The organism is Mycobacterium adipatum (assembly GCF_001644575.1).
GTDB lineage: Bacteria > Actinomycetota > Actinomycetes > Mycobacteriales > Mycobacteriaceae > Mycobacterium > Mycobacterium adipatum.
Map to the genome: position 1 here is coordinate 4,162,965 of NZ_CP015596.1, position 115,343 is coordinate 4,278,307.

General features: G+C 67.3%; 110 protein-coding genes and 3 pseudogenes (2 of these 113 cut by a window edge). 40 read left to right on the forward strand and 73 right to left on the reverse strand.

Annotated features, from left to right (window positions below; genetic code table 11):
* Both A7U43_RS19755 and A7U43_RS19760 read left to right on the forward strand, forming a co-directional pair.
* Positions 1-109: the end of a hypothetical protein gene (locus tag A7U43_RS19755; RefSeq protein WP_082902224.1), read on the forward strand. It extends 596 nt beyond the left edge of the window; the window shows 109 of its 705 coding nt (coding positions 597-705); its start codon lies off the left edge, out of view; its stop codon occupies positions 107-109.
* A gap of 60 nt (positions 110-169) precedes the next feature.
* Entirely contained in the window at positions 170-1,030 is an 861-nt protein-coding gene (locus A7U43_RS19760; protein ID WP_067998630.1) for a hypothetical protein, read from the forward strand.
* Positions 1,031-1,041: 11 nt separating this feature from the next.
* Here the strand turns inward: A7U43_RS19760 and A7U43_RS19765 are convergent, their stop codons facing one another.
* From A7U43_RS19765 to A7U43_RS19780, 4 genes are all read right to left on the reverse strand, one after another.
* Entirely contained in the window at positions 1,042-1,911 is an 870-nt protein-coding gene (locus A7U43_RS19765) for a phosphatidate cytidylyltransferase (protein WP_067998633.1), read from the reverse strand.
* The gene (gene frr, locus A7U43_RS19770) at positions 1,911-2,468 is read right to left on the reverse strand and encodes a ribosome recycling factor (RefSeq protein ID WP_067998635.1); all 558 of its coding nucleotides are present in this window, start codon (positions 2,466-2,468) and stop codon (positions 1,911-1,913) included. The genes A7U43_RS19765 and frr overlap by 1 nt, the downstream gene beginning before the upstream one ends.
* Positions 2,465-3,223 carry a UMP kinase gene (gene pyrH, locus A7U43_RS19775; RefSeq protein WP_067998637.1) on the reverse strand — a complete coding sequence of 253 codons (759 nt, stop codon included), beginning with the start codon at positions 3,221-3,223 and terminating at the stop codon, positions 2,465-2,467. Before pyrH ends, frr begins: the two co-directional genes overlap by 4 nt.
* Positions 3,224-3,347: 124 nt before the next feature.
* Positions 3,348-4,025, reverse strand: a complete 678-nt coding sequence (locus tag A7U43_RS19780; RefSeq protein ID WP_197499877.1) for a class I SAM-dependent methyltransferase — start codon at positions 4,023-4,025, stop codon at positions 3,348-3,350.
* 36 nt (positions 4,026-4,061) lie between these two features.
* Here A7U43_RS19780 and A7U43_RS19785 point away from each other — a divergent pair, with 36 nt between their 5' ends.
* Complete coding sequence (locus A7U43_RS19785) at positions 4,062-4,496, forward strand: MarR family winged helix-turn-helix transcriptional regulator (protein ID WP_067998639.1); 435 nt, start codon at positions 4,062-4,064, stop codon at positions 4,494-4,496.
* Here A7U43_RS19785 and A7U43_RS19790 read toward each other — a convergent pair.
* From A7U43_RS19790 to rpsB, 9 genes are all read right to left on the reverse strand, one after another.
* Entirely contained in the window at positions 4,493-4,777 is a 285-nt protein-coding gene (locus A7U43_RS19790) for an EF-Tu/IF-2/RF-3 family GTPase (protein WP_067998640.1), read from the reverse strand. The genes A7U43_RS19785 and A7U43_RS19790 overlap by 4 nt on opposite strands.
* Positions 4,778-4,800: 23 nt before the next feature.
* Positions 4,801-6,777 carry a primary-amine oxidase gene (locus tag A7U43_RS19795; protein WP_067998642.1) on the reverse strand — a complete coding sequence of 659 codons (1,977 nt, stop codon included), beginning with the start codon at positions 6,775-6,777 and terminating at the stop codon, positions 4,801-4,803.
* A complete protein-coding gene (locus A7U43_RS19800; RefSeq protein WP_067998645.1) occupies positions 6,774-8,294 on the reverse strand; it encodes an APC family permease in 1,521 nt (506 codons plus the stop codon). The genes A7U43_RS19795 and A7U43_RS19800 overlap by 4 nt, the downstream gene beginning before the upstream one ends.
* Complete coding sequence (locus tag A7U43_RS19805) at positions 8,291-9,010, reverse strand: ABC transporter ATP-binding protein (RefSeq protein ID WP_067998646.1); 720 nt, start codon at positions 9,008-9,010, stop codon at positions 8,291-8,293. The genes A7U43_RS19800 and A7U43_RS19805 overlap by 4 nt, the downstream gene beginning before the upstream one ends.
* 2 nt (positions 9,011-9,012) lie before the next feature.
* Positions 9,013-9,579, reverse strand: coding sequence for an FtsX-like permease family protein (locus A7U43_RS19810; protein WP_067998648.1), 567 nt, complete (start codon positions 9,577-9,579; stop codon positions 9,013-9,015).
* Positions 9,580-10,773 carry an ABC transporter permease gene (locus A7U43_RS19815; protein WP_067998650.1) on the reverse strand — a complete coding sequence of 398 codons (1,194 nt, stop codon included), beginning with the start codon at positions 10,771-10,773 and terminating at the stop codon, positions 9,580-9,582.
* A gap of 88 nt (positions 10,774-10,861) precedes the next feature.
* Complete coding sequence (locus A7U43_RS19820; protein WP_067998652.1) at positions 10,862-12,256, reverse strand: amidase; 1,395 nt, start codon at positions 12,254-12,256, stop codon at positions 10,862-10,864.
* 92 nt (positions 12,257-12,348) lie between these two features.
* Positions 12,349-13,176, reverse strand: a complete 828-nt coding sequence (gene tsf, locus A7U43_RS19825; protein WP_067998654.1) for a translation elongation factor Ts — start codon at positions 13,174-13,176, stop codon at positions 12,349-12,351.
* A gap of 19 nt (positions 13,177-13,195) precedes the next feature.
* Positions 13,196-14,017 (reverse strand): 30S ribosomal protein S2, encoded by an 822-nt coding sequence (gene rpsB, locus A7U43_RS19830; RefSeq protein ID WP_067998656.1) that lies wholly within the window; start codon positions 14,015-14,017, stop codon positions 13,196-13,198.
* A gap of 309 nt (positions 14,018-14,326) precedes the next feature.
* Here rpsB and A7U43_RS19835 point away from each other — a divergent pair, with 309 nt between their 5' ends.
* Complete coding sequence (locus A7U43_RS19835) at positions 14,327-14,851, forward strand: M23 family metallopeptidase (RefSeq protein WP_067998658.1); 525 nt, start codon at positions 14,327-14,329, stop codon at positions 14,849-14,851.
* Here the strand turns inward: A7U43_RS19835 and A7U43_RS19840 are convergent.
* From A7U43_RS19840 to A7U43_RS19870, 7 genes are all read right to left on the reverse strand, one after another.
* Positions 14,799-15,686 (reverse strand): tyrosine recombinase XerC, encoded by an 888-nt coding sequence (locus tag A7U43_RS19840; protein WP_068003243.1) that lies wholly within the window; start codon positions 15,684-15,686, stop codon positions 14,799-14,801. The two genes, A7U43_RS19835 and A7U43_RS19840, sit on opposite strands and share 53 nt — an antisense overlap.
* 46 nt (positions 15,687-15,732) lie before the next feature.
* On the reverse strand, positions 15,733-16,893 hold the full coding sequence (locus A7U43_RS19845) for an alpha-hydroxy-acid oxidizing protein (RefSeq protein ID WP_067998660.1): 1,161 nt from the start codon (positions 16,891-16,893) through the stop codon (positions 15,733-15,735).
* Positions 16,894-16,897: 4 nt separating this feature from the next.
* Positions 16,898-17,749, reverse strand: a complete 852-nt coding sequence (locus A7U43_RS19850; protein WP_067998662.1) for a siderophore-interacting protein — start codon at positions 17,747-17,749, stop codon at positions 16,898-16,900.
* 70 nt (positions 17,750-17,819) lie between these two features.
* The gene (dprA, locus tag A7U43_RS19855) at positions 17,820-18,965 is read right to left on the reverse strand and encodes a DNA-processing protein DprA (protein WP_067998663.1); all 1,146 of its coding nucleotides are present in this window, start codon (positions 18,963-18,965) and stop codon (positions 17,820-17,822) included.
* On the reverse strand, positions 18,962-20,473 hold the full coding sequence (locus A7U43_RS19860) for a YifB family Mg chelatase-like AAA ATPase (protein WP_067998666.1): 1,512 nt from the start codon (positions 20,471-20,473) through the stop codon (positions 18,962-18,964). The genes dprA and A7U43_RS19860 overlap by 4 nt, the downstream gene beginning before the upstream one ends.
* Entirely contained in the window at positions 20,473-20,841 is a 369-nt protein-coding gene (locus A7U43_RS19865; RefSeq protein WP_067998667.1) for a YraN family protein, read from the reverse strand. The genes A7U43_RS19860 and A7U43_RS19865 overlap by 1 nt, the downstream gene beginning before the upstream one ends.
* A 165-nt stretch (positions 20,842-21,006) precedes the next feature.
* Positions 21,007-21,816 carry a DUF1206 domain-containing protein gene (locus A7U43_RS19870; protein WP_067998669.1) on the reverse strand — a complete coding sequence of 270 codons (810 nt, stop codon included), beginning with the start codon at positions 21,814-21,816 and terminating at the stop codon, positions 21,007-21,009.
* Positions 21,817-21,996: 180 nt separating this feature from the next.
* Between A7U43_RS19870 and A7U43_RS19875 the strand changes: the two genes are divergently transcribed.
* Positions 21,997-22,620, forward strand: a complete 624-nt coding sequence (locus A7U43_RS19875) for a superoxide dismutase (protein ID WP_067998671.1) — start codon at positions 21,997-21,999, stop codon at positions 22,618-22,620.
* A gap of 197 nt (positions 22,621-22,817) precedes the next feature.
* On the opposite strand, the gene A7U43_RS19880 is transcribed toward A7U43_RS19875, so the two are convergent.
* Positions 22,818-23,642: a hypothetical protein gene (locus tag A7U43_RS19880; RefSeq protein ID WP_156525969.1), complete on the reverse strand. Its 825-nt coding sequence runs from the start codon at positions 23,640-23,642 to the stop codon at positions 22,818-22,820.
* A 205-nt stretch (positions 23,643-23,847) separates the two neighbouring features.
* Between A7U43_RS19880 and A7U43_RS19885 the strand changes: the two genes are divergently transcribed.
* On the forward strand, positions 23,848-24,666 hold the full coding sequence (locus A7U43_RS19885; protein WP_067998675.1) for a DUF1206 domain-containing protein: 819 nt from the start codon (positions 23,848-23,850) through the stop codon (positions 24,664-24,666).
* Positions 24,667-24,670: 4 nt separating this feature from the next.
* On the opposite strand, the gene A7U43_RS19890 is transcribed toward A7U43_RS19885, so the two are convergent.
* Positions 24,671-25,027, reverse strand: coding sequence for a heme-binding protein (locus A7U43_RS19890; protein WP_067998676.1), 357 nt, complete (start codon positions 25,025-25,027; stop codon positions 24,671-24,673).
* An 84-nt stretch (positions 25,028-25,111) separates the two neighbouring features.
* Here A7U43_RS19890 and A7U43_RS19895 point away from each other — a divergent pair, with 84 nt between their 5' ends.
* From A7U43_RS19895 to A7U43_RS19915, 5 genes and pseudogenes are all read left to right on the forward strand, one after another.
* Positions 25,112-25,993, forward strand: coding sequence for a hypothetical protein (locus tag A7U43_RS19895; protein WP_067998678.1), 882 nt, complete (start codon positions 25,112-25,114; stop codon positions 25,991-25,993).
* A gap of 51 nt (positions 25,994-26,044) precedes the next feature.
* Positions 26,045-27,061: an iron ABC transporter substrate-binding protein gene (locus A7U43_RS19900; protein ID WP_067998680.1), complete on the forward strand. Its 1,017-nt coding sequence runs from the start codon at positions 26,045-26,047 to the stop codon at positions 27,059-27,061.
* Complete coding sequence (locus tag A7U43_RS19905) at positions 27,062-28,621, forward strand: ABC transporter permease (RefSeq protein ID WP_067998682.1); 1,560 nt, start codon at positions 27,062-27,064, stop codon at positions 28,619-28,621.
* The gene (locus A7U43_RS19910; protein WP_067998684.1) at positions 28,618-29,676 is read left to right on the forward strand and encodes an ABC transporter ATP-binding protein; all 1,059 of its coding nucleotides are present in this window, start codon (positions 28,618-28,620) and stop codon (positions 29,674-29,676) included. Before A7U43_RS19905 ends, A7U43_RS19910 begins: the two co-directional genes overlap by 4 nt.
* Positions 29,673-32,126, forward strand: a pseudogene (locus tag A7U43_RS19915) (AMP-binding protein); the annotation flags it as partial. The gene A7U43_RS19910 and the pseudogene A7U43_RS19915, both read left to right, overlap by 4 nt.
* On the opposite strand, the gene A7U43_RS29235 reads toward A7U43_RS19915, so the two are convergent.
* The 3 genes from A7U43_RS29235 to A7U43_RS19930 all read right to left on the reverse strand — a co-directional run bounded on the left by A7U43_RS29235 (position 32,078) and on the right by A7U43_RS19930 (position 34,755).
* The gene (locus tag A7U43_RS29235) at positions 32,078-32,875 is read right to left on the reverse strand and encodes an acyl-CoA thioesterase (protein ID WP_082902225.1); all 798 of its coding nucleotides are present in this window, start codon (positions 32,873-32,875) and stop codon (positions 32,078-32,080) included. The pseudogene A7U43_RS19915 and the gene A7U43_RS29235 sit on opposite strands and share 49 nt — an antisense overlap.
* Positions 32,872-33,987 carry a CoA transferase gene (locus tag A7U43_RS19925; RefSeq protein WP_231963707.1) on the reverse strand — a complete coding sequence of 372 codons (1,116 nt, stop codon included), beginning with the start codon at positions 33,985-33,987 and terminating at the stop codon, positions 32,872-32,874. Before A7U43_RS19925 ends, A7U43_RS29235 begins: the two co-directional genes overlap by 4 nt.
* A 90-nt stretch (positions 33,988-34,077) precedes the next feature.
* Complete coding sequence (locus A7U43_RS19930) at positions 34,078-34,755, reverse strand: hypothetical protein (RefSeq protein WP_067998691.1); 678 nt, start codon at positions 34,753-34,755, stop codon at positions 34,078-34,080.
* Positions 34,756-34,803: 48 nt separating this feature from the next.
* Between A7U43_RS19930 and A7U43_RS19935 the strand changes: the two genes are divergently transcribed.
* Positions 34,804-35,499 (forward strand): dienelactone hydrolase family protein, encoded by a 696-nt coding sequence (locus tag A7U43_RS19935; protein WP_067998693.1) that lies wholly within the window; start codon positions 34,804-34,806, stop codon positions 35,497-35,499.
* Here the strand turns inward: A7U43_RS19935 and A7U43_RS19940 are convergent, their stop codons facing one another.
* The 4 genes from A7U43_RS19940 to rplS all read right to left on the reverse strand — a co-directional run bounded on the left by A7U43_RS19940 (position 35,500) and on the right by rplS (position 37,775).
* A complete protein-coding gene (locus tag A7U43_RS19940; protein WP_019511324.1) occupies positions 35,500-35,805 on the reverse strand; it encodes a DUF2469 domain-containing protein in 306 nt (101 codons plus the stop codon).
* Complete coding sequence (locus A7U43_RS19945) at positions 35,802-36,521, reverse strand: ribonuclease HII (protein ID WP_082902226.1); 720 nt, start codon at positions 36,519-36,521, stop codon at positions 35,802-35,804. The genes A7U43_RS19940 and A7U43_RS19945 overlap by 4 nt, the downstream gene beginning before the upstream one ends.
* Positions 36,522-36,532: 11 nt before the next feature.
* Positions 36,533-37,348, reverse strand: a complete 816-nt coding sequence (gene lepB / locus A7U43_RS19950; protein ID WP_067998695.1) for a signal peptidase I — start codon at positions 37,346-37,348, stop codon at positions 36,533-36,535.
* Between the two features lie 85 nt (positions 37,349-37,433).
* Positions 37,434-37,775: a 50S ribosomal protein L19 gene (rplS, locus tag A7U43_RS19955; RefSeq protein ID WP_067998697.1), complete on the reverse strand. Its 342-nt coding sequence runs from the start codon at positions 37,773-37,775 to the stop codon at positions 37,434-37,436.
* A gap of 312 nt (positions 37,776-38,087) precedes the next feature.
* Here rplS and A7U43_RS19960 point away from each other — a divergent pair, with 312 nt between their 5' ends.
* Positions 38,088-39,029, forward strand: coding sequence for a serine hydrolase (locus A7U43_RS19960; RefSeq protein ID WP_067998698.1), 942 nt, complete (start codon positions 38,088-38,090; stop codon positions 39,027-39,029).
* Here A7U43_RS19960 and trmD read toward each other — a convergent pair.
* The 8 genes and pseudogenes from trmD to A7U43_RS20000 form a co-directional block, all read right to left on the reverse strand.
* On the reverse strand, positions 39,026-39,700 hold the full coding sequence (gene trmD, locus A7U43_RS19965) for a tRNA (guanosine(37)-N1)-methyltransferase TrmD (protein WP_067998700.1): 675 nt from the start codon (positions 39,698-39,700) through the stop codon (positions 39,026-39,028). The genes A7U43_RS19960 and trmD overlap by 4 nt on opposite strands.
* A gap of 7 nt (positions 39,701-39,707) precedes the next feature.
* Positions 39,708-40,232, reverse strand: a complete 525-nt coding sequence (rimM, locus tag A7U43_RS19970) for a ribosome maturation factor RimM (protein ID WP_067998701.1) — start codon at positions 40,230-40,232, stop codon at positions 39,708-39,710.
* Positions 40,233-40,237: 5 nt separating this feature from the next.
* Entirely contained in the window at positions 40,238-40,480 is a 243-nt protein-coding gene (locus A7U43_RS19975; RefSeq protein ID WP_056548932.1) for an RNA-binding protein, read from the reverse strand.
* Positions 40,404-40,941 (reverse strand): annotated as a pseudogene (gene rpsP / locus A7U43_RS19980) (30S ribosomal protein S16). The gene A7U43_RS19975 and the pseudogene rpsP overlap by 77 nt, the downstream one beginning before the upstream one ends.
* Before the next feature lie 190 nt (positions 40,942-41,131).
* On the reverse strand, positions 41,132-41,551 hold the full coding sequence (locus tag A7U43_RS19985) for a nuclear transport factor 2 family protein (RefSeq protein WP_067998705.1): 420 nt from the start codon (positions 41,549-41,551) through the stop codon (positions 41,132-41,134).
* A 15-nt stretch (positions 41,552-41,566) separates the two neighbouring features.
* A complete protein-coding gene (locus A7U43_RS19990; protein WP_067998707.1) occupies positions 41,567-42,805 on the reverse strand; it encodes an osmoprotectant NAGGN system M42 family peptidase in 1,239 nt (412 codons plus the stop codon).
* 20 nt (positions 42,806-42,825) lie between these two features.
* On the reverse strand, positions 42,826-44,544 hold the full coding sequence (gene ngg / locus A7U43_RS19995; protein ID WP_067998709.1) for an N-acetylglutaminylglutamine synthetase: 1,719 nt from the start codon (positions 44,542-44,544) through the stop codon (positions 42,826-42,828).
* Positions 44,541-46,343: an N-acetylglutaminylglutamine amidotransferase gene (locus A7U43_RS20000; protein ID WP_067998711.1), complete on the reverse strand. Its 1,803-nt coding sequence runs from the start codon at positions 46,341-46,343 to the stop codon at positions 44,541-44,543. The genes ngg and A7U43_RS20000 overlap by 4 nt, the downstream gene beginning before the upstream one ends.
* Positions 46,344-46,456: 113 nt before the next feature.
* On the opposite strand from A7U43_RS20000, the gene A7U43_RS20005 reads away from it, so the two are divergent.
* From A7U43_RS20005 to A7U43_RS20015, 3 genes are all read left to right on the forward strand, one after another.
* Positions 46,457-47,332, forward strand: coding sequence for a D-alanyl-D-alanine carboxypeptidase family protein (locus A7U43_RS20005; protein ID WP_067998713.1), 876 nt, complete (start codon positions 46,457-46,459; stop codon positions 47,330-47,332).
* Between the two features lie 92 nt (positions 47,333-47,424).
* Positions 47,425-48,243, forward strand: a complete 819-nt coding sequence (locus A7U43_RS20010; protein WP_067998715.1) for a D-alanyl-D-alanine carboxypeptidase — start codon at positions 47,425-47,427, stop codon at positions 48,241-48,243.
* A gap of 92 nt (positions 48,244-48,335) precedes the next feature.
* Complete coding sequence (locus A7U43_RS20015; protein ID WP_068003246.1) at positions 48,336-49,946, forward strand: diflavin oxidoreductase; 1,611 nt, start codon at positions 48,336-48,338, stop codon at positions 49,944-49,946.
* A gap of 96 nt (positions 49,947-50,042) precedes the next feature.
* Here the strand turns inward: A7U43_RS20015 and A7U43_RS20020 are convergent, their stop codons facing one another.
* On the reverse strand, positions 50,043-51,110 hold the full coding sequence (locus A7U43_RS20020; RefSeq protein WP_067998717.1) for an amidohydrolase family protein: 1,068 nt from the start codon (positions 51,108-51,110) through the stop codon (positions 50,043-50,045).
* Between the two features lie 4 nt (positions 51,111-51,114).
* On the reverse strand, positions 51,115-52,674 hold the full coding sequence (ffh, locus tag A7U43_RS20025; protein ID WP_067998719.1) for a signal recognition particle protein: 1,560 nt from the start codon (positions 52,672-52,674) through the stop codon (positions 51,115-51,117).
* Positions 52,675-52,765: 91 nt separating this feature from the next.
* Between ffh and A7U43_RS20030 the strand changes: the two genes are divergently transcribed.
* A complete protein-coding gene (locus tag A7U43_RS20030; RefSeq protein ID WP_067998721.1) occupies positions 52,766-54,949 on the forward strand; it encodes a molybdopterin-dependent oxidoreductase in 2,184 nt (727 codons plus the stop codon).
* A 1-nt stretch (position 54,950) separates the two neighbouring features.
* Here the strand turns inward: A7U43_RS20030 and A7U43_RS20035 are convergent, their stop codons facing one another.
* The 4 genes from A7U43_RS20035 to ftsY form a co-directional block, all read right to left on the reverse strand.
* Positions 54,951-57,443 carry a [protein-PII] uridylyltransferase gene (locus tag A7U43_RS20035; RefSeq protein WP_067998724.1) on the reverse strand — a complete coding sequence of 831 codons (2,493 nt, stop codon included), beginning with the start codon at positions 57,441-57,443 and terminating at the stop codon, positions 54,951-54,953.
* Positions 57,444-57,510: 67 nt separating this feature from the next.
* Complete coding sequence (locus tag A7U43_RS20040; RefSeq protein WP_030133509.1) at positions 57,511-57,849, reverse strand: P-II family nitrogen regulator; 339 nt, start codon at positions 57,847-57,849, stop codon at positions 57,511-57,513.
* A 40-nt stretch (positions 57,850-57,889) separates the two neighbouring features.
* Positions 57,890-59,134, reverse strand: a complete 1,245-nt coding sequence (locus A7U43_RS20045) for an ammonium transporter (RefSeq protein ID WP_231963708.1) — start codon at positions 59,132-59,134, stop codon at positions 57,890-57,892.
* A gap of 275 nt (positions 59,135-59,409) precedes the next feature.
* Positions 59,410-60,765 carry a signal recognition particle-docking protein FtsY gene (gene ftsY, locus A7U43_RS20050; RefSeq protein WP_067998729.1) on the reverse strand — a complete coding sequence of 452 codons (1,356 nt, stop codon included), beginning with the start codon at positions 60,763-60,765 and terminating at the stop codon, positions 59,410-59,412.
* 75 nt (positions 60,766-60,840) lie between these two features.
* On the opposite strand from ftsY, the gene fni reads away from it, so the two are divergent.
* Entirely contained in the window at positions 60,841-61,860 is a 1,020-nt protein-coding gene (fni, locus tag A7U43_RS20055) for a type 2 isopentenyl-diphosphate Delta-isomerase (RefSeq protein WP_068003248.1), read from the forward strand.
* A gap of 6 nt (positions 61,861-61,866) precedes the next feature.
* Here fni and A7U43_RS20060 read toward each other — a convergent pair whose 3' ends face one another.
* The 4 genes from A7U43_RS20060 to A7U43_RS20075 form a co-directional block, all read right to left on the reverse strand.
* Positions 61,867-63,552 carry an HNH endonuclease signature motif containing protein gene (locus A7U43_RS20060; protein WP_067998731.1) on the reverse strand — a complete coding sequence of 562 codons (1,686 nt, stop codon included), beginning with the start codon at positions 63,550-63,552 and terminating at the stop codon, positions 61,867-61,869.
* Between the two features lie 146 nt (positions 63,553-63,698).
* Positions 63,699-63,968 (reverse strand): cytochrome C oxidase subunit IV family protein, encoded by a 270-nt coding sequence (locus A7U43_RS20065; RefSeq protein WP_067998733.1) that lies wholly within the window; start codon positions 63,966-63,968, stop codon positions 63,699-63,701.
* A complete protein-coding gene (locus A7U43_RS20070) occupies positions 63,968-64,549 on the reverse strand; it encodes a cytochrome c oxidase subunit 3 (protein WP_067998735.1) in 582 nt (193 codons plus the stop codon). The genes A7U43_RS20065 and A7U43_RS20070 overlap by 1 nt, the downstream gene beginning before the upstream one ends.
* Positions 64,546-65,205, reverse strand: coding sequence for a hypothetical protein (locus A7U43_RS20075; protein ID WP_068003251.1), 660 nt, complete (start codon positions 65,203-65,205; stop codon positions 64,546-64,548). The genes A7U43_RS20070 and A7U43_RS20075 overlap by 4 nt, the downstream gene beginning before the upstream one ends.
* Before the next feature lie 388 nt (positions 65,206-65,593).
* On the opposite strand from A7U43_RS20075, the gene A7U43_RS29770 reads away from it, so the two are divergent.
* Both A7U43_RS29770 and A7U43_RS20080 read left to right on the forward strand, forming a co-directional pair.
* A complete protein-coding gene (locus A7U43_RS29770; protein WP_156525970.1) occupies positions 65,594-66,568 on the forward strand; it encodes a hypothetical protein in 975 nt (324 codons plus the stop codon).
* Positions 66,569-67,518: 950 nt separating this feature from the next.
* On the forward strand, positions 67,519-68,868 hold the full coding sequence (locus tag A7U43_RS20080) for a hypothetical protein (protein WP_231963780.1): 1,350 nt from the start codon (positions 67,519-67,521) through the stop codon (positions 68,866-68,868).
* Positions 68,869-68,878: 10 nt separating this feature from the next.
* Here the strand turns inward: A7U43_RS20080 and A7U43_RS20085 are convergent, their stop codons facing one another.
* The 4 genes from A7U43_RS20085 to A7U43_RS20100 are packed head-to-tail and all read right to left on the reverse strand — an operon-like array spanning position 68,879 to position 73,993.
* Positions 68,879-69,622, reverse strand: coding sequence for a hypothetical protein (locus A7U43_RS20085; protein WP_067998738.1), 744 nt, complete (start codon positions 69,620-69,622; stop codon positions 68,879-68,881).
* A gap of 60 nt (positions 69,623-69,682) precedes the next feature.
* On the reverse strand, positions 69,683-73,270 hold the full coding sequence (gene smc, locus A7U43_RS20090; protein WP_067998740.1) for a chromosome segregation protein SMC: 3,588 nt from the start codon (positions 73,268-73,270) through the stop codon (positions 69,683-69,685).
* Between the two features lie 26 nt (positions 73,271-73,296).
* Positions 73,297-73,590 carry an acylphosphatase gene (locus tag A7U43_RS20095; RefSeq protein ID WP_197499878.1) on the reverse strand — a complete coding sequence of 98 codons (294 nt, stop codon included), beginning with the start codon at positions 73,588-73,590 and terminating at the stop codon, positions 73,297-73,299.
* On the reverse strand, positions 73,583-73,993 hold the full coding sequence (locus tag A7U43_RS20100; RefSeq protein WP_067998742.1) for an OsmC family protein: 411 nt from the start codon (positions 73,991-73,993) through the stop codon (positions 73,583-73,585). The genes A7U43_RS20095 and A7U43_RS20100 overlap by 8 nt, the downstream gene beginning before the upstream one ends.
* A 60-nt stretch (positions 73,994-74,053) precedes the next feature.
* Here A7U43_RS20100 and A7U43_RS20105 point away from each other — a divergent pair, with 60 nt between their 5' ends.
* Positions 74,054-74,719, forward strand: coding sequence for an Rv0361 family membrane protein (locus tag A7U43_RS20105; protein WP_067998744.1), 666 nt, complete (start codon positions 74,054-74,056; stop codon positions 74,717-74,719).
* Here A7U43_RS20105 and mutM read toward each other — a convergent pair.
* The 3 genes from mutM to A7U43_RS20120 are packed head-to-tail and all read right to left on the reverse strand — an operon-like array spanning position 74,706 to position 76,819.
* Positions 74,706-75,575 carry a bifunctional DNA-formamidopyrimidine glycosylase/DNA-(apurinic or apyrimidinic site) lyase gene (gene mutM / locus A7U43_RS20110; RefSeq protein WP_067998746.1) on the reverse strand — a complete coding sequence of 290 codons (870 nt, stop codon included), beginning with the start codon at positions 75,573-75,575 and terminating at the stop codon, positions 74,706-74,708. The genes A7U43_RS20105 and mutM overlap by 14 nt on opposite strands.
* On the reverse strand, positions 75,559-76,275 hold the full coding sequence (rnc, locus tag A7U43_RS20115; protein WP_067998748.1) for a ribonuclease III: 717 nt from the start codon (positions 76,273-76,275) through the stop codon (positions 75,559-75,561). Before rnc ends, mutM begins: the two co-directional genes overlap by 17 nt.
* Positions 76,265-76,819: a YceD family protein gene (locus tag A7U43_RS20120; RefSeq protein WP_068003260.1), complete on the reverse strand. Its 555-nt coding sequence runs from the start codon at positions 76,817-76,819 to the stop codon at positions 76,265-76,267. The genes rnc and A7U43_RS20120 overlap by 11 nt, the downstream gene beginning before the upstream one ends.
* 195 nt (positions 76,820-77,014) lie before the next feature.
* Here A7U43_RS20120 and A7U43_RS20125 point away from each other — a divergent pair, with 195 nt between their 5' ends.
* From A7U43_RS20125 to A7U43_RS20145, 5 genes are all read left to right on the forward strand, one after another.
* A complete protein-coding gene (locus tag A7U43_RS20125; protein WP_067998750.1) occupies positions 77,015-78,193 on the forward strand; it encodes an LLM class flavin-dependent oxidoreductase in 1,179 nt (392 codons plus the stop codon).
* A gap of 94 nt (positions 78,194-78,287) precedes the next feature.
* On the forward strand, positions 78,288-78,662 hold the full coding sequence (locus A7U43_RS20130) for a cupin domain-containing protein (protein WP_067998752.1): 375 nt from the start codon (positions 78,288-78,290) through the stop codon (positions 78,660-78,662).
* Between the two features lie 20 nt (positions 78,663-78,682).
* Positions 78,683-80,971, forward strand: coding sequence for a DUF1989 domain-containing protein (locus A7U43_RS20135; RefSeq protein WP_067998754.1), 2,289 nt, complete (start codon positions 78,683-78,685; stop codon positions 80,969-80,971).
* 19 nt (positions 80,972-80,990) lie between these two features.
* Positions 80,991-82,328: a flavin-containing monooxygenase gene (locus tag A7U43_RS20140; RefSeq protein ID WP_067998756.1), complete on the forward strand. Its 1,338-nt coding sequence runs from the start codon at positions 80,991-80,993 to the stop codon at positions 82,326-82,328.
* Positions 82,329-82,384: 56 nt separating this feature from the next.
* A complete protein-coding gene (locus tag A7U43_RS20145; protein WP_231963360.1) occupies positions 82,385-83,617 on the forward strand; it encodes an SfnB family sulfur acquisition oxidoreductase in 1,233 nt (410 codons plus the stop codon).
* Positions 83,618-83,633: 16 nt separating this feature from the next.
* Here A7U43_RS20145 and sepIVA read toward each other — a convergent pair whose 3' ends face one another.
* From sepIVA to A7U43_RS20180, 7 genes are all read right to left on the reverse strand, one after another.
* Positions 83,634-84,371 (reverse strand): cell division protein SepIVA, encoded by a 738-nt coding sequence (gene sepIVA / locus A7U43_RS20150; RefSeq protein WP_067998759.1) that lies wholly within the window; start codon positions 84,369-84,371, stop codon positions 83,634-83,636.
* A 112-nt stretch (positions 84,372-84,483) separates the two neighbouring features.
* Positions 84,484-84,960, reverse strand: a complete 477-nt coding sequence (coaD, locus tag A7U43_RS20155; RefSeq protein WP_067998761.1) for a pantetheine-phosphate adenylyltransferase — start codon at positions 84,958-84,960, stop codon at positions 84,484-84,486.
* Positions 84,961-84,971: 11 nt separating this feature from the next.
* On the reverse strand, positions 84,972-85,526 hold the full coding sequence (gene rsmD, locus A7U43_RS20160) for a 16S rRNA (guanine(966)-N(2))-methyltransferase RsmD (RefSeq protein WP_082902447.1): 555 nt from the start codon (positions 85,524-85,526) through the stop codon (positions 84,972-84,974).
* Positions 85,523-88,909, reverse strand: coding sequence for a pyruvate carboxylase (locus A7U43_RS20165; protein WP_067998765.1), 3,387 nt, complete (start codon positions 88,907-88,909; stop codon positions 85,523-85,525). The genes rsmD and A7U43_RS20165 overlap by 4 nt, the downstream gene beginning before the upstream one ends.
* Before the next feature lie 58 nt (positions 88,910-88,967).
* On the reverse strand, positions 88,968-89,585 hold the full coding sequence (locus tag A7U43_RS20170; RefSeq protein ID WP_067998767.1) for a vitamin K epoxide reductase family protein: 618 nt from the start codon (positions 89,583-89,585) through the stop codon (positions 88,968-88,970).
* Positions 89,582-90,313, reverse strand: coding sequence for a DsbA family protein (locus A7U43_RS20175; protein ID WP_067998769.1), 732 nt, complete (start codon positions 90,311-90,313; stop codon positions 89,582-89,584). The genes A7U43_RS20170 and A7U43_RS20175 overlap by 4 nt, the downstream gene beginning before the upstream one ends.
* 9 nt (positions 90,314-90,322) lie before the next feature.
* Positions 90,323-91,405: an alpha/beta hydrolase gene (locus A7U43_RS20180; protein ID WP_067998771.1), complete on the reverse strand. Its 1,083-nt coding sequence runs from the start codon at positions 91,403-91,405 to the stop codon at positions 90,323-90,325.
* On the opposite strand from A7U43_RS20180, the gene A7U43_RS20185 reads away from it, so the two are divergent.
* On the forward strand, positions 91,404-92,252 hold the full coding sequence (locus A7U43_RS20185) for an aldo/keto reductase (RefSeq protein WP_067998773.1): 849 nt from the start codon (positions 91,404-91,406) through the stop codon (positions 92,250-92,252). The two genes, A7U43_RS20180 and A7U43_RS20185, sit on opposite strands and share 2 nt — an antisense overlap.
* A gap of 6 nt (positions 92,253-92,258) precedes the next feature.
* A complete protein-coding gene (locus A7U43_RS20190; RefSeq protein ID WP_067998776.1) occupies positions 92,259-93,098 on the forward strand; it encodes an aldo/keto reductase in 840 nt (279 codons plus the stop codon).
* A gap of 18 nt (positions 93,099-93,116) precedes the next feature.
* Here the strand turns inward: A7U43_RS20190 and A7U43_RS20195 are convergent, their stop codons facing one another.
* Together A7U43_RS20195 and A7U43_RS20200 are read right to left on the reverse strand one after the other, a co-directional pair.
* Positions 93,117-94,259 carry a DUF7802 domain-containing protein gene (locus tag A7U43_RS20195; RefSeq protein WP_067998778.1) on the reverse strand — a complete coding sequence of 381 codons (1,143 nt, stop codon included), beginning with the start codon at positions 94,257-94,259 and terminating at the stop codon, positions 93,117-93,119.
* On the reverse strand, positions 94,252-95,178 hold the full coding sequence (locus tag A7U43_RS20200) for a metal-dependent hydrolase (RefSeq protein ID WP_067998780.1): 927 nt from the start codon (positions 95,176-95,178) through the stop codon (positions 94,252-94,254). Before A7U43_RS20200 ends, A7U43_RS20195 begins: the two co-directional genes overlap by 8 nt.
* 95 nt (positions 95,179-95,273) lie before the next feature.
* Here A7U43_RS20200 and A7U43_RS20205 point away from each other — a divergent pair, with 95 nt between their 5' ends.
* The 3 genes from A7U43_RS20205 to A7U43_RS20215 are packed head-to-tail and all read left to right on the forward strand — an operon-like array spanning position 95,274 to position 98,181.
* On the forward strand, positions 95,274-95,897 hold the full coding sequence (locus A7U43_RS20205) for a TetR/AcrR family transcriptional regulator (protein WP_067998782.1): 624 nt from the start codon (positions 95,274-95,276) through the stop codon (positions 95,895-95,897).
* A 23-nt stretch (positions 95,898-95,920) separates the two neighbouring features.
* On the forward strand, positions 95,921-97,528 hold the full coding sequence (locus tag A7U43_RS20210) for a serine/threonine-protein kinase (RefSeq protein ID WP_067998784.1): 1,608 nt from the start codon (positions 95,921-95,923) through the stop codon (positions 97,526-97,528).
* A complete protein-coding gene (locus A7U43_RS20215; RefSeq protein ID WP_067998786.1) occupies positions 97,525-98,181 on the forward strand; it encodes a TetR/AcrR family transcriptional regulator in 657 nt (218 codons plus the stop codon). The genes A7U43_RS20210 and A7U43_RS20215 overlap by 4 nt, the downstream gene beginning before the upstream one ends.
* A gap of 4 nt (positions 98,182-98,185) precedes the next feature.
* Here A7U43_RS20215 and A7U43_RS20220 read toward each other — a convergent pair whose 3' ends face one another.
* Positions 98,186-98,947, reverse strand: coding sequence for a serine hydrolase (locus A7U43_RS20220; protein WP_068003268.1), 762 nt, complete (start codon positions 98,945-98,947; stop codon positions 98,186-98,188).
* A gap of 50 nt (positions 98,948-98,997) precedes the next feature.
* Complete coding sequence (locus A7U43_RS20225; protein ID WP_082902229.1) at positions 98,998-99,657, reverse strand: DsbA family protein; 660 nt, start codon at positions 99,655-99,657, stop codon at positions 98,998-99,000.
* 118 nt (positions 99,658-99,775) lie between these two features.
* Between A7U43_RS20225 and A7U43_RS20230 the strand changes: the two genes are divergently transcribed.
* Positions 99,776-100,981, forward strand: a complete 1,206-nt coding sequence (locus tag A7U43_RS20230) for a L,D-transpeptidase (RefSeq protein WP_067998787.1) — start codon at positions 99,776-99,778, stop codon at positions 100,979-100,981.
* Positions 100,982-101,022: 41 nt separating this feature from the next.
* Here the strand turns inward: A7U43_RS20230 and A7U43_RS20235 are convergent, their stop codons facing one another.
* Positions 101,023-101,937 carry a M56 family metallopeptidase gene (locus tag A7U43_RS20235; RefSeq protein ID WP_067998789.1) on the reverse strand — a complete coding sequence of 305 codons (915 nt, stop codon included), beginning with the start codon at positions 101,935-101,937 and terminating at the stop codon, positions 101,023-101,025.
* Complete coding sequence (locus A7U43_RS20240; protein ID WP_067998791.1) at positions 101,934-102,311, reverse strand: BlaI/MecI/CopY family transcriptional regulator; 378 nt, start codon at positions 102,309-102,311, stop codon at positions 101,934-101,936. Before A7U43_RS20240 ends, A7U43_RS20235 begins: the two co-directional genes overlap by 4 nt.
* Before the next feature lie 197 nt (positions 102,312-102,508).
* Between A7U43_RS20240 and A7U43_RS20245 the strand changes: the two genes are divergently transcribed.
* From A7U43_RS20245 to A7U43_RS20265, 5 genes are read left to right on the forward strand one after another with little or no spacing between them, the layout of a single operon-like run.
* Positions 102,509-103,285, forward strand: a complete 777-nt coding sequence (locus A7U43_RS20245) for a glycoside hydrolase family 26 protein (RefSeq protein ID WP_231963361.1) — start codon at positions 102,509-102,511, stop codon at positions 103,283-103,285.
* Positions 103,275-104,510 (forward strand): PP2C family protein-serine/threonine phosphatase, encoded by a 1,236-nt coding sequence (locus A7U43_RS20250; RefSeq protein ID WP_067998796.1) that lies wholly within the window; start codon positions 103,275-103,277, stop codon positions 104,508-104,510. The genes A7U43_RS20245 and A7U43_RS20250 overlap by 11 nt, the downstream gene beginning before the upstream one ends.
* Entirely contained in the window at positions 104,507-106,498 is a 1,992-nt protein-coding gene (locus tag A7U43_RS20255) for a glycosyltransferase (RefSeq protein ID WP_067998798.1), read from the forward strand. Before A7U43_RS20250 ends, A7U43_RS20255 begins: the two co-directional genes overlap by 4 nt.
* Complete coding sequence (locus tag A7U43_RS20260; RefSeq protein WP_067998800.1) at positions 106,495-106,830, forward strand: STAS domain-containing protein; 336 nt, start codon at positions 106,495-106,497, stop codon at positions 106,828-106,830. The genes A7U43_RS20255 and A7U43_RS20260 overlap by 4 nt, the downstream gene beginning before the upstream one ends.
* Positions 106,823-107,230 carry an ATP-binding protein gene (locus A7U43_RS20265; RefSeq protein ID WP_067998802.1) on the forward strand — a complete coding sequence of 136 codons (408 nt, stop codon included), beginning with the start codon at positions 106,823-106,825 and terminating at the stop codon, positions 107,228-107,230. Before A7U43_RS20260 ends, A7U43_RS20265 begins: the two co-directional genes overlap by 8 nt.
* A gap of 67 nt (positions 107,231-107,297) precedes the next feature.
* Here the strand turns inward: A7U43_RS20265 and A7U43_RS20270 are convergent, their stop codons facing one another.
* Positions 107,298-107,786 (reverse strand): nuclear transport factor 2 family protein, encoded by a 489-nt coding sequence (locus tag A7U43_RS20270; RefSeq protein WP_067998804.1) that lies wholly within the window; start codon positions 107,784-107,786, stop codon positions 107,298-107,300.
* A 117-nt stretch (positions 107,787-107,903) separates the two neighbouring features.
* Here A7U43_RS20270 and A7U43_RS20275 point away from each other — a divergent pair, with 117 nt between their 5' ends.
* Positions 107,904-108,521 (forward strand): TetR/AcrR family transcriptional regulator, encoded by a 618-nt coding sequence (locus A7U43_RS20275; RefSeq protein ID WP_231963362.1) that lies wholly within the window; start codon positions 107,904-107,906, stop codon positions 108,519-108,521.
* Positions 108,522-108,552: 31 nt separating this feature from the next.
* Here the strand turns inward: A7U43_RS20275 and A7U43_RS20280 are convergent, their stop codons facing one another.
* From A7U43_RS20280 to A7U43_RS29775, 4 genes are read right to left on the reverse strand one after another with little or no spacing between them, the layout of a single operon-like run.
* Entirely contained in the window at positions 108,553-109,260 is a 708-nt protein-coding gene (locus A7U43_RS20280) for an HNH endonuclease family protein (protein ID WP_067998808.1), read from the reverse strand.
* Positions 109,257-111,485, reverse strand: coding sequence for an ATP-dependent DNA helicase RecG (gene recG / locus A7U43_RS20285; RefSeq protein WP_067998810.1), 2,229 nt, complete (start codon positions 111,483-111,485; stop codon positions 109,257-109,259). Before recG ends, A7U43_RS20280 begins: the two co-directional genes overlap by 4 nt.
* A 3-nt stretch (positions 111,486-111,488) precedes the next feature.
* Positions 111,489-113,087 carry a DAK2 domain-containing protein gene (locus tag A7U43_RS20290; RefSeq protein ID WP_067998812.1) on the reverse strand — a complete coding sequence of 533 codons (1,599 nt, stop codon included), beginning with the start codon at positions 113,085-113,087 and terminating at the stop codon, positions 111,489-111,491.
* Positions 113,088-113,315 (reverse strand): hypothetical protein, encoded by a 228-nt coding sequence (locus A7U43_RS29775; RefSeq protein WP_156525971.1) that lies wholly within the window; start codon positions 113,313-113,315, stop codon positions 113,088-113,090.
* 49 nt (positions 113,316-113,364) lie between these two features.
* On the opposite strand from A7U43_RS29775, the gene rpmB reads away from it, so the two are divergent.
* On the forward strand, positions 113,365-113,559 hold the full coding sequence (gene rpmB / locus A7U43_RS20295; protein ID WP_057166329.1) for a 50S ribosomal protein L28: 195 nt from the start codon (positions 113,365-113,367) through the stop codon (positions 113,557-113,559).
* A gap of 167 nt (positions 113,560-113,726) precedes the next feature.
* Here the strand turns inward: rpmB and A7U43_RS20300 are convergent.
* Positions 113,727-114,888 (reverse strand): annotated as a pseudogene (locus A7U43_RS20300) (IS3 family transposase).
* A 388-nt stretch (positions 114,889-115,276) separates the two neighbouring features.
* Here A7U43_RS20300 and A7U43_RS20310 point away from each other — a divergent pair.
* Positions 115,277-115,343 carry the beginning of a hypothetical protein gene (locus tag A7U43_RS20310; protein WP_156525972.1) on the forward strand. It continues 860 nt past the right edge of the window, so the window shows 67 of its 927 coding nt (coding positions 1-67); the start codon lies at positions 115,277-115,279; the stop codon falls past the right edge of the window.

Sequence of the window (115,343 nt, forward strand, 5' to 3'; positions counted from 1 at the left end):
TCGAATGCCGCAGTGGCGCACCGAGCGCGATGCGATCATCAAGCGCGTACTCGACACACCACCGACCGCCGAGCCTGCATCGCCCGGCTGGCCCAGCAGCACGGGGTAGCGCCCAGCAATTCAATACCAGCCACAAACATCGCCGGCCGCACACGGGAGGATAGCGAGTGTGAACCCGATCGTGCGAAGCTGCGCGGTGCTGTTGCTGACGGTGGCGGGACTGACAGCATGCGGCGCCGAAAACCCGCCCGCGCCGACCTTCCCAAACTGGCCGCAGTCGCTGGCCGACTTCCGATTCCGGTGGGCCGCCGAACCGGGCATCGACCTCGTATCGGGCCCGGCAGTGCCGCTGCGCGCGTATTTGGAGTCCTACCGCATCGCTCAACTCACTCAGGACATCGGCGATGCTTACCCCGGTTTCGATCGCGCCGTCCCGCCACTGCCGAGCGACTCGCATGCCCCCGCGCAGTTACTCGGCATGCGCCCGTCGCCCGACGCGGAGCAGTTCGGTCCCCCGGGACCGTTCTACGGCAACGAGTACTTCCACATTCTTGAGATCACACCGATTGAGAGCGGCTACCGCGCCTACGTATGCGACGGCCTGTACAAGATCTTCCGCGACGGCAAAGAAGAGGATGCGGGCAAATACGTGTCAGTCGTCGGCTACGGCGCCCGCACAGGCCTCCTTGACGTCAACGGCATGAAGGTGTGGCGCGTCGAGTTCACCGACACCCCGCCGGCCGCCAGTGCACCAGCGATGGTGACCGACCAACGCGGACCCAACCCCGCACCCGGCGGAGACGTGTTCGGGCCCTGGCACATCACCGGCGCTAACGACGTCCGCTGGGGAACCCTGACCAATCGTGAGTCCACCGCCGACGAGTGGATCGACGGCGCACAGCGGCTCTCGCAATGCTCCGATCTGCTGCCGCACTGGCGCACTGAGCGCGACGCGAACATCGAAGCATCCCTCGACACACCACCGTCCGCGGAGCCCGCGTCACCCGGCTGGCCCGGCAGCACGGGGTAGCTCGACCGGAATCAGGCCAACACGGTCAGCACGATCCAGGTGGCCACCGCAGACGGCAGCACCGAATCGAGGCGGTCCATCAGACCGCCGTGCCCGGGCAGCAGCGTGCCCATGTCCTTGATGCCCAGATCGCGCTTGACCTGGGACTCGACCAGATCTCCGAGGGTGCCGGTGATGACCAGCATGATGCCCAGCGGGATGCCGACCCAGGCGGGCTTGTCGAGCAGGTACTGCACCGCCAGCACTGAGACCGCGACGCCCAGCAGCAGCGAGCCGGCCAGCCCCTCCCAGGATTTCTTGGGGCTGATCGCCGGGGCCATCGCGTGCTTGCCGAACAACACACCGGCGGCGTAGCCACCCACATCGGAGGCCACCACACCGAGCATCAGACAGAACACCCGGCCGGCGCCGTCCTCGGGGTAGATCAGCAGCGCGCCGAACGCCCCGAACAGCGGGATCCAGGTGGCCAGGAAGATCGTCACCGCGACATCGCGCAGGTAGTTGCTGGGTGCGGCGCCCAAGCCGCCGCTCAGCAGCCGCCAGATCAGGCAGAGCACCACGGTCGCGCCGAACGCGCCCAGCGCGCCGGTGGCCCCGAACGGCCACGTCAGCCACACGATGGCCTGCCCGCCGAGCAGCAGCGGGATCACCGGGATGGAGTACCCGCCGTCCCGCAGGCGTCGCACCACTTCGTGGGTGGCGACGGCCATCGCCGCGGCGACGACACCCACCCAGACCAGCGGGGCGAACAGCAAGATGGCGATCAGGGACCCGCCGAGCAGTACCCCGACGGCAATGGCGGCCGGCAGGTCACGACCCGCGCGCGAGGTTTTCTTCGGTGGTTCGGCGTCTACCACTGGACTTCCCTGCTGAAAGGTCATCAGACCTCCAACAGCTCGCCTTCTTTGTGTTTGACCAGCTCATCGATCTGCGTCACGTACTGCCCGGTGGTCTTGTCGAGGTCCTTCTCGGCCCGTCCCACCTCGTCCTCGCCGGCCTCGCCGTCCTTCTTGATCCGGGCCAGCTCGTCCATGGCCTTGCGGCGGATGTTGCGTACCGAGACCTTGGCGTCCTCCCCCTTGGCCTTGGCCTGCTTGACCAGTTCGCGCCGGCGCTCCTCGGTGAGCTGCGGGATGGAGATCCGGATGACGTTGCCGTCGTTGGACGGGTTGACGCCCAGGTCGGAGTTGCGGATGGCGTCCTCGATCGGCTTCAGCTGGTTGGCCTCATAGGGCTTGATGACGACCAGGCGCGCCTCGGGGACGTTGATGCTCGACAGCTGGGTGATCGGCGTCGGGGAACCGTAGTACTCGATGTTCAGCCGGGAGAACATGCCGGGGTTGGCCCGACCGGTGCGGATCGACGACAGGTCGTCGCGCGCCACCGACACCGCCTTTTCCATCTTCTCTTCAGCGTCGAAGAGGGTCTCGTCGATCACGGTGTCTCCTTGTCCGAGGTGACCAGTGTTCCGATCTTCTCACCTGCAACCGCTCGCGCGATATTTCCGTCGGTGAGGAGATTGAACACCAGGATCGGCATGCCGTTGTCCATACACAGGCTGAATGCGGTGGAGTCGGCGACCTGCAGGCCCCGATCGATGACCTCACGGTGGGTGATCGCGGTCAGCAACTCGGCATCGGGATTCTTGCGGGGATCGTCGGTGAACACCCCGTCGACCGCCTTGGCCATCAGCACCACCTCGGCGCCGATCTCCAGGGCGCGTTGCGCGGCGGTGGTGTCGGTGGAGAAGTACGGCAGGCCCATACCGGCGCCGAAGATCACCACCCGGCCCTTCTCCAGGTGCCGTCGGGCGCGCAGCGGGATATAGGGCTCGGCGACCTGCCCCATGGTGATCGCGGTCTGCACCCGGGTGTCGATCCCTTCCTTCTGCAGGAAGTCTTGCAGCGCAAGGCTGTTCATGACGGTGCCGAGCATGCCCATGTAGTCACTGCGGGTGCGTTCCATCCCACGCTGCTGCAGCTGAGCGCCGCGGAAGAAGTTGCCTCCACCGATGACGACGGCGACCTGGGCGCCGGCCCGGACGACGTCGGCGATCTGCCGGGCCACCAGTGCCACCACATCGGGGTCAAGACCGACCTGGCCGCCACCGAACATCTCGCCACCGAGCTTCAGCAGCACACGTGAGTACGCGGGCCGGATGACTCCCGGGCCGCCGTTGTCTGGCTCCGCCATCAGACTCCTTGCTGTCCCGATACAGAATCGCCACCCAGGCGAATCCGCGCGGACGGCGTCACCAATCCTGCCTCATGAAGGCTCTCTGGCCCCGTCGGGGTGGCCGCAGCCTGTCCGGCAGCGCTCAGCCCAGGTGCGCGGTCAGCAGCCAGGCCCCCACCGACCTGCGGCCACCGGGTTCGTCGCGGATGTCGTTTCCGGCGAAGATTCCCGCGCGGAGCACCTCGTCGGGCAGGTTGGCGTGGATGCGGGCCGGCCGGATCTCGTCGATATGCCAGTACTTACCGACCACATCGCGCAGTTCCTCGGCGGTCACCGCGTTGATCGGGCCACCGGCAGGGACCGCCGCGGCGTCGAAGACCAGCACGAAGTACGACGCCCCCGGTGCGGACGCGCGGACGATCGACTGCTGGTAGCCCTCGCGCAGCTCCACCGGCATGGAGTGGAACAGCGTGCTGTCGATGACGGTGCCGAACCTGCCGTCGTAACCGTCGAAGGAACTGATGTCGGCCACCTCGAAGGTGACGTTGCCCAGATCGCGACGGGCCGCCTCGGCGCGTGCCATCTCGATCGCCGTCGGCGACTGATCCAAGCCCACCGCGGTGAAACCGCGTTCGGCCAGCGCCAGCGCCGTGGCCGCCTCCCCGCAGCCGGCATCGAGAACCTCGCCGTGCACCTTGCCGGCCTCGATCACAGCGGCAATCTCGGGTTGCGGCGCCCCGATGCTCCACGGTGGGCGAACACCCTCGAATTCCGGCGAGTCACCTCGGTATGCGGACTCGAACATGTCGTCGGTAGCCATGATTCCGGTATATCAATGTGATTGATATGTGTCAATATGATTGACATGGTCGAGCCCGCGGAGGAGCAGCCGCTCGGATATCTGTTGCACCGGGTCGCGTCGACGTTGCGCAACGAGGTCACCGCCACCGTGCTCGACCCGTTGGAACTGGCCTTCCCGCAATACCTGTGCATGCGGATCCTGTCCAAGGCGCCGGGCCGTTCCAACGCCGAGCTGGCGCGCGAGCTGTCGGTGTCGCCGCAGGCGATGAACATCGTGCTGCGCGGACTGCAGGGCCGCGGCCTGGTGGCCCGGCCCACCAGCGTCGCCTCCGGGCGGGCACTGCCCGCGGAGCTCACCCGCGACGGCCTGGCGCTGTTGAAGCGCACCGACGCCGGGGTGCGGGCCGCCGAGCGACGGGTGCTGGGCCGGCTGAGCGACGACGACCGGGATGCGCTCAAGCGCATCCTGGCCGCCGTCGGCGTCGACTAGAGCCGGAAGGTCGCGCCGCGGTCCTCGCCGCGCTCCCCGGTGAGCACAGCGCCGGGGTCGACCTCCGCCTTGGTCAGCGACCGGAACAGCACGCCGATGGTGTCACCCACGCTCGCCTCGTCGCGCCGCTTGCGGAACGACTCGATACCGTCGACGACGGTGGCGCGGTCACCGATCCACACCTGATCGCCGACCCGCAACGATCCCTCGGCAATCGTGCCGGTCGCCACCACACCGCGGCCCTTGATGTAGAACACGTCGTCGATCGGCATGCTGAACATGGGCAGTGACGCTACCCGTACGGCTAATGCCCGTGACAGGCCTTCGGCGGCGACGGGGGCAGGTCCAGGGCGGGGTTGCCGTCGAAGAACCCGACCGGCTTGAGCTTGAATCCGGTGTAATGACAGGGCATCACCGGCCAGTCCTCGGGACACACCACGTGGTGAGCACCGACGGTGTACCAGAGCACGACGTCGGTGTTCTCCAACGGAGCGTCGTCGGCCACGTACTCCGGCAGCCCCTGGGCGTCGGCGCACTGGTACATATAGTCCCCCGCCGCGTACAGCTCCTTGGCATCGAACTTGGTCACCCACAGGTTGTGCTGGACAAAGCGCGCCCTGTCATAGATGACCGAACCCTGCTGCACCATCACCGGAACGATGTCCTTGGGCATCAGCTTGTAGCCGACCGGCGACCCGAGCTCGTTGAGCTTGGACGGGTTGACCACCTTCCAGTACCGGCCGGTGGAGTATTCCCAGTCCCGGGCGCCCTGCGCCTCCGAAGCGACCAGCGTGTCCCTGGTGATCCACGCGTTGTGGTGCGGGTTGAGTGCCGGGTCGGGTTCCGGGATCGAATCCACCTCGTAGACACTGTTTCCCGGACCGTCGATGCACATGTCCATCCGGAAGTTGAAAAAGTGCTGATGGTTGGGACCATACATACCCGGGGCCACCATCTTGCCCCAGCGCGGCGTCTCCCCGTCGGCGATCGACCCAGTGGTCAGCACACCGGTCAGCTTGACCTCCATCTCGATCGACGCATCGTTGTACAGGTACCAGAAGAACCCGTACTCGTAATTGCCCACCGTGCAGATCATCGAGATCACCAACCGCCGGGACCGCCGCACCTCGACCTCGCCGGTGCGGAAATCGGTGTGCTTCCAGGAAATCCCGTAGTCCTCCTCGTGCATGCAGATCGCGTTGGGGATCGTGACCGCGTTACCGTTGGAGTCGTTGACCGTGCCGTCGAAGTAGAAGATCTCACCCAGACAGTCGCAGCCCAGCGTCAGCGGGTTGGCCGAAAACCCCATGCCGACCTCACCCATGTCGAAGACATTCTTGTTCCAGTGCGTCGGTGACGAATCCCCATAGGGCACCACCATTTCCGACAGGGCCGCCCGGTACATGATCGGCCGAACGGTGCCGCGGTCGCTGTAGGTGAGCTCGTGCAGCACCAGACCTTCGCGCGGGTTGAAGCCCACCCGCAGGGACCACTTCTGCCATTTCACGTTCCAGCCGTCCACGGTGAAGCTCGGACCGTCGGGCTGGGTGATCTCGATGGGCTTGACGTCGTCGCGGAATCCATCGAACGCCGGCCGGTTATCGGGTGAGAACATGAACTGCTCGGCGTAATTGCCGCTCTTCGACGGGAGCGCGACCACGCCATGGTCCTCGACGTCGAGCACCGTCATGGTGTCCAGGTCGAAGGTGACGATGAGACCCTCGACGGGCCGGGCGTATCCGTTCTCCGATGGTGCGGCCCGCATGAATGTCAGCGGCCGGCAGATCAGCGGCGAATTGTCGTAGTGATCCTGCGCCCCGTAGTAACCGGCCGGCCACGGATCGATCATGGCGAGGCTGAAATCGGTGACACCGCGTCTGCGCAGCGCCTCCTGCCAGCGCGGATCCTTCATCACCGCCTCCTCCACGCCGGTCATGTGCTCAACCAGATAGGACGGGAAGCGCCCGGGAATCGGGGTCCAGGAGTCGATGACGCGGGCGTCGATGTCCACCACCGCCTCATAGATCATCTTGGCCGCACCGTCGTACATCGTCACGAACGCGCGTCGCGGAACACCCTGGGCCCCCTCGAAGGTCAGCGTCGCGGTCTTGGCCGGTTCGGCCAGGCTGATCATCACGAACTTCAATGTCGGCGTGGCGTAGGCGGATCCGGTGATGACGGCCGCGGCCGCCTCGATCTCGGCGCCGGTCAGCGGATCGAGAGGGTACCGCGTGGCACCTTCGGTGAGTTCGGCACTCAACACGGTGCTGTCCATCGTCATTTGGCTGCGTCCTCCGCTTCTGTCTTGGTGAGGTCGAAAACGGCCAGGTGGGCCAGTGCGTCTTCTTGGGAGACCTTGTGCGCCGATCGGCGGCCGAAGATGTAGACGGTCAGTCCGAGGGCGAACATGCCCACGCTGATGCTGCCGACCCAGGTCATCCAGGTGGCCTGCGGCACGTCGATCCACGGCGTGACGAATGAGTAGTAGATGCCGGCGACGGTAGCCAGCGAGCCGACGATGACGGCGATCCACACCCCAACCATCCCGCCCGGAATCCGCCAGAACGTCTCGGCGGCATAGCGATCGGCGTAACGCTTGCGCGCCACCAGCACCGGGATGAGGAAGAAGAAGCCGGACAGCAACCACACGGTGCTCAGGCCACCCTGCAGGTACACCGTCACGTTGGCCATGCTGCTCTGCGAGTACAGCCCGACCAGGATCAGTGAGGAAATGACGCCCTGGATCAGGATGGCGGTCACCGGGTTACGGGTGCGCGGGTTCAGATGGGTGAAGATGCGCGGCAGATGGCGTTCCAGGCCGGAGACGAAGATCAACCTCGAGTAGGCGACCTGATAGGTCATCAGGGCGACGATGATGATGAAGGCCAGCACCACCGCACCGATCTCCATCAGTCCCGGGAAGCCGGCGACATCGAGCATGCCGATCACACCGGTGACGGGGTCGATCTGATCACCGGGCAGCGCCATGATGGTGCCGAGTGTGGTGAGCAGGTAGATCGCCACCAACGCCGCCGAGCCCCACAGGATCATCTTCGGGCCGCTCTTGCGGACCGAGAGGAACTCCGCGCCCATGTTGTACGGGGTCTCCACCCCCAGCAGGTAGAGCAGCACCGTCCCGTAGAGGAAGCCGGCTACCGCGAAGTTCGGAATGGTTGCCTCGGCCCAACTGAACGGGGTCGCCGAGCCGTTGTTGACGGCAAACAGCAGTCCCGAGATGAAGATGGTCAGGGTCAGCACACCGTAGACGACGAAGACGATGTTCATGATCTTCTGGTTCGCCGCGAGTTTGGCCAGCGCCAGACCGATGACGGTCCACAGGATCACCAGTTGCAGGATGATGCTGGTGGTGAGGCCCAGTTCGGCGTGGAAGGCCAGCAGCAGCAACTGCAGAACGATCGCCGGGGACGAGGCGGCGTTGAGAATCACCGGCACCCAGGACAGGTATCCGCCGATGAAGCCCCAGGTCTCCCCCATGGTGCGGGTGGCCCAGATGTACACCCCGCCCTGGCCCGGCCACAGGTTGCCGAGTTCGACGACCGCCATGCCCGCCGGAACCAGGAAGGTCAGGATGCCGAGCACCCACATCGGGATCGCGGTCCACCCGCCGCCGGCCATCACCGAGGAGCCGGTGATCCAGCAGATGATGAACACGTAGGCGGCGGTGAGGCCGAACGTCGTCATCACCTTCGGCAAGATCTGTTCCGGGACAAGCTCGGTGGTCATGAGCTTGTCGCGGTCGACGGTGCCGGCAGGCACCGCGTCTGTTTCTGCGGTCATAGGATTTGTCCGTCCTTCATTCGCACTACCCGGCTTGCTTCTTCGGCCACTGCTGCGTCATGGGTGCTGGCGACGACGGTGACGCCCAGCGTCGAGCACAGATCGCGCAACATGCGCACCACCGTCTCCCCCGTACGGTGATCCAGGTTGGCCGTGGGTTCGTCGGCCAACACAAGCGTGGGATTGCTGATCAGCGACCGTGCGATGGCGGTGCGCTGCTGTTCACCGCCGGACATCTTGGTCGGCTGGTGGTGTACCCGGTGCCCGAGGCCCACGATCTCCAGTAGTTCGGTCGCGCGCCGACGAAGCGCCTTGCGATCGTAGGGCTCGAACATCAAAGGGAGCTCCACATTTTCGACGGCCGACAGGAACGGGATCAGGTTGTAGCTCTGGAAGATGAACCCGATGGTGTCGTGGCGTAGCGCGGCGAACTGGCTCTCGGTGAGCTTGCCGGTGTCTTGACCCGCCACCGACACCGTGCCCTTGGTCGGCCGATCCAGACCCCCCATGATGTTCAACAGGGTGGACTTGCCGCTGCCACTGGGACCCATCAGGCAGACGAATTCACCCGGCATGACCCGCAGTTCGACGGCGATGAGGGCCTTGACCACCTCATCACCGAGTTTGTGGAGCTTCCAGACGTCGGAGATGTCGACGACGGGAGCCGGCGTGGCCGGTGCGCCCGCCTTCACGGGAGTCTCATCGATGGCGGTCATGGCTATCCTCCGCTGCTCAGTGATCGGATCGGTGGCCGCGATGCGGCATTCCAGGTGGGGATGATGCTGGTGGCCACGGCCGCAACGATGCTGACCACCACCGCGATGAATGCCCCCAGTGCCAGCCCACCGAAGTCGACGCCCGCGGGTGCGAGCCCGGTGACGTCGAGCAGGGCGCCGGTGACTGCGGCCAAACTCGCGCCCCCGGCGGCACCCACCACGGCAGCGACAACAGGTTCCACGAGCAGTGCGGCGACCACCGGTAGACGCGGAATACCGTTGGCACCAAGCACACCGAGCTCGCGGGTGCGGTTGGCGACGGTTCGGGTGGTGGCCACGGCCACCTCGACGACACCGACCAGCAGCACCGTCACCGCGATGAGGACCACCGCCGCGCCGATCTCGTCGGCGTTGCCGAGGGAGGCGGACTGGGCGCTGATGCCTTCGGACATCCCGAACACGATGACGACCAGAAAGGCGCCGGTCGCGGTGGTGATGGCGGGCAGCGTCATCTCGCGCAGCCGCCGCCGCGCCGACAGCCAACCGTAGGACAGGCCGTATCTCATCATCTACCGTCCCCCCAGCAGGTCGACGGGTCGCTGTTGCAGCAACCGGTGCACCGGGACGAGCGCCCCGACGATCGCCATCGCGGGGATGAACGCCGCGACCATCCCGGCGGCCTGCCCCCACGCGGTGAACGTGGCGATCTGCGGGATAACCAGCGCGACAGCGACTCCCGCGCCGAGTACACCCACCAGGTAGGCGGCGAGGAAGGTGATACCGGATTCGACGAGGAAGAAGTACAGCACCTCGTCGGCCAGACCGATGCTGCTCATGATGCCGAACTCGCGTTTGCGTTCGGCAACGGCAGCCAGGAAGGAGGACACCGCGATGACGAATCCCAGGATCAGCCCGATAGTCGAGATCACCCCGAGCGTGGAACTGGTGACCTTGCCCGAGAACAGCGCCGAGAACTTCTGTTCGAAGGTGAGCGGTCCGGAGCCGCCGACGGTGTCGTAGATGAGTCCGGAGCCGGTGGGATCGGGCTGCACCGACGGGTCCGCCGTCGCGGGCAGACCGGTGGCGGCGCCGAACAGCTGGGCGAGGTCGCGACGGTGCTCGTCACCGGTCGGCGCGGCCACCGTCCACCAACCGTTGTCGCCGACCAGCGAACCCGCCAGAGGTGCTGCGACCGTGATGGATTGACCGGTTCCGGCGATCTCGGCGGTCAGCGGCTGTCCGCCGATGTCCACGGTCGCACCGGGTGCGATGCCGAGCCGCTCGGCCACACCGGCACCCACGGCGGCCCGCCCCGGTGCGACGGCGTCCGACCCGCGCAGGGATACCGTCGCACCGTCGACGGTGGTGGTGCCCGACAGCGTGCGAGTCGCCGTCCAGTCCGGCGGGGTGGACAACGTGGGGGCGGGCCCGTCGGCGATGAGCGCCCGGACGTCGGGGTCATAGTGCACACCACCGGCCGGCACCACCCAAAGTTGATTGCTGCCAAGCACATCGGTGACCGAGTCTTCACCGGTGATGGCGAAACTCGCCGAGATGGTGCGCACGACGGTGACACAGGCGATCGCCAGGGCGATGCCGAGGACGGCTAGCACAAAGCGTTCGGGGCGCCGGCGGATGTTCGCGACCGCGAATCGGACAAGGCACCCGAAGGTGTTTCCCGATGTGCGGGCGATCTCCGGTGACCGAACGATTGTGGGTGCGGGGGACTCCACGAGGACGATGGTGAGCGCGCCGTGTTTCATCGAGCGCGATTCGCGGTATCGGCGGCGTTACGCGAATCCGCGCGCGATTACGGCGAGGTGTCCCCCTCGCTGCGGATTTCGTTGCAGATCAGTCCTGCAGGCGCGCAAATGGGCTGGCCTCTTCGAGCTGGAAGGCCAATTGGAGCAGCCGGCGCTCGTTACCGGTGGTCGCACCGAACATCATCCCGATCGGCAGACCGGATGCAGATCGGCCCAGCGGCAACGACATCGCGGGATCCCCCGTGACGTTGGCCAGTGGGGTGAAGGCCACCCAGTCGATGAGCCGGTCGATGATCTGCTGATAATCGGCCGTCGGGTCGAGGTGCCCGATCCGCGGCGTCACCTCGGCCAGCGTCGGGGTGAGCAGGACGTCGTACTGGCTGCCCAGTTGCGCGGTGATTCTGCGGGTGCGGGACAGCCGCGCAATCGCCAGCGGCATCCGGTGCAGATTCCGCGCCGCCAGCGCTTCCAGGCCGCGGGTGAGATTGTCGAGCCTGTCCCGGTCGAAGCTCGGCCCGAAGGTCCGCTTCCCGCCGCGCACCAGCGCGAACGCCAGCAGCGACCAGTACAGCAGGAAGTCGTTCTTGAACGACGACGGGATCGGGTTGGCGATCTCGGTGACCCGGTGCCCGAGCCCCTCCAGCAGCGCGGCGGTCTTGCACGTCGCCTCGCGGATCTCCGGGCTGGCTTCGCGCGCAATCGATTCCGTGGTGAAGGCGATCCGCAGCGGAGTGTCACCGGGCCCGGTGACATCGCCGATGACCGGCATCTTCGGATTGCGCCACAGCAGTTCGGCCTCGCGGTAGAAGGCCGCCGTGTCACGGACCGACCGGGTGAGCACGCCGTTGGCGACGATACGCAGCGGCATCTGGCGCATCTGCTTGTCCAGCGGAAGCCGTCCACGCGACGGTTTCAAGCCCACCAGACCGTTACAGGCCGCCGGGATCCGGATCGAACCGCCACCGTCGTTGGCGTGCGCGATGGGGACCACGCCGGCCGCGACCAGAGCGCCCGATCCCGAGGACGAGGCGCCGGCGGTGTGCTCGGTGTGCCACGGGTTGCGCACCGCGCCGAGGCGAGGATGCTCGGCGGACGCGCTGAACCCGAACTCAGAGAGCTGCGTCTTGCCCAGTGCGACCAGTCCGGTGCCTAGGTAGGTGCGGGCGAAGTCACCATCGGCGGGGGCCGGCCGCGGCGTCCATGCGTCGGTGCCATCCATGGTCGGCATGCCGGCGACGTCGGCGTTGTCCTTGACGAAGGTGGGCACGCCGGAGAAGAAGCCGCCGCGCGGGCGGGCGGCCCGGGCGGTGTCGAAGGCCCGGTACGCGACACCGTTGAGGACCGGGTCGACGGCCTCGGCTCGGGTTATCGCCGCGTCGATCACCTCATCGCGCGACACCGCGCCGCTGCGCAGCGCGGCTACCAGACCGACCGCGTCCAGGTCACCGAGGGCGTCATCGCCGAATGCATGAATACGTGCCATGCCGCCGACGGTACCAGTACGTACCACGCGGGCCGGGGAATGCAGAAAACCCCGCGTCATCGAAATGACGCGGGGTTTTGCTGGGGTCTTACTTAGGCCTGGCCGACCTCGAAGCGGACGAACCGGGTCACGGTCACGCCGGCCTCGTCGAGCAGCGCCTTGACGGACTTCTTGTTGTCCGACACCGACGGCTGGTCGAGCAGCACGACATCCTTGTAGAAGCCGGTGACGCGACCCTCGACGATCTTGGGCAGAGCCTGTTCCGGCTTGCCCTCCTCCTTCGCGGTCTCCTCGGCGATGCGACGCTCGTTGGCCACGATGTCCTCCGGCACGTCCTCACGGGTGAGGTACTTGGCCTTCAGCGCGGCGATCTGCAGCGCGACCGCGTGCGCGACCTCCTTGGCGGCCTCGGCATCGCCACCGGTGTACTCGACGAGCACGCCGACGGCGGGCGGCAGGTCGGCCGACCGCTTGTGCAGGTAGGTCTCGACCGTGCCGTCGAAGGCCGCGACGCGACGCAGTTCCAGCTTCTCGCCGATCTTGGCCGACAGATCCGCGATGAGTTCCTCGACGGTCTTGTCGCCGGCCTTGGCGGCCTTGAGGGCGTCCACGTCGGCAGCCTTGGAGGCGGCCGCGGCGGTCACGATCTGCTCCGCAAGACCCTGGAATTCGGCGTTCTTCGCGACGAAGTCGGTCTCCGAGTTCAGCTCGATCAAGGCGCCGTCCTTGGCGGCGACCAGGCCCTCGGCGGTGGCGCGCTCGGCGCGCTTGCCGACGTCCTTGGCGCCCTTGATGCGCAGCACCTCGACGGCCTTGTCGAAATCACCCTCGGTCTCGACCAGAGCGTTCTTGCAGTCGAGCATGCCGGCGCCGGTCAGCTCCCGAAGGCGCTTGACGTCGGCAGCGGTGTAGTTGGCCATAACAGCTTGTCTCCTGGAATTAAGAAGCGTCGGTGGTGGTCTCGGCGGCAGCGCCGTCGGCGGGGCTGGTGGTCGCACCGGCCAACAGCTCCTGCTCCCACTCGGCCAGCGGCTCGGCCGCGCCGTCCTGGCCGGCCTCGGCCTTGCCGGCACCCGAACGGGCCTGCAGGCCCTCGGCGACCGCGGAGGCGATGACCTTGGTCAGCAGTGCGGCCGAACGGATGGCGTCGTCGTTGCCCGGGATCGGGTAGTCGACGACATCGGGGTCGCAGTTGGTGTCCAGGATCGCGATGACCGGGATGTTCAGCTTGCGGGCCTCGGCAACCGCGAGGTGTTCCTTGTTGGTGTCGACGACCCAGATGGCCGACGGAACCTTGGCCATGTCCCGGATACCACCGAGGCTGCGCTCGAGCTTGTTCTTCTCACGCGTGAGCATGAGGATTTCCTTCTTGGTTCGCCCCTCGAAGCCACCGGTCTGCTCCATGGCCTCCAGCTCCTTCATCCGCTGCAGACGCTTGTGCACGGTGGAGAAGTTGGTGAGCATGCCGCCCAGCCAGCGCTGGTTGACATACGGCATGCCGACGCGGGTCGCCTCTTCGGCGATGGATTCCTGGGCCTGCTTCTTGGTGCCGACGAACATGACCGATCCGCCGTGGGCGACGGTCTCCTTGACGAACTCGTAGGCCGAGTCGATGTAGGTCAGCGTCTGCTGCAGGTCGATGATGTAGATGCCGTTGCGGTCGGTGAAGATGAACCGCTTCATCTTGGGGTTCCAGCGTCGGGTCTGATGCCCGAAGTGAGCGCCGCTGTCGAGCAGCTGCTTCATGGTTACAACAGCCATAGTGATTCAGCCGTGCCTTCGTTATCGATGGTTGACGTCCGGAATCGGGTGAATCCGGACCCTGGCGACTGCGGCTGCCGGACCCGACTCGGTTTCCCAGGTCAGGACCGCCCGGCATGCTGGTTGCAACCTGTGCTGCGGGTTGCGGTGCAGACGCGCGAAGTCAGCCCACGGATGTGAGCTGCGGGGAGAAGTTTACACCGTTGGAACCTGTGCTCTGACCACGCGAGTTGTGCACAGTCGCCGGTCCGTCCACAGTCTGGCATCCAGCGGGTACCGCTGCGGTCGAAGTGGCGCTGAACTGGACTGATGAGAGTTCTGCCGGTGCTGCTGGCGGCCGCATTCCTGGCTGCCGCGCCCGCGGCGGCCGAGGCCGGCCGGCTGCAGTGGCCGCTGCGCCCCTCGGCGGCGGTGACCCGCGGTTTCGACGCACCGGCGCCGAACTGGCAGCGCGGGCACCGCGGCGTGGATCTGGCCGGCGCCCCGGGGCAGACCGTCTACGCCGCCGCCGGCGGCACCGTGGTGTTCGCCGGTGAGCTGGCCGGCCGTCCGCTGGTGTCGGTGCAGCATGCGGGCGGCCTGCGCACCAGCTACGAACCGGTGCGCCCGGCGGTCCGGGCCGGGCAGCGGGTGGACGCCGGGACGGCACTCGGCGGGTTGCTGGAGGGGCATCCGGGGTGTCCGGTACCGGCGTGCCTGCACTGGGGTGCGATGTGGGGCGCGGCGGCCCGCGCGGACTATGTGGATCCGCTGGGACTGCTGGCTGTCACCCCGATCGTGCTCAAGCCCGTGGGTGCGCCTGATCGTGCACCGCACGCAGCCGCGCGACGGTGACGTGGGTGTAGAGCTGGGTGGTGGCCAACGTCGAGTGGCCCAGCAGTTCCTGCACGACGCGCAGATCGGCACCACCCTCCAGCAGGTGGGTGGCGGCGCTGTGTCGCAGGCCATGCGGGCCGATATCGGGGGCGCCGTCGACGGCGGACATGGTCTGGTGCACCACGGTGCGGGCCTGGCGCTGGTCGAGGCGGGCCCCGCGCGAACCCAGCAGCAGTGCGGCACCGGAGGTGGGTTTGGCCACGGCCGGCCGGCCGGAGTCCAGCCAGGCGGCCAGCGCGCGCTCGGCGGGTTCGCCGAACGGCACGGTGCGCTCTTTGTTGCCCTTGCCCAGCACCCGCAGCACCCGCCGGGAACGATCGACATCGTCGATGTCCAGTCCGCACAGCTCGCTGACACGGATGCCGGTGGCGTAGAGCATCTCGACGATCAGCCTGTCCCGAAGTGCGATCGGATCACCCTGCTGCGCACCGGAATTCAACGCATCCATGGCGTCGAGCGCCTGCTCTTTCCGCAGCACCGATGGCAGGGTCCGGTGCGCCTTGGGCGTCTGCAGCCGGGCGGCGGGGTCGCTGCCCAGCAGGCCGCGGTGCAGCGCCCATGCGGTGAAGGTCTTGATCGCGGAGGTGCGCCGGGCCAGCGTGGTGCGGGCCGCTCCGGCGCCGGCCTGCGCGGCCAGCCAGGAGCGCAGCCTGGGCAGCGTCAGGGTGTCCAGACCGCCACCGGTGAAGTCGAACAGCGACCGCAGATCACCCAGGTAGGCGCGCCGGGTGTGCGCCGACCGGCCGCGTTGCAGGGCCAGGTACTCGTCGAATTCCTCGAGCAGCGGTTCCAGGTCGGGCTTGCGCACTGTCCTACCGTCGCAGATGCCCGCCGGCTGTCTACTGGACGCGCCGCAGCGTGTCCGGGGTGAGATCTGCCAGTGCCCGGTAGCCGTCGATCGCCATGGTCAGGTCCAGCTCGGCCAACAGCGAGCGCAGCACGTGCACCACACCGTCGGTGCCCCCGAGCGCCAGGCCGTAGGCATACGGCCGGCCGACACCGACCGCGGTTGCCCCCAGCGCGAGCGCCTTGACAATGTCGGCGCCGCTGCGGATACCGGAGTCGAACAGCACCGGCAGCCCGTCGGCGGCGGCCACCACATCGGGCAGGCAGTCGATCGCCGGGATGCCCCCGTTGGCTTGGCGGCCGCCGTGGTTGGAGCAGTAGATGCCGTCGACGCCGGCGTCGCGGGCACGGGCCACGTCGTCGGGATGGCAGATCCCCTTGGCGAGCAGCGGCAGCCTGGTCAGCGAGCGCAGCCAGGTCAAATCGTCCCAGGTGACGGGCTGACCGAAGGTGGACACCCACTTGAGGATGGCGCCCTGCGGGTTCTCCTCCGGGGACTGCGGCAGGCTCGCGCGGAACACCGGGTCACTGAAGTAATTGGACAAGCAGTGCCCGCGCAGCTGCGGGAAATTCGAGGTGCTCAGGTCGCGCGGACGCCAGCCCGGCACCCAGGTGTCCAGCGTGACGACGATCGCCTTGAAGCCGGCGGCCTCGGCCCGGGCGACGAAGCTGGCCGCCAGATCGCGGTCCTTCGGGGTGTAGAGCTGGAAAAACCCTGGTGTGTCGCCGAATTCGGCCGCGACATCCTCCAGCGGGTCGGCGGTGAGGGTGGACACCATCATCGGCACTCCGGTGCGCGCCGCGGCGCGGGCGGCGGCCAGATCGCCGTGGCCGTCGCGGCTGCAGATCCCGGTGACGCCGATCGGCGCCATGAACACCGGCGACGGCAAGGTGAGCCCGAACAGGTCGACGGTCAGGTCGCGTTCGGTGGCGCCCGCCCCCATCCGCGGCATCAGGCCCCAGTGGTCGAAGGCGCTGACATTGACGCGCTGGGTGCGTTCATCGCCGGCCCCGCCCGCGACGTAGGACCACACCGACGGGGACATCGCCGCCTGGGCCCGCTGTTCCAGCTCGGCGAAGGCCATCGGCAGCGACGGCACCACCCCGGCCAGGCCCTGCAGGTAGATCTCGAGTTGATAGTCGCCGAATGCCATGGGGTCAGTCTTGCTGGCCGGCCTCCGCCTTGGCCAGTTCCGCTTTCCATTGCCGGAATGTCTCCTCGGTGCGCCCACGACGCCAGTAGCCGGAAATGGAGGCCCACTTGGCTTCGACGCCGCGTTCCTTGCGCAGGTAGGGACGGAGGTTGTGCATGACGGCTTGCGCTTCACCGTGCACGAATACCTGCACCTGACCGGGCAGCCACAGCGTCTCTTTGACCGCGGCGATCAGGGGGGCGTTGTCGCCGGCCTTGTCCTCGCCGACGAGGTCGGCGCGGCCGCCCCGGTAAATCCAGTGCACATCGACGCCGTCGGGCGATGTCAGCGGGATCTCGTCGTCGGGACCACTGACTTCGATGAAGGCCTTGCCGATCGCGTTGGGCGGCATGGCCTCCAGTGCCGCACTGATGGCCGGTAGTCCGGACTCGTCGCCGGCCAGCAGGTGCCAGTCCGCGGCGGGATCGGGCGCATACGCACCGGACGGTCCCATCAGGTAGGCCAGTTGCCCGGGCTGCGCGGCGGCCGCCCAGGGGCCGGCGACCCCCTGCTCGCCATGGACGACGAAGTCGATGGAGATCTGGCGCAGCGAATCGTCAACCGATCGCACGGTGTAGGTGCGCACGGTGGGGCGCTTGTTCTCGGGAAGCTTGTTGAAGCTGTCCAAGGTAAGCGGGTGCGGCAGCGAGACGATGTCGACATCGGGGTCGACGATGACGATCTTGACGTAGGAGTCCGTGTAGTGACCGGGTGTGAAGGTGTCGAACCCGACACCACCGAGCACCAACCGGATCATGTGCGGTGCCAGCTGCTCACTGCTGATCACTTCGAAGGTATGAATCGGACGTCCCGCCATGGCTTTACCTCACAAATCGATTAGCTGATCTTCAGGTCCACTGTACGAGTCCCGGTTGCGGCGCGGTCCGCTACCGCGCCGGCTGCGGTGCGTCCCGCACGATCCGCCACTGACCCTCACGACGTTGCACCCGCCCGGCAATCTCCAGTAACGCCAGTGGACCCAGCACCTGCTCGGCGGGCATACCGGCTTCCACCGCGATCTCCTCGATGCTGCGCGATCCCCGCCCCGGCAACGCCTCGTACACCAACATCTCCTCCCGGGACAGCCCGTCCAGCGGGGTCTGCGGGTGTTCGGGATCGTCGGCGAGCTCGCCGATCTTGCCGACGATCTCGATGATCTCCTCGGGACGGCTGATCAGCTGGGCGCCCCGCCGTAGCAGCACGTGGCAGCCCGCCGAGGCCGCGGAGGTCACCGGACCCGGCACCGCGCACACCACCCGCCCCATCGCCTCTGCCCAGGCGGCGGTGTTGGCCGCTCCGCTGCGCAGTCCCGCCTCGACGACCACGGTGGCTCCGCTCAACGCGGCGACGAGCCGGTTGCGGGTCAGGAAGCGGTGCCGCGCCGGTCGCATACCGGGCGGATACTCCGAGACCACCAGACCGGTACCGCAGATCCGGTGTAGCAGCGCGGAATGCCCTGCGGGATAGGGAACATCGATCCCCCCTGCCAGCACGGCCACGGTGACACCGTCGACGCCCAGCGCGGCGCGGTGGGCCGCGCCATCGATACCGTAGGCGGCCCCGGACACCACCGCGACATTGCGCTCGGCCAGGCCCGCGGACAGGTCGGCGGCCACGTGCTCGCCGTACGCGGTGGCCGCCCGGGTACCGACGATCGCCGCACCGCGGGCCGCCACCTCATCGAGGCGGGCCGGACCGATCGCCCACAGCACCATCGGGTGCCGGCCCGATTCCCGGCGTTGAACCTCGTCATTGTCGAACACGGTGAACGCGAGATGGGGCCACTCCGTGTCGTCCGGGGTGATCAGCCGCCCGCCGCGGCGATCCAGCATCTCCAGATCCTCCGAGGCGGTGTCGATGTGCACACGCGCGGCGATCCGACCCGCCAGTTCGCTGGGCATCGCACCGGCCTTGATCCTGGCGGCCGCCTCCACCGGTCCGTGGCCGGCGACAAACGCCGTGAGCGCCGGGCACGGCGACTCGGCCACCCGCGACAGATACGCCCACGCACGCCGCACCGCGTCGACGGTCATGACACACCGCCCTGCCGGAAACTCAACGCCGTCGCGACGTGATCCGGTGTCGGTGAGTTCACCCCGGCCAGATCGGCGATCGACCACGCGATGCGCAGGGTACGGTCGGCGCCGCGCAGGTTGAGTTTGCCGCGGTCGACGGCGGCGCGCAGCACCGCCATGGTGGCGTCGCCGGGACGGAATCGCTGGCGCAGCGCGGGTCCGGGCACCTCGGCGTTGGTCCGCACCCCGATCGGCTGCCACCGTTGCGCCGCCGCCGCTCGCGCGGCGGCTACCCTGCTGCGCACCGCGGCGGTCGATTCGCCCACTTCATGGGTGAAAGCTCCGGCCCGGATGGGGTGCATCTCGACTTTCAGGTCGACCCGATCCACCAGTGGGCCCGACAGCTTGCCCTGATAGCGACGTTTGGCCCCGGCATTGCACAAGCAGTCTTTCGGATCGGTGGGCGCACACGGACACGGGTTTGCGGCCAGGATGAGCTGGAATCTGGCGGGGTAACGTGCCACGCCGTCGCGGCGGGCCAGACGAATTTCCCCTTCCTCCAACGGCGTACGCAAGGACTCCAGCACATTGGTCCCGACCTCGGCGTACTCATCGAGGAACAGCACTCCGCGATGGGCGCGACTGACCGCTCCCGGGCGCGCGATTCCCGTCCCGCCGCCCACCATCGCCGCCACCGTCGAGGAGTGGTGAGGGGCGATGAAGGGCGGCCGGGTGATCAGCGGGGTGTCCGGCGCCAGCGTCCCGGCAATCGAGTGGATGGCGGTGACCTCGATGGCCTCTTCCTCGGTGAGCGGCGGAAGAAGGCCCGGCACACGTTGGGCCAGCATCGTTTTGCCGATCCCAGGCGGTCCGGTCAGCATGAGATGGTGCGCTCCCGCGGCGGCGATCTCCACCGCGACCCGCGCCGCGGTCTGCCCGATCAGATCGGCGAGATCCCGGCATTCGGGCGGCACGTACGGTGCGGCGTCGGTGATCCGGCCCGCCAACTGACCCTTGCCACCAAACCAGTCCTGCAACTGCCGAAGGTGCGGCACACCCCACACGTCGATCCCGTCGACCAGGCTGGCCTCGGCCAGGTTGTCCAGAGGCACCACCACCGACTGCCAACCGTCGCGCTTGGCCGCCAATACCGCGGGCAGCACACCGTGGACCGGCCGCACGCGGCCGTCGAGGGCGAGCTCACCGAGCAGCACCGTCTTCTCCAGCCGGGCCCACGACGTCTTCAGGTGCGCCGACAGCACCGCCGACGCCAACGCCAAGTCATACATCGAACCCCCCTTGGGCAGGGTCGCCGGCGACAGCGCCAACGTCAGCCGGGTGTCCGGCCAACTGTTGCCGCAGTTGGTGATCGCCGCACGCACCCGGTCCCGGGCCTCCTGCAGAGCGGTGTCGGGCAACCCCACCAGATGCACACCCGGCAGCCCACCGGTGATGTCGGCCTCGATCTCCACCGTGACGCCGTCCAGGCCCCGGATTGCGACGGCGAAGGCGCGCCCGAGCGGCATCAGCCGACCGCCTGCAGATGGGTGAGCTCCGGTGTGCGCGTGCGACCGAACCGTATCCCGATCACATCGATGCGCACCCCCGACCATCGCCCGCCCCCGCCGGCCAGCCACAACCCCGCCAGCCGTCGCAACCGACGCACCTTGTCCGGGGTGACCGCGTACGCGACACCGCCGAACCGGTCGGTGGTGCGCGCCTTCACCTCGACGAAGATCACCACCCGGGCCGCCTCGTCGAGCGCGATCACATCCAGTTCGCCATACCGGCACCGCCAATTGCGCTCCAGCACCGTCAACCCCATGGCTTCCAGGTGCTGCACCGCCAACTGCTCACCAAGTGCACCGATCTCGGCGCGAGTCCAGGTTTCCATGAACCCACCCTCACCCCGGCCACCGACAGAATGGGGCCGGCAGATGCCCGGCAACCCTAGTTATCCACAATCACTCATTCATCCACAGGCACGCCCCAAGGCGCCGCCGTCGTTCGCGACGATCGCCTCGACATCGGCACGCGTCGGCATCGACAACGTGCACGCTCACATTCGCGAATACTTGGTCAGCGCAACGCTGTACAAGCCGTACGCGGCAAAACCGATCGCCGCCGCCAACAACATCGTCTGGCCGTGCTCCGCCTGTCCCAACGCCCGCACCGCAGCATCCAGTCCCGTCGCCCTCGAGGGATCCTGCATGAATGACGCAAGAAGCACCGATACGCCAGCCGCACACAGCACGACGCCCTCCGCCACATGTCCCACGATGCCCAGTGTCGTCATCAGCCGCCCACCCGGGACCGTGAGGTCTGTCAAGAACTTTCGAGATGCCCCCTTGTATATGAAGTAGCCCCCGAAGGCCACTATCGCGAAACCGACAGCCACCAGAACGGCCTTACCGCTCCCGCTCCGCATCAGCCGGGCACTCAGGCCTTCTGCCCGATCGCTGCCCTGCTCACCTACCCCGAGGGCGAATTGCACCGCCGCGAAGGCCAGCGCCAGGTACACGACCGCAAGTCCGAATGCCTTGAACCGGTTCACCAAGGGCGCCGCGCGTTTGTGGGCCCGAGGGCTCTCGCCCGGATGCAGACCCAGCACAACCTCGGCCAGCCGCCACAGCGACAGTGCGACCAGCCCGAAGGCCACCATCCACAACGACACCGAACCACCGCGCTGCGCGGCGAGTACCGCCAATGCCCCGGTCTGATCGGCTTCGCCGCGGAAACCGAACGCGATCCGCACGATGAGGTAGGCAATCAATAGATGCAGCAATCCACTCACGGGATAGCCGGCACGAGCGATCGACTCGACGGTGCGACTTTCCGTGACGCGGTTGACGGTGCCCTTGAAGGCCATCCAGCCGCTGCCAGGTCGAGCACCGTCCACGTCCACCCGCCTTGCATATTCGAAAGGAACTCTCCGACCAACGGTATAGCGGCACGTTCCGTCGCACGGTTTCGGCATATCGCACGCCTTGACCTCAACTGCCGTCGAGGTTCTACGGTGGCGAAGGCAACCGCGACGAAAGGGCACCCGATGGCGCAATACTCACTGCCAGAACTCGATTACGACTATGACGCGCTGGAGCCCCACATTTCCGGGCAGATCAACGAGATCCACCACAGCAAGCACCACGCCGCCTACGTCAAGGGCCTCAACGACGCCCTGGCCAAACTCGAAGAAGCCCGCGCCGGCGACGACCAGTCCGCGATCTTCCTCAACGAGAAGAACCTCGCCTTCCACCTCGGCGGACACGTCAACCACAGCATCTGGTGGAAGAACCTGTCCCCCAACGGCGGCGACAAGCCCGAAGGCGAACTGGCCGCCGCCATCGACGACCAATTCGGCAGCTTCGACAAGTTCCGCGCCCAGTTCACCGCCGCCGCCAACGGACTGCAGGGCTCCGGCTGGGCCGTCCTGGGCTACGACAGCCTCGGCGACCGCCTGCTGACCTTCCAGCTCTACGACCAGCAGGCCAACGTCCCACTCGGCATCATCCCGCTGCTCCAGGTCGACATGTGGGAGCACGCCTTCTACCTGCAGTACAAGAACGTCAAGGCCGACTACGTCAAGGCCTTCTGGAACGTCGTCAACTGGGCCGACGTCTCCGACCGCTACGCCAAGGCCACCGCCAAGACCAACGGACTGATCTTCGGCTGAGTCCTCGATATCGAGTCGAGCACACCCCGACATTTGAGGCGCGTGACTCCTATGTAGATCTCCGACAATGCCGCCACAATCACCGGCATCGTCGGGGATCTTACGCGTTGCAAATGGGTGGTCAATGGCTTCGGCGTTGACGGCAACCGCTATTTCGATCTAAACCAGATCGTGTGCGACCGGGAGACAGTCCGCCGTTACTTGAGCTGCTCCTTAAGAGCGAAGAACTCGATATACAATTGCATTTTTATACTGTTGCGATCCTCGACTAGTTGCTGCATCTTATGCAACGCCGATTCATACGCTGGATCCGCGTAGGGAGACACAGTCGACGACGCAGTTTGCGGATCGCTCTGCGGAGTGTCCTCAGACACCACTGGAGATACTCTCGCCGCGGCTCCGCTGATCTCTGACGGGCCAATCTCCGACGGCGTTCCCACAGATCCCGTAGCCCGAAACACTCCCACGAAAGCCCGTCTTATGTCGTACATATTGCGATCCAACTCGCTAAGAATTGTCACCTCCTTTTCGAATATCGACCCATATAACTGCCATTTTCGCTGTTCCACCGCCGCGATAGTGCGATTTATCTCGTCAAATGCACGGTCTATTTCTGAATAGGTCGTGGAACTCTTCGCCCTTTGACGCATTTCTACAACCATGCTGTCGAAGGCATCTTGACTTTCCTCAAAAGCGTTAAATGCGATATCGCGCCGTTCGCTCTTATAAATCTTCTCTTGCACGTCCAACGCATCACTGGAAGCGTCCATGCTGACCCACATCGTGGCCAGTGTTGTTGTCAATGCCGCAAGTATTCCAACTATCGCCACGACCGCTTCTGGCGACTCCCTAAGCCGCTGCATGAAGCGTGGAATCGGTAGACCGAAACGTCCACGCTTCTTATATTTCGGCAAGTCAAAGGCTGAGAATACCGACGGTCGGGGTTCAGCCCGGCGAAATACCCGACGCCAAACCCGCTTAGCGAGAGGGCGTTGCGCCTTCATGCCGCCGTATCCAGCCACGCGCACAAAATAACAGCACAACTTCGTGTGCGCGAGAGCAGGAGTTCAGTTATTTGCAAAGGACATTAACTCAGCCAAAGTTTACCGAATTCGCGGTGAACCCCGTGGGCCGAGTCGGCAGCGCGAAGGGATCGATCAAGACCAACGGCCTCATCTTCGGCTGACCCGAGTTTCGCGCGCGTCAAAAACGGGGACACCGCCTTGCATGAACCGAAGTGCCAGCCCCGTCCACGGCGCTGTGGACAAGGCCACCGACAACGATGCCTTCCAGTACGCCGCGCGCGCCGGATTTGCCGCCAGCGGTGTCCTGCATCTGCTGTTGGCCTACATCATCCTGCGATTGGCGCTGGGTACCGGCGGCAACGCGGACCAATCGGGGGCGCTGGCGGCACTGGCCAGTCAGCCCGGCGGCGCGGTCATGCTGTGGATCGCGGCGATCGGACTGTTCGCTCTCGGGCTGTGGCATCTGGCCGAGGCGGTCGTCGGATCCAAGCCTAGCGAGCGCTCCGGAAACGACGACTCCCCGGCCTGGAAACGCGCCAAGTCCGTCGGTCTGGCGATCGCCAACATCGCGATTGCGTTCTCCGCCATGCGTTTCGCGATGGGCGCCGGTCAGTCCAGCGGCCAGCAGAACTCCGGCGTATCGGCGCAATTGATGCAATCCGGCTGGGGTAAGGCGGTGCTGATCGTGATCGGCCTGGGGGTGCTGGGCGTCGGCGGCTACCACGTCTACAAAGGCGTCTCGCAGAAGTTCTTCAAAGATCTGCGGGTGTCCGGCGGCACCGGCATCACCGTGATCGGCGTCGCCGGTTACGTCGCCAAGGGCCTGGCGCTCGCCGGAGCCGGGATCCTCGTTGCCTTCGCGACGTGGGAGGCCGATCCCGCCAAGGCCTCCGGACTGGACGCCGCCGTCAAGACCCTCGGCCAGGCTCCGTTCGGCAAGTTTCTGCTCATCCTGGCCGCGCTGGGCATTGCCGCGTTCGGGCTGTACAGCTTTGCGCGCAGCCGTTATGGCCGTCTCTGACGGCCTAACTCAACGCATCGATGAGCGCCGCCAGTTGCCCCGGCGACACCGCCACCCCACACTGCCGACGCAGGTCGATCAGCGGCCGCGCGATGTTCTGCAGGTCGAGGAACTCGCCCGGGTGAGATAGGAAGTAGCCGCGCACCGAGTTCTCGGCGTCGACCGTCGACTGACTACCGGCCGCCGTCAGGACATCGTTGGCCCCTGGCCGGGTGTCGAGATAACCACCCGCCTGGCTCAATACACCGCTGGCGACGGTGGCGAGGTTGCTTGCCGAGCACGGCGGCGCCGCCGCGGCACTCGGAGCGACGATCACGGACGCGGCAAGTCCACCGAGGACGAGCGTGGCAAGCGGTTTCATGGCTCGATCCTGAGGCACCTGCGGCCCTCCCGCACCATCTTGTCGCGAACTGGACATGTCGGTGCGCCCGGTTAGTGTCGCGCCATGTCGTCTCCCAGCCTCGCTCGCCAGGTCGATTTCCCGGCTCCGAACGGGACTTTTGACGCGGACAGGGCCATCGCCGCGGTCACCGCGTTCTGCACCACCTACGACGTGGCGCGCAACACCCGATACACGGTCGTGCCGCGACTGGATGAGGCGTTGCGCATCGCCGCCCTCACCGGCCCGGACCGGCGCTGGCGACGGATGGCCCGGTGGTCGGGGAACAACGATATCGAGGGCGTCCCGGAGACGGTGCAGCTCACCGATGAGCGCGACGTTCTCTACAACCGGTTCGTGGCCGGCCTGCCCGAAGCGGACTGGCTGCCCCCGAACACGGTGACCTCGGTCAGCCGGTGGGCACGGTTCTCTCCCGCCATGCGTGCGGCCCAGAAGGTGGGCCTCGGCTGGATATTGCCAGTTCAGCGTGAAATTCTGCTGGTTCCGATGCCGACGACGCGCTACGCCGACAGCGGCGGACGCGTGTTGCACTGCGACACCGGCAGACCGGCCATCGAGTGGTCCGACGGCTCGGGACCGTTCTATCTGCATGGCACCGAATTCGGCGCCGACCTGTATCGCACGGTCCTCGGCGGCCGTCTGCCCGTCCCGGCCATCGCCGCCATGCGCCACGCCGGCCAGCGCGCAATCGCCATGCGCTACTTGACGTTCGACACGGCAGACGCTGCCGGCGCACAGCTACTCGACAGCGGTGTCTACCGGCTGCCCCTACCACCGCGGCTCGCCGGAAGGGATCGGGCGTTCGCCTACTTCACCCGACTGGGCGCCACCCAGTCCATCCAGTGGGTGGATGCCCCGACCATCGACGGCGACCCGACGGATCGCGGCCGCGAGGCCCAACAGGAGGTGTCGATGCGCAACCTGTGAATATCGTGGGTAGGCCACCCTATCCTTATCGGGGGATGAAAGGATTCCCCCATGAGACCTCGGTTCAGCCGCATAGCCGCGGCGTTGTCCGTCATCGCAGTGGTCGCCTCGGCGACGGCGTGCTCGTCCGACGACGGGGGCGACGAACTGCTGATCTACAACGCGCAGCACGAGTCCCTGACCAAGGAATGGATCGACGCGTTCACCAAGGAGACCGGCATCAAGGTCACCTATCGGCAGGGCGGCGACACCGAACTGGGCAATCAGCTCATCGCCGAGGGCGACTCCTCCCCGGCCGATGTGTTCCTCACCGAGAACTCGCCGGCGATGGCCGCGGTCGAGGATGCCGGACTGTTCGCCGATGTCGACGCCGCCACCGTGGAGCAGGTACCCGCCGAGTACCGCCCGTCGACCAACAAATGGACCGGTGTGGCCGCACGCACCACGGTGTTCGCCTACAACACCAGCAAGCTGCGCGAAGACCAGCTGCCCCGGTCGATCATGGATCTGCAGCAGCCCGAATGGAAGGGCCGTTGGGGCGCCCCGCCGCCCAAGGCCGATTTCCAGGCCATCGTCGCGGCGATGCTGCAGCTGACCGGCGAACAGGCCACCTCCGCGTGGCTGGCCGGCATGAAGACCAACGCGACCCTGCTGCAGGACAACATTGCGACCCTGCGCGCGGTGAACGACGGTGAGATCGACGGCGGGATCATCTACCACTACTACTGGTTCCGGGATCAGGCCAAGACCAAGGAGATCAGCGCCAACACCGCCCTGCACTACTTCCGCAACGAGGACCCGGGCGCATTCATCAGCATCTCCGGTGGCGGCGTCCTGGAATCGAGCAAGAAGAAGGACCAGGCTCAGCAGTTCCTGAAGTACATCACCGGCAAGTCCGGCCAGGAAGTTCTGGAGAAGGGCACCTCGTTCGAATACCCGGTGGCCAGCGGCGTGCCCGCCAACCCGGCACTGCCCGCGCTGGACACCCTGCAGGCACCGAAGGTCGATCCGTCCACGTTGGACGCTGCCAAGGTCACCGACCTGATGACCAAGGCCGGCCTGCTCTAGGTGGTCTCCGCGCACACCGACCCGACCACCCGACCGCGACCACCCGCCCGGCCGGGCCCCCTGCTGAGCGGCGGGATCGCGGTGCTGGTCGCGGCGACGTTCATCCCGCTCGGCTATGTCGTGTGGGCGGTGGTCAGCACCGGCCCGGCACGCATCTACGAGTTGGTGGTGCGGCCGCGGGTGGGCGAACTGCTGATCAACACCGCCGGCCTGGTGCTGGTGACGGTGCCGCTGTGTGTGCTGCTCGGCATCGGGGCGGCGTGGCTGGTCGAACGCACCGATGTGCCCGGCGCCGCGGTCTGGCGTCCGCTGCTGGTGGCCCCCTTGGCGGTGCCCGCGTTCATCAACAGCTACGCCTGGGTCGGCGTGTGGCCGACGCTGCACGGGTTCGGCGCCGGCGTGTTGGTCAGCACGTTGTCGTACTTCCCGTTCGTCTTCCTGCCGGCGGCGGCCACCCTGCGCCGGCTGGATCCCTCCATCGAGGAATCGGCACGGGCGCTGGGCTCCGGCACCGTCGGCATCTTCTTCCGGGTGGTGTTGCCACAGCTACGGCTGGCCGTGCTCGGTGGCGGACTGCTGATCGGGGTGCATCTGCTCGCCGAATACGGGGCGTTCGCGATGTTGCGCTTCGCGACGTTCACCACGGCCATTTTCGAACAGTTCCAGGCGACATTCGACGGTGCCGCCGGTGCCACCCTGGCCGGGGTACTGGTGCTGCTGTGCCTGGTGCTGCTGCTGGGTGAGGCGCTGCTGCGCGGCAATGCCCGATTCTCCAGGATCGGCTCCGGCGCGCCCCGGGCGGTGACGCGGATCCACTTGCGCGCGGCGACCATACCGGCCACCGCCGCACTGGCCGTGCTCACCATGCTGGCCCTGGGCGTTCCGGTGTGGACCCTGCTGCGGTGGCTGTGGATCGGCGGCGCCGCCGTCTGGGACATCGCCGATCTGGCCGAGGCGCTGAGCCAGACCGCGGTGTTGGCCGCGGTGGCCGCCGCCGTGACCACCGTGGCGGCGTTCCCGTTCGCGTGGCTGGCGGTCCGCTACAGCGGCGCCTTCGCGCGCATGGTGGAGGGTGCCAACTTCGTCACCAGTTCCATGCCCGGCATCGTCACCGCCCTGGCACTGGTCACCGTCGCCATCCGATTCGCGCCCCCGCTGTATCAGACCGCGATCCTGGTGCTGGGCGCCTACGTGCTGATGTTCCTGCCGCGGGCGCTGGTGAGTCTGCGCTCGGGGCTGGCCCAGGTGCCGCCCGGGCTGGAGGAGGCCTCTCGGTCACTGGGGGTATCGCCGGCGCGCAGTTTCGTGCGCGTCACGTTGCGGCTGACCGCGCCGGCGGCCGGTGCCGGTGCGGCGCTGGTGTTCGTGGCGGTGGCCACCGAACTGACCGCCACGCTGCTGCTCGCCCCGACCGGCACCCGGACCCTGGCGATGCGGTTCTGGTCGCTGTCGAGCGAGTTGGACTATGCGGCCGCCGCGCCGTACGCGCTTGTGCTGGTCGCCTTGTCGATCCCCGTGACGGTGGCCCTGTTCCGGCAAGCCACCCGGAGGACCGCATGACCGACCCGGCGCTGGCCATCCATGGCCTGACCAAGACGTTCACCGATCACCGGGTGCTCGACGGCGTCGACCTGACGCTGGAGCCGGGCAGCATCACCGCCGTCGTGGGCGCCTCGGGGTGCGGAAAGACCACGCTGCTACGCCTGGTCGCCGGCTTCGAGACCCCCGACGCGGGCACCATCGACATCGGCGGGCGTCGTGTCGCGTCCGCCGGCAGCGGCCTCGCCCCGCACCGCCGGTCGGTCGGCTATGTCGCACAGGACGGCGCATTGTTCCCCCACTTGACTGTCGGTGCGAACATCGCCTACGGGCTGCCCGGCCGGGCCCGCAGCGCATCGGTACGGGCCCGGGTCGCCGAGCTGCTCGAAACCGTCTCACTACAGCCATCTTTCGCCGAACGTCGCCCCCATGAGCTGTCCGGCGGCCAGCAACAACGCGTCGCACTGGCCCGCGCCATGGCCCGGCAACCAGCCCTGATGCTGCTCGACGAGCCGTTCTCCGCGCTCGACACCGGACTGCGCGCGGCCACCCGCAAGGCCGTCATGAAGGTCCTCAACGACACCGGCGTCACCACACTGCTGGTCACCCACGATCAGGGCGAGGCGCTCTCGGTCGCCGACCAGGTGGCCGTGATGCGCGACGGTCGGTTCACCGGCGTGGGAACGCCGCAACAGGTCTACCGCACCCCCGGCAACCGGTTCACCGCCGAGTTCCTCGGCGACTGCGTGTTCCTGCCGTGCACCGTGCGCGCCGGGACCGCCGCCTGCGTCCTGGGCCAGATCCCGCTGGTCGCGCCGTCACCGGATGGTCCGGCCACGCTGATGTTGCGTCCCGAACAGCTGGTTGCCATCGAGATCACCGACGCCACAACGGCACTCGATCCGGGAATCGGGATCGTGGTGGGTTCGGAGTTCCTCGGACACGATGTCCTGCTCACCATCGACACCGGCGGAGACACGCCGCCGATCACGGTGCGCCAGCACAGCATCTCCCCACCCGCGGTGTCGGCCAAGATCCGCATCGAGATACTCGGTGGCGCCCTGGTGCTGCCATGAAACACCTTGTCCGACATCTGCGGTCCTACGGTGATCGCAGCGCGGTCCATACCGCCGAACGGACCCTGAGCTACCGGTCCCTCGCCGATCGCGTCGAGCGCACCGCCGCCGAGTTCGCCGGTGGGCGCCAGCTCATCCTGCTGGAGGCCCGCAACGACATCGCCACCCTGGTGCACTATCTCGGCGCGCTGGCGGGCGGGCACGTCGTGCTGCCGGTGCCGCCGGGCGTCGACCACACCGACCTGCTGGCAACCTACCGCCCCGATATCGTCATCGACGCCACCGGCGTGCATCGCCGCGGCACCGGGGGCCACCAGCTGCACCCCGACCTGGCACTGCTGCTGTCCACCTCGGGCAGCACCGGCTCGCCGAAGCTGGTCCGGCTCTCGGCGGCCAACCTGCTGGCCAACGCCGAATCCATCGCCGAATACCTCGATATTCGCGATATCGACTGTGCCGCAACGACGCTTCCGATGTCCTACTGCTACGGGCTCTCGGTCATCCACAGTCATCTGCTCCGTGGGGCCGCCCTGATCCTGACCGACCTCTCGGTCATCGACGACGCGTTCTGGGAGCTGTTCGCCCGTCACCGCGGCACCTCGTTGGCCGGTGTGCCCTACACCTTCGACCTGCTGGACCGGATCGGCTTCGACACCATGGTCCTGCCGCACCTGCGCTACCTCACCCAGGCCGGCGGCCGACTGGAACCCGACCGGGTTCGCCAATTTGCCGCCCTCGGCCGACGCCGCGGCTGGCAACTGTTCGTCATGTACGGCGCCACCGAGGCCACCGCCCGGATGGCTTACCTGCCACCAGAACTCGCCGGAACCCGGGCCGAGGCGATAGGCCGGGCCGTCCCGGGCGGGCACCTGTGGATCGACGCACCGGACGGCGAGATCGGCGAACTCGTCTACCAGGGCCCCAACGTGATGATGGGCTACGCCCACAGCGCCGCCGACCTGGCATCCGCCCCCGGTACCGATGTCCTGCGCACCGGGGATCTGGCCCGGCGCGCTGAGGACGGGCTCTTCGAAGTTGTCGGCCGCGCCAACCGATTCGCCAAACTGTTCGGCCTGCGTATCGATCTGCAGCGGGTCGAGTCCACGTTGCGCGAGCGCGGGATCGCCGCGCTGTGCACCACCGACGACGACATCCTGGTCACCGCCACCACCGCCGACGCGCAACGGGTGCGCCGCGCCGTCGGCGAGATCACCGGACTGCCCGCCGGATCGGTGCGCGCCGTCACCGTCGACGAATTGCCGATGCTGCCCTCGGGCAAGCCCGACTACCCCGCGGTGCGTGCACTTCGGCCCGAACAGAGCGCAGCCACCGCACTGCGCGCGGTCTTCGCCGACGTACTGCACCTGGACCCCGCGCACATCGACTCCGGCGCCAGCTTCGTGGACCTGGGCGGCAATTCGCTCAGCTACGTCACGATGTCGGTGCGCATCGAACGCGTGCTGCACGAGCTTCCGCCCGATTGGCATCGGCTGCCACTGGGTGAGCTCGAACAACTCACGCCCCGCAAGCGAGGCTGGGTCTCGACACTGGAGACCAGCGTGGCGCTGCGAGCCATCGCGATCGTGCTCATCGTCGGATCCCACGCCGAACTGTTCGAGATGTGGGGTGGCGCGCACATCCTGCTCGGTGTTGCCGGCTACAACTTCGGCCGGTTCTGTCTGACCTCGGCACCGCGCGGCGACCGGGTCCGGCATCTCCGCAACACGATCGGCTGGATCGCGCTACCCGCCGTCGCCTGGGTGGCGATCACCATGACCTTCAGCGATGACTATGGGTGGTCGAACCTGTTGCTGGCCAACAAGTTCCTCGGCCCATTCGATAGTATGACCGCCGGTCGACTGTGGTTCATCGAGGTGCTGGTATGGACCCTGGTGCTGTTGACCGTTCTGCTCTGGGTGCCCGCGGTGGACCGGCTGGAACGGCGGGGGCCGTTCGCGTTCGCCTTGGTGTTCCTGGCCGCGGGGGTGGTGCTGCGTTATGACGCACCGGGTCCCGATCCCGGCGAGGACGCCTGGTTCAACATGCTGGCCTTCTGGTTCTTCGCGGTGGGCTGGGCGGTGGCGAAGTCGTCGACGGTTTGGCAGCGCGCCGCGATCACCGCACTGCTCGCGGTCGGACTGTTCGGCTACTTCGGCGACCCGGTGCGCGAAGGGTTGGTCTTCGCCGGGATCACGCTGATGATCTGGTTGCCCGCCATCCGCTGCCCGGTGCTGCTGACCGGTGTGTTCGCCGCCCTGGCGGATGCCTCGCTGTACATCTATCTGACCCATTTCCAGATCTACCCGCTGTTCGGCGAGCACCGGCTGCTCGGTGTGCTCGCCGCACTGGTATTCGGAGTGGTGGTGGCCCAGCTGGTGACGCGGCTGCGTGCGGCCGTGCATCAACGCTCGCCGATCATCCCCTCCTGGACCAGGGTCGCGGCGATGACACCGTCGGCACGCACCAGCGACGCGGTCATCACACCGCGCCCGCGGGAGGCCGCCGGGGACCGGGATTCCAGCAGATTCCACTGATCGGCCCGCACCGGCTGGTGGAACCAGATCGATGAATCGGTGGTGCCGCTGCGGTGCGTACGGCCGGCCATCGAGAATCCGTGCACAGCCAGGATCGGGTCCACGCCGTACAAGTCGGTGACATAGACGGCGATCAGGGTGTGGATCAGCGGATCGTCGGGCAGCTCGATGGTGCTGCGCCACCACAGCCGCCGCACGAACTCGCCGTCGATGGTGGTGTCCTCGACGCGGAATTCGAGTTCGTCCAACGGAAGTGACGGCGCCGGGCCCGGCGGCCCGGTGCGCTCCAGGGTGTCCGGGTGCGCCGGCATCGATCGCCGGGCGCCGTGCTCGGGCCCGGCCAGCGGTGCCGAGAACGACACCGCCGCGGTGTTGAGCAGCCGCCCGTGCTGGCGGGTCAGCACCCGGCGCGCCACCGCGGTCCGCCCGTCGTAGACCCGTTCCACCTGATAGTCCGAGTCGTCGCCGGCGTCGCCGCCGCGCAGGAACTGCATGTGCAGATTGGTCGGACGTTTCTCGGCGTCCACCGTGGCGCAGGCCGAGGCCAGAGCTTGGGCGGCGAACAGTCCGCCGAACGCCCGTTTGCCCGGCGGGCCGGACCCGGGGCCTCGCCACCGGTCGTCGCCGTCGGGAACCACACTCAGCAGGCGCAGCAGGGTACTCACGCGACGGTGCCCGCCCCGGTCAATTGCTCGATCTCCGCGCTGCTGAGCCCCAACCGCACCAGCACGGCCGCGGTGTCCTCGCCCAGCGCCGGTGCCGGGGCAGCCGCCGGGTAACCGCCGTCGATACAGATCGGCAGGCCCGGCGCCAGGTAGGTCCCGACGCGGGGCTGGTCCAAGGTGGTGAACAGCGGGTTGGCGGTCACCCGCTCGTCGGCGGCGACCTCGGCGAAGCTGCGGTAGCGCTCCCACAGCACCGAGGTCTGCGACAGCGCGGCGGTGATGTCGTGGGCGTTGCGCTCGGCGAACCACAGGGTGAACAATCCGGTCAGCGCGTCGCGGTGGGTGTACCGCTGGCCCTCATCGGTGAAGTCCGCACCGAGCGCCTCTCCCAGTGCGGCAACGGCTTTGGTCGTGCCGGTCAGTTCGGTCAGGTCGCGGAAATGCCGACCGGTCAGCGCGACGAGCATGAACACCGCTCCGTCGCTGCTGGTGAAGTTCTGGCCGTACTGTCCGTAGAGGGCGTTGCCGATGCGCTGCCGTTCGGCGCCGCCGAGCATCGCCTCGGTCAGGAAACCCAGGTTGCCGGCGGTGGCCAGCGCGACGTTCTCCAGCGGGATGGCGATCCGCGCTCCGGTTCCGGTGGCCTCGCGCTGTCGTACCGCGGTGACCACCGCCAGCGCCGCGTACAGGCCGCACGCCACATCCCAGGCCGGCAGCACGTGGTTGACCGGGGTGGCCAGGTTGACCGGACCGGTCACCAGCGGGAAGCCGACGGCGGCGTTGACGGTGTAGTCCACACCGGTGGATCCGTCGGCACGCCCGGAGATCTCGACGTGGATCAGGTCGGGCCGCAGCGCCACCAGTTCGTCATAGGAATGCCAGGCACGCCCGGCCACGTTGGTGATCAGCACACCGGCCTCGGCGATCAGCCTGCGGATCAGCTCCTGCCCGTCGGGGGCGCGCATGTCCACGGCGACCGAGCGTTTGCCCTTGTTGAGCCCCGCCCAGTAGATACTCTCGCCGTCGTCGGTGACCGGCCAGCGCCGGTAATCGGCGGCCCCACCCACCGGGTCGACGCGGATCACCTCGGCACCCAGCTGCGCCAGCGTCATCCCGGCCAGCGGCACCGCGACAAAGCTGGAGACCTCGATGATCCGTATCCCCGCCAGGGGCCCCTGCGCACCAGTCACCCGGTCAAGCTATCAACCCCGGATCAGCTGGGCGCCGTCCCCGTTCGCGGTCACCAGCGCGCCGTGGCCGCCGTCGATCAGCACACCGCGCAGCGACCTCGTGCACGGTGTCGCCCCGTCGAAGATCTCGTTTCTGACCTCTTCGGCCAACACCGACCGCCCGTTGTCGGTGAACAGGTAGCGGTACCGGGTCTCGGTCTCGCCCTGCCCCAGATCCTCGGACTCGATGTCGAGGTCGACATCGTCGGGTTTGGCGACGCCCAGTGCGGTGAGCACCGCCTCGGGCGAGAACTCATCCAGGTCGACGTCCTGGGTGATCTCCGGGGTCAGCCGGACCCCCTCGGTGGCCTCGTCGGCGTCGAGGAACCGGACCAGGCGCCAGAAGTCCCCGGCGCCGCGTAGCACCACCCGGTCATACCCGGGCCGCAGCACGGCCACCAGCACGTCAGCGTCGACGTACACCGCCACGGCTGCGGCGATCCGGCCCCGTGCGGCGGCCCGGCGCCGCAGCGCCGACAGATCCCACGGTCGCACCCTGGGACCCAGGTCGTCTTCGTTCAGCGCCCGCACGGCGGCGGCGACGGCGGTGCGGATCGGGCCCTTGTTGCAGCGCAGCGGCACCTCACCGGCGTCCCGCATGGCCCGCAACGCCACGAGCACCTCGGGTGCCAGCTCGACGGATTCAGACACGACACGTCAGGTTACGGCGTCTCGGCCGGTGCCATTAGATTTGGCCTCATGCCCGCGATCGAGCTCGATACCCCGGCCGGCCCCATCGATGCGTTGCTCGACCTACCGCAGGGTCAGGGCCCGTGGCCGGGGGTGGTCGTGGTGCACGACGCGATCGGCTACCAGCCCGACAAGGAGGCGATCTCGGCGCGCATCGCCGCCGCCGGCTACCTGGCCGTGACCCCGAATCTGTATGCCCGGGGCGGCCGGGCCCGCTGCATCACGAAGGTGATGCGGGCGGCGCTGACCAAGCAGGGGCCCGCCGTCGAGGACATCCTGGCCGCCCGCGACTACCTGCGGGACCGCCCGGAGTGCACCGGTGTCGTCGGCATCGCCGGCTTCTGTATGGGCGGGCAGTTCGCGCTCATCTTGTCCCCCAAGGGTTTCGGCGCCTCCGCGCCGTTCTACGGGACCCCGCTGCCGAAGAACCTGGAGGAAACGCTGAGCGGCGCGTGCCCCATCGTGGCCAGCTTCGGGGCCAAGGATCCGCTGGGTCGGGGCGCACCGGCGAAGCTGAACAAGGCGGTCGCGGCCCAGGGCGTCGCCGCGGATGTGAAGGTCTACCCGAACGCCGGGCACAGCTTCGCCAATCAGCTTCCCGCGCAGGCGTTGCTACGGGTCACCGGTTTCGGCTACAACGAGGCCGTCGCCGAGGATGCGTGGAGCCGGGTGTTCGACTTCTTCGCGACGCATCTGCGGGGCTGATCAGTCCGGCAGCCGCAGTTCCGGCTTCTCGACCTCTTCGATGTTGACGTCCTTGAACGTGATGACGCGGACCTGCTTGACGAAGCGGGCCGGGCGATACATGTCCCACACCCAGGCATCGGCGAGGCGCAGCTCGAAGTAGACCTCGCCGTCGGCGTTGCGGGGCACCATCTCGACACTGTTGGCCAGATAGAACCGGCGCTCGGTCTCCACCACGTAGCTGAACTGCCCGACGATGTCCTTGTACTCGCGGTACAGCGAGAGCTCCATCTCGGTTTCGTACTTTTCGAGATCCTCGGCACTCATCTGCTCTGCTGTCCTTCGTCTAGGTTGGTCTCCATCATTGTCCACGCCGTTGCACCGCGTGGCACCGATCCCGCAACCCTGCGCACATTGGCAAAAGAGAAGCGGTGCTCGGCGCACGGGCCCAGTTCCTCCAGTGCCGCCATGTGCACCGGGGTGCTGTAGCCCTTGTGCTCGGCGAAGCCGTAGCCAGGGTGTTCTGCCTCCATGGCGACCATCAGCCGGTCCCTGCTCACCTTGGCCAGCACGCTGGCCGCGGCGATGCAGGCCGCCGCCGCGTCACCGCCGATCACCGGCAGGGACGGCATCGGCAGCCCCGGCACCCGGAAGCCGTCGGAGAGCACGTACCCGGGCCGCAGCGGCAGTCCGGCCACCGCGCGGCGCATGCCCTCGATGTTCGCGTGGTGCACGCCGCGGCGATCGACCTCGACCGATCCGATGATCACCACGTGATAGGCCAGCGCGTAGCGGCGGATCAGCGGGAACAACCGCTCGCGCTCGGCCTCGTTGAGCCTCTTCGAATCGTCCAGTGCGGCAAGGCTGGTCAACCGGTTGGGCCCCAGCACACAGGACGCCACCACCAGCGGGCCGGCACAGGCGCCGCGACCGACCTCATCGACACCGGCCACCGGGCCGAGACCGCTGCGGTACAGCGCCGACTCCAGGGTGCGCAGGCCGGACCTGCGGATCACTGTTCTCGGGGGCCAACTCGCCGGCAACGCCGGAACTCCTAATCGGCCGATGCCGTCTGCGGGTTGGTGCTGCTCACGCCACCCCAGCGCGACGGCGGCCAGGCGATGAAGCGAGCCTTGCCGATCACATTGTCGACGGGAACGGTGCCGGCCTCCGGGTCACCGGTGCAGATCAGGCCGCGCTGGGCGTCGCCGGGCAGATTGGAGCAGCGCGACCGTGAGTCGGCGGAGTGAGTGCGGTTGTCGCCCATCACCCACAGCTTGTCCTCGGGCACCGTGACCGGGCCGAACTCGTTGCCCAGACACGGGTAGACCGCGGGATCGGCGTTCATGGTGACCGGGTCCAGGTAGGGCTCGACGAGCTTCTTCCCGTCGACGGTCAGGCCGGTGTCGGCGCGGCACTGCACCGTCTGCCCGCCCACCGCGATGACCCGCTTGACGAGGTCGTTCTCATCCGGCGGCACGAACCCGACGAAGGACAGCGCGTCCTGCACCAACTTGATCGCCGGGTTGTCCGAACGGATCGACTTGTAGCCGATGTTCCAGTTCGGCGGACCCTTGAATACGACGACGTCACCGGGTTCGGGCTCGGTGAACCGGTAGGTGAGCTTGTCCACCATGATCCGGTCCCCGACACATCCGGGGCAGCCGTGCAGCGTGGGTTCCATCGACTCCGAGGGAATCAGGTACGGACGCGCCACGAAGGTGAGCATCACGTAGTACAGAACCAGCGCAATGGTGACCAGGATGGCGCCTTCGCGCAGCGCGCCGCGCTTCTTCGTCGGCTGCTGCTCGCCTTCCGCCTCGGGTTCGGCGGTTTCGGCGGGCGCGGCGTCCTCGGCTTCGTCGGTCACGGCATCAGGGTAGCCAGCCAGGCTGGGGACCAGCCTGTGAGCCTGAGCGAGCGTGTCGGGGCGGATGCACCTGACACGGTCAGCGTCAGCGCTTCTCCTTGATCTTCGCCTTCTTGCCACGCAGATCGCGCAGGTAGTACAGCTTGGCGCGACGCACGTCACCGCGGGTCACGACATCGATGTGATCGATGTTGGGCGAGTGCACCGGGAAGGTCCGCTCGACACCGACGCCGTAGCTTTCCTTGCGCACGGTGAAGGTCTCGCTGACCCCGCCGTTCTGGCGGCGCAGCACGACACCCTTGAAGACCTGGATGCGCTCCTTGGAGCCCTCGATGACCTTGACGTGCACGTTGACGGTGTCGCCGGGGCCGAATGCCGGGATGTCGTCGCGCAGCGACGCCTTGTCGACGAAGTCAAGCGTGTTCATCGGTGACTCTTCCTTGCTGTTGGCGGCTCTTCGTGGGCAGCGCGTGAACGCGCGGCCGAACCGACGTATTCGGGCGGATCTGACGGTGTTCGTCTCCGCAGCAGGGGTGAACCTGCGCAGACAACTGCTCAATTGTGCCAGACGCGGAGCATGAGGCGAAATCGTCGACCCGAACGCCGGTCAACGGCGCAATGCGGGCGTCTACCGGGCACGCGCGGGTGGCCGGTGGTGGTTACCCTACTCATATCCGGGGTAGCCGTTCCGACATCGTGGCCGGACGCCCCCGCCCCTCGATCGTTCCTGGAGGATTTCATGCCGCGGCCGTCGAAGGTCCTGACGGTGGCCATGGCGGCTGTGTGCGCAGCTGCCACGATCTCGGGCTGCGAGACGAAGGTGTACGGCAGCGCACCGCCCCCGGTGGAGGCGGCGCATCTGACCGTCGTCGCGCCGCTGGGGACGTCCGCTCCCCTGCCCGAGGCGCCGCCCGAGAAGCCGACCGCAACCTTCGACGCCCTGTTGGCCCGCGAGGTTCAGGCCACGGCCGACGCCGCCGAAGCCGGCGCCGACCTGACCGTGGCCGTGCTGGACCGCAACACCGGGCAGCTGGTCACCAACGGCAGCAACAACACCATCGCGATCGCCTCGGTGGTCAAGCTCTTCATCGCCGATGACCTGCTTCTGCAGGAAGCCAACGGGCAGACCACGCTGAGCCCCGAGGACCGCGCCATGCTCGACGTGATGCTGCGATCCTCCGATGACAGTGCCGCCGAGGTGTTCTGGAATCGCAGCGGGGGCAGCGCCATCATCAACCGGGTCGTCAAACGCTACGGTCTGGGCTCGACGCGGGCCCCGGGCAACGGCCGCTGGTTCAACACCATCAGCACCGTGACCGACCTGGTCCGCTACTACGACATGCTGCTCGCCGGCACGGGCGGGCTGCCGTCCGAACGGGCCAGCATCATCGTGTCCAACCTGGCGCAGTCGACCCCGACCGCCCACGACGGCATGGTGCCCGGCGGGGTCTACCCGCAGCGATTCGGCATCCCGGAAGGCCTCTACGCCGAACCGGTGGCGGTCAAACAGGGTTGGATGTGCTGTATCGGCGCGGACTGGATGCATCTGTCCACCGGTGTGGTGGGCCCGGAACGGCGTTATGTGATGGCCATCAGCTCGATGCAGCCGGCCAGCGCCGAACAGGCCCGCCGGACCATCACCGACGCGGTGAAAACGATCTTTCCGGGCGGGCGTACCTAGAGCAGATCAGGCCGGCGTTCGCAGGTGCGCTGCAGCGACTGCTCGTGGCGCCACGCCTCGATCTTGGCGTGATCACCCGAGAGCAAAACCTGCGGCACGTCGAGATCACGCCAGCGCGCGGGCCGGGTGTAGCTGGGGCCTTCCAACAACCCGTTCGAATGTGAATCATCCTGGTGCGAGGCAGGATTGCCCAGCACCTCGGGCAACAACCGCACCACCGCCTCGACCATCACCAGGACCGCGGATTCTCCGCCGGCCAGCACGTAGTCGCCGATGGACACCTCTTCGACCCGCATCCGGCGGGCCGCGTCATCGGCGACGCGCTGGTCGATGCCCTCATAGCGGCCGCACGCGAACACCAGGTGCGCCTCGTTGCTCCACCGTTGCGCGGTGGCCTGGGTGAAGGGCCGCCCGGCCGGTGTCGGTACCACCAGAACCGTTTCCGCCGAGCAGATATCGTCGAGCGCCGCGCCCCACACCGGGGCCTTCATGACCATGCCGGGGCCGCCACCGTAGGGCGCATCGTCCACCGAGCGGTGCACATCGTGAGTCCACTCGCGCAGGTCGTGCACACCGAGCTCGACGATGCCGGACTGAATAGCCTTGCCCGGCAACGCCTGGTGCAATGCGTCGAGGTAGGCGGGAAAGATCGTGACGACGTCGATCCGCATACCGGCCCTAGAGATCTTCGATGTTGAGCAGCCCGTCGGGCGGATCGATCTCCACGGTGCCCTCGGCCAGGGACACCGCGGTGACGATGGCACTGACGAACGGCACCAACAACTCCGCGCCTTCAGGTGTCTTGACCGACAGCAGTTCCCCGGCCGCGGTGTGCAGCACCTCGGTCACGGTGCCGACGGCCGTGCCGTCGACGGTGTGCACCCTCAGGCCCACGAGTTGATGATCGTAGAACTCGTCGGGGTCTTCGATCGGCGGCAACTCATCGGTGCTGACGAGGAACACGGTGCCCCGGACATCGTCGGCGGCATTGCGATCGCCGATACCGGCCAACCGCACCAGCAGGCGGGAGCCGTGCTCACGCACCGAGTCGATGACGAATTCGCGCTGGGCACCGCCGCGCTTGAATCCGCGTAACCGGGCGCCCGGGGTGAACCGGGCGTCCGGATCATCGGTGCGGACGTCGACGACGACCTCGCCGCTGATGCCGTGGGCCTTCACGACCCGACCGACGACCAGGTCCATCGTGACTACTGGTCGGTGTCGACCACGTCGACACGGATCCCACGGCCGCCGATACCGGCGACCAGGGTGCGCAGCGCCGTGGCGGTCCGCCCGCCGCGGCCGATGACCTTGCCCAGGTCATCGGGATGCACGTGCACCTCGACGGTGCGTCCGCGCCGGTTGGTCACCAGATCAACGCGGACGTCGTCGGGGTTGTCGACGATCCCGCGAACCAGGTGTTCGACGGCGTCGACGACGACGGTGCTCATTCTGCGGCGGACTCTTCGGCTGCGGCGGCCTCGGGCGCCTCGGCCGCTTCGGTCTCGTCGGCCTTCTTGGCCGGAGCCTTCTTCTTCTTGAGCTGGGTGGCCTCACCGGTGGGCGCGTTGTCGGCGGCGGCCAGCGCGGCGTTGAACAGGTCCAGCTTGGACGGCTTGGGCTCCTTGACCCTCAGGGTGCCCTCGGCGCCCGGCAGACCCTTGAACTTCTGCCAGTCACCGGTGATCTTCAGCAGTGCCAGGACGGGCTCGGTGGGCTGGGCGCCGACGCTCAGCCAGTACTGCACGCGCTCCGAGTCGATCTCGATCAGGCTGGGCTCTTCCTTCGGCTGGTACTTGCCGATGACCTCGATGGCGCGTCCGTCGCGACGGTTGCGCGCATCGGCGACCGAGATGCGGTACTGGGGGTTGCGGATCTTGCCGAAGCGGGCGAGTTTGATCTTGACAGCCATGGTGAAGCGTTTCTCCTGTGATTGCCACGCTTGCAATTCAGCGACTCGGGCGGGTTGCCCGGTCCGGTTTTGCCTCTGCGTGTGTGACCGGCGTGCGGCGCATCTAACGTGTCGCGCGCGGGACAGCCGCCCATTGTGCCAGAGCGGGCGCTACCGGCCCAAATCCCGCCGGCGGTCCGACCCGCGTGGGTCAGACGACTCTGTCGAAACACTTCTCCTCGACGCGCTTGGTCATCCGCCAGCCCTCGGCGGTGCGCACGAACTCGTCGTCGTACCAGAGCCCGCAGAACAGCACCTGTCCGTCGTCCCCGCCCAGCACCATCGGGTTGAAGCACAGCGTCCGCGAGGTCGCGGTGTCACCGTCGATGCTGACGTCGACGTTGCCGAGCATGTGGGCGTAGGCCGGGAAGTTCGGCAGCACCTGGGACAGCCAGGCCTTCACCTCCGGGTAGCGGCCGTCCACCCCGCCCATGGCGCGGTAGTCGATGTAGGCGTCCGCGGTGAACACCCGGTCCAGGTCATCGAAGCGGCGCTTGTCGATGGCGGTCGAGTACGCCACCAGCAGATCCTGGATTTCCAGGCGGTCGGAGATCTCTTCGAGGCTCAGCACGCCTCGATTGAACCACTAGCTCTGGCCACCCACCGGGCCTTCAGACGGGGGCCAGTGCTCCCCCGACCATTCACCGGGCTCGGCGTGGTCACCGCGCGAGAGCGGCACCCACTGCTCGGTGGGCGCCGGCTGCTTCGAGGACGGGAAGTCACGCAGCTCGCCCTCGGCGTGGGCATCCCACTTGGCGAACGTCAGCGGGGTGTGCAACCACGCTTGCAGCAGGTTGTAGACGGCTTCGAGCGACTCGATGTGCGTGCGCTCCCAGCCGTGGCTGCCGTCCAGACCGAAGCCGACGAGCGCCGCGCGGGTCGCCGCTCCCGCCTCGATGGCCGCCGCCGCATCCGAGCGGTAGTAGCGGAACACGTCACGTGCGTACGGGATGCCACGGTCATCGGCCAATCGGCACAGCTTGCGGGTGAGGTGGTAGTCGAACGGCCCGTGCAGGTCCGCCATCGGGATCGTCGCGCCGTCCTCGATGGAGTGCTGCCCGGGAGCGCACACCGCGTTGTCGACCGAGACGAGCTCGGCGACGTCGGGCGGCAGCCCGTGGCTGGCACCGTGCCCGACCTCCTCGGTGATGGTCACCATGATGGTGGTGCGGTGCGGCAACCTGGTGCGCTGCGTCATCACGTTGCGGGCCAGCGCCAACGCCACCGCGACACCGGCCTTGCCGTCCAGATGCCGCGAGACGATGAAGCCGTCCTCGGTGAGTTCGGGACTGGCGATGAGCGCCACGAAGTCGCCCACCTGGAAACCGAGTCGCCGCAGATCATCCACGTTGGACACCTTGCGGTCGATGCGCACCTCGACGTGTTCCCATTCGGTGGGCTGGGTGTCGATCTCATCGCCGAAGGCGTGTCCGGATGCCTTCAGCGGCATGACGGTGCCGGTGAAGAACTCGTCCGCGTCGTCGGTGAAGATCCGGACCCGCGCACCGGTGGCGAACCGGGCGGAGAACGTGCCCACCGGGATCAATTCGAGTCGGCCGTTGTCCTTCAGTTGGCGCACCATGCAGCCGATGGTGTCGGCGTGCACCACCACCGCCCGCTCCACGGTGTCGGAGTCACCGGGCAGTTCGGCGTTGAGCGCGCCGCGGCGGGTCAGGGTGAACGGCACACCGAGGTCGGTGAAGATCTCGCCGATCAGCTGCATGACGGCGTCGGTGCGCCCGGACGGGCTGGGCGTCTGGAGTAACGACAACAAGGTGTCGACCATCCAGTCGCGGTCGGCATCCGGCATCCGTGGCGCAGGCATCTTTTCGGTTGTTCCGGAACTCACTGCGGCGGCTCCACTGGGTCGGGGTGCCACGCCCATGGCGTGGCAGCGGTTCGGGGAAAGAGTAGGTCAACGAAAGCCTGTGCGGTGGGCCGGGGTTCGTGGTTGGCCAGCCCGGGCCGCTCGTTGGCTTCGATGAAGACATACTTGTCTTCGCGCACCGAGGGCACGATGAGGTCGATACCGGTGACCGGGATGCCGATCGCGTCCGCCGCGTCCACCGCAACCTTGGCCAGGGTGGGGTTCAGGTCGTCGGTCACATCGACGATCGTTCCGCCGGTATGCAAGTTGGCGGTGCGCCGCACCACCAGATGCTCGTTGGCGGGTAGCACATCGTCCATCGCCCAGCCCGCATCGGCGACGGTGTCCTTGGTGACCGAGTCCATCGGGATCGTCGATTCGCCCTGGGTGGCGCTGGCGCGGCGCCGGCTCTGCGCTTCGATGAGCTGGGCCACGGTGTGCTTGCCGCTGCCGATGATCTCCGGCGGGCGACGCACCGCCGCCGCGATGACCTTGCCGTTGATCACGACAACCCGCAGATCCTCGCCCTCGCAACGTTCTTCGATCAACACGTCGGGGCAATGCTTGTTGGCGAGTTCCAGCGCCCGGTCCAGATCGTCGTGCCGGGTGACGCCGACGGTGATGCCGGCACCCTGCTCGCCGCGGGCCGGTTTGACCACCACGGAACCGACCCTGGCCAGGAAGCGGTGATCGTCATCGCCGAATGTTGCGGTGATGCCCTCGGGCACAACAATTCCCGCTTCACTGACCACCTTGCGCGCGATGCGCTTGTCATCACAGCGGCTCATGGCGACCGCGTTGGTGAGTTCGGACAGCGATTCGCGTGTCGTGACGGTGGTCCCGCCGTGGGTCAGTTGCAGATAGCCGGCCTGGGCGTCGAGCACCTTGACCGCGATACCTCGCAGGATCGCCTCGTCGGCGATGATCCGGGCGTACGGGTTCAGCTGCGCCAGGTCCTCCTCGGGCTGCGCGGGCGCGAACAGTCGCTCGTTGATCGCGTTCTTGCGCTTGACCCCGAGCTCGGGCACCCGCTCGAAGCCCATCCGCTCGTACAGCGCAATCGCGCCCGCATTGTCGTGCAGCACAGACAGATCCATCTGCGCACGGCCGCGGGCAATGAACTCCTCGACCAGCGATCGCACCAACAACCCGCCGGCACCGGGCCGGCAGAGCGTCGGGCTGACCGCCAGGCACCACAGCGACGAGCCGTTGTCGGGATCATCGAAGAGCTGGGCGTGGTCGATACCGGTCACGGTGCCGACCACGGCACCGGTCGCGTCGTCGACGGCCACCAGGTAGATCATGTGCTGCTCGGACTGACTGTTGTGCCACATCAGGTCCACATCGGCGGGAACCATCCGGCACTGCAGGTAGATCTCGTTGATCGCGGCGCAATCGGCCATCGACTCGACGCGGCGCACACTGACTCCGGGCAGGTCCTCCGGGCGGTAGGCCAGCGGGACCGTGAGATCCAGCCGATAGGTGAAGCTCGGGTCGATGAAGAAGTCTTGCGGATTGAGCGCCACGAAGACGTGCGGCGCGTCGAGGTACATGCCGATATCGCGTCGTCCACTGGCCTCGGCCCGCAACGCGTCGCCCAGCTCACCGGGATCATCGAAGGTCTGACCGAAAACCAACCGGCCCCAGCCGAGGTCCTGGATGACCTCCCTGGGGTCGGCGTCCTCATCGGGGGTCATCGCGTGTTTACCCCATCCACATGGTGCGCCAGCCACAGTTCCAACAGCCCGAGTTGCCACAGTGGGTTACCCCGCAGCGGGGTCAGATAACCATTGGGCTCCGCGAGCAGGCGGTCCACCTCGGTCGGGTTGAACAGCCCCCGGGCGCGCGCACCGTCACTGTGCAGGGCGTCGCGCACCAGATCCAGATACGGCCCGGCCAGGTGCTTGAGGGCCGGCACCGGGAAGTAGCCCTTGGGGCGGTCGATCACCTCGTGCGGGATGACCTTACGGGCGGCTTCCTTGAGCACGCCCTTGCCGTCGTGGGCGGTCTTGAGCGACGGCGGACAGGTCGCCGCGAGCTCGACGAGCTCGTGGTCGAGGAACGGCACCCGGCCCTCCAGGCCCCAGGCCATGGTCATGTTGTCCACGCGTTTGACCGGATCGTCGACCAGCATCACGGTGGTGTCCAGGCGTAATGCCCGGTCGGTCGCGGTGGCCGCCCCGGGATGAGCGAAGTGATCGAGGACGTAGGTGCCGGCGACATCGTCCGGCAGCCGCCACGACGGCTGCAGCAGGGAGTTCAGCGCACTGTGATCGCGGTCGAAGAACGCCTGCCGGTAGGAGGCCAGCGCGGCCCGCGGGTCGTCGTCGGCGGCATGCGCCATCGGCGGGTACCAGTGATACCCGGCGAAGATCTCGTCGGCGCCCTGCCCGGACTGCACCACCTTGACGTGCTTGCTGACCTCCTGGGACAGCAGATAGAACGCCACGCAGTCGTGGCTCATCATCGGTTCGCTCATGGCACCGATCGCCCCGGACAGGGCGGGCAGCATGCGGGCGGTGTCGATCCGGATCTGGTGGTGGTCGGTGCCGTAGTGGCGCGCGATGACGTCCGAATATTTGAACTCGTCGCCCTCCTCACCACCGGCCGCCTCGAAGCCGATCGAGAAGGTCGCCAGCCCGTGCTGGCCGGCCTCGGCCAGCAGGCCGACGATCAGACTGGAATCCAATCCACCCGAGAGCAGGCAGCCGACCGGGACGTCGGCGACCAGCCGGCGCTCGACGGCGGTCCGCAGCGAGGCCAGGATCGCCTCTTCCCACTCGTTCTCCGACCAGTCGGCCCGTTCGGCGGAGCGCTCGAAAATCGGCTCCCAGTAGGTGTGCTGGGTCCGGGTGCCGTCGGGCTCGATGCGCATCAGGGTGCCCGGGGGCAGCTTTCGCACCCCGCGCAGAATGGTGTGTGGCGCGGGCACCACCGAGTGGAAGCTCAGGTAGTGGTGCAGTGCCGTCGCGTCGATCTCGGTGTCGACGCCACCGGCGGCCACCAGCGCCGGCAGCGAGGAGGCGAAGCGCAGCGCGTCGGACACCTCGGTCCAGTACAGCGGTTTGATGCCGAGCCGGTCGCGGGCCAGCAGTACCCGCCCGGAATCGACCTCGGTGATCGCGAAGGCGAACATCCCGTACAGGTGCTCGACGACGCGTTCGCCCCATTCCCGGTATCCCTTGAGCACCACTTCGGTATCGCTGTGCGAGAAGAACCGGTAGCCCTTGCCGATCAGCTCCTGGCGCAGCTGCGGATAGTTGTAGATGCAGCCGTTGAAGGCCACGGTGAGCCCGAGATCGGGATCATGCATCGGCTGCTGCCCGTGGCTGGACAGGTCGATGATCGCCAATCGGCGGTGGCCGAAGGCGATTCCGTCCTGGGCCCAGAAGCCTCCGCTGTCGGGGCCTCGCGGCACCATGGATTCCGCCATTCTGGCGATGGCTGACAGATCTGCCGACCGGCCGCGAGCAACCTCGCCGGCGATGCCGCACATTCTCTTCGTCCCCCTCGATGGTGTAGGCCCACTCTGGTTCGCGCTGGTCTTACGTTACCGGTGGTGCGCCTCGCCAAACCTGCGGCACGGAAAGGTAGTTAGGCTCACATCCCATGCGAAGGCTTGTGGCCGGTCTCATTTCCGTACTCCTCGTCTGCACGCTCGGCAGCGGCGCGGCGGGCGCCGAGGTCGGCGTCGATCAACCCCTCGGGTCGCTGCCGATACCCGACGGACCTGCGCAGGCGTGGGTCATCGCGGACATGGACAGCGGCGCGGTACTCGCGTCGCGGGACGGGTACGGACGCTATGCCCCGGCCAGCACAATCAAGGTGCTGCTGGCCACCGTGGTGCTCGACGAACTCCCGCTGGATGCGACGGTGGTCGCCAACGAGACCGACACCCGGGTGGAGTGCAACTGCGCGGGGGTGGCACCCGGATTCACCTACTCGGTGCGCCAGCTCCTCGACGGTCTGCTGCTGGTCTCGGGCAATGACGCGGCAAACACCTTGGCGACCATGCTCGGTGGCCGCGATGCCGCGGTGGCGAAGATGAACGCCAAGGCGGCGCAGCTCGGCGCGCGCGCCACCACGGCGGGCAGCCCCTCGGGACTAGACGGGCCCGGTATCGACATCTGGTCCTCGCCGCACGACCTGGCCGTCATCTTCCGGGCGGCGATGGCCAATCCGGCGTTCGCCCAGATCACCGCGCAGCCGACGGCGGTGTTCCCCGGGAAAACCGGTGACCGGGTGTTGGTCAACCAGAACGCACTGCTGGGCCGCTATCCGGGCATGCTGGGCGGGAAGACCGGATTCACCGACCTGGCCCGAAAAACCTTCGTCGGCGCGGCCGCACGCGATGGTCGGCATCTGGTGGTCGCGCTGATGTTCGGTCTGATCCACGAGGGCGGCCCGACCTACTGGGATCAGGCGTCGGCCCTGCTGGACTGGGGGTTCGCCCAGGACCGGGCCGCCACCGTGGGCGCGCTGTAGTCGAGACCCGACGGATATCTTCTCGAGCACGGATCGAATCCTGCTTCTCGTAGCCTCGCTTCGGGGCGATCGCAGTGACGGGAAGTGCAAGAGTGCGAGTACTGTTCGCGGCCACCGCGCTGGCCTTGAGCACCGTGGTCGCCACCCCGGTCGCGATCGCCGCCCCGGCCGTCGAACCAGCCGGAGCGCAGGCCTTCGCCAACGGTCCGGCCCAGGCCTATCTACTGGCCGACCTGGACACCGGCGCCGTGCTGACGGCCAAGGACCCCAGCGGTTCGTACGCGCCGGCCAGCACCATCAAGGTCCTGCTGGCCATGGTGGTGCTCGATCACCTGCGGCCCGGTAACTTCGCCCGGGCCAATGTCTCGCACACCAAGGTCGAATGTTCTTGTGTCGGGCTCAAACCCGGTCAGCCGTACACGGTGACACAGCTGCTCAGTGCGCTACTCATGGTGTCGGGCAACGATTCTGCGAACATGCTGGCCGACATGCTGGGCGGGCAGCGGGTGGCGGTCACCGCGATGAACCGCAAGGCCGCCGCCGTCGGGGCGCGCAACACCACGGCGTCCTCGCCGTCGGGCCTGGACGGTCCCGGCTGGGAATCGATGACCACGGCGCACGATCTGGCCGTCATCTTCCGCGCCGCGCTGCGGTATCCGCTGATCGCCCAGATCATGCGGTCGCCGTCGGCGCCGTTCCCGGGCAAGACGCTGACGAACCAGAATGAGCTGCTGACGCGCTACCCGGGTGACCTCGGCGGCAAGACAGGGTTCACCAACCGCGCCCGCAAGACCTACGTCGGCGCAGCTCAACGCGGGAACCGCCGCCTTGTTGTGGTACAGATGTACGGAACAGGTGATCTGTACGGCCAGGCGATCAGCCTGTTGGACTGGGGATTCAGCCAACCCTGAGGGGGAGTCGCCCATCACCGCCGCCGACCACGTAAGGTCACCCTAATTTGAACGCCGGGCAGCCGTCCGGTCGTCAGAACGAGGGGAACACCGTGTCCGGCCAAGCTGATCTCGCACTCATCGTCGCCTACGGCACCGATATGGGCAACGCCGAAGACGCCGCCATGACGTTCGCCGAGGCGGTCGCCGAGATCGGCATCGAGGCCGAGGCCGTCGAACTCAACCAGGTCGAGCTCGGACAGCTCGGGGACGCCACGCATTTCGTCGTGGTGGTCTCGACGTTCGGTGAGGGCGAGTTCCCCGATTCGGCCACCCTGTTCTGGGAAGCCATCAGTGCCGACACCGACCGGCTGGAACACCTGAACTTCGCCGTGCTGGCGTTGGGCGACAGCTCCTATGAACTGTTCTGCAATGCCGGCAAGCTGCTCGACGAGCGTCTGGAAGCCCTCGGCGCGCATCGGATGGTGGACCGCGTGGACGTCGACGGGTTCTACGAGGAACCCGCCAAGCAGTGGACCGCCGATATCGTCAAGATCCTGACCGCGCAGCAAGGGGGCGCAGCCACCCCGGCCGCGCCGTCACCGGCTGTCGAACGGACCGAACCGCGGGAACGCAACAACCCCGCCGTAGCGCGCCTGACCGCCAACCGCCGGCTGAACTCACCCGCGTCCGACAAGGAGGTCCGGCACTACGAGATCGACCTCACCGGAACCGGAATCACCTATCAGGCAGGCGATTCCATCGCGGTGCACGCCACCAACGATCCCGACCTGGTGCAGGCCCTGCTGGCCGGGCTCGGAGTGGGAGCCGACTACGCCATCAACGGTCACGACACGCCGCTGGGCACGCTGCTCACCGAGCACTACGAGATCCGCACGCCGTCGCGCGCCCTGCTGAGCCTGGCCGCCGAACGCAGCTCCGATCCGGCCATCGCCCAGGCATTGCGCTCCGGGGACACCCACGGCGGCACCGAGAACTCCTGGCTCTACGGCAAGGACACGCTGGACATCATCGGGCTGGCCGATCTGTCGGTCGACGAGGTACTGGATACGTTGCGCCCGCTGCAGCCCCGGGACTACTCGATCGCCTCCAGCCCACTGGCTCACCCCGACAGCGTCCACCTCACCGTGGCCAACGTGCGCTATGACGTCGGGGGCCGCCGACACGGCGGTGTCGCCTCGACCTACCTCGCCGATCGCTGCGAGAACGTCCTCGTGCATCTGCGTCCCAACAACCACTTCCGGCTGCCCGCCGGCGATGCCCCCATCATCATGATCGGCCCGGGCACCGGTATCGCCCCGTTTCGCGCATTCCTGCAGGAGCGACGCGCCGCCGGGGCGAGGGGACCGTCCTGGCTGTTCTTCGGCGATCGCCGGTGCGACACCGACTACCTCTACGGCGAGGAGTTGGAAGAGTTCCGCACCGACGGGGTGCTGACCCGGCTGGATCTGGCGTTCTCCCGCGACCAGGACACCAAGGTGTATGTGCAGCAACGTATGCAGGAGAACGCCGAGGAGTTCTACCGATGGCTGCAGGACGGCGCGCACGTGTACGTGTGCGGGGACGCCGACCGGATGGCCAAGGACGTGGACGCCACGCTGCACGATATCGTCGGGCGCTGCGGCGGACTGGACGCCGCGGCCGCGCACGCCTACGTCAACGAGCTGATCAAGAGTCATCACTACGTGCGCGACGTGTACTGAAGCCTTGTGAGCCCGTGACCCCGCGAGATTGCGGATATCGAGATCGCCACTCGGACAAACGCGCGATAGCGACAATCTCGCGGCGGTCCGGCAGGGCTAACCCCAGACCCGGCCGCGCAGGATCACCAGATCCGGGTTGCCGACCCCGACCTCGCGCGGATCCGCGGCGAAGCACAGCAGGTCCGCCGACGCGCCGTGCTCCAGCGCGGGACGTCCGAGCCAGGCCCGCGCGTCCCAGCTCGCCGCGCCCAGCGCCGCCGTCGGGCTCATGCCGATGCCCTTGAGCGCGTCGATCTCATCGCCGATCCGGCCGTGGGCGACCATCCCGCCGGCATCGGTGCCCGCGTAGATCGGCACACCGGCGTCATGCGCGGCCGCGACCCGCCGCTTGCTGGACGCGTACAGATCCCGCATGTGCGTGGCGTAGGTCGGGTACTTGCCCGCGGCGTCGGCGATGCCCGGGAAGTTGTCGATATTGATCAGCGTGGGCACCAGCGCGGTGCCGTGCGCCAGCATCAACTCGATGGTGTCGTCGGTGATGCCGGTGCCGTGCTCGATACAGTCGATACCGGCGTTGATCAGCCCGGGCAGCGCATCCTCACCGAAGACGTGCGCGGTGACGCGCGCACCATTGGCGTGCGCGGCCGCGATCGCCTCCACCAGCACCGCATCCGACCACAGCGGCGCGAGGTCGCCGACTCCCCTGTCGATCCAGTCGCCGACGAGCTTCACCCAACCGTCGCCCCAGCGGGCCTGTTCGGCGACGTAGGCCGGCAGCTGCGATTCGTCCTCGATATCGATGGGCAGACCGGGCATGTAGCGCTTGGGCCGGGCCAGATGCCGACCGGCCCGGATGATGCGCGGCAGGTCGTCACGGTCGTCGAGGCTGCGGGTGTCGACCGGGGAACCGGCGTCGCGCAGCAGCAGGGCACCGGCAGCACGCTCGGTTTCGGCCTGGCCGACGGCCTCGTCGAACGTGGTCGCACCGTGCGGTCCGAGTCCCACATGGCAGTGGGCATCCACCAGCCCCGGGATGACCCAGCCCCCGTCGAAGACGGTGTCGGCGTGCGCGAGCGGCTCGGCCGAGAGCAGCCCATCGCGAATCCACCACCGCACCTCCTCGCCGTCGGGCAACCCTCGGCCCCGCACGTGCAGCGGATGCATCGCCTTACTTCTGGCCGGGGAACTTCAGCTTGGACAGGTCGATATTGGCCAGCCCGGGCGGCAGCTCGTCGAGACCCTTGGGCATCCCGGTCAGATCCGGGAAACCGGGGGGCAGACCCGCGCCCATCGGATTCCTCGGCGGCGTCGGTCCCCTGCCCTTCTTCTTGCCGGCCTGCTTGTTCTTGCCCTTGCCGGCCTTACGCGGGGAGCTCTTGCGCCCGAACGGCATTCCCATCTGGCCGGCCATCTGCGACATCATCTTGCGGGCCTCGAAGAAGCGGTCGACGAGCTGGTTGACCTCGCCCACCGAGACACCGGAGCCGTTGGCGATGCGCAGTCGGCGCGAACCGTTGATGATCTTCGGGTCGGCCCGCTCGGCGGGTGTCATGCCGCGAATGATGGCCTGCACGCGATCGAGTTGACTGTCGTCGACGGCGGCCAGTGCGTCCTTCATCTGGCCGGCACCGGGCAGCATGCCCAACAGGTTGCCGATCGGGCCCATCTTGCGGATCGCGAGCATCTGCTCGAGGAAGTCCTCCAGGGTGAGCTCGCCGGAACCGATCTTGGCGGCGGCGGCCTCGGCCTGCTCGGCGTCGAAATGCTGCTCAGCCTGCTCGATGAGCGAGAGCACGTCGCCCATGCCGAGGATCCGGCTGGCCATCCGGTCGGGGTGGAAGACGTCGAAGTCTTCGAGCTTCTCACCGGTGGACGCGAAGAGGATCGGCACACCGGTGATCTCGCGGACCGACAACGCGGCGCCACCGCGGGCATCACCGTCGAGCTTGGTCAGCACCACGCCGGTGAACCCGACACCGGACCCGAACGCTTCCGCGGTGCTGACGGCATCCTGACCGATCATGGCGTCGAGCACGAACAGCGTCTCGTCCGGCTGCACGGCATCCCGGATGGCGGCGGCCTGGCTCATCAGTTCCTCGTCGATACCGAGGCGGCCCGCGGTGTCGACGATGACGACGTCGTAGTGCTTGGCTTTGGCCTCCGCCAGACCCGCGGCGGCCACCGAGACCGGGTCGCCGGTGGTCATCTGGTCGATGGTCACACCGTCGGGCGAGACACCCGGGTGCGGTGCGAACACCGCGACCCCGGCCCGCTCGCCGACGATCTGCAGCTGGTGCACGGCACCCGGGCGCTGCAGGTCACACGCCACCAGCAGCGGCGTATGCCCCTGCGCCTTGAGCCATTTGGCGAGCTTTCCGGCCAGCGTCGTCTTACCGGAGCCCTGCAGACCGGCCAGCATGATCACGGTCGGGGGGTTCCTGGCGAACGCCAGCTGACGGGTCTCGCCGCCGAGGATGCCGACGAGTTCCTCGTTGACGATCTTGACGACCTGCTGGGCCGGGTTGAGGGCGGCCGAGACCTCGGCGCCCTTGGAGCGCTCCTTGATGCGACCGACGAAGGCGCGCACCACGGGCAGCGACACGTCGGCTTCGAGCAGGGCCAGGCGGATCTCGCGCGCCGTGGCATCGATATCGGCGTCGGTCAGCCGCCCGCGGGCGCGCAGGCCCTGCAGTGCGCCGGTCAACCGGTCAGAGAGCGATTCAAACACCTGATAAGCCTAACGGTCGAAGTTCTGGCCCGAGGCGGCCCGCTGACGCTAATCTGTCAACGCACCGTGACAGATTTGGCCGGAGGCCCCCATGACAGCGATCGACGTCCCCCTGCCCGAGGTGCGCAGCAACCTCGACGAGCGGGCGAGCGTGACCCACATCAGCCAGTGCACACTGTGCGAGGCGCACTGCGGGCTGCACGTCACCGTCACCGATGATCGGGTCAGCCGCATCGCCGGCAACCCCGACGATGTGTTCTCCAAGGGCTACATCTGCCCCAAGGCGACCGCGATGGGCGACCTGCACCACGACCCGGACCGGCTGCGCACACCGATGCGCCGCGTGGGCGATTCCTTCGAGCCGGTCAGTTGGGCCGAGGCGTTCACCGAGATCGGCGCGCGGCTGCGGCGGGTACGCCGCCGGCACGGGGTACGCGCGCTGGGCATGTACCTGGGCAATCCGGCCGCGCACAGTTCCGGCGCCATGTACGGGCTCGCGCTGCGTATCGCCCTGCTGACCCCGAACTTCTATTCGGCGTCATCGATCGACCAGATGCCGCACGAGTACGCCGCCTGGCGGGTGTTCGGGTCCAACATGCTGGTGCCGATCACCGATATCGACCGCACCCAACGTCTGGTGATCCTCGGCGCGAACCCGGCGGTGTCCAACGGGTCGCTGTCGATCATGCCGGGTGCTAAACGACGCATCAAGGCCGTCCGGGACCGCGGCGGCAAGGTCGTCGTGATCGACCCCCGCCGTACCGAGACCAGCCGGTTGGCCGATCAGCACGTCGCGGTGCGCCCGGGCGGCGACATCTTTCTGCTGATGGGCATGCTGCATGTGCTGCTCACCGAAAACCTCTGCGACACCGCGTCACTGGACAAGATTGCGACCGGCCGGGCGGAACTCGCCGACTTGGTCGAACATGCCACCCCGGAGGCCATGGCCGCTCGCGCCGGCGTCGGAGCCGACGAGATCCGGGCGCTGGCCCGCGAGCACGCCGCGGCCGAATCCGCGGCGATCTACGCGCGCATCGGCATCTGCCAGCAGGAGACCGGCACCTTGGTGAGCTGGCTCGTCATGGTGATCAACACCGTGACCGGCAATCTCGACCGCCCCGGCGGCACGATGTTCTCCACCCCGATCGTCGACGTACCACGGCTGGCCAAGTACGTCCCGGTCGGGCACGGGCTGTGGACCGACCGCTCCGGCCGGTACAAGGCGTTCCGCGCCGAACTGCCCGCGGTGGCGATGGCCGACGAGATGCTCACCGAGGGTCCGGGGAAGATCCGGGCGATGATCACCTACGCCGGGAACCCGGTGTCCTCCATCCCGCAGAAGGGGCGACTGGCGCAGGCCCTCTCGGAATTGGATCTCTATGTGGCCGTGGACATGTACGTCACCGAGACCACCCGGCACGCCGATTTCATCCTGCCGCCGGTGTCACCGCTGGAACGCGAAGACGTCGGCCTGCTGACCACCATCTTCAGCGTGCGCAACAACATCCGCTACCAGCACCGCACCTTCGAGCCGGCGATCGGCGCCCTGGAGGACTGGGAAATCCTGAGCCGGTTGACCTTCGAGCTGCTGCCGGCCCCGCTGCGACAGATCGCGGCGCCACTGCGCGAGCGGTTCATCTCCTTTGCCAACCCGCTGCGGGTCACGGCCGCCGCACTGGCCACCGGCCCGTACGGACGGCTGCGCCGCGGCCGCAAGGGCGTCACCATGAAAGCGCTGCGCGACAGTGCCGGCGGCATCGATCTCGGCGCGTTGCAGCCGCGACTGGGCGCGGTGCTGGCCACGTCGGATCGCCGGGTACACCTGGCGCCCGACGAGTTCATCGCCGACGCCGCCGCCCGACTGGCCCGCGCCGACGCCGAACCCGCCGACGGCCGGCTGCAGCTGATCGGCCGACGGAACCTGCGCAGCAACAATTCCTGGCTGCACAATGTGCCGTCGATGACCGGCGGCAGCAACATTTGCACGGTGCTGATGCATCCCGCCGATGCCGACGCACGCGGGCTGGCCCAGGGCGAGACCGTGCGGGTCACCTCGACGATCGGGCATATCGAACTCCCGCTGGACATCAGTGACGAGATGCGGCCGGGCACCATCGCGGTGCCGCACGGATGGGGACACCGCGGCACCGGATGGCGGCATGCGAACACGCTGGCCGGTGCCAATGTCAACGATCTGCACGATCCGGATCAGGTGGACACCTTCACCGGGACGGCCGCGGTGAACAACACCTGGGTCACCGTCACCGCCGGCTGAGCTAGCTGGCCTCGGACACCTTGCGCGGCGGCGCGGGCAGCATGGCGTACAGGTCGCGTTCCAGATCCGCACGCGCCTCGGCGATCTTGGTGGCATCCGCCCCGGCGGCCAGCGCGGGCACCGTGATGCTGAAGACATCGATGACCACCGAGCCGAGCGTGGTGACCTTGGCCCAGTTGATGTCCAGTCCGTCGCGCTCGATGACGGCGGTGAGCCGCGACAGCAGGCCCGGGCGGTCGGACGCACGCACCTGGACGAAGAACTCGCCGGGCGTACCGCCGTCGGTCCACAGGATGCGCGGCGGCGCGATGGTGTGATTGACCGGCACGGAGGCCGGGGTCTCCCCCGCCCGGTGCGGGGTGGCCGCGCTTTCCAGATCACGGCGCTCGAGCGTGTCGATGACGTCGAGTTGGCCGTCCAACGCCAGGATGAACTGCTGACGCAGCAGCTCGGCGGCCGGCGGCGTACCGAAATGCGGTGAGACCGCAAAGGTGTTGATGGCCACCCCGTCACGACTGTTCACCGACGCCGAGTGCACCCGCAGCGCGTTGAGCGCCAGCACGCCCGCCGCCTTGGACAACAGACCGCGGCGGTCCGGCGCGATCATGGTGACGTTGTGGATGTGCGGGCCCTCGCCGGCCGTCATCTCGACATGGACGGCGCCGTCGGCCGCCAACTCGACATACCGCGGATCGATGGGATCCGGTGTGGGCAGCGGCTCACCGGCCATCACCAGCCGGCAGCGGCGCACCAGGTCACCGATGAGCGAAGATTTCCAGTCCCCCCAGACGCCGGGCCCGGTGGCCAAGGAGTCCGCCTCGGCCAGCACGTGCAATAGTTCCAGCAGCTGGTAGTCGCCGCCGAGGGCGTCCACCACGGTGGCGATCGTCTTGGGGTCCTGCAGATCCCGGCGGGTGGCGGTATCGGGCAGCAGCAGGTGGTAACGCACGATCTTGGACAGCACCTCGACATCGGAGGGCCACAGACCCAGCCGGGTCCCGATCTGGGTGGCCAGTTCGGCGCCGATGACGCTGTGATCGCCACCGCGCCCCTTGCCGATATCGTGCACCAGCGCACCCAGCACCAGCAGATCCGGCCGAGATACCCGGGTGGTGAATGCACTTGCCCGCGAGACGGTTTCGATCAGATGGCGATCGACGGTCCAGATGTGAACGACATCGCGCGGCGGCAGGTCGCGCACCGCGCCCCACTCGGGGAACAGCCGGCCCCACAGCCCGGTACGGTCCAGCGCCTCCACGGTGTTCACCGCCGCCGGCCCCGCCGACAACAGCACCAGCAGATCCTTGAGGGCCTCGCGTGGCCACGGGGTGCGCAGTTCGGGTGCGGCGCCGGCCAGCCGGCTCAGCGTCGAGGCTGCGATCGGCAGCGCGGTGGTGGCCGAGGCGGCGGCCACCCGCAGGATCAGGCCGGGGTCGCGTTCGGGTTTGGCGTCACGCGCCAGGATCACCTCGCCGGCGAATTCGATCACACCCTCGTCGAGCGGGCGACGGGCCGGGCGGCGCAGTGCGGCGAAACCTCGGCGCGGCAAAGCATTTCCGGCGGTACGGATGCCGGCGTCGACGTAGTAACTGATGGTGCGGGCGGCGTCGGAGATGGTGCGGGCCAGATCGAAGCGGTCCCCGATGCGCAAGGCGGCGCCGATCTCGTCGGCGTACTGGGCCAGCACCTGCTCGCGGCCCCGCTTGGAGACGCGGTGCAGTTCGGTGCGGACGTTCAGCAGCGCCAGATGCGCCTCGCCGAGCGTTCCGGTGGGCGAGGCCAGCAGCCGGCTCGGGTAGACGTCGGCGAGTTGTGCGATGGCCAGGCCGTTGAGCAGCTGCACATCGCGCAGTCCACCTCGGCCGTTCTTGAGGTCGGGTTCGGCGCGGTGCGCGATCTGCCCGCTGCGCTCCCAACGGGCGCGGGTGTGCTCGACGAGTTCCTCGTAGCGCGAGGCGATTCCGATACGCCACTGGCGACGTGCGCCGCCGGTCAGCAGGCCCGACAGTTCGGCGTCCCCGGCGATGTGGCGGGCGTCGAGCATGGCCATCCCGGCGGAGATGTCCTCACCGGCCACCTGTAGCGCCTCGGGCACGGTGCGCACGCTGTGGTCGATGTGGATGTTGGCGTCCCACAGCGGGTACCAGAGCAGTTCGGCGACTTGGCTGACGATGTCGGCGGGCATGTTGTCGTGCAGCAGCATCAGATCCAGATCGGAATACGGCAACAGTTCACCGCGCCCGAGCCCACCGGTGGCGACGATGGCGAACCCGCTGGTGGCGGTGATGCCGATCTCGGCGGCCTTGGTGGAGAGCCAGAATTCGTTGAGGTCCAGCAACGCGGCGCGCAGTGCGGCCGAATCCAGTTGCTTGCCACCGACGTCGAGCAATTGGCGAGAGGCCTTCGCCAAATCGGTGGCCGGACGCGGCGATCCCGCTGCCGGAGCTTCCCATCGGGAAGCTCCGGCAGCGGGATCTGGTGTCTGATCAGTCATTTCGGTCCTCCCCCGGCCCTACATTCGAACGGTCACATATTTGGCCGGGAAACGACCGTCGGACTGATTAGAGTGCGTCGACTCCCCGCTCACCGGTGCGCACGCGCACGACGGTGTCCACGGGACTCACCCACACCTTGCCGTCACCGATCTTGCCGGTGCGGGCCGCCTGCACGATGACGTCCACCACCTTGTCCACCGCGGAGTCGTCGACGACGACCTCCACACGGACCTTCGGCACGAAGTCCACCGAGTACTCGGCGCCACGGTAAACCTCGGTGTGGCCCTTCTGACGTCCGTAGCCCTGCACCTCGCTGACGGTCATTCCGAGAATGCCCGTCTGCTCCAGACCCGTCTTGACGTCTTCCAGAGTGAACGGTTTGACGATCGCAGTGATCAGTTTCATTTAGTCGATTCCTTCCAGGACTGGAGTCAATTCTTCCCGATCATGCGAGTTCATAAGCGGTTTCTGCGTGCTCGGTCTCGTCGATACCGGTGTCTTCGTCTTCCTTGCTGACTCGCCAGCCTAGTGGCTTGACCACGAAGGCGATGATTGCCGTGAGCACGGCGGTGAACAGCAGCGCCACCCCGGCGATCACGATCTGCACGACCAACTGCTTGTAGTCACCGCCGACGAACAGGCCGGCGTCGGTGGCGAAGAAGCCCAGCGAAACGGTGCCCCACAGGCCGGCCACCAGGTGCACGCCGACGACGTCGAGCGAATCGTCGTAACCGAATTTGTACTTCAGACCGATCGCCAAGGCCGACAGCACACCGGCGATCGCACCGACGACCAGCGACCAGACCGGGGTCAGGTTGCCACACGCCGGGGTGATGGCGACCAGGCCGGCGACGACACCGGAGGCGGCACCCACGCTGGTGGCGTGGCCGTCACGCAGGCGCTCCACCAGCAACCAGCCGAGCATCGCGGCGGCGGTGGCGGCGGTGGTGTTGACCCAGACCAGACCGGCGAGCATGTCGGCGCCGCCCTCGGAGCCCACGTTGAAGCCGAACCAGCCGAACCACAGGATCGCGGCGCCGAGCATCACGAACGGGATGTTGTGCGGACGGAACGCGGTCTTGCCGAAGCCGGCCCGCTTGCCCAGCAGCACCGCCAGAACCAGCGCGGCCATACCGGCGTTGATGTGAACGACTGTGCCACCGGCGAAGTCGATGGGTGCGACGTTCGCCGCGCCTTCCTCGTCGACACCGAACAGCTTGGCCGCCAGGCCCTGGTCGCTGGCCGAGAGCAGACCGCCACCCCACACCATGTGCGAGAGCGGGAAGTACACGAAGGTCGCCCAGAGCCCGCCGAAGACCAGCCAGGTGCCGAACTTCATCCGCTCGGCCACCGCGCCGCTGATCAGCGCGACGGTGATGACGGCGAAGGTCAGCTGGAAGGCGACCCACACGATGGCCGGGACGGTACCGAAACCGCCGGAAACGAAGGTCTCCACGCCGTCGATCTCGCGGACCTCGGCGAGTTGGTTCACGCCGAACAGCGAGAACGGGCTGTCGAAGAACAGGCCGGGCTGATCGCCGGTGTGTGCGGAGGCGAACGACATCGAGTAGCCCCAGAGCACGTAGATGACGCTGACCACGCCCAGCGAGCCGAACGACATCATCATCATGTTCAGGACCGACTTCTGCCGGGACAGACCACCGTAGAAGAACGCGAGGCCGGGCGTCATGAACAACACCAGGGCTGCCGAGACGAGGACCCAGGCGGTGTTGCCGGTGTCCAATCCATCCGGGCCGAACGGCAGGAAACTGTCGTCCGGCAGAGCCGTGACGACGTCGCTTAAGGCAAAGACCACTTTGTGTGAACCTCCTCGGGATTTCGCCGACGAATCGGCCTCCCGAAGAGAGTCTTTCGCCCTCGTTTCATCCGTGGTTCTCCGATGTTTCGCGGGGGTGAACGGATTGGCCTGGTCTGTTACACCTGTGTTTCGGCGTTGCGGACGGGCTATCCGAGGAGCGCGTCGACGAACGCGGCGGGCTCGAACGGCGCCAGATCGTCGGGTCCCTCACCGAGCCCGACAAGCTTCACGGGCACTCCCAGCTCCTGCTGGACACGGAAGACGATGCCGCCCTTGGCGGTGCCGTCGAGCTTGGTGAGGACCACCCCGGTGATGGCCACGACCTCGGCGAACACCTTGGCCTGCGGCAGGCTGTTCTGGCCGATGGTGGCGTCGAGCACGAGCAGTACCTCGTCCACCTTGGCGCGCTTTTCCACCACGCGCTTGACCTTGCCGAGCTCGTCCATCAGGCCGGTCTTGGTGTGCAGGCGGCCGGCGGTGTCGATCACCACCACGTCGGCGCCGTTCTGGATGCCCTTGTCGACCGCGTCGAAGCCGACCGAGGCGGGATCGGCGCCCTCGGGACCACGCACCACGTCAGCTCCCACGCGTGAGCCCCAGCTCTGCAGCTGATCGGCGGCCGCGGCTCGGAAGGTATCCGCGGCGCCCAGCACCACGCGGCGCCCGTCGGCAACCAGGACACGCGCCAGCTTGCCGACGGTGGTGGTCTTACCGGTGCCGTTGACACCGACGACGAGCAGCACCGAGGGCTTGTCCTCGTGGGGCAGCGCGCGGATCGAGCGATCCAGGTCGGGACGGAGCTCGGAGATCAGCACCTCCTTGAAGACGGCGCGAGCATCGGCCTCGGTGCGCACCGAGGCGCTGGCCATCTTGGCGCGCAACGCCGCCATGACATTCGCGGTGACCACGGGTCCGAGGTCGGCGATCAGCAGGGTGTCCTCGATCTCCTCCCAGGAATCCTCATCCAGGTCACCGCCGCCGAGCAGGCCGAGTACGCCGCGCCCCAGGGTGCTCTGCGATTTGGCCAGCCGCCCGCGCAGCCGTTCCAGCCGTCCCTCGGACGGGGCGATGGCCTCCACTTCCGGAGCCGGAGCGGCCTGCGGTGTGGGCTCGGGTTCGGGCGCCGGTGCCGGCGTCGGCCCGGGCTTCGGTTCGGGCTTCGGTTCGGGTTCGAGGACCGGCTTCGGTGGTTCCGCGACGGGAGGTTCGGGCAATTTGACGTCAGCGATGGGACGTTTCGGGGCGTCGCGCGGTACCGCGGCGTCGTCACCCACGCCGGGCAGACCGACGGGGTCGACCTTCTCGGCGGGCGGTGCGGTGCTCGGGCCGCTGAACGTGATGCCCGATGACGCCTTGTAGCCACCCGATTTGTCGATCTGGGTGGTGGCGTCCGGCGCGGAAAGGCTGATCCGACGCTTGCGGTAGCGCACCAGCCCGACGACCAGCGCGGTGACAAGGAGGACTGCTACGACCGCGATGGCGATCCACAAGGCATCTGACACCCGGCCATTGTCTCAGGCGACATCGGCGTGCTAGGCATGGCGCCTGTCGGCGCCGGATGTGGCAGTCTCGGGCAGGTGACGGGCTTCGAAGACGGGATCTCGGTGCGCAAGCGGCGCCATATCGACGTCTGCCTGTCCGAGGCCGTCCAGTATCAGAGCGTCACCACCGGGTTCGAGCGCTACCGGTTGCCCTATAACGCGCTGACCCAGACCAGCCTGGCCGGTATCGACCTGGGCACCGACTTTCTCGGTGTCCCGCTGCGGGCTCCGGTGCTGATCGGATCCATGACCGGTGGGTCTGAGCTGTCGGGCACCATCAACCGGAATCTTGCTACGGCGGCCCAATCGCTGGGTGTCGGCATGATGCTGGGGTCGCAGCGGGTGATGCTCGGCGACGAGTCGGTGGGCACTTTTCATGTGCGTGACTACGCCCCCGATGTGTTGCTGGTCGGCAATATCGGTCTGGCGCAGCTGAACCCGTCGGTGGTCCCCAAGCTGCGTCGCGCGCTTGACGGTGTCGGCGCCAATGCGCTTGCAGTACATACCAATCCGTTACAGGAGGCGGTTCAGCGCGGCGGTGACACCGATTTCACCGGGTCTGTGGCGCGGCTGCGCGAGGTGGTGGAGACCATCGGGTATCCGGTCCTGCTCAAAGAGGTCGGGCACGGTATCGGGGCCTCCGCAGCGGCATCGCTGACCGGTATCGGGGTGGCCGCGGTGGATGTGGCCGGCGCCGGCGGGACATCGTGGGCGCGGGTCGAGCAGTTCGTCCGTTACGGCGGCATCAATGATCTGGGCCTCGCCGAGTGGGGAATTCCGACAGCGCAGGCGTTGGTCGAGGTGCACGCGGCGCTGCCCGATGTCCCGTTGGTCGCCTCCGGTGGGATCCGCACCGGGATGGACGCGGCCAAGGCGATCGCGTTGGGCGCCGATGTGGTGGCGGTGGCCCACCCCCTGCTGGTTCCGGCCATCGAGTCCGCCGCGGCGGTGCAGGAATGGTTGGAGCGCTTCATCGCTGAGCTGCGGGTGTGCCTGCACGGGTGTGGAGCCGCCGATCTGTCGGCGCTGCGTGCCGTGGGAGCCGACCCGGTCTAGAGCACGCTAGAAGGGCGGGTCGCTGTCGCTCTCCGCGCGCTCGAGCGCGAGTTCGAGTTGGTTGCGTGCTCGTTCGGCTTTGATGCGTTGGGCGCGGTCTTGGGCGCGGGTGCGTTGCCGGACCGGCATCTTGGTGTCGCGGTCGGTGTCGTTGAGGAGGCTGATCGCCCGTTTTCGCGGGATGGGTGTCTGGATGTTCCAGTGCGGGAACAGGATTGCCGCACCGGGGGCCTTGGAATAAGTGTGCCCGGTGGGTGCACTCCAGTGGATGGTGCCGTCGGGTTGGGCGGTGGGCGTCCAGCCGGCGAAGGTCTTGAGCAGATGGTGCAGGCGGCAGAGCGGTCCGAGATTGCCCGGATGCGTCGCCCCGGCTGGCCATGGGGTCAGATGGTCGAGGTCGCAGCGGTGCGCAGCCCGGCTACAGCCAGGGAAGCTACACGTCATGGCCCGCATCCGAACGAACGCGGTCAGCGCGGTCGAGGGCCGGTATCGGGGTTCGGCGGGCAGGGCAGCAATCTCGGCGAGCGGCTGCACCTTGGCACCGCCGGCGACGAGTTCGGCGAGCATAGCGGCGGGAATGATGGCCCCGTCGAGCATCACCCCAGGGCTCGGGTTGCAGGCCGCAGGTTGGGCGCCGGCCACGGGCGCGGCTGGTTCGGAGCTGGCCGCAGGCTCAGCGGGCTCGGAGCTGGCAGCCGATTCGGTATGGGCAGCCGGCGCGGCAGGCTCGGATGGTCCAGCGGGTTCGGACTCCGCGGCCGGTGTCTGCTCCTCGTTCTCTGGCGCAGCCCCGGTCGCGGCGGACTCGGAGTCCGGGGTGCCCGCAGCGCCGGGCCTGGTGTGCCGCGGGGCGACTTCACCGGCGGCGGGCGAGTGGTCGGTGAGCGCGTAGATGGCAACGGCGCCCGCGCGCGGATCTTTCCCACTGCCTTCACAGGTCACGTCCCCGCATTCACAGGCCAGCCGTTCCAGTGCCGGGCCGACCACACCCAACGCGGCCAGCGCCGCGGCGCGCAGCTCCCCGCGGCGTCGCGGGTCGTTCGGGCAGACGGTGTCGGCCAGGGCATTGAGCCGTTGTTCGAGGATCTTTGTGTCGGTGACGCGCAGCCGCCCCCAGAACGAGGCCACCCCGTTCGGGTCGTCCTTATCGTCGAACTCCACATACAGGTCCTTGGCGGCCCGACGAGACCGCACCACGGCGTCAGGATCGAATTTCTCCACCCACAGATCCACCGCGCCGATCAGCTGCTTTTCCGAGTGTGCCCCGTACTCGCCGGCTTCAGCGGCGATCGCGGTGTCGATCAACCCGAGCGCGTCAGCATCGTCGACGAGGTGGGTGCGCCAGGTGATCGCATCGATCACCGTCGCCGAGACCGCCCCCGATGCGAACAGGCCCGCGGTCCGCGGCAGCCGGTCCCGCAACGCTTGGGCGATGCGCATCTGCTTGGACGCCGCATGCGAGTTCAGGTTGCACGCCGCAGACACCGCGGCCTGCGCCCACGCCCACCCATCAATGACCTGATGGGCGCGATCGTCGTCCTCGTCATCACACTGACGGGCCACGACCTCACCGATCAACGCCAGCCGCTGCGCGGCGGCCCTCGCCTCGGTCTGGGTCATCGTCGCGACCGCGGAAATGAGCGCCTCATCACTCAGCTCCGCGAGCGCGACCCGATCCAAGACTTCGAACATGTGTTCTATGATACTCGCCACCCCGACATGGGAAAGCGGCCTTACGTCCCGGCTGTGGATAACTAATTGGCCGACCGCAAGGCAGCTGGCCGGCGGCCAACGCCGCCGGAAACCGCCCCTCAATGTTGTTTCGAGACTATCCAGGTTCAGAGCCAGAGGTAGAGCGCCGCAAGCAGCGCCCACATCCCTACGCAGTAGGCCTCAAAGGCGGCGCGCAGGGCAAACGGCGCGTGCCGCAACTCCATGAAGTCCAGGCCGACCAGGCGTACCTTGACCGCGGCGATGCCCAAAACCACGACGGCGACCAGGGAGCCGGTGCCGTGCTCGGCGCCGACCGCCCAGGACACGATCGTGGCGGCGACCAGAAACAGCCAGCTCGCACCGGCACGGTTCTTCAGGAGATTCAGGGCCGTCATCAGCTCACCAGGTACAGCAGAGCGAACAGGAAGATCCATAGCAGGTCGACGAGGTGCCAGAAGCAGGCCGCGCCTTCGACCAGTGCGGTGCGGGTGTCGCTCAGTTCGGGTCGCCGGGTTTGGGTCAGAACAAATGACAACGCGCCGAGGCCGAGGCACACATGGAACAGGTGCAGCCCGGTGAGGATGAAGTAGTACAGGTAGAAGTCGTTGGCGCCGGGACCGTGCCCGGCAGCGCCCAGCGAGATGTACTCGTAGACCTTGAGTGCGATAAACAGCAGGCCGAACGCCATGGCCGCCGCTGCGGCCCTCGTGGCGAGTGGTCGTTGCGCGGCGCGCATGGCGTTGAGGGTGAGCACAATGCACAACGAACTGGTCAGCAGCACAAGGGTATTGATGACTCCGATGCCAATGTGCAGGGTGCTTCGGGCGACGTCGAATACGTCGGGGGCTTTGGAGCGTTCGACCAGGAAGGTCACGAAGAAGGCGCCGAAGACGAGCATGTCTCCGAACAGGAAGACCCACGTGCCGCCCTCGCCTGGTATCCGCTTCTCGCGGGCGGGCGCTGCTATCGCCGTCACGCGGGCTGGAGGGCTCGTTGTTCGGCCTTAATTGATTTGAGCATCACCGCGGTGGTGGAGAACAGCCACACCACCAGGACGAGGCCGGGGATGTAGAAGGCGAAAATGCCGTCCCAGGCCAGGGGGCCGTCATTGAACACGACCACGACGCAGCCCGGCAGGGACAGCGTCGCGACCCACAAGTTGAGATAGCCGTACCAGCGCGGGAAGGTCGGCGGGTCGGTCTGATCGACGAAGGCCGCGACCGCCAGGGTGAGGTTCTGGATGATGATGGTGCCGACGATGCCAATAAACCACAGCCAGAAGACATCGTTGAGCGCTTGGGTGAGCTCGGCAGAGCGTTCCTCGGGGCGGTAGGCGGCGACGCCGAGGAAGAACTGCGGGAACAGCAGCGCCGGCACGAAGACGGTGGCGGCCATCAGCTGTGTCATCGAGAGCATGCCCCAGCGACCTTCGACGCGGCGGATACGCAAGATGATCGCGGCCAGGAACGGTAGCGCCAGGACGGCGCTGAGCAGGGCGCCCGAGACACCGAACCGGATCCACAGCTTGTGCTCGACGAAGAACGCGGCGATCTCGTCGGGTGACGATGCTGGCGAAAGCGGCGGAAAGAGCTGCGCTATACCCGAAAAGCTGGCGCCGTACAGAAGGATCATGACGGTTCCGCACCAGGCGCCGATGCGCTGCAGGGTCAGCTCCACGAGGCGGACGTTACCGCTTACGTGGCTTTGTTTTGACATTTTTGCCATAACAATGGCGGTGCTGCAGTGAAAGAAGTGCACTGAGGCTGCACATTGCTCACTTAAACTGGGGTTCGGGCCATGTGGCTAGCATCGACTCAGGGATGTTCGACGGCGACGGGGGTGGATCGGTGACGGCGCGCGATAATCGGGGGTGGCGCCAGTGACGAATCCACCGCCGCCAAGCAATTGGGGTCCGCCGCCGCAATACGGTCAGGGACAGCCTTCGTACGGGCCCGGCCCGTGGCCACCGCAGCAAGGCTGGGGCCCACCTCAACCGCCCAAGAACAACAGCCTCAAATGGTTGCTGATCGGCGTCGCCGTACTGCTTGTCATCGCCATATCCGTAGGCGCCACACTGCTTTTCACGCGGGACGGCGGTGGCGGCACTACGCAGACAGCCAGCGGAAACCCGTCGGCCTCTGGCGACATTGCGAGTGCGAACGACACGGGACCGGTGACGGTCATTACCGAGGATCCGACGTGCGCCGCTTGGCGACCGATCGCCACGACGCTGTCAAACCAGCAGAAGCAAGGTTGGGACAAGCGAGACTACTCGAAGCCTGCCTCAGCATGGACACCCGAAGAACGTGTCTTGCATCAATCTATGGCCGACGCTGTGCGGGATGCTGCTGATCAAACTGTCGATCTCGCCAAGTTGACGCCGCATCGAGTGATGCGCGAACTTTACGAGCAATCGATCGCATACTGGCGCGCTTACGCCGATAGCATTCCGACCTACATCGAAGCAGACAATACCCTTGTCGGGGTTGCAAGCGACGCGTCAAGTGCCGTTGTTGCTATCTGCGCCGCGATCGAAAACGATTCAGCATCTGCACGGATCCCGTTAGTTAAGGCAGAGTCGCCGGCACCGCTGGAAGGCCCGGCTGTGAATCCAGCCAATCCCACTCGCTTCATTGACGCCAACGGTGATTCAAGTTGTGAGGCTTGGACTGCAGCGTCCAATCAATTTGATATTGATGCCGCGCCCTGGCGCGACAACGATCCAAATATTCCTGCGAGCCAATGGACCCCCGAACAAAAATCGACAATGGAGTCGATGGTGCCTGTAATGACAAAATTTGCAGACGCGCTCATCGCAATTGGCACATCATCGGAAAATGCGACCCTCCGTGACTTTGCTGCTCTGTCTGCTCAGTACTGGCATGCTTTCGCACTAGCTTTGCCAACTTATCAAGCGTCTGACAATAGCTTGGCTTCCGCGGCAGCTTATGCACACTACCTCGTGTTTAATGCTTGCGCATCTGCGAGAGATTAGCCGTGAGCGTCCCTAGGCCGGCAGGCAAATACGTAGACAGGATGCTCGACCCCGGTGGATGGCCCGGCCTCGATGAAGACGCAGTCCTCCAACACGCAAATGGACTATCTGACACGCTGCGCCAGCTCACCTCCACCCTTGAGAAATGGCTGTATGAGTCGGGAGAATTAGCGTCCGGAACTGTTTGGTCCGGATCCGGAGCGAACGCGGGATCCACCGCTATTCAAAGGTCAATTGAGTCTTTGAAAAAGCAGCAACGCAATCTAGTGGGATCGATTACATGGCTTAGACACGTGTCCGAAGTCACCCGGGACGCCAAGCTGGCGATTGCAGCTCGAGTTTCGAGTGCCGAGGACGCGATCGCGGCACTCGAAAGCTCAAACCTCCGCGCCGAAGTACGTCAACAACGGATAGATAGCATCATCGCTGCCGCACACGAAGCAAACGTAGCTGATGTTGCAGCGGCCTCGGCAGGCGCTCGCTTCTCAGATTGGAGCTTGTCAGACGAGCAACACGCGCGGACGCTCGAAGGCCTTGTTCGGGGCAACCCCCCGCCTGCTCCGGCACCTAGAGTCGGTGCTTCAACGCCTAGTTCGACAGTGCCGCCAAATTCGTCGGGACGGCCGGACGAAACGGAGCCTCCGCGTATTTCGACAGTCCGTAATTCCGGCGATCACACGACGGCGGACCCCGAGTCAATGGGTGAAACGCCCACACCTGCGATGCCGATACAAGAAACCGTCGCACCTATATCCGACCAAACGAGTGGGACAACCGACCCTGGATCGGTTGGTGCAGTGCCGCCAGTGGCGCCCACACAACAAACCGTCGCACCCATATCCGACCAATCCAACGCTACGCAGACACCATCGCCGATGCCGGCGCCGCACTCCCCGGTAGCAGGTAACCCCGCGCCAGCGACGAGCCCCCGTGTCACCGGCCAGCCTGCGTTGCCAATTTCCACCGGAAGCGCGCAGGGCGGCATCGGAGGCAGCCCCGCTCCCAGCATCGGTGGCACCCAAGGCCCCAGTGGGATCAGCGGGACCGGTGGGGCCCCGCAGACACCGGCTGCCACCACGGGCGCGGGCGCAGGCCAAGCTCCGGTCAGCACGCCACAGCAAGACTTCCAAAAGGGCTTCGCCGACGTCACGAAGGCCGCAAACGCCAACCCGATGCCGCTGAACCAGACACCGCTGAGCCCCGCGGCACCCGCATCTGCGCCCGCCGCACCGGTCTACCAACAGGCCGACCCGACCGGGTCGACGGCGCCAGCCGCCGCCACCAGCCACAACGCACCGGTAACCAGCGCCCCGGCCCCCGCTACCCCGGCGGCGCCCGCCGCACCCACCGGCGCCCCACCGATGCCGCTGGGCAACCCCTCCACCCCAGCACCCGCCGCACCGGTCCCACCCAGCGCCAGCCCGGCGGGACCCGCGGTAGCCCCGGCATCGACAAACCAAGGCGCCGCAGGCGGCGCCGCCGCGCCCGTCCCGATTTCGGCCGCCCGCGCCGAACGCGATGCCATGGCCGCTGCCGCCACCGCAGGAGCCCTACGCCGCCAAGGAAACAACCCGCGTCAACTCGCCCGCCACATCGGCGCCGCGCTCAACGTCGGCATCACCGACCCCAGCCTGTTCTGGATCACCGCCGTCACCTCCGACGGCCAGATCCTGACCGCCAACAACTACGGTCTGGCCTACATCCCCGAACACGTGCACCTGCCCGAACAGGTCCGCATGGTCACCGCCGACGAATCCATACCCGCCCAGACCCGCGGCACGTGGGCCACCTATCCCCTACTGGCCGTGCAGGAATGGGCCCGCCATCACAACGTCACGTTGCAGGCTGTGGCCGGCACCGAAGAGAACCTCAAAGGGTTCGATCTCGGTGCCGCCCGAGACATCCTCACCCCCGAAGACATGCCCGACAGCGGAAAGATGCAGGGCCGCAACCGGTTGGAGGTCATCGCACCCGAGGTCGCCACCAAACTTGCCGGCATCAGCGCCAGCGGGCTGGCCGAACTGCTGCCGCCCGCACCCGCCGATAACACCCCACCGCCGGACCACCGAATCAACCTGCTGCTCGAGGTCTGCAAGCCGCTGCTCAGCGCGAACCCGGATCGCGCCGGCGCGCACCTGAAAGCCATGATCGCCTACGCCGATCACCTCCAGACCGTAGCGCTCCACCGCGCCCATAACGCCGCGGATGCCGATCTGCAGCGCACCGCCATCGCCGACTGGATTTACTGGCAGCACATCAGCGTGCTCAGCTCCGATGCGCTCAGCACGATGGTGAGCTGAGCAACCAGAGCTACAGGTTGATCGTCGGATCCGTTGACGCGGCCGGGTTCTGCGCGGCCGCCGGCGCCCGCTCGGCGTCGACGTCGCCGGGCGCCGCACCAGCCGGTTCTTCGGCACGGTGCCGTCCGCCCTCGCGCTCAGCGGGCTCATCCTTCTCGCTGAACTGCTCCACCATCTGCTGGACCTGATCGCCCACCTGCTGGGCACCCTGCATTGCCGCCTGGGGCAACGACCCGGCCATCCCGCCGATCTGCTGCGGCACCTGGCCGGCCTGCTGGGCCATCTGCATGGGCATCCCCATCATCCCGCCCATCGCACCCATGCCGCCGCCCGCACTGGGTGAAGCACCTGTCATGCCGGTGGCGGCAGCGGGTGCCGCGGCCCCGGCGCCCAGGCCTGCCGCACCACTGCCGCCGGAACCCGTTGCCGGAGAAGCAACCCCACCGCCGACAGGCTGCTTCATCGTCTGCTCGATCGTGCCCTTGAGGTGGGAGTCGGTACTGAGATACCGACGGGCCGCTTCGACGACGGACTCCGCGGTGCCGATGGCGGCCTGTTTCATCGGCGGCAGACCCTCGATGATCGGTGTCTCGGCCTTGGGTACATCGGCGGCCAACGCCTGCGACAGCGCATCGGAGCCATAGGACGGCGTGAACGGTTCCGGCGCGTCCGGAAGACCCTGGGCGGCGGACAACAGCCGCTGCCCGGCCGCGCCGAGCAACTCGGCGTCCACCTTCAACGGTTCAAGCGTCACAACAACCCCCTCCGACCCCAAAAACGATACCGGAGCCCCGACCGCGTAACGGCACCAAAATCAGCCGGTGGTGGCCAGATCCTGCCCGCGCATCCGTTGCGAGATCACCTGCGTGATGCCGTCACCCTGCATCGTCACGCCGTACAGCGCGTCGGCGATCTCCATCGTGGGCTTCTGGTGGGTGATGACGATCAGCTGGGACTTCTCCCGCAGTTGCTCGAACAGCCCGAGCAGCCGACGCAGGTTCACATCGTCCAGCGCGGCCTCGACCTCGTCCATGATGTAGAACGGCGACGGGCGTGCCCGGAAGATCGCGACCAGCATCGCCACCGCCGTCAACGACTTCTCCCCGCCGGACAGCAGCGACAGCCGCTTGACCTTCTTGCCCGGTGGTCGCGCCTCGACCTCGATGCCCGTGGTCAGCAGGTCGTCGGGGTTGGTCAGCAATAACCGTCCCTCACCGCCGGGGAACAGCGACGCGAACACCTGGGTGAATTCACGCTCCACGTCGGCGTAGGCCTCGGTGAACACCGTCAGGATGCGGGCATCCACATCCTCGATCACGTCCATCAGGTCCTTGCGGGCGCCCTTCACATCCTCCAGCTGAGTGGACAGGAAGTTGTAGCGCTCCTCCAGGGCCGCGAACTCCTCCAGCGCCAGCGGATTGACCCGACCCAACTCGTTGAGCTCACGTTCGGCCTTCTTTGCCCGCCGCTCCTGGGTGGGCCGGTCGAACGGCATCGGCGCCGGCGCGGTGACCTGTTCCCCGCGTTCGCGCGCCTGCTCGTACTCGGCCATCTCCAACTCGGTCGGCGGCAGCGGCACATCCGGCCCGTACTCGGCGATCAAATCCGCTGCTGCCAAACCGAACTGCTCCAGCGCGTGCTGTTCCAGCTGCTCGATGCGCAGTGCCGCTTGGGCTTTGGCGACCTCGTCGCGGTGCAGCGAATCGGTGAGCGCGGTAATCCGGGCGCCCAGTTCGTTGACCTCGGTGCGCGCCCGGTTCAGCGCATCGGAGCGTTGACTGCGCTCGGCGGACAGTTGATCGCGAGTGCGCGAAGCTGCGGCCACGGCCGCGGCCAACCGGGCTGCGACCAGCCGTCCGGACTCGGCGACAGCAATCGCGACGGTCGCGGCGTGCTCACGAGCCTCCCGGGCCCGGGCCGCCCGCAACCGTGACTCACGTTCGGCCGCAGCGGAACGCCGCAGCGAATCCGCCCGTCCCCGAACGGCATTCGCACGCTCCTCCGCGGTGCGCACCGCCAGCCGGGCCTCCACCTCGGTGGCGCGCGCGATCTCCGCGGCCGACGTGAACTCCTGGCGGTCCTCGGTGTCATCGACCTCGAACATCGGCGCCTGCTGCGCGTTGTGCAGCCGGGTCTCCAGTTCGGTCAGTTCCTCGACGGCCGCCGTCCGCCCGGCCTCCAGCTCGGCGCGTTGCTTCATCAACCGTTGCCATTCGGCCTCGGCGTTCCGCGACTCCTGGCCCAGCCGGCCCAGCTGCTCGTAGATCGACGAGATCGCCGCGTCGGATTCGTTCAGCGCGGCCAGCGCTTGCTCGGCCGCATCCTGGCGGGCCGCCTGCTCCTCCTTGGCACCGGCCAAGGCGGCCGTCAGCTCACCGGCCTGACGCTCTACGGTCGCGAGTTCCGTTCGGGCCTTCTCGATTTCGGACGCGATCTCCAGTGTCGACACCTTGCGGTCCGAACCGCCGCTGACCCAGCCTGCCCCCACCAGATCACCATCGGTGGTCGCGACGCGCAATTGCGGACGTTCGGCCACCAGATTCAGCGCCGCCAACAGGTCATCCACCACCGCCACCCCGGCCAGCAAGGCGCTGATCGCGCCGCGCAGCCGTTCGGGCGCCTCGACCAGATCGACCGCCCACTGCCCGCCGGCGGGGAGCGCCTCGCCGTCGTATGCCTGCTGAATCGGCCAGTCGCCGAGCAGGATCGACGCCCGCCCGCCGTCGGCCTCCTTCAGCGCGGCCACGGCGGCGCGTGCGGCGCCGACATTCTCGGCGGCCAACGCGTCGGCCGCCGGGCCGAGCACCGTCGCCACCGCGACCTCGTAGCCGGCGCGTACCCGCACCAGCTTGGCCACCGAACCGAAAAGCCCTGTACCACCGTGGTTTTCCGACAGCCAGGCCGCACCGTCCTTGCGTTCCAGACCCACCGACAGCGCATCGATGCGGGCGTGCAGTGAGGCGGCCTGGCGCTCGGCCGCACGCTCGGCGGCCTGGAGCTCGGCCACCCGTTCGTCGGCGGTGCGCAGCGCGGTGACCGATCGGTCGTGTTGATCGTCGAGACCGACCTCGCCCTCGTCGAGTTCACCGACGCGGGCCTGTACCGTCTCGAATTCGGCTTGGGCCAGCTGCAACCGGGCCGCAGCCTCCTCGATCCGGGCCGAGAGCCGCGTCACCTCGTCGTCGGTGGACTCCACCCGGGTGCGCATGGTGTCGACCTGACCGGACAGCCGGGCCAGCCCCTCGCGCCGGTCGGCCTCGGCGCGCGCGGCCGCCCGGTGCGCCTGCTCGGCGTCGGCCGCGACGCGTTCGCGCTCGGCCAGTTCGGCGCGGGCGTATTCCAGGGCTTCCCGCGAGGCCTCCAACTCGGCCAGCAGCTCCTGCTCGCGGGCGGCAACCTCGTCGGCCTCGGCCTCCAGGGCATCCGGGTCCCGGCCGGCATCCGTCTCGGGTTCGGCGTCGAGCAGCTGGGTGCGATCATTGGCGATCCGCACGGTCGCGCTGACCCGTTCGGCCAGCGCGGACAACCGGAACCAGGTCTGCTGCGCCGCCTCGGCACGTTCGGTCAGCTCGGCGACCGCCGCCTCGTGGGCGGCCAGCTCGACGGTGGCAGCCTCCAACCGGGTGGTCACGTCGTCGTGCTCGCGGCGCAGCGTCGTCTCGGCCTGGTTGGTGTCGTTGAACTCGGTCTGGCGGGTCAGCAAGTCATCGGCGGCCAGCCGCAACCGGGCGTCGCGCAGGTCGGCCTGGATGGTCTGGGCACGGCGCGCCATCTCGGCTTGGCGGCCCAGCGGTTTGAGCTGGCGACGCAGCTCGGTGGTCAGATCGGTGAGCCGCGCCAGGTTGGCCTGCATCGAGTCGAGCTTGCGGACGGCCTTTTCCCGGCGCTTGCGGTGCTTGAGCACCCCGGCGGCTTCCTCGATATAGGCGCGCCGGTCCTCGGGGCGCGACTCCAGGATCTCCGAGAGCTTGCCCTGCCCGACGATGACGTGCATTTCCCGGCCGATGCCGGAGTCGCTGAGCAGCTCCTGCACGTCCATCAGGCGGCAACTGCTGCCGTTGATCTCGTACTCCCCGGCGCCGTCGCGGAACATCCGGCGGGTGATCGACACCTCGTTGTACTCGATGGGCAGCGCGTTGTCGGAGTTGTCGATGGTCAGCGTGACCTCGGCGCGGCCCAGCGGCGCGCGCGAGGAGGTACCGGCGAAGATGACGTCTTCCATCTTGCCGCCGCGCAGCGTTTTGGCACCCTGTTCGCCCATCACCCAGGTCAGGGCATCGACGACGTTGGATTTACCGGATCCGTTGGGCCCGACCACGCAGGTGATGCCGGGTTCGAAGCGCAGAGTCGTGGGCGCGGCGAAGGACTTGAAGCCCTTCAGCGTCAGACTCTTGAGATGCACGAGGTGAAACCCTACCGCCGCGCGGGTTAACGTTCGCTGAAGCCGTCGATCGGGTCGCCCACCGGGAGCCAATCGGCCATCACCGCGTCCACCGTGCCCGGTGTCTGCCCGGATTTCAGGTGGTCCAGCAGCCGCTCACAGTCCGGCCGAGGGCCCTGGGCCACCACGTGCACCCGCCCGTCAGGCCGGTTGGACGCGTACCCGGTGAGCCCCAGCTCCAGCGCGCGGGACCGCGTCCACCAGCGGAAACCCACGCCCTGCACATTGCCGTGCACGTAGGCGCTAAGCCGCACCGGCTGATCCGGGCCGGCGTCAGCCAACGTTGTTCACCTCGAAGGTCACCTCGGTGCCCGACTTCAGGGTGCGCCCGACGGTGCAGACCTGGTCGATGGCGCGTTCGACGACGGTCAGCAGCCGCTTCACCTCGTCCTCGGACATCCCGGACAGATCGACCTCGAGGGTCTCGGCGAGCAGCGGATAGCGCTCCTGCTCGCGGTCGGCCGCCCCGGACACCCGGATGGTGGTGGCGTAATCGTCGCCGAGGCGGCGGCGCAACGGTGCGTCACTGCTCATCCCGCTGCACGCGGCCAGCGCGATCTTCATCAGCTCACCCGGGGTGAATACGCCCTCGACGTCCTCTGACCCGACCAGTACCTCGGCGCCGCGCGTGCTGCGCCCGGTGTAGCGGCGCACGCCGGTCCGCTCGACCCACAGTTCCGTCATTCCGGCGAGTCTACGGAGCCGCGCGTTAGTGTTGAACCACACCACTGAGGAGCCGACGCCGTGACGTACTACCCCCCGCAACAGCCGGGGCCGCCAGAACCCTGGGGTCCGCACCAGCAGGGCTCGTGGGATCCCCAGCAGCAGCCGCAGGCCTATGAGTACCCGGCGTATGACACGCCCGCCCCGGCACAGCCGTACCGCCAGCAGCCCTACAACCAGCAGCCCTACGGCTACGGCGCTCCGCCCCCGGGATACCCGTACGGTTACCCGGCGCAGCCGCCGAAGAAGAGCAACGGCACCTGGTGGCTACTCGGTGGCCTGGCGAGCCTGCTGATCGTGGCGGCGCTGGTGGTCGGCGGGGTGTTCCTGTTGCGGTCCGGCGATCAGATCCTGGTGTCCACCGACGAAGCCCAGATCCAGCAGCTCGTCGAGGACTTCAGCGCCGCCGGCAACACCGGTAAGTTCTCCGAGCTGGGCCAGTACTTCTGCGCCGCCGAGGCCGGGATGTTCGGCGCCCTCGGGGAACTCGGCGACATCCTGGAGGGCATCGACGTACCGCAGGGTGCCCCGACCACCGAGATCACCGCCACCGATATCACAGTCAAAGGGGATGTCGCGTCGGCGAAGATGAATGGCGGCGGCCCGTTCGACACCGCCTACTTCCGCAAGGAATCCGGCGAGTGGAAAGTGTGCATGTCCGCCGCGGTGGAGTTCAGTCAGCGATAGCCACGCGCCGAATACGCGGCCGCGGTTGGCATTTCGGGCAGTAGTAGGACGAGCGGTTCATGAACTTGTCTCGCTGCATCACCGCACCACACCGTCGGCACGCCTGATCGACGCGCCCGTAGGCCTCCAGCGAGCGCTCGAAGTACCCGGATTCGCCGTTGACGTTGACATACAGCGAGTCGAAGGAGGTGCCGCCCTGGCTCAGCGCCCCGGTCATCACCGCTTTGGCGGCGTCGAGCACCTCGGCGAGCTGCCGCTTGGTCAACGCCGACGCCAACCGGGCGCCGTTGATCTTGGCCCGCCAGAGCGCCTCGTCGGCGTAGATGTTGCCGATCCCGGAGACCACCGTCTGGTCGAGCAGTTGGCGCTTGATCTCGGAATGCTTGCGCCGCAACACCGTCACCACGCCGTCGCGGTTGAAATCGGGGTCCAGCGGGTCACGTGCGATATGCGCGACGGGTTCGGGCAGCTCGGTGCCGTCGATGGTCACCAGATCGGTGAGCATCCAACCCCCGAATGTCCGCTGGTCGACGAAGTTCATCGTCATGCCGTTGTCGAGCATGGTGGTGATGCGCAGATGTGACGGGTTGGGCACCGGCCCGAGCAGCATCTGCCCGCTCATGCCCAGGTGCACGACGAGCGCGTCACCACTGGACATGGTGAGCCACAGGTATTTTCCGCGCCGGCCGGTGCCGGTGATGGTGTTGCCGCGCAGCCGGGCGGCAAGGTCGATCGAACCGGCCAGGTGCCGGCGAGACGCACGCGGATGCAGTACCTCGACGTCGGTGATGGTGCGGTCCAGGACGTGCGCGGCCAAACCCCGCCGCACCACCTCGACCTCAGGAAGTTCCGGCATCCCCGGTCTCGTCACTGCCCGAGGCGTCGATGGCGCTCCACGCCGCGGCAGCCGCCTTCAGCTCCGCCTCTTTCTTGGTGCGTCCCACACCGCGCCCGTACTCGCGTTCGGCGACGATGACGATCGCGGTGAATTCCTTGTCGTGGTCCGGCCCTTGCGCGCTCACGGTGTAGCTCGGCGGGCCCAGCCCGCGTGCGACGGACAGCTCCTGCAGGCTGCTCTTCCAGTCCAGCCCGGCACCGAGTGTCGGTGCGGTGTCGAGCAGATCGCTGAACAGCCGCAGGATCGCCTCCCGGGCGACAGCGTTGCCCTGATCCAGATAGATGGCGCCCAGGAGGGATTCGACACCGTCGGCGAGGATGCTGGATTTGTCGGCTCCCCCGGAGCTCTCTTCGCCCTTGCCCAGCAGCAGGTGGTTGCCGAGACCCAATTTGCGCCCGACGTCGGCGAGGGCCTGGGTGTTGACGATGCTGGCGCGCAGCTTGGCCAGATCACCTTCGGGCCGCTCGGGATGGCGGTGGTAGAGCTCCTCGGTGATGGTGAGGCCCAGCACGGCGTCGCCGAGGAACTCCAGGCGCTCGTTGGTGGGCAGGCCACCGTTCTCGTAGGAGTAACTGCGGTGCGTCAGGGCGATGGTGAGCAGATCATCGGGCAACCGCACGCCCAGCGCTTCGATCAGGGAGTCGCGCTCAGCCGTCACTGCCGTCTCCGGCTTGGTCCTTCAGCGCGGCCAGCTTCGCCCAGCGCGGGTCGATCTTGTCGTGCGCGTGCCCCGGCTCGGCGTCTACCAGCGCGACACCGCAGTCCGGGCAGAGCCCGGCACAGTCTTCACGGCACAACGGCGCGAAGGGCAACACCAGTCCGACGGCATCGACAATGGACTGCTCGATGTCGACGCGGTCATCGACGACGTGTCCGACCTCGTCTTCCTCGGTGGTCGCTTCGGTGGTGCTACCCGGGTAGGCGAACAGTTCGGTGATGTCGATGGACACCTCGTCGCCGACCGGCTCCAGGCAACGCACGCATTCGCCGGTGGCGGGCCCGCTGACGGTGCCGGTGACCAGCGCGCCCTCGGAAACCGATTCGATGCGCAGGTCCAGCTCGAGCGGGGCGCCCTGTTCGATGCGGATCAGGTCCAGACCGATGCGCGACGGCGATGGCACCGTCTCGTGCACCTCGATCATCGAGCCCGGCCGACGACCCAGCCGCGAGATGTCGATCGCGAGGGGATTTTTGCCAGCCATGAGCGCGATTCTACTTCGGCGCGGATGCTCAGCCGCCGCCCCGACGCCGATCACCGAGATTTTTAAGTCCGCCACCGCGCCGTAGCCGGTGAGGGCGGTGCTGTCGCGCGGTGGCCGGCCGAGCGGGCGCCGGTGACCGCGTTGCGGGCCGATACTCAGGACCACACGTCGGCTTGCTGCGTAAAGGATGTATACGTGACCGTGAAGTTGCACTGGTTTCTGCCCACCTACGGCGACAGCCGGTTGATTGTCGGCGGCGGGCACGGCACTGCGGCCGGTGCCGCCAGCGGTGACCGCGAGGCGTCCATCGACTACCTGGCCTCCATCGTGCGCGCCGCCGAGCAATTCGGCTTCACCGGTGCGCTCATCCCGACCGGCGCCTGGTGCGAGGACGCGTTCGTCACCGCCGCCCTGCTGGCGCGCGAGACCACCGCATTGGCGTTCCTGGTGGCGTTCCGGCCGGGGCTGGTGAGCCCGACGCTGTCGGCGCAGATGGCCGCCACCTTCGCCCGGCACGCCCCCGGACGCCTCTTGCTCAACGTCGTCGTCGGGGGTGAGGCGCACGAACAGCGCGCCTTCGGTGACCATCTGGACAAGGATGCCCGCTACGCCCGCGCCGACGAGTTCCTCGAGGTGGTGCGCCGACTGTGGGCCGGTGAGACGGTCAGCCTGGACGGCGAGTACGTCAAGGTCGAGCAGGCCGCCCTGGCGGTGCCGCCCAATCCGGTGCCACCGCTGTATTTCGGGGGCAGTTCCGCGGCCGCCGGTCCGGTCGCCGCGCGCCATGCCGATGTGTACCTCACCTGGGGTGAGCCGCCCGCTGCGGTCGCCGAGAAGATCGCCTGGATCCGCGCGGAAGCCGCCGCGCAGGGGCGCACGGTGCGCTTCGGTATCCGGCTGCACACCATCTCCCGGGACACCGCACAAGAGGCGTGGGCGCAGGCCGACAAGCTGGTCGGTGCGTTGGACGAGGAGACCGTGCAGGCCGCCCAGGCGGGTCTGGCGCGCAGCCAGTCCGAGGGCCAGCGACGGATGCTGGCGCTGCACGAAGCCAACCGGGCGGACGGAACCTGGAGTGACGCGCGCAGTTTGGAGATCGCGCCGAACCTGTGGTCCGGGGTCGGGCTGGTGCGCGGCGGGGCGGGCACCGCGCTGGTGGGCAGTCATTCCGAGGTGGCCGACCGGATCGCCGAGTACGCCGCGATCGGTATCGACGAGTTCATCTTCTCCGGCTACCCGCACCTGGAGGAACTGTTCTGGTTCGGTGAGGGCGTGGTGCCGATCCTGCGGCAGCGCGGCCTGTTCAATGTGGGATCCACGGATTCGCCGACAGCGCCCGGTGTCTCGATTCCGTTCGTCGGATCGACGCGCTAACGGCACAGGCACCTCGGCGTAATCTCGCGGAAATCCCCGCATGGTTTCCTCACATCAGACGTTGTTTCATGTGAGAGATCATGATGGAGGTTCTGTGACGAGTACGGCCGCGCCCATCTTTCAGGTGACCTCGGGTTTCTGGGAGTCCCTTCCGCAGATGTCCCTCGAGCAGTACCCGGGAACCGAGGGTTTCATCGATGATGTCTACGCCAACCCCGACGGCGTGCCCATGTGTTCGGGCTACTTCGAGCTGCGCAATACCGATGCGCCGCTTGACTATTACTACGCCTACGACGAGATGAAGGTCGTCCTCGAAGGCGAATTCCGGTTGGAGAACCCGGACACCGGCCAGGTGCAGATCGCGCGGGCCAAGGACGCGATCTTCTTTCCGAAAGGGTCGCGCATCCTGTTCTCCACCCCGGACCATGCGCTGGCGTTCTACGTCGGCTACCGGTCGTTCGCCCCCTGATCCCGCCGCCGGAACCCGGCATGATCGAACGATTTCGGGTGGCACCCGGCGCGGTCGTCGCGGTGACGGTCACCGGTGGCGACCGCTTCGAGGTGATCGACCGGTACGGGCGTCAACCCGTGGAGATGACGGTGCTCGCCGCCGATCCCCGGGCCGTCTGTCCATCGGCACCGGACTCCCCCGCCACCGTGCTGCGCAGCCTGGTGGCCGGACCGGATGAGAACGGCTACGCCGCCGGGCGCATCCTGGCGCTGCTGTCCCGCCACGTCGACCAGGACCGGGCCCGGGCCACCCGGTTGTTCGACACCGACTCCGCAGCTGGTTCCCGGCTCGGCTTCGCCGTCGACGGCGATGCGGTGGTGCTGATCGCCGCGCCCGCTGACCCGATGGACATTTCGGTCGACGAACCGAATCCGCCGTCGGAGGTGATGGTCGACGTGCACCGGGCCCGCCCGATGCCTGTCGGGCAACGGGAGCTGCCCGCACCGCTGGCCGAACCCCTATGGGACATGCGCATCGATGCCTGCACCGCGTCGTCCTATGAGATCCGGGCCGGGCAGTTCGTCCAGATCATCGATGTGCAGGGCCGGCAGTGTTCCGATTTCCTGGCCTTCGATGCCCGCGGTCTCGTCGCCGGCCGCGAGTACGGTCTGGACGCCACCACCACCCGCACCATCGGCGGCGGCGCGTACCCACAGCCCGGGCTGTTCGGCAAGTTCTTCGACGGCCGGGCACAGCCCCTCGTCGAGGTGGTCCGCGACACCGTGGGCAGGCACGACACCTTCGCGCTGGCCTGCACCGCCAAGTACTACGCCGATTTCGGATACCCCGGGCATGTCAACTGCACCGACAACTTCAATGCCACGCTGTCGCGGTTCGGGGTGTCCGCCCGCACCGGCTGGCCGGCGCTGAACCTGTTCTACAACACGGCCTTCGACGCCGCGCATCAGCTGACGTCCGATGAGCCGTGGTCGCGGCCCGGCGATTACGTGATGCTGCGGGCCTGCACCGACCTGGTGTGCGCATCGTCGGCCTGCCCGGACGATATCGACCCCGCCAACGGCTGGACACCCACCGACATCCACATCCGCGTCTACGACTCCACCAGGAGGTTCTCTGTGGCGGTGGGACACCGACTGACCCCGGACTCCGAACCCGTGCTGACCAAGCCCACCGCATTCGCGGCCAGGACCGGTGCACTGACCTCCAATTTCACCGAGTACCAGGGCTACTGGCTGCCCAACAGCTTTGACAGTCACGGACCGCAGCAGGAGTACTGGGCGTGTCGGGAACGTGTCGCGGTGATGGATCTTTCGGCGCTGCGCAAGTTCGAGGTCACCGGCCCCGACGCCGAAGCCCTGCTGCAGGCCACGTTGACCCGCGATATCCGGCGGCTGTCCCGCGGGCAGGTGGTGTACTCGGCGATGTGCACCGAGTCCGGCGGTGTCATCGACGACTGCACGGTGCTGCGGCTGAGCGACACCAATTTTCGGTTCATCGGCGGTGACCCGCACGACGGACTCTGGTTACGCACCCAGGCCGAACGGCTCGGGTTGCACCAGGTATGGATCAAGGACTCCACCGACCAGATGCACAACATCGCCGTGCAGGGGCCGGCCAGTCGTGACGTGCTTGCCGGGTTGATCTGGTCTGCGCCGACCCAGCCCGACCTGGGTGACCTGGGATGGTTCCGGTTCCTGATCGGCCGCCTCGGGGGTCCCGACGGGATTGCGCTGTTGGTGTCGCGCACCGGGTACTCCGGGGAACTCGGCTATGAGCTGTGGGTGCACCCCCGTGACGCCGAAACCCTCTGGGACGCCGTGTGGCTGGCCGGTGAGCCGCACGGCCTGGTGCCGTTGGGGATGGAGGCGCTGGAGATGCTGCGCGTCGAGTCGGGCCTGATCGCGGCGGGTCACGAGTTCGACGATCAGATCGACCCGTTCGAAGCCGGTATCGGGTTCACCGTCCCGCTGAAGTCCAAGTCCGACGATTTCGTCGGCCGCGCGGCACTTGTCGAACGCAAGGCGCACCCGCAGCGGGCGCTGGTCGGCCTTCGGCTCGACGGCAACGAGACCGCCGCGCACGGAGACGGTGTGCACATCGGTCGCGTCCAGGTCGGCGTGATTACCAGCGGTGTGCGCTCACCGATTCTGGGCACCAGCATCGCGTTGTGCCGCATGGCCATCCAACACACCGAGCCCGGCACCCGGGTGGAGATCGGCAAGCTCGACGGATACCGCAAGCGCATCGGCGCCACCGTGACGACCTTCCCCTTCTACGACCCCGACAAGACCCGCCCTCGATCATGACGTCCTTGAGGAGACCACGATGACCAGAACCGCCGTGATCGGCGCCGGCCCCTGCGGGCTGGCCCAGTTGCACGCCTTCGAGCAGGCCCGCCAGGGCGGCGTCGACATCGGCGAGGTGGTGTGCTTCGAGAAGCAGAGCGACTGGGGCGGGCTGTGGAACTACACCTGGCGCACGGGGTTGGACGCCCACGGAGATCCTGTGCACGGCAGCATGTATCGCTACCTGTGGTCCAACGGTCCCAAGGAGTGCCTGGAGTTCGCCGACTACAGCTTCGATGAGCACTTCGGCGGGCCGATCCCGTCGTTCCCGCCACGCGAGGTGCTCTACGACTACATCGTCGGGCGGGCCAAGAAGAGCAATGTGCGCCAGTTCATCCAATTCGACACCGCCGTGCGCGAGATCAGCTATGAGGCGGACACGTTCAGTGTCACGGTCGAATCATGGGAGAACGGCCCCGGCGTGCTGCGCACCGAGACCTTCGACCACGTGATCGTCGCGACCGGACACTTCTCGATGCCCTACGTGCCGGAGTATCCCGGGTTCGAATCCTTCCCGGGCCGCATCCTGCACTCGCACGACTTCCGGGATGCCGTCGAGTTCGCCGGGAAGAACCTGCTGATCCTGGGCAGCAGCTATTCGGCCGAAGACATTGCGCTGCAGTCCCTGAAGTACGGCGCCGCGTCCATCACGATCGCCTACCGCAACGCGCCGATGGGTTTCGGCTGGCCCGAGGGCATCACCGAGGTTCCTGCGCTGCGGCATCTCGAGGGTCGGACCGCGCACTTCGCCGACGGCACCCGTCGCGATGTCGACGCGATCATCCTGTGCACCGGATACCAGCACCACTTCCCGTTCATCGACCCCGATCTGCGACTGGTGACCGCGAACAATCTGTATCCGGCCGGGCTGTACAAGGGCGTGGTGTCCACGGCCAACCCGAAGCTGCTGTACCTGGGCATGCAGGACCAGTACTACACCTTCAACATGTTCGACGCGCAGGCGTTCGTCGCGCGTGACGTCGTGCTGGGCCGGTTGCCGCTGCCCACCGCCGAGGCGATGGCCGATGATGTCGACGCGTGGCTGACCATGTATGCCGCCGTCGACACCGTCATGGAGCAGATCGATTTCCAGACCGCCTACGTGCGGGATCTGATGGCGCTCACCGACTACCCGGCGTTCGATCTCGACATGGTGCGCAGGCACTTCGTCACCTGGGAGCACGACAAGGACGAGAGCATCACCGGCTACCGCGACAAGTCGTTCGCCTCGCCGTGTACCGGAACGGTCGGGCCGATACCCAGTTCCACCTGGTGGGAGGAACTCGACGACAGCCTGGCGCGGTTCCTCGCTCGATAGAATCCCACTGAGCCCAACGGGTGCCCGGGCCGCGGTGCGCAGGGCATGATCCCGAGGTGACTCGACGGCTATCTGCGATCGCGACCCGTGCGGCGAACATCGCCGATATCGACCATGCGTTGGCGGTGGCCGCCGAACTCTCTGCAACGTTCGCCGAGGGAGCGGCGGCACGCGATGGCGACCGCGTGTTGCCACACGCTCAGGTGCGGGCGCTGAAACACTCCGGGCTGCTGACGCTGTCGGTTCCGGTCGCACACGGCGGCCTCGCCGCACCGGCGTCGGTACTGGCCGAAGTGTTCCGCCTGCTGGCGCACGGCGACCCGTCGCTGGCACAGATCCCGCATTCGCACTACACCTTCCTGGAAGCGCTGCGACTTCAGGGCACCGCGACCCAACAGGCGTTCTTCTACGAAAAGGTCATGCAGGGTGCGCTTTTCGCCAACGCCCAGTCCGAAAGAGGACCATATCCGGTCGACGTGGACGCCACCACGTTGGTGCGCGACGGTGAGCACTACCTGCTGGAGGGTCGCAAATACTATTGCACCGGCGCCCTGTTCGCCGACTGGGTGATCGTTCGGGCGTCGGTGCCCGGGCGTCCCGGCGACACCCCCACATCGTCGACCCCGAAGGCGCTGGCCTTCGTGCCCGCCGGCACCGCGGGATTGGAGGTCGTCGACGATTGGGACGGGATGGGACAGCGCACCACCGCCTCGGGCACCGTCACCCTCGACGGGGTGCGGGTGCCGGCCGAGCGGGTGGTGGCGTTCACCCCGATCTTCGGCGCGCCCAGTGTGTACGGGGCGCGGGCCCAACTGTTGCACGCCGCACTCGATGTCGGGATCGCCACCGCCGCGCTGGCCGAAGGCGTCCGGCAGGTCGGCAAGGCACGCCCGCATTTCGAGGCAGGGGTGGATACCGCCGCCGATGATCCGACGGTTGTGCAGCTGGCCGGTGAGCTCACCGTCACGGTCCGTGGCGCTCAGGCGCTGCTGGCCGAGGCCGGTCGTGCCGTCGATGCCGCCGCCACCGACCTCGACTCCGAGCGCGCCGCCGCGGCTTCGGTGGCCGTCGGAGTAGCCAAGGTGGCGGCCGCGCGGGCGTCGCTGGAGGCGTCGAGCGCGCTGTTCGAACTGGGCGGCACCCGCAGTGCGTCCGGTGCGGCAAACCTGTCGCGCTACTGGCGCGACGCCCGCACCCACACGCTGCACGACGCTACCCGCTGGAAGCTGCAGCACATCGGCCGCTACACCCTGTCGGGGACGAAACCGCCCCGGCACGGCCAGCTTTGAGGGCTGCCCGGGTGGGCTACCGGGTTGCGTAGTCGTGTGTCCCGGCTGCAGTGCGCAGCTGGTGGCGGCCACGGCTCACCGAACGGAGCGTGCCGTTGAGGTAGTCCTCGAATTCGGCGAGCTTGCTGTCGACGTAGATATCGCATTCGCCGCGCAACCGGTCGGCCTCGGCGTGCGCGGTGTCGACCAGCCGGGTGGCCTCACTGGTGGCGGTCTGCACGATCTCGGTCTGCGACACCAGGCGCTGCTGCTCCTTGATGCCTTCCTGCACCGCCTTCTCATAGGAGATGTTGCCGTTCTCGATCAGACGGTCGGCCTCGGCCTTGGCGCGGCCGGTGGTGGCCTCGTACTCGCGCTTGGCGGTCGACGCGATGCGGCCGGCTTCCTCGCGGGCCTCGGCGACCATCCGCTCGCTGTGCGCACGCGCCTCGGCGACCATCCGGTCGGCCTGGGACTTCGCGTCGGCCAGCAGGCGATCGGCCTCGCCGCGGGCGTGGTTGACCATGGAGTCGGCCTCTGCCGACGCCGTGGCCACCATGGACTGCGAGTGGTCCTTGGCCTCATTCAGCATCGCGTCGCGGGCATCCAGCACGTCCTGGGCGTCGTCGAGCTCACCCGGGATGGCGTCCTTGATGTCGTCGAGCAGTTCCAGAACATCGCCGCGCGGCACCATGCACCCGGCCGTCATCGGCACGCCACGGGCCTCTTCCACGATTGCGCTGAGTTCGTCAAGCGCCTCAAACACTCGATACACGGCAACACCCTCCAGGCGTAGTTGTTAGTGACCAGTGTGCCTGGTGTTACGCCTGTGACTCGGCTTTCCCGGTCGGTGTGTCGCGTAACAGTGCCGTGACGGGGCGGAGCTCTCAGCCCTTGAGCTTCTCGCGCAGCCGCGCGTTCACCGGCGCGGGCAACAGGTCGGCCACGTCGCCGCCGAGCTGCGCGACCTCCTTGGCCAGCGAGGACGACACGAACGAATACTGCGGTGTGGTCGCGACGAAGAAGGTGTCCACGCCGGCGACATGCTTGTTCATCTGTGCCATCTGCAGCTCGTACTCGAAGTCGGTGCCGGTGCGCAGGCCCTTGACGATGGCGGTGAGGCCCCGTTGCTTGGCGAAGTCGACCACCAGGCCGGAGCCGGACTCGACGCGCAGATTCGCCAGGTGCGTCGTCGACTCGCGGATCAGTTCGATGCGCTCGTCGGCACTGAACATCCCCTTCTTGTTCGGGTTCACCAGCACGGCCACCACGACCTCGTCGAACTGGGCGGCCGCCCGCTCGAAGACATCGAGATGACCGAGGGTGACGGGGTCGAATGATCCGGGACATACAGCGCCACTCATGGACGAAGACGCTACGCGATGACGCCGAACTCCAATCGGGTGTCACCGTACCGGCGCTCCCCGTCGGCCTCCCACCCGTGCGGCCAGGTCAGTCCCGGGCCGGCCGCCGGGCGCTCGATCACCGCGAGCGTGCCCGGGCGCACCCACCCGTGCGCAAGCAGGGCGGCCAGCACGCGCTCGATCGCGGCGGCCTTCACCTCGTACGGCGGATCGGCGAAGACCAGGTCGACCGGACGGCTCGCGTTGCCCTGCACCACTTTGTCGACCGGGCTGCGCCGCACCACCGCGCCCTCGGCGCCGAGCGCGGCGATGTTGGCGTCGATCACTGCGGCGGCACGACGATCGGATTCCACCAGCAGCGCCGACGAGGCGCCGCGCGACAGCGCTTCCAGCCCGAGCGCACCGGAGCCGGCGTACAGATCGAGCACCGCGATCCCGTCGAGGTCCATCCGCGCCTGCAGCAGGTTGAACAACGACTCCCGCACCCGGTCGGTGGTCGGACGGGTTCCGCTCGCGGGCACCGAGATTCGGCGTCCCTTGAACTGTCCGGCGACGATCCGGGTCAGGTTGTCACCACTGCCAGCAGGTCCCCGCCCTCCACCTGGGCGGTGCCGGTCACGGCGATGCGCTCGATGGTGCCGGCCTTGGGTGCGGTGATGGCGGCTTCCATCTTCATGGCTTCGATGGTGGCGATGGTCTGTCCGGCCTCGACCTTGTCGCCGGTCTGCACGCCGACGGTGACCACACCGGCGAACGGCGCGGCGACATGGTCGGGGTTGGCCCGGTCGGCCTTCTCCGCGGCGGCGATATCGCTGGCGATGCTGCGGTCGCGCACCAGGACCGGGCGCAGCTGGCCGTTGATGATGCACAGCACCGTGCGCATCCCGCGCTCGTCGGCATCGGAGATCGCCTCCAGCCCGATCAGCAACTCGACGCCGCGCTCCAGGAAGACCCGGTGCTCCTCGCCCTGGCGCAGACCGTAGAAGAACTGGTTGGCACTGAGCCGCGAGGTGTCACCGTACTGGTCCCGGTGGGCCTCGAATTCCTTTGTCGGACCGGGGAACAGCAGCCGGTTCAGGACGGCTTGGCGCTTGGTTCCGGGCTGGGCCAGCACCGTCTCGTCCTCGGCCGACAACGCCTGCTCGGCTTTGGCTGCCGCCCGACCGGTCAACGCCTTGGTGCGCAACGGTTCCGGCCAGCCTCCGGCCGGGTCGCCGAGTTCACCGCGCAGGAATCCGATCACGCTGTCGGGGATGTCGTAGCGGTCGGGGTCGGCGGCGAACTCCTCGGCGTCGGCACCGGCGCCGACCAGCGCCAGCGCCAGGTCACCGACCACCTTGCTCGACGGGGTCACCTTGATCAACCGACCCAGCACCCGATCGGCCCCGGCGTAGGCGTTCTCGACGTCCTCGAACCGGTCCCCCAACCCCAGCGCCACGGCCTGGGTGCGCAGATTGGAGAGCTGCCCACCGGGGATCTCGTGGGTGTAGACCCGCCCGGTCGGCGCCGGCAACCCGGCCTCGAACGGGGCGTAGACCTTGCGCAGCGCCTCCCAGTAGGGCTCCAGGTCGCACACCGCGGCCAGGTCCAGACCGGTGTCGAATTCGGTGTGCGCGGTCGCGGCCACGATCGCCGAGAGTGCGGGCTGACTCGTGGTGCCCGCCAGCGGGGAGGACGCCCCGTCCACCGCGGATGCCCCCGCGGTCCAGGCCGCCAGGTAGGTGGCCAGCTGCCCACCCGGGGTGTCATGGGTGTGCACATGGATCGGCAGATCGAACCGCTGCCGCAACGCGGTCACCAGTTTCGTGGCGGCCTGCGGGCGCAGCAGCCCGGCCATGTCCTTGATCGCCAGCACATGCGCACCGGCCTCGACGATCTGCTCGGCCAGCCGCAGGTAGTAGTCCAGGGTGTAGAGATCCTCGGCCGGATTCGAGAGGTCACCGGTGTAGGACATCGCGACCTCGGCGACGGCGGTGCCGGTCTCGCGCACCGCGTCGATGGCCGGGAGCATCGAGTCCACATTGTTCAGCGCGTCGAAGATCCGGAAGATATCGACCCCGGTGGCGGTGGCCTCGTCGACGAACGCCTTGGTGACCAGTTCCGGGTACGGGGTGTAACCCACGGTGTTGCGCCCGCGCAGCAGCATCTGCAGACAGATGTTGGGCATCGCCTCACGCAGCGCGGCCAGCCGCTCCCACGGATCTTCCTTCAAAAAGCGCAGCGCCACATCATAGGTCGCGCCACCCCAGCACTCCACCGACAACAACTGCGGCGTCATCCGCGCGATATAGGGCGCGACCAGCAGCAGACCGTTGGTGCGCACCCTGGTGGCCAGCAGCGACTGGTGTGCATCCCGGAAGGTGGTGTCGGTGACCCCGAGCGCGGGCGAATCACGCAGCCAGGCGGCAAAACCCGCGGGTCCGAGGTCCTCCAGCCGCTGTTTGGAGCCGGCCGGGGGCGGCGTGGTCAGGTCCAGGTCCGGCAGTTTGTCCTGCGGATAGACCGTTGCGGTCCGCTCGCCGTGCGGCTTGTTCACCGTGACATCGGCCAGATAGTTCAGGATCTTGGTGCCACGGTCGGCCGGGGTGTGCGCGGTCAGCAGCTGCGGGCGCTCGTCGATGAACGACGTGGTGACTCGACCGGCCCGGAAGTCCGGATCATCGATCACCGCGAGCAGGAACGGAATGTTCGTGCTCACCCCGCGCACCCGGAACTCGGCCAGCGCGCGCCGCGCGCGGGCGGCGGCCATCGTGAAGTCCCGGCCGCGGCACGTCAACTTCACCAGCATCGAATCGAAGTGCGCGCTGATCTCGGCACCGGTGTGGGTGCCGCCGTCCAGGCGGATACCGGCACCGCCCGGAGACCGGTAGGCGGTGATACGGCCGGTGTCGGGGCGGAATCCGTTGGCCGGGTCCTCGGTGGTGATCCGGCACTGCATGGCCGCACCGCGGATCTGAATCGACTCCTGGCTCAGGCCGAGATCGGCCAGGGTCTCCCCCGCCGCGATCCGCAACTGTGAGGACACCAGGTCCACATCGGTGATCTCCTCGGTCACCGTGTGCTCCACCTGAATGCGCGGGTTGCACTCGATGAACACGTGGTGGCCCCGCTCGTCGAGCAGGAATTCGATGGTGCCCGCGCAGAAGTAGTCGATGTGGCGGGCCAACGCCACGGCGTCCGCGCAGATCTTCTCCCGCACCGCGGGATCCAGATTCGGCGCCGGCGCCAACTCGATGACCTTCTGATGGCGGCGCTGCAGACTGCAGTCGCGCTCGAACAGGTGGATCACATTCCCGACGCCGTCGGCGAGAATCTGCACCTCGATATGGCGCGGGTTGATCACCGCCTGCTCCAGGTAGACCATCGGATCGCCGAACGCCGACTCGGCCTCACGGCTGGCGGCCTCGATCGCCTCCGCCAGACCCGACGCCTCGGCCACCCGGCGCATACCGCGCCCGCCACCCCCGGAGACCGCCTTGACGAACAGCGGGAACTCCATCGATTTGGAGACCTCGACGAGTTCGGAGACCGAGTCCGAGGGCTCCGAGGACGCCAGCACCGGCAACCCGGCCTCTTTGGCCGCCGCGATCGCGCGCGCCTTGTTGCCGGTCAGTTCCAGCACATCCGCCGACGGACCCACAAACGTGATGCCCTCCGCCGCACACGCCGAGGCCAGCTCCGGATTCTCCGACAGGAACCCATAACCGGGATAGACGGCGTCCGCACCGGCATGCTTGGCGACCCGGATGATCTCCGCGACCGACAGGTAGGCCCGTACCGGATGGCCCTCGTCACCGATCTGGTAGGACTCATCGGCCTTGAGCCGGTGCAAGGAGTTGCGATCCTCGAACGGGTACACCGCCACGGTCGAGATGTTCATCTCGGTCGCCGCACGGAAGGCACGGATGGCGATCTCGCCGCGGTTGGCCACCAGGAGTTTGGAAATCACGGCGCTACCCTAACTTCGGTGTTGTTACCTGGATGTAACACCGGCGTCGCCGCCAGGATCACACCAGCGTCGACCAGTAGTTCCAAAAACGAACCAGGATCATCAGCAGCACCGCGGTGAACCACAGCGCCACCAGCGACCACCGCCATTGGTACAGCGCTCCGCCCGCCCCGGCACCGGTATCGGCACGTAGGGCGATCGACGCGACGATCACCAGCAGCGGGATGGTCACCGCCCAGACGACCATGCAGTAGGGGCACAGCGCCCCGATGCGATAGAGGCTCTGGAAAATCAGCCAGTGCACGAACACGGCGCCCAGCGCGGTGCCGACGGCCAACCCCGTCCAGTACCAGCGCGGCAGGTTCACCCGCGCGACGGCCAGCACGCCGGTGACCAGCACGACGGTGAAGGCGATGATGCCGAGCAGGGAGTTGGGAAACCCGAACACCGAGGCCTGCGGGGTCGTCATCACCGAACCGCAGGACAGCACCGGATTCAGGCTGCACGACGGGATATAGCTCGGGTCGATCAGGATCTCGATCTTCTCGACGGTCAGCGTCGCGGCGGCGGCGAGCCCCAGCACGCCGGCGGCGAGCACGCCGATCGCACTGGACCGGCGCACACCACGCCGCTCGGCCGGAACCTCGGCCGATTCGACGTCAGGGGCAACGGTCACGGCATCCCCGGGACGTCGCCGACGATCTCCTTGACCTTGGCGACCAGGGCCTCGGGGGTGCTGTACTGGTAGTCCTCACCGTTGATGCGCACCGTCGGCGTGGCGTTGATCTCGGTGGCGGCAGCCATCCCGGAGGCCATCTCGACGTAGCGGCCCTTGTCGATGCACTCGGGCACCTTGCCCGCGGCGCCGGCCTGGCGGGCGGTCTCGATGAGCTGGGCATTGGTCGGGTACGCGCCGCCGGTCTCGCTGGGCTGCTGGGCATAGAGGGCGCCATGGAACCGCCGGAACGCATCGGTGGATTCGTCCGCGACGCAGTAGGCGGCCCCACTGGCCCGCGACGAGTAGTTCTGGTTCCCGGCGCTGTCGAGAATGCCGACCATGTAGTAGTCGACCGCGATCGCGCCGCCGTCGATCAGCTTGTTGATAGTGGGACCGAAGGCCTTCTCGAAGGCCCCGCAATGCGGACAGAGCGGATCCTCGTAGACCGACAGCACGAACTTCGGCTCGATCCCGTCGTCCTTCTTGACCACGGTGCTCGACTCGATGCGCACCGAGCGGGCCTCACCGGCTTCGGGCTTCGTTTCGCCCGAGAGCACGATGTAGAGCACCAGGGCCACCGCGAAGAGCACCACGACCGAGGTGAGCCCGATCTGCACGAGAAGGTTGCGCTTACGGTCGGCGGCCTTCAAGTCGTAGCTGGCCTGCTTCTTCGGTTTGTTCGCCACGGGTGCAGCCTACCGGCTCAGGTGGGCCCGCAGCGCCGAGGTCAGGTCGGTCAGCGCCACGTCACTGCCGCCACCGAGCGGGAAGAAGTTGACGAACCCGTGCGTCAGGGACCCGTACTCGCGCAGGTCGACCGGGACACCCGCGGCCGCCAGCGCCGCGCCGTAGGCCGCGCCCTCGTCGCGCAGCGGATCGAACCCGGCGGTCAGCACCAACGCCGGAGACAGCCCTGACAGGTCGGTGGCCCGCAGCGGCGCGACCCGGACATCGGTCGGCGAAATATCGGCGCCACCGATGTAGTGGGTGTTGAACCAGTCGATATCCGCCTTGGTGAGGAAGTAGCCGTCGGCGAACAGGGTGCGGGACACGGTCTCGCCCTGCGGGTCGACCATCGGGTAGATCAGCAGTTGCAGGATTGGCAGGGCCAGTCCGGTGTCGCGAGCGGCCTGGGTGACGACCGCGGCCAGGTTTCCGCCTGCGCTGTCCCCGCCGACGGCGATTCGTCGCGGATCGGCACCGAGTTCGCCGACGTGTTCGACCGACCAGCGGTAGGCGGCCAGGCAGTCCTCACCCGCGGCGGGTGCCTTGTGCTCGGGAGCCAGCCGGTAGTCGACCGACAGGACGTGCACCCCGGCGTCGTGGCAGATGCGCCGGCACAATCCCTCGTGGGTGTCGAGGCTGCCGACGACGAATCCGCCGCCGTGAAAGAACACCAGCAGCGGCGCTCCGGGCTCGGCCGCGTAATGCCGGACGGGGAGCGCACCCGCGGGCCCCGGGATGGTGAAATCGCGCACCGGGACGACGACCGGAGCGCTCAGGGCCGACGCGACGCTGTCGAGTTGGTTCCTGGCGACGTCGACGTCGTCGCTGGCGACGAGGCCGTCAACCCCCGAGAGCCGCTGCGCGTTGAGCATCAGCTGCAAGGTGGTGTCCAGCGTGTTGCCCTCGATGGTGATCGAGCGCCGGCCCAGCATCAACCGTTTGACGGGGTCGGGGATCCGCGCCATCAGCGGCAGCGACAGCCGGCTGGCGGCCGCGGCGAATTTCAACCGGAACGGACTAGGACTGCGCCGTGCTGGCAGACTTTGCGTCATGACTGGCCTTTCGAATCCCACGCTGGTGCTGAACGACGGTAATTCCATCCCCACGGTCGGGTTGGGAGTTTGGCAGACCCCGGCCGAGCAGACCCGGCAGGCGGTCGAAGCAGCCCTGTCGACGGGGTACCGGCATATCGACACCGCCGCGGCATACCAGAACGAGACCCAGGTCGGTGAGGCCCTCAAGGCCGCCGCCGACAACGGTGTCGCGCGCGAGGATGTGTTCCTGGTCACAAAGCTGTGGAACGCCGAGCATGGATATGACAAGGCGCTCAAGGCCTTCGACGCGAGCGCGAAGCGCCTCGACGTCGACTACGTGGATCTCTACCTCATTCACTGGCCGATGCCCGAGGTCAACCTGTTCGTCGAGACGTTCAAGGCGCTGGCCGCGTTGCGCGACGAGGGCCGGGTGCGGTCCATCGGCGTCAGCAATTTCGCTCCGGAACATCTGCGGACGCTGGTGGACGGCACCGGGGTGGTGCCCGCGGTGAATCAGATCGAACTGCACCCGCGGTTCCCGCAGCAGGAGTTGCGGGAGGTCCACGCCGAACTCGGTATCGCCACCGAGGCGTGGAGCCCGCTCGGCCAAGGCGCGTTGCTGAGTGACCCCACCGTGGTCGCGGTGGCCGAAGCCCACGGTAAAACCCCAGCCCAGGTGCTGATCAGATGGCATCTGCAGCTGGGTAATATCGTCATCCCGAAGTCGGTGAACCCCGACCGGATAGCGAGTAACTTCGACGTGTTCGATTTCGAGCTCACCGCGCAGGACATCGAGTCCATCGCGACACTCGACGACGGCACCCGACTGGGACCGGATCCGCGGACTTTCAACTGGACAGGCTAGGTAGACATGACATCGGCAGCTGCGGCGCCAAACATCGGCTTGAGCGATGAGAACACCATCCCCGCCCTCGGCATCGGCGTGGGCGGTCTCTCGGACACCGAGGCCGAGAAGGCGGTGGCGACCGCACTGGAAATCGGTGTCCGCCTTATCGATACCGCGGCCGCCTACGGCAACGAGGAGGGCGTCGGCCGGGCCATCGCGGCCTCCGGCGTGCCGCGCGCCGAGATCTTCCTCACCACCAAACTCGACATCCCCAACCTGGGATTCCAGGCGTCCCAGGATGCCGCGAAGGCCAGCCTGCAGCGACTCGGCCAGGACTATGTCGACCTGTACCTGATCCACTGGCCCGGTGCCGACAGCGGCAAGTATGTGGACAGCTGGGGCGGGTTGTTGAAGGTGCAGGGCGACGGCCTCGCCAAGTCCATCGGTGTCGCCAACTTCACCTCAGAAGATCTGTCCACCATCATCGACCTCACCTATGTGGTGCCGACGGTCAACCAGATCGAACTGCACCCACAGCTGGTGCAGACCGAACTCCGCGCCGACCATGCCGAGCGGGGCATCGTCACGCAGGCCTACAGCCCGCTGGGCGTCGGCACGCTGCTGGAGCACCCGACGGTCACCTCGGTCGCCGGCGAGTACGACCGCACGCCCGCCCAGGTGCTGATCCGCTGGAGCCTGCAGATGGGCAATGCGGTCGTTTTCCGTTCGACGTCCGCGGAACGCATTGCGCAGAACTTCGACGTGTTCGACTTCGAGCTGGCCCACGAGCATCTGGCCGCGCTGACCGCCCTCGACGACGGCACCCGGTTCCGTCCGGATCCGGCCACCTACACCGGGGAGTAACTCCCCCGGCTCGCCGGACTACCCGACAGGTGCCGGTGCCTTCTGGGTCTGTGACGCCGAGACCGTCAGCGCGGCAAAGGCACTCAGCCCGGCGATGACGAAACACAGCGCCGTGTACCAGAGACTGCCGACCGGGTCACCGTTGTCGGTGACACCGTCGACCGCTCCGAGGTAGGCGGGCAGCGCGGTCACCCACAACACCGCCATCACGGCCAGGTAGCCGACACTGAAGCGCACCATCAACGGATTCGCGTACCGCGACTCGGTGGCGCCGGCCGGCGTATTGCGCAGTCGCTGCCACTGTTTGACCAGCACCGGCGCCGCGACGGCGGCGATCACCACGAGCTCCAGCGCGTACACCACGCCCATCACGGTGACGTTCGTGAACGATCCGATGACCGTCGCGGGGGCGGGCAGCAACACCGTGCCGATCGAGGCCAGCAGCCCGATGACAATGGTGCGCCAGATGATTGCCCACCCGCTGAAGCGTCGGCCGCGGTCGGCGTGACGGCCGACGAAGAACTGCACACAGAAGGCCAGCGACATCGGCCACAGCGCGGCGAACACCACGACGCTGGGCAGCGGCACCGCGTCCAGGAACGGCTGATTCATCGGATGATCCAGCGTCCACTCCCACCAGCGCAGTTGCGGGCCCAGGTGGTCGAAGATCTCGTAGAAGGCGTGGTGCACGAAGCCGACACAGACCGCACCGACCAGCGTGCCGTAACGGCGAAACACCCCAAGGGTTCTGACGATCTCGAAGGCGATCGTCGCCATCATGGGGTAGATCGCCACGATGTAGAGCGGTAGGCGACCCCACAGGAAGTCGACGGTGAACACGTTGTGCGCGAACATGGTGTCGACGTGCTCGGCGATGCCGAACTGCGCCGGAAAGTACAGCGGCGGTTCGATGATCAGCAGGTAGGCGATGGCACCGAACCACAGCGCGATGTTGGTCGCGTCACCGTGACGACGAAGCCGGATCACCGCGTAGACCAGCGCCAGGATCGCACCGAGAATGACGGTGAGTTCGAGCACCGGAAGTGTCCAGTTCTCCAGGCCGAACGGGCTGCGCAGCTCGACCAGTCCGCCGGCCTCCGCACAGGAGAAGCCCAGCCGCTCGGCGAGTTGCTCGAATGTGGGTGCACACAGATCAGACATCGGCCACCTTCTTCCCCGCCGTGTACCACTGGGTGACGTCATAACCGGCGTCGAAGCGATCGAACCATTCTCCGGCCAGCACGGGGAGTTTTTCGTGTTCCGGGTTGTGGCCGGGGATCTGGCTGCGCACGATGCCGGCCAGCGCAGCGGCCATCTCGCGCTTGGGCAGATGGGCGAACGCGTTGGCGAGCGGACCGTAGTCGGGGCGGCGTCCGATGCGGGTGAGGAACTGGTTCTTGCGCCGTTCCAGGGCGAAGGTCGACACCGCGTCGACCTTGCGCACCTCCAGCGGGATGTGCTTGTTGAAGCCGTCGCACGCCAACCGGACGACGTCCATCACATGTTTGAAGATCGACGGTGCCACCCGCATCCGGTACCAGGGATCATCGACGAGTCCGTCGTAGATGATCAGCGCGGAACTGCGGTGCTCGACCTCCTCGACGAAATGCCACAGGAACAGCGAGGCCACCCGGTCGTCGCCGGGGGCGAACAACGTGTCGTCGTGGTCGAGCATCAGTTTGAAGACCGGCGTGAAGGTCGCCTCCAGATCGGCGGTATAGGCCAGCCGGTACTTCAGCGGCTTGGTCTCCACGAGTTCGTCGTAGGCGGCGATCACCGCATCCAGGGTCTCCTTGAGCGCCGGATAGGCCTTGATCAGCCCGCGCGCATGCTGCCGGTGAGCCATCGAATGCTGGCCCTCCTGCCGCGTGAACGCGTCGGCCTCTTCGGCGATCACCGGCTCGGTGAGCAGCGGTTTCGCTTCCGCCATCGTGGTGACGATCATCTTCTCGAACGCGATGGCCAGAAACGACACCGCGTTGGCCATGGCGGAGAACGCCGGGTTGGTCTCATTCCACAGGAACGGCACGTCGTGGTCGGCGAAACCGAACCGCATCTTGCGCACTTGAAGCTGAGTCATGCCGGGCAAACTATCACACGACCATACATATCTACGTATGACTGTATGATTACCGGAGCGTGCTACGGTCGCGTACCGCCGAGAGGAAGTTGGCCATGGCACGCAGGCGCGGGTGGGGTGGAAATCCGCCGCAGACCGATGAAGAGGCCACCCAGCGCATCATCACGGCCGCCGTCGACCTGATCAGCGCCACCGGGTCCGCCGTCTCACTGGCCGAGGTGGCCAATTCACTGGGCATCATCCGCCAGACCGTCTACCGCTACTTCCCGACCTCCGATGCGTTGATGCGCGCGGTGGCAATGGGTTCCGTCGATGCCTTCCTGGACCGTCTCGCCGCGAGTGTGCGCGGGATCCACGACCCCGCCGACGCACTGACCCAGGGCACCGTGTTCACCCTCGACGAGGTCAGCCGAACCCCGCATCTGGGCATCCTGCTCTCAGAGTCCTACCCGCACAACCACAGTGAAGACCTCACCTCTGCGGAGGCCCGTGCGATCGGGATGCGCATGGTCGACCGGTTCGACGTGGACTGGGCCGCGCACGGATACGACGAGGCGAGCCTGCAGGAGCTGGTGGAGTTCACCTTGCGGATCATGTTGTCCTTTTTCGTCGCACCCAATGACGGGCAACGCTCACCCGAAGAGCTTCGAAAATTTCTGCGGCGCTGGCTCGGTGGCGCAGTGGCCGCTCAGCGCATCGAACAATGTCCCGGCGGTTGAACCACTTGCCTTATGGTTAGCCCGTGGAAGGGACGCCGTTCGGCCGATACCGCCTGGTGAAGGTGCTGGGCCGCGGCGGCATGGGCGAGGTCTGGCAGGCCTACGACACCGCGATGAACCGGGTCGTCGCGCTGAAGGTGCTGCCCCCGAACCTCGCCGACGACGACACCTACCAACGGCGATTTCGACGCGAAGCCCAGATGGCGGCCGGCCTCGACGAACCGCATATCGTGCCGATCCACGATTTCGGCGAGATCGACGGACGTCTCTACGTCACCATGCGGCTGATCGAGGGCAGGACTGTCCACGAGTTGCTCGAGACGGGGCCGATGACCGTCCCGCGCGCGGTCGCCATCACCGAGCAGATCGCGGCGGCGCTGCACGCCGCGCATCGCGTCGGGCTGGTGCACCGCGACGTCAAGCCATCCAACATCCTGGTGACCGACGAGGATTTCGCGTACCTGATCGACTTCGGGATAGCCCGCACGGCCGGGGCCACCAAACTGACCAGCACGGGGTCCACCATCGGCACCCTGGCGTATATGGCGCCCGAGCGACTGTCCACCGACACCTGTGACGCCCGCGCCGACGTGTACGCCCTGACCTGCGTGCTGTACGAGTGCCTCACCGGATCACAGCCCTTTCCGGGCGACAGTGTGGAACGCCAGATCACCGGGCACCTCACCCTTGCACCGCCGCGGCCCTCGGCCATGCAGCCGGCGGTGAGCGCCCAAATGGACCAGGTCATCGCCACCGGCATGGCCAAGAATCCCGAGCACCGGTACGCCAGCACCCGGGATCTCGCGATCGCCGCGCGGGCCGCCGTGGCCCCGCCGCCCGCGGCCGCCGGGCAACCCACCGCACCCGGCTGGCCGGTACCGATCCCCTATCCGTCGTCGGGTTTCACCCCCGCCCCCCATCAACAGCATTGGCCCTCGGCACCCGCGCCGCACTGGCAGCAACCGCCCACACCGGCCCGGCCCTGGTGGCGGGGGCCGGCGATCCTGATCCCGATCGGCCTGGCGGCCATGCTGGCGGTCGCCGTGACCGCGGCGGTTCTGGTTCTCAGCGGTGACGACGATCCCGCGCCGGGTCAGCAGATCGCCAGCGCGACTGAAACTCGCAGCCGCAACGGTAGTACCAATACCACTGCACCGCAGAGCAATCCGCCGACCGCGACACCGACGCCGGTGAACCCGTCGCAGATGCAGACCGCCGAAGGCCTGTCCGGCCTGCTGCAGACGATGCGCGACAAGTTCGGCGACACCATGGGATTTTCCCTGGTGGTCTACCCCACCTATGCGGTTTACGACCGGCCTGACCCGACGAACTCCAAGGTCGAGCAGAGTTTCACCTACCGCGGCGACGGTTGGCAGGACTGGGGCTCCCCGATGTCGACGGGCGCCTTCGATTACCTGGCCGACCTCAGCCAGATCGACGCGACCGCAGTGGCCGCAGTCCTCGCGGATGCGCCCCGGCACACGGGCGCCCCGGTCGGCTCGGAGAGCTACCTCATCATCGAAGGCGCCGAGGGCGGCGGCCTGGAACTGGCGATCCACTCCACCGCCCCCGGAACCGGCTTCATGCAGCTCAATCCGGACGGCAGCATCGCCAAGGTGTTTCCGCCGTGACGGCCACCGCACCCCGCCGCGCGCTGCGCAGGGATGCCGAACGCAATCGGCAGCGCGTGCTCGACGCCGCCCGCGATCTGTTCGCCCAGCGGGGCCTGGAGGCCACCCTCAACGACGTGGCGGAGCACGCGCACGTCGGGGTCGGCACGGTCTACCGACGTTTCGCCACCAAACAGGAACTGCTCGACGCGATCTTCGAAAGCGCCATCGACCAGATGGTGGCGCTCGCCGAATCTGCATTGGAGCATCCGAACTCGTGGGACGGCTTCGTCTGGTTCGTGGAGCAGCTGTGCGAGCTGACGGCCAGCGATCGGGGACTACGGCAGATGGTCTACAGCACCGCCTACGGCGGCTACCCTGTCGAATGCGCCCGATCCCGCCTGGTGCCGCCGATCTCGCAACTGTTCGAACGGGCCCGCGCCGACGGACATCTGCGGGCGGATGCCGAACACACCGACATGCCGATCCTCAGTCTGCTGGCCGGCACCGTGAGTGAATGGGCCGGCCATGTGGAACCCGACCTGTGGCGCCGCTATGTCGCGCTGTTACTCGATGGTCTGCGTCACCGCGACGGCCAGACCCCGCTGCCCGTCGATGCGCTCGATGACGATCAGATGGACACGGCCATGCACGGCTGGCAGCCGGCAGGGTGAAAGCCTACGGGCCCAGTAGAATTCGGGACAGCTCGGTGGTCGTCTCGACCCCGTCGTCGTAGCCGCCCTCGCCACCGAGACCGTTCATGATGGCCAAGGTGTAACGCTGGCCCGGTCCGGCGAATCCGACGGTGTTGACCACCCAGCCGCCCTCCTCCTGCGACCAGCCGTTCTTGTTGCCGGGGGCCATCGCGGCGCCGGCACCCCAAACACCCCACTGCTGCGCGGCATCCACCCGTTGCATCTCGGCGATCACGGCGGCGGAGTTGGCCGGCGTGAGTCCGGTCAGCACGTAGTTCATCAGGGCGTCGAAATCGTCCGCGGTACCTTTCTGGAAGCCCCAGTACGGGTAGACGTCCCCGAATCCCGGCTGGGGCGCCACGTTCGTCATCCCGTAGCGGGAGAAGTTCGCATTGAACACATTCGCCGTCCCGCCATAGCGCGACCACAGCGAGTCCGCCGCGGAGTTGTCCGACCGGCGCAACATCGCGGCCATCTGTTCCCGGTCGGCGGCGGTGAGGCGCAAGGCGCCGGCCTGCTCGCGGCTGAGCAAGTCGGCCACCATCGCCAGTTTGATGGTCGACGCGGTCCAGATCGGTGTCCCCGCCGCGGCACTGCGGTAGCGCACACCGGTGACACGGTCACGCAGCACGAAACCGACCGTGCCCGGGCGGTCGGCGAGGTACGCCTCGGCCGCAGAAATGCGTTGCCGGAGGACACATTCGTGGCCTTCGGTGGTGCAACTTGCCGAGGCCACCGGAGCCATGACCAGGCTCACCGACAGCATCCAGAGCACGGCCAGCGCGCGGCAGCGTCTCACCCCAGCGCCCTGTCGATGGCATCGCGCAGATCTTCGGATCGCTGCACCGGGATCTGCTCGTCGCCGATGAAGAAGGTGGGGGTGCCCCGCACGCCCAGCATCTCGCCATCACGTTGATCGACGCGAATGCGCTCCAGGGTTGCCGGGTCGGTATAGGCGGCGTCGAATTCCGCCATATCGAGTCCGAGACCCGCGGCGAAGCCCCGGAAGACGTCGTCGGCGGGCGTGCGCCGTTCGCCCCATTCCGGTTGTGTGTCGAACATCTTCTGGTACATCGCCTCCAGCCTGCCCTGCTGCGCGGCGGCTTCCACGGCGCGCGCGGCGCGTTCGCCGTTGACGTGACCCGCCAGCGGGAAGTACCGCAGGACGAATTCGACGCGGTCGCCGTACTCGTCGCGCAGGTCTTCGACGATGGGATAGGCGGCCCGGCAGCCTTCGCATTCGAAGTCGAGGAACTCGACAAACGTCACCCGGGCATCCTGCGGATCGTTGAGGCGGTGGCTACTGTCGCGTACCACCGCCACGGCGCCGGTGGCCGGACTCTGGGCGGCGCGACGATCATCGCCACGGGTGGCCAGCACCACCACACCGACGGCAACGATCACCAGCACGGCCACGGCGGTCACCCAGACGCGGCCCGCGCGGGTCTTCAACACGGCATCTCTCCCCCGCCGCACGGCTCACGGTGCGCCGCGCGGCCTTGACGTGCATCTACGTAGCTAGTACGTAGAATGTTAGCGCACGGGCACTTCGACGGACGGCAGGACAACGGGGATGAGGAGCGCGACGCGAGTGAGGGCAACCGGCCTGCTGGCCGTGGTCACCGTACTGGCGGTGCTGACCGGGTTGACGGCCTGCACCTCGGCTCCCGCGCCACCGCAGGCGCAGACGGTATCGAACAAGGGCACGCCCTACGGAGATCTGCTCGTTCCCACCTTGAAGGCATCGGTGCGCGACGGCGCCATCGGGGTCTCGGTCGAGCAACCGGTGACCGTCAGTGTCGAGGCAGGCGTGCTTGGCGAGGTGCGGCTGGTCAATGCGCAGGGCCGGGTTGTGGAAGGTGAATTGAGCCCCGACGGTGTCTCTTGGCGCTCCGCCGAACCGCTGGGATACAACAAGCAGTACACGCTCGAGGCCGATGCGTTCGGCCTGGGCGGGGTGACCCATACCAGCGCCACCTTCGAAACCCACTCCCCGCAGAACCTGACCATGCCCTACGTCACGCCCGGCGACGGTGCGGTGGTCGGTGTGGGCCAGCCGATTTCGGTGAACTTCGACGAGGTCATTGGAGACCGCCTCGCGGCGCAACGGGCCATCACCGTCACCACGACACCCGAGGTGGAGGGTGCGTTCTACTGGCTCAACGGTCGTGAGGTCCGCTGGCGACCCGCGCAGTACTGGAAGCCCGGCACCACGGTGGAGGTCCGAGTCAAGACCTACGGCGTGGATCTGGGCGACGGGCTGTTCGGCCAGGACGATGTCACCACCCGGTTCACCATCGGCGACGAGGTCATTGCGACCGCCGACGACGCCACCAAGACGCTGACGGTGCGGGTCAACGGCGAAGTGGCCAAGACCATGCCGATCTCGATGGGCAAGGACTCCACCCCCACCGACAACGGCAGCTACATCGTCGCCGAGCGCCTCGCCGACATGGTGATGGATTCGTCGACCTACGGCGTGCCGGTGAACTCGCCCGACGGGTACCGCACGGAGGTCAAGTGGGCCACCCGGATGTCCTACAGCGGAATCTTCGTGCACGCCGCGCCGTGGTCGGTGGGCAGTCAGGGCCGGGCGAACGTCAGTCACGGCTGCCTCAACGCCAGCACCGAGAACGCGAAATGGTTCTACGACAACACCAAACCCGGTGACATCGTCGAGGTGGTCAACACCGTCGGGGCGACGCTGCCCGGCACCGACGGTCTCGGCGACTGGAACATCCCGTGGGAGCAGTGGAAAGCGGGTAACGCCGCGGCCTGATCGCCAGTGGTTCGGCGGGCAGGAGTGCAGCGACTCGGGGATCAGTGGTGGCAGATCAGATTGATGATCACCGGAGCGGCGGCGGTCGCGGCGATGGTCGCCGAGGCCAGCAGGCGATGACGGCGCACGGTGGCCTGCCGCGGCGGGACGAGTAGCCGGTTGGCCCGCACCGCGATCGCGCTGGCGCCGACGCCCAGACCGGCCGCCTGCACGGGTCCGGCCAACTCGATCATCCCGGCGACCAACGCCCGGCTACCGTGCCGGCGCGCGGCGGCGTCATCGGCACACATCTCGAGCAGTTCGCCGACCGCCACCGCGGCTCTCGGGAAGAGCGGCAGGTGCCCCAGGGTCGCCGCCAGCGCCCGCAACACCATCAGCACCTGGTGATGGCGCCCGGCGATATGGGCGTTCTCATGTGCGAGCACGGCATCCAACTGGGGCCCGGTGAGGCGCTGCACCGCCGCGGTGGTCACCACGATGGCGTTCGGCCGGCCCACGACGCAGTACGCGGCGGGCCGCTGGGCGTCGAGCAGGAAGACATCCGGCCGATCGGTCGGCACCCCGAGCAATCTGGCGGTATGAGCGTGACGGTGGCTGCGTGAGCGCAGTCCGAGCACCGATCTGCCCACCTTGAGTCCCACACCGACCGACACGATCACGCCGGCGGCGACGGCGAACAGCAGTCCCGGTAACCCGGGTGTGGCGACCTGTTCGGGCAGGCCGAGCAGTTCCAGGCAGACGACGAGCACCGGCGAGTCCGGCAGAGCTCGTAACCCGTTGACCGTGAACAACGTGATGGCGACCGCCCAGGTCACCAGCACGCCGATGACGGCGGTCAGCCAGGCCGTCACGCTCAGAAGCGGGTTCAGCCCACCCTGAGTGAGCCGGGACAGCAGCGGCGGCGCCAGCCAGGTCACCAGTACGCCGTAGCCGAGCAGGTAGACCGCGGCAGTCATTGACGGCGCTTCTGGGTGCTCGAGGATCGCAGCGCCGCCTTCAGTTGCGCAGACTCGTCGGCCGACATCTGTTCGACGAAGAACGCCAGCACGGCCTCGGGTTTCCCACCGGCCTCGAAGGCGGCGCGCATCAGATTCGCCGACCGCTCCTCCCGCGTCATCGTCGCCCAATAGCGGTAGGCCTTACCCTCCCGCTCGCGCCGCACCCAACCCTTGCGATGCAGATTGTCCAGGGTCGAAAGCACCGTGGTGTAGGCGATCTGGCGGGCATCGGTGAGCTCTTCGAACACTTCGCGAACCGTGACACCATGCTCGCGGCCCCACACCCGGTCCATCACCGTGGCCTCGAGGTCGCCGAAGCCTCGCTGCTGCATGCACACCTCCGGGCTTTGCTGCCGGTCTGCGCGGTTCCGGCCCTGTACGCCCAATCTATCGCGAAATCGGTTCTCAGATTCGGCGCGGCACACGTCCCTGGTCGCCTAACCTCACCTTGGTGGGGAAAGGGCGACACTCGGCGCAGTTCGGCATGACCACGCCGGGGGGCCCATGCGACACCGAGCAGATTGCTGCCGTGAGCGCCCTGGTCGGCCGACGCCCGCAATACCTGCTCTGGTACCAGGATTTCGCGTCCGCCGCGCCGGCGGCACAGCTCGATGCCGCCCACCGATGGGGCGCCGAACCGGTGCTCACCTGGGAGCCGTGGACGTGCACGGACCGCGGACCCGACACGATGCGCCGGTTGGCGAGCGGCGCTCTGGACGATTTTGTGCACGAGTGGGTCACGCAGTTGCGAGATTGGCAACATCCGGTGTGTTTGCGCTTTGCCCACGAATTCAACGGAAGCTGGTATCCGTGGAGCCCGGCCGGGGGCACCACACCCCGGGATTACGTGGCGACCTGGCGTCGCGTCCACGCCATCGCCGCCGCGGCCACCAACGTGCGGTGGATGTGGTGCGTGGACGCGGCGCTCACGCACCACAACTCGCTCACCGACTGGTATCCCGGTGATGAGTTCGTCGACTCCTTCGGCGTGGACGGCTACAACTGGGGCACCACCCGGCCCGGCAGCTCATGGCGCGAGGCCGAGGAGATCTTCGACGCCGCGCTGGCCCAGATCGTCGGCCTGGCCGATGGCCGGCCCGTGTTGATCTCGGAGGTCGGCTGCGCCGAATCCGGTGGCAGCAAACCACACTGGATCACCGCCTTCGTCGACTACGTCCGTGACCAGCCTGACGTGACGGGTTTCATCTGGTTCGATCACGACAAGGAAACCGATTGGCGGATCGCCAGCACGCCCCGGTCGGCGGCCGCGATGCGCAGTGCGCTGGGGGGCGATGATGAGCGTTGAACCGCTGTCCACCCGGTTTGTGCTGCCGCCCGCCGTGGAAGCCGAGCGGGTGCACGCGGTCGATCAGCTCTATCTGCTGGACTCCCCGCCGGAAGACCGGTTTGCCCGGGTCACCAGCATGGCCCGCTGCGCGTTGGGGGTGCCGATGGCGGCGGTGTCCCTGATCGCCGCCGACCGCCAATGGTTCAAACAGGCTGACGGGCTGGATCTCGACGGCAGCATTCCGCGCGAGCAGACGATATGCCAGGCCACCATCGCCCGCAGCTATGACGAGGACCTCAGCCCCCTGCTGGTCATCGAGGACACCCGCCGCTCCGAGTTCGCCGAGCTACCCGCCATCCGCGCCGAGGGCGGGATCCGTTTCTACGCCGGCTATCCGTTGTACGGCCCGAACGGACACGCGGTCGGCACCTTCTGCGTATACGACACCCAACCCCGCACCTTCGATGCCGGACAGCGGCGCACCTTTGTGGAGCTGGCGGCATGGGCCGAACGCGAGCTGCAGAGCACCGATGACCTGGAGCGCGCGGCCGCCGTCCAGCGCCAGCTGCTTCCATCACCGCTGGCCGAGTTGCCCGGCTATACCGTGCATGCGCTCTGCGTGCCCGCCTACGCGGTCGGCGGCGATTTCTACGACCACTACCCGGTGCCCGGTGGTGTGGTGTTCACCCTCGCCGATGTCATGGGTAAGGGCCTGGCGGCGGCCATTCTCGCCGCGACGGTGCGCTCGGCATTGCGCGGGGCGTCGCGGGCGGTCGAACGATCGGGCGCCGAGTCCGACATTGCCGATGCGGTGACCGCGGTGGCCCGCCAGATCTCCGATGACCTGTCCAGCACCGACAGTTTCGTGACCCTGGTGCACATGATGCTGCACACCGGCGAGGGTCTGCTGGATTACGTCGATGCCGGCCACGGGTTCGCGGTGCACATCCGCAGCGACGGGTCGGTCGCACAGTTGCGCGGCGATGGTCTCCCGCTGGGCGTCTCCCCCGAAGACGCCTGGACGTCTCGACGCATACGCCTTGAGCCCGGCGAGAGTGTCATCCTCGCCTCCGACGGAGTGCTGGATCTGGTCAGCGACGGGTGCGATGTCCGGCCCGCGCTACAGTTCGTCGCTGGATGCACCGACCCTGCCGAGCTGATAGGCCGCATCCGGGGGTTGTCGGGTGCCCAACAACCCCTCGACGATGTCACGCTCGTCGCCGTCCGCCGCGAGCCGCTATGACGCACCGCCTGCCGAATTCCGACGTCGGGCGACTCCCTTCGCCGTGGCTGCGGCTGCTGATCCTGTGCACGGCGCTGCTCGGGATCAACTACATCATCTGGCGCTGGACATCCTCCCTGAACTGGTCGGCATGGTGGATCGCGGTGCCGCTGGTGCTGGCCGAGACCTACAGCGTCATCGACTCGTTGCTGTTCGCGATGACGATGTGGCGGGTGCTGCGGCGACACCCGCCACCCCCGCCCCCCGAGGGCGCCACCGTCGATGTGCTGATCACCACCTACAACGAGCCCATCGCCATGGTGCTGGACACCGCACGCGCGGCCCTCGCCATTCGCTATCCGCACAGCACCTGGATTCTCGATGACGGAAACCGCGACGAACTTCGTTGCGCTGCCGAAGAACTGGGCGTGGGCTATGTCACCAGGTCAGCCCACTGGCAGGACAAGCCACGCCATGCCAAGGCCGGCAATCTGAACAACGCGCTGTTCGAGACCCAGGGTGAGTACATCCTCGTCCTGGACGCCGACCAGGTTCCCGACCCCCGGATCCTGGACCACACATTGGGCTACTTCCGAGATCCCCGGATGGCTCTGGTGCAGACGCCCCAGTACTTTCACAATGTGCCCTTCAGCGATCCGCTGGGCAGTCAGGCACCGCTGTTCTACGGACCGATCCAGCAGGGCAAGGACGGGTGGAATGCCGCCTACTTCTGCGGATCTAATGCGGTACTGCGCCGCGAAGCGCTGATGCAACTCGGAATCCGCGGTTATGTCCGGGCCGTCGAGGACGGCATCAAACGCACCTTGTACGCGGCCGGGAAGATGCTCAAGACTGCGTCCGCGCAGGCAGATTCCGAGCACCCCGCGGCGCAGGCGGCGCTGCAGTCGGTCCGGGAGGCGACCGCCACCGCCCGCAAGCAGCTGCACGGCAAACGCGAATTGGCCGATATCACCTTCGAGTTCCAACAGCGGGTGGAGGCCGCCGCCCGGTCGGTGGTCGACGCGGATGTCACCGCGATGCGCGCCGACCTGGAGGTGATCACCGCGTTGCTCGAGGATCCCGAACACACCTCCGCCGCCGTCATCTTCGACGATGCGGCGCTCACCTCGCTTGCGAGCCGCGAGTGGTCCCCGCTCGGCGCCATCGAGTCGATCGGCGCCATGGTCCGAGCGGTGGACGTCGGACGCGATGACGAAGCGCAGCCGGTTCTGCCGATGGCCACGATCTCGGTGACCGAGGACATGGCAACCTGTATGCGTCTGCATGCCCAGGGCTGGAAATCGGCATACCACCACGAGGTGCTGGCGCGTGGCTTGGCGCCCGACGACGTGCGCACCATGATGACCCAGCGGCTGCGCTGGGCGCAGGGCACCGTCCAGGTGATGCTGAGGGAGAACCCGCTGCTGCTCAAGGGTTTGAGCATCGGACAGCGCCTGATGTATTGGGCGACGATGTGGAGCTACCTGGCCGGATTCGCCGCGCTGGCCTATATCGCCGCCCCGGCAATCTTCTTGATCTTCGGGATCATGCCGGTGCAGGCATACAGCTGGGATTTCTTCGGGCGGTTGATTCCGTTCCTGATCCTCAACCAGATGATGTTCATCATTATCAGTCGCGGCACCCCGACCTGGCGGGGTCAGCAGTACAGCCTCGCGCTCTTTCCGGTGTGGATCCGGGCGTGCGTCACCGCATTCCGCAACGTCTACTTCGACAGGCCGTTGGGTTTTGCGGTCACCCCGAAGACGAAGCAATCGGTCGATGCCATCCCATGGCACCTCGTCAAATGGCAACTGATGGCCATCGCGATGCTTGTCGTGGCATCGGTGATCGGCATCGTCCAGTTGTACTTCGGCGCCATCTCGGTGCTGGGTGTCGGTGTGAATCTGTTCTGGGTGCTGTTCGACATTGTCATCCTGAGCGTGGTGTTCCAGGCCGTCCGCTACCGGGGCCACGAACCCGAGGCCCCCGATCGAGAAGGAGTTCCATGAGCCAGTTCTCCACCCATACGCAGCCGTCCGGGGTCGTCGTGGTCAAGCCGACCGGGCGTCTGAACATGGTTGCCGCGCCCACACTCCGCAAGGAACTGCACACGATCGTCGAGGGCGGGCAGACTCGCGTGGCGGTCGACCTCAGCGCGGTCGACTTCATCGACTCGTCCGGTCTGGGCGCCCTGATCTCCGGGCTCAAGGTCGCCCGGCAGGCCGGCGGTGACCTACGGATCGCCGCACCCACCCGTCAGGTGATCGCAGTCCTCGAGCTGACCAACCTCAACCGCGTACTGCGCGCACATCCCGACGCCGGCACCGCATTCGATGACTGATCCAGAGCCATTCGTGCTGGATACGATCACCGGTCCCGACACCTTGGCCGACATCCAGCAGACTCTCGATCGGGCGTGGGCCTGCCACGAGGTCCCCGAGCTCGTGCGCCTGCACATGGATCTGGCCGCCGGAGAGATCGGCGCCAACATCATCGAGCATTCTGGCGACGGCCAGCCGGTACACATGCGGATGTCGATCGAGCTGACGGCCGATACCGTTCGCGCCGTGTTCACCGACGATGGCCATCCGGCACCCATGGACCTGAGCCGCGTACAGCTGCCCGATGAGATGTCCGAACACGGGCGGGGACTCGCGATCGCCTTCCGGGTACTCGATGAGCTGTCCTACCGCCGCGACACCGAGGGCAACCACTGGACATTGGTGCACAGCCGCACCTAGATCGCGCCTGTGGCGGTCGAGTTGCCGATCTAGGTCGACAGCCTGGAGAAGGTCGGGAAACGCGTGATCACAAACCGAGGTCAGACAAGCTCGGGTGATCCTCCGGTCGTGATGCACTCCGGTCCCAGAAGAATTTGCGCTCACCTTCGTCGATCTGCACGTCGTTGATGCTGGCGTGGCGGTGTGTCATGAGGCCGTGTTCGTTGTAGAGCCAGTTCTCGTTGCCATAGGCGCGGAACCATTGACCCGAGTCGTCGCGATATTCGTAGGCAAAGCGGACCGCTATGCGGTCCTCGCTGTGCGCCCACAGCTCTTTGATGAGGCGGTACTCGTGTTCGCGGTCCCACTTGCTGCTCAGAAAGTCGATGATCTGGGCTCGGCCTGCCAGGAACACCGAGCGGTTGCGCCAGACGCTGTCGATCGAGTAGCCCTGCGCCACGACTTGCGGATCACGGCTGTTCCAGGCGTTTTCAGCGAGCCGGACCTTCATGATGGCCGATTTCTCGGTGAACGGTGGGACAGGCGGCTTCGCGGTGACGGCGGTGTTCGTAGTCATGGTCGTGTTCTCCCTAGGAGGTTGGGTCAAGCGGTCTCGTCTATGTAGACGTACCTGTCTACATGGACGCAACCGTACGACATGTAGACAGAGTTGTCCACCAGAACTCATGACTATGTGGACAGAACTGTCTACTATGGCGGTGTGAGCATCTCTGAGACTCTTGATCCGCCGGTTGATGTGCCGACCTTGCCGGCTCGGGACCGGATTCTGGCGACCGCGTATCGACTGTTCTACCGCCACGGAATCCGAGCTACCGGCATCGACAAGGTGATCGCCGAAGCCGGCGTCACCAAGGTGACCTTCTATCGCCATTTCCCGAGCAAGGACGCACTGATACTGGCGTTCTTGGATCTACGACATCGCCGTTGGATGGACTGGTTTGTCGATGCGCTTGCCCGCCACGCTGCCGGCAGTCGGCGCCGGGTCGCCGTGGTCGCTGCGGTCGAGGAATGGCTGACGGCGGACTCCTTCCGGGGGTGCGCCTTCATCAACAGCGTCAATGAGATCGGCCCCGAACTGCCCGAGGTCTATGCCATCGCCACTCGCCACAAGGCGGATATGGTCGCCGCGATCAAGGCGACGCTTCCGCCGGGTCCGAACCGTACCCGGACGGCACAGGCTCTCGGCGTGGCAATCGATGGTGCCGTTGTGCAGGCGCAGTGCCAGCGTGACGCAATACCGGCGGTGCGAGCGTTGACGACGATCGCGTCAACGCTGCTGAAGGATGCGTGAGACGAACCGCCACGCACGAATAGACGCTCCCTTATTCGCCGCTCGGACAGGTACCGGCGGCCTCCCGGAGCACCCGCGCCGACGGGGCGTCGACGGGCAGGCCGTACCCGCGCAGCACCGCGGAGAACTGGACCGCGTACTGACACCAGAACGCCCGGTTCGGCGGCATCCACACTGCGGGCTCGCTGTCCCCCTTGTCCTGGTTGGTCGGCCCGTCGACGGCCAGCAGATTCGCCGGGTCGTTGGCGAATCGCAACCGTAGTTCGTCAGACCAGTTGCGGGCACCGAGATCCCAGGCCAGCGCGAGCGGGACGATGTGGTCGATCTGCACCGACGCGCCGATCTGGTTGCCGCGCACGAACGCGATGGTGGCATTGGTGTAGGGATCGATCAGCGTGCCGGTCGCGACCGCAGTGGGACAGCGGGTGATCGGCACGTAGGTCTTCTCGACCAGATCCCGGTCCAGGATGTCGTTGCGGGTGTCGCAGCCGTTGTGTCCACCGGGAGCGTCATTGTCATCGTCCCAGGAATCGCCAAACGCGTCGCGGCGGTAGTCGTAACCGGGTACCCGTACCGGGATCTCGACCACCCCGGCCAGCACATCGACGCCCGCAGCGATCGTCGGGGTATCGGCCTGCGCAACGTAGCGCGCCGAGCCGGCGCCGGGCTCGGTGTTGACCTGCACGGCCACCACAACCGCCAGCGCGACACCGGCACCCAACAGGCCGATCCGCTTCACGACTTGTCCAGGTACTGCACCCGATCGGAGTCGGAGAACGGCGCTGCCAGCACATCCAGACCGGGTTGATGCGGGTTGTCCAGGTATGCGGCTTCGCAGAAGCTGCGGGCATCCTGGATGATCCCGAGGTGGTCGGCCAGTGACAGGAATCGCAGCGTGGTGAGACGCCCGGACTGGTTGTAGCCCAACACATCTCCCTCCTGACGTTCCTGCAGGTCGAGGTCAGCCAGGGCGAATCCGTCCAGCGTGCCCGCCACGGCCCGCAACCGCTCACCGGCCTTGGAGCTCTCCGGCATCCTGGTTACCAACAAACACAGGCTCGGATGCTGGCCGCGCCCGATACGCCCCCGCAACTGGTGGAGCTGGCTGATACCGAACCGGTCGGCGTCCATCACCACCATCATGGTGGCATTGGGCACGTCCACGCCGACCTCGATGACGGTGGTGCAGATCAGCACATCGATCTCGCCGGCCCGGAACGCGGACATCACCGCGTCCTTCTCTTCGGGTGCCAGTCGGCCGTGCATCAAACCGAGCCGCAGGCCGGCCAGCGGACCGGTGCGCAGTCGTTCCAGCACCTGCAGCACGGTGACCGGCGGTGGTCCGTGTTCGTAGGCGTTCTTCTTGTCGGGTTCCTCGTCGATGCGCGAGGCCACCACGTAGGCCTGACGGCCTGCGGCCACCTCCTCGATGATGCGCGCCCACGCCCGGTCCAGCCAGGACGGTTTGTCCTTGGTGAACACCACATTGGTGGTGATCGGCTGGCGTCCGCGTGGCAGTTCACGCAGTGTCGAGGTTTCCAGATCGCCGAACACCGTCAGCGCGATGGTGCGCGGGATCGGTGTCGCCGTCATCACCAGCAGGTGCGGAGTGATCCCACCGCTGGCTTTGGCGCGCAACCGGTCCCGCTGTTCCACACCGAACCGGTGCTGCTCATCCACCACCACCATGCCCAGCCGATGGAACTCCACCGACTCCTGGATGATCGCGTGCGTACCGACCACGATTCCTGCTGTGCCGGAATAGATCTCGTCGCGCGCCTGGCGTTTCTGCTGTGGTGACATCGACCCGGTGAGCAGTGTGACGGCGGTCGCGCCGTCCGCGGCTCCCAGCTCACCGGCCATCGCCAGCGGCCCCAATACCTGGCGGATAGAGCGATAGTGCTGAGCGGCCAGCACCTCGGTGGGCGCCAACAGCGCGCACTGCAGACCGGCGTCGACCACCTGCAGCATCGCCAGCACCGACACGATGGTCTTGCCGGAACCGACCTCGCCCTGCAGCATCCGGTTCATCGGGCGGGACTTGCCGAGTTCGCCGGAGATGACCTCGAGCACCTCGCGCTGCCCGCCGGTCAGCTCGAACGGCAGCTGTTTCTGCAGGGCGGCTGCCAATCCGTCCGCGCGCAGCGGTGCCGCCGGCCCCGTCTCACCGAGCTCACCGTAGCGCCGGCACACCAGCGCCCACTGCAGACCAATCGCCTCGTCGTAGGTCAGCCGCTCCTGCGCCGCCGCCCGCTCGACGGCGTTCTCCGACACGTGCACCCCGCGCAGCGCCTTGTCCTCGGACATCAAATTCCACTGCTGCAGAAAGCTTTTCGGCAAAAGTTCGGGAATCGGGTCGAGCACGGCCAGCACCTGGCAGATGCAGGCGTAGATGTCCCAGCTCTGCAGCTTCTTCGTCGCCGGGTAGATCGGGAAGAACTCACGCTCGAAAGCGGCCAACACATCGGAGCCGGACTCCCCGGAGGCGTCGGCGATCTTCTTGAACGACCGGGTCCCGATGGTGCGCCCACCCGGCGCCCCGATGACCAGGAACGCCGGATGCGACAGCTGAACCGTCTTCCTGAAGTAGCCGATCTCACCGGAGAGCATGACCCTGGTGCCCTCGGTGAGGCTGCCGATCAGATAGTCGGCGTTGAAAAAGGTGGCGGTGATGGGCGGGTTCCGGTCGCCGAGGGTGACCCGCAGGAGCTTGCGGGGCCGCTTGCCCGGCTGCGGTTTCATCTGGCGGACCTCGGTGGCGGTGATGACATCGACGAAGGTCACGTGGGTGCCCTCCTCGAGTTCGATCTCTTCGCCCTCCTCGCGGACATTCATGCCGTCGCTGTACTTGCGCGGGTAGTGGCGCAGCAGGTCATTGACGGTACGGATGCCGAAGGCTTCCTCGAGCTTGTCCGCGGCCTTGGCGCCGACGATGGGCGAGAGCAGATCGTTGAGCGCAACCACGGTTCACTCCACCCCGATCAGCAGCGCATCGCCGCCGTGGTCGGTGCGATAGCTGACCAGTTCGGCACCCAGATGCTGCTGGCGGATATGATCGCGCAACCGTTCCCCCACCTTCTCCTCGACACCCGCGCCGATCAGCACGGTCACCAGTTCGCCGCCCGCGGCGAGCAGGAGGTCGATCAATCCGGCGCCGGCCGCAGCCACGTCACGCCCGACGATCAACACCTCGTCGCCTGAGATAGCCAGTCCGTCACCGGGTTTACAGTGACCCGCCCAGGTCAGCGCGTCCTCGGTGGCCACCCGCACCGACCCGTGCCGGGCACCGGCGGCGGCACGGGCCATCGTGTACCCATCGTCGACCCCGTGCCGGGCCGCGTCGTGCACGGCCAGCGCCGCCAGCCCCTGCACCATCGACGCGGTCGGCACCGGGACCACCTCGATACCCCATCCGGTCGCCGCCGTGCAACCGGCGACCAATTCCTCGGCGGCGACGAAGCCGTTGGGCAGCACCATGATCTGCGCGGCATCGGCGTCGACGAGCGCACGCAGCAACCGTTGCGCACTGATCGGTGCGCCGTCGTGCGGTCGCAGCACCCGGGCACCCTCCCCGACGAACAGGGCCTCCGCGCCGTCGCCGTCGACCACGGCGAGCACCGCCCGGTCGCGGCCGGCGCCGTGCCCGGGACGGGCGCCGCTGAGCGCGGTGATCTGGATATTGCTGGGCGTGCCGACGGCAAGGCCCGCCTCGACAGCGGCCCCCGCGTCGTCGGTGTGCACGTGTACCGACTGGGTGCCGCCGCGGCCCGCCGTGATGGCCACCGAGTCGCCGAGGGCGGCCAGCGCGGCACGCAAGCCCTCCACGGCCTCGGGCCGGCAACCGTCGAGCAGATACATGACCTCGAACTGCGGCGGCGCGGCCGAACCGAGGGCCGATTCGACGGTTCCGGCGGCCGGTTCGTAGGCGTGCCGCCGCGGCGCGGTGCCCACCAGGGTGGCGGTCAGCGCGTCGAGCAGAACCAGCAGACCCCGGCCGCCGGCGTCGACCACACCCGCCTCGGCGAGGACATCGAGTTGGCCGGTGGTGCGTTCCAGGGCCGTGACGGCCGCTGTCGCGGCGGCGGCCACGACGGTGGCGATATCGGCGGGGTCGGCGGCGCACTGCTCGGCGGTGTCGGCCGCCGCGCCGAGAACCGAGACGATGGTCCCGGGTACCGCCTCCCCCATCGAGGCCACCACCAGCGCCTCGGCGCACCGCAACGCCGCGGCGAACTCCGCTCCGCCAACGTCGGCCAGTTGTCGTTCCGCGGTGACGTCGGCCAGGCCGCGCAGGATCTGGGACAGGATCACCCCGGAGTTGCCGCGGGCGCCGCGAAGCGCGCCGTCGGCCAGGCAGCCGGTCACCGCGACCAGGTCGAGGCCGTCGCGCCCCTCGAGCGCCGCGACCGCCGCGCGCATGGTGAACAGCATGTTGGTGCCGGTGTCGGAGTCGGCGACCGGGAAGACATTGAGACGGTTGATCTCGTCGGTGTGGGTGATGAGGTGCCCGACGGCGGTATGGGCCCAACGTCGCATCGCGGGTGCGTCGAGCCGTGCAGCCGACATCTACACCTCCTGAAGCGTCGCACCAGCCGTGCGGGCCACAATAGTCACCGTGGCCGACAGCGCGGCCGCTGCTGCACAGGTTGTGGACAACATCGCCGAGCGCAGTGCACCCTGAGCGAGCGGAGCGAGCGAACCATCAGCACCGAACGCGGCCTGTGAGCCTGCGAACAGGGTGCGTTTTGGAGATCCGTTCACCGGGCCGGTATCCTGGTCCAGTTGTCGGGTCACCCGCTTTTTGGTCGTTGGCCCCCAAGTACTGATACGAGGAGTTCTAGACATGGCTGCCGTGTGCGATATCTGCGCTAAGGGCCCCGGCTTCGGCAAGTCGGTGTCGCATTCCCATCGCCGGACCAACCGTCGCTGGAACCCGAACATCCAGACCGTCAACGCCGTGACCCGCCCCGGCGGCAACAAGCAGCGCCTGAACGTCTGCACCTCCTGCTTGAAGGCCGGCAAAGTCGCACGCGGCTAGTTCCGCCTCGTCGTTAGCTGAATCTGCACCATATCGGCGTGTCCATCGAGCTGGCGGATCACGGTTCACCACTGGCTATGTCTAGCCGAGGAGTCATTCCCGCAGCGCACCGACCAAGCCATGCACCGACCAAGCGGGTCTGCTGCGCGATCAGGTGACAGTTTCGGTCACGCGGCCTGACTGGCCGGTGTGGTCATGATTGCTTCGAATTCGATCGGGGTCAACCGCCCGAGACCGGACTGGCGTCGGCGGCGACGATAAGTCCGTTCGATCCAGGTGACGATCGCGATCCGCAGCTCTTCCCGGGTCGCCCAGCGACGACGATCCAGAACGTTCTTCTGCAGCAGGCTGAAGAAGCTCTCCATGGCGGCATTGTCGCCGGCGGCCCCGACGCGGCCCATCGATCCGACCATCTCGTAGTGGCCGAGTACGTGGACAGATCTCCTCGACCTGAATTGAGATCCACGGTCGGTGTGGACTATGCATCCGGCGACATCACCGCGACGGGCCACCGCGCTGTGCAGGGCCCGCGTGGCGAGCCGGGACTTCATCCGGGAGTCGATCGAGCACCCGATGATCCGGTTGGAGAAGACATCCTTGATCGCGCAGAGATAAAGTTTGCCTTCATCGGTTTGATGTTCGGTGATGTCACTGAGCCACAATTGATTTCGGGCATCAGCGGTGAAGTCGCGCTCGACAAGATCGTCGCGCGCCGGCGGCCCGACTTTGCCGTTCTTGCCGCGCTTTTTGCCGAACACGCTCCACAGTCGGTTCTGCGAGCAGATTCGCCAGGCGGTGCGCTCGGCCATCGGTTCGCCGGCCTCGCGGGCCTCTTCCACGAGGTAGCGGTAGCCGAACTCCGGATCGTCTGCGTGTGCGTTGACCAGCGCATTGGTGCGGTAGGCCTCGATGAGTTCGGCGTCGGTGACGGGGTCGGCCAACCAGCGGTAATACGGTTGGCGGGAGAGCTTGAGTAACCGGCACGTCACGCGACGGGGATCCCGTCGCCGGCCAGCTCTTTCACGAGCGGGTAGACCCTTTTCCCGGCAGATTGGCCTGCGACAGATATGCCGCAGCCCGGCGCAGCACCTCCTTCTCCTGCTCGAGCAACCGATGGCGGCGACGAAGTTCGCGCAGCTCAGCCGACTCGCCGGTGGACTTGCCGGGCTTGGCGCCTTCGTCGATGTCGGCCTGGCGCATCCACTTGTGCAGCGTCATCGGGTGCACCCCGAAATCAGTGGCGATCTGCTCGATCGTCACACCGTCATCACGGTTGCGGGCCACGCGCAAGACATCGTCGCGGAACTCGCGGGGATAGGGCCTTGCCATGGGGACATCCTTCCAGCCCACCCGTCGCGGGCAAGCCAACTCAGATGTCACCTATTCGTGCAGCAAGCCCTTCTGCCACGGATCAATCTGTCAGGTGTATGACGTTGAAACTGACGCTAACACCACGCGGATCCGCCCGAAGGCCTAATGGGACCTCATTCCGAGGGCGCTCAGATGACGAATGAGCGTGTGGCTTCATGTCTGCCAAATAAGCGGTTCGACAGGACATGCGGCCGGGCACACGTCCCCACTTGAGGCCCTTTTATTGGAACGTGAAGTATGCGCATACAAGTTCAAAACCCTCCCGTTTTGGCACGTCTTTAGACCACCGCGCCACATTGGTGAGGTAGGTTGTGCGAACCGTTGCTGATGCGCTAAGGGGCCGAGTATGGGTTCGCATTCCTTCTGGAGGAAAGTTGCAGTGGCCCTCGGAGTGCTTGCGGTACTAGCAGGCA

Bases quoted from the DNA above. Each gene is read 5' to 3' on its own strand.
- A7U43_RS20140 (WP_067998756.1), top strand. From the start codon at position 80,991: ATGACCAGAACCGCCGTGATCGGCGCCGGCCCCTGCGGGCTGGCCCAG.
- A7U43_RS19990 (WP_067998707.1), bottom strand. From the start codon at position 42,805: ATGCCTGCGCCACGGATGCCGGATGCCGACCGCGACTGGATGGTCGAC.
- A7U43_RS19940 (WP_019511324.1), bottom strand. From the start codon at position 35,805: ATGAGTGCCGAGGATCTCGAAAAGTACGAAACCGAGATGGAGCTCTCG.
- A7U43_RS20250 (WP_067998796.1), top strand. From the start codon at position 103,275: ATGAGCGTTGAACCGCTGTCCACCCGGTTTGTGCTGCCGCCCGCCGTG.
- A7U43_RS19785 (WP_067998639.1), top strand. From the start codon at position 4,062: ATGATTGACATGGTCGAGCCCGCGGAGGAGCAGCCGCTCGGATATCTG.
- dprA (WP_067998663.1), bottom strand. From the start codon at position 18,965: ATGACCGTCGACGCGGTGCGGCGTGCGTGGGCGTATCTGTCGCGGGTG.
- A7U43_RS19910 (WP_067998684.1), top strand. From the start codon at position 28,618: ATGACCGACCCGGCGCTGGCCATCCATGGCCTGACCAAGACGTTCACC.
- A7U43_RS19805 (WP_067998646.1), bottom strand. From the start codon at position 9,010: ATGACCGCCATCGATGAGACTCCCGTGAAGGCGGGCGCACCGGCCACG.
- mutM (WP_067998746.1), bottom strand. From the start codon at position 75,575: ATGCCGGAACTTCCTGAGGTCGAGGTGGTGCGGCGGGGTTTGGCCGCG.
- A7U43_RS19780 (WP_197499877.1), bottom strand. From the start codon at position 4,025: ATGGCTACCGACGACATGTTCGAGTCCGCATACCGAGGTGACTCGCCG.
- A7U43_RS20120 (WP_068003260.1), bottom strand. From the start codon at position 76,819: ATGGCTGGCAAAAATCCCCTCGCGATCGACATCTCGCGGCTGGGTCGT.
- A7U43_RS20265 (WP_067998802.1), top strand. From the start codon at position 106,823: ATGACTGATCCAGAGCCATTCGTGCTGGATACGATCACCGGTCCCGAC.
- A7U43_RS20040 (WP_030133509.1), bottom strand. From the start codon at position 57,849: ATGAAACTGATCACTGCGATCGTCAAACCGTTCACTCTGGAAGACGTC.
- A7U43_RS19835 (WP_067998658.1), top strand. From the start codon at position 14,327: ATGAGAGTTCTGCCGGTGCTGCTGGCGGCCGCATTCCTGGCTGCCGCG.
- A7U43_RS20035 (WP_067998724.1), bottom strand. From the start codon at position 57,443: ATGACTGATCAGACACCAGATCCCGCTGCCGGAGCTTCCCGATGGGAA.
- A7U43_RS20185 (WP_067998773.1), top strand. From the start codon at position 91,404: ATGACTGGCCTTTCGAATCCCACGCTGGTGCTGAACGACGGTAATTCC.
- A7U43_RS20195 (WP_067998778.1), bottom strand. From the start codon at position 94,259: ATGTCTGATCTGTGTGCACCCACATTCGAGCAACTCGCCGAGCGGCTG.
- A7U43_RS19845 (WP_067998660.1), bottom strand. From the start codon at position 16,893: ATGGCATTCGGCGACTATCAACTCGAGATCTACCTGCAGGGCCTGGCC.
- A7U43_RS20020 (WP_067998717.1), bottom strand. From the start codon at position 51,110: ATGCATCCGCTGCACGTGCGGGGCCGAGGGTTGCCCGACGGCGAGGAG.
- A7U43_RS20255 (WP_067998798.1), top strand. From the start codon at position 104,507: ATGACGCACCGCCTGCCGAATTCCGACGTCGGGCGACTCCCTTCGCCG.
- A7U43_RS19870 (WP_067998669.1), bottom strand. From the start codon at position 21,816: ATGGCCTTCAAGGGCACCGTCAACCGCGTCACGGAAAGTCGCACCGTC.
- A7U43_RS19875 (WP_067998671.1), top strand. From the start codon at position 21,997: ATGGCGCAATACTCACTGCCAGAACTCGATTACGACTATGACGCGCTG.
- rplS (WP_067998697.1), bottom strand. From the start codon at position 37,775: ATGAACACGCTTGACTTCGTCGACAAGGCGTCGCTGCGCGACGACATC.
- A7U43_RS20230 (WP_067998787.1), top strand. From the start codon at position 99,776: ATGAGGAGCGCGACGCGAGTGAGGGCAACCGGCCTGCTGGCCGTGGTC.
- A7U43_RS19765 (WP_067998633.1), bottom strand. From the start codon at position 1,911: ATGACCTTTCAGCAGGGAAGTCCAGTGGTAGACGCCGAACCACCGAAG.
- A7U43_RS20005 (WP_067998713.1), top strand. From the start codon at position 46,457: ATGCGAAGGCTTGTGGCCGGTCTCATTTCCGTACTCCTCGTCTGCACG.
- tsf (WP_067998654.1), bottom strand. From the start codon at position 13,176: ATGGCCAACTACACCGCTGCCGACGTCAAGCGCCTTCGGGAGCTGACC.
- A7U43_RS20045 (WP_231963708.1), bottom strand. From the start codon at position 59,134: ATGACGCCCGGCCTCGCGTTCTTCTACGGTGGTCTGTCCCGGCAGAAG.
- A7U43_RS20270 (WP_067998804.1), bottom strand. From the start codon at position 107,786: ATGACTACGAACACCGCCGTCACCGCGAAGCCGCCTGTCCCACCGTTC.
- A7U43_RS19820 (WP_067998652.1), bottom strand. From the start codon at position 12,256: ATGGCACGTATTCATGCATTCGGCGATGACGCCCTCGGTGACCTGGAC.
- A7U43_RS20135 (WP_067998754.1), top strand. From the start codon at position 78,683: ATGATCGAACGATTTCGGGTGGCACCCGGCGCGGTCGTCGCGGTGACG.
- ngg (WP_067998709.1), bottom strand. From the start codon at position 44,544: ATGACCCCCGATGAGGACGCCGACCCCAGGGAGGTCATCCAGGACCTC.
- A7U43_RS20190 (WP_067998776.1), top strand. From the start codon at position 92,259: ATGACATCGGCAGCTGCGGCGCCAAACATCGGCTTGAGCGATGAGAAC.
- A7U43_RS19960 (WP_067998698.1), top strand. From the start codon at position 38,088: ATGCCGCGGCCGTCGAAGGTCCTGACGGTGGCCATGGCGGCTGTGTGC.
- A7U43_RS19815 (WP_067998650.1), bottom strand. From the start codon at position 10,773: ATGAAACACGGCGCGCTCACCATCGTCCTCGTGGAGTCCCCCGCACCC.
- A7U43_RS20075 (WP_068003251.1), bottom strand. From the start codon at position 65,205: ATGATCCTTCTGTACGGCGCCAGCTTTTCGGGTATAGCGCAGCTCTTT.
- A7U43_RS20260 (WP_067998800.1), top strand. From the start codon at position 106,495: ATGAGCCAGTTCTCCACCCATACGCAGCCGTCCGGGGTCGTCGTGGTC.
- A7U43_RS20240 (WP_067998791.1), bottom strand. From the start codon at position 102,311: ATGCAGCAGCGAGGCTTCGGCGACCTCGAGGCCACGGTGATGGACCGG.
- A7U43_RS19865 (WP_067998667.1), bottom strand. From the start codon at position 20,841: ATGGAAACCTGGACTCGCGCCGAGATCGGTGCACTTGGTGAGCAGTTG.
- A7U43_RS19900 (WP_067998680.1), top strand. From the start codon at position 26,045: ATGAGACCTCGGTTCAGCCGCATAGCCGCGGCGTTGTCCGTCATCGCA.
- A7U43_RS19885 (WP_067998675.1), top strand. From the start codon at position 23,848: ATGAACCGAAGTGCCAGCCCCGTCCACGGCGCTGTGGACAAGGCCACC.
- rpsB (WP_067998656.1), bottom strand. From the start codon at position 14,017: ATGGCTGTTGTAACCATGAAGCAGCTGCTCGACAGCGGCGCTCACTTC.
- A7U43_RS19890 (WP_067998676.1), bottom strand. From the start codon at position 25,027: ATGAAACCGCTTGCCACGCTCGTCCTCGGTGGACTTGCCGCGTCCGTG.
- A7U43_RS20200 (WP_067998780.1), bottom strand. From the start codon at position 95,178: ATGACTCAGCTTCAAGTGCGCAAGATGCGGTTCGGTTTCGCCGACCAC.
- A7U43_RS19895 (WP_067998678.1), top strand. From the start codon at position 25,112: ATGTCGTCTCCCAGCCTCGCTCGCCAGGTCGATTTCCCGGCTCCGAAC.
- A7U43_RS19795 (WP_067998642.1), bottom strand. From the start codon at position 6,777: ATGACGATGGACAGCACCGTGTTGAGTGCCGAACTCACCGAAGGTGCC.
- A7U43_RS19935 (WP_067998693.1), top strand. From the start codon at position 34,804: ATGCCCGCGATCGAGCTCGATACCCCGGCCGGCCCCATCGATGCGTTG.
- A7U43_RS20030 (WP_067998721.1), top strand. From the start codon at position 52,766: ATGACAGCGATCGACGTCCCCCTGCCCGAGGTGCGCAGCAACCTCGAC.
- A7U43_RS19925 (WP_231963707.1), bottom strand. From the start codon at position 33,987: ATGACGCTGGCGCAGCTGGGTGCCGAGGTGATCCGCGTCGACCCGGTG.
- A7U43_RS20205 (WP_067998782.1), top strand. From the start codon at position 95,274: ATGGCACGCAGGCGCGGGTGGGGTGGAAATCCGCCGCAGACCGATGAA.
- A7U43_RS19790 (WP_067998640.1), bottom strand. From the start codon at position 4,777: ATGTTCAGCATGCCGATCGACGACGTGTTCTACATCAAGGGCCGCGGT.
- A7U43_RS20290 (WP_067998812.1), bottom strand. From the start codon at position 113,087: ATGTCGGCTGCACGGCTCGACGCACCCGCGATGCGACGTTGGGCCCAT.
- A7U43_RS20180 (WP_067998771.1), bottom strand. From the start codon at position 91,405: ATGACGCAAAGTCTGCCAGCACGGCGCAGTCCTAGTCCGTTCCGGTTG.
- pyrH (WP_067998637.1), bottom strand. From the start codon at position 3,223: ATGGCGGAGCCAGACAACGGCGGCCCGGGAGTCATCCGGCCCGCGTAC.
- A7U43_RS20000 (WP_067998711.1), bottom strand. From the start codon at position 46,343: ATGTGCGGCATCGCCGGCGAGGTTGCTCGCGGCCGGTCGGCAGATCTG.
- A7U43_RS20060 (WP_067998731.1), bottom strand. From the start codon at position 63,552: ATGTTCGAAGTCTTGGATCGGGTCGCGCTCGCGGAGCTGAGTGATGAG.
- coaD (WP_067998761.1), bottom strand. From the start codon at position 84,960: ATGAGTGGCGCTGTATGTCCCGGATCATTCGACCCCGTCACCCTCGGT.
- A7U43_RS20220 (WP_068003268.1), bottom strand. From the start codon at position 98,947: ATGGCTCCGGTGGCCTCGGCAAGTTGCACCACCGAAGGCCACGAATGT.
- rimM (WP_067998701.1), bottom strand. From the start codon at position 40,232: ATGGACCTGGTCGTCGGTCGGGTCGTGAAGGCCCACGGCATCAGCGGC.
- A7U43_RS20065 (WP_067998733.1), bottom strand. From the start codon at position 63,968: ATGACGGCCCTGAATCTCCTGAAGAACCGTGCCGGTGCGAGCTGGCTG.
- rpmB (WP_057166329.1), top strand. From the start codon at position 113,365: ATGGCTGCCGTGTGCGATATCTGCGCTAAGGGCCCCGGCTTCGGCAAG.
- A7U43_RS20100 (WP_067998742.1), bottom strand. From the start codon at position 73,993: ATGACGGAACTGTGGGTCGAGCGGACCGGCGTGCGCCGCTACACCGGG.
- A7U43_RS19810 (WP_067998648.1), bottom strand. From the start codon at position 9,579: ATGATGAGATACGGCCTGTCCTACGGTTGGCTGTCGGCGCGGCGGCGG.
- trmD (WP_067998700.1), bottom strand. From the start codon at position 39,700: ATGCGGATCGACGTCGTCACGATCTTTCCCGCCTACCTCGACGCATTG.
- A7U43_RS19860 (WP_067998666.1), bottom strand. From the start codon at position 20,473: ATGCCGCTCGGGCGCGCCTTCGCCGTCGCAATCCGGGGCCTGGACGGC.
- A7U43_RS20235 (WP_067998789.1), bottom strand. From the start codon at position 101,937: ATGACTGCCGCGGTCTACCTGCTCGGCTACGGCGTACTGGTGACCTGG.
- A7U43_RS19975 (WP_056548932.1), bottom strand. From the start codon at position 40,480: ATGAGCACCGTCGTCGTCGACGCCGTCGAACACCTGGTTCGCGGGATC.
- A7U43_RS19800 (WP_067998645.1), bottom strand. From the start codon at position 8,294: ATGACCGCAGAAACAGACGCGGTGCCTGCCGGCACCGTCGACCGCGAC.
- A7U43_RS19850 (WP_067998662.1), bottom strand. From the start codon at position 17,749: ATGGCGGGACGTCCGATTCATACCTTCGAAGTGATCAGCAGTGAGCAG.